The organism is Paenibacillus sp. FSL H8-0168 (assembly GCF_038592955.1).
Lineage (GTDB): Bacteria > Bacillota > Bacilli > Paenibacillales > Paenibacillaceae > Paenibacillus > Paenibacillus polymyxa_B.
In genome coordinates, this window is the sequence record NZ_CP151948.1 from 5,683,410 (window position 1) to 5,789,119 (window position 105,710).

The following is a 105,710-nucleotide window of genomic DNA, read 5'->3' on the forward strand; positions in this document are numbered from 1 at the left end:
AGCATGGAACACATTTTTCAAGCATTTTCGCTTGGGTTCTCTGATTATTCCATTCGCCTGACCATGGATCAGGACGATTTCGTAGCACGTTTTTTTGGTCCAGAGGGTAATACACGGAATCACTCTTTCCTTGCCATGGATGAGGATCAACCGATCGGCTTAATTCTCGGCGGTGTCCGGCAGTTCGACGGGTACAAGACCATGCGTTGCGGCACGCTATGCATCGCTCCAGCTTACCGCGGTCAAGGGATTAGCAACAAGTTGCTGGAATTACATAAACAAACAGCCATCTCCGCGGACTGCCAGCAGCTATGGCTCGAAGTCATCAAGGATAATCATCGGGCCGTTAAATTATATGAAAAGCAAGGCTAGCAGCCACGCTATACGCTGAAATACTACAACGGCACTCTGCCCTCCGCCCCACCCGCTGCCCTCTCATCTTCGTATATTCTTAAGGAAGTTACATTTGATGACATCGCAGCTTTTCGTAAGACCCTCACCGACTGCCACATCCATTGGCAAAGCGACACACCTTATTACGCCACCAGTACACAGGAAGCTTTTCTCGGCATCTACGAAGTGAATCAAACGTGCCTCGGCATGGTGAGCATGAGTGCTAAGGGTAAAATCAACTTTCTTTGGGTCGATCCTAAGCATCGCAACCAAGGATTAGGATGCGCCCTCCTTCATAGAGCAGCAGAGACCCAAAAGATTGAGAAGGTGTACATCTGTCTGTCTGACAATGACTCTCTTGAAGGCTTTATCCAAAAAATAGGTCTCTCGAAAGACCCCATTGAGCAATATGAAATGGGTATGCCGCTGAAGGTCGATCATGTTGTACAATGATCAACCTTCTTCCTATCCATGCTCCCCTGCTTGATTCACCTACATCTATCATTTCTGAGAACGATTGATATACTCTGATTTGACCAATGCGCACATGTAAAGATCATCATATTTCCCTAACGTAAATTCATATTGGGAGAGGAGCCCTTCTTGCCGAAAGCCTGCTTTTTCAAGCAACCGCAAGGATTGGGCATTCTCTGGCTCTACTAGCGCCTGAATGCGGTTCAATGAGAGGAAGGGATATTTATAATAATTTCTTTGTTTATAGAATGTTTTCCTAAACATGGATTATAAAATGACCGTTAATATAAGGAGTGTGTTTTTAATTATTAAGAAGAGGTGTATTTTTTGGACGAACAGCACATATCACACATTCCGCAGGAAACTTCAAGACAGACGTACATTCGGCATGGTCAAAATTATGGGGTAGATCCAAACAGGATGGCGGCGTTATCAAAAACATACGGGAATTCTACTCTGTTTAGACGGTGGGGAGCAACGGTTTTTGATTGCATATTCTTTGTAATCGGGTATATTTGTTTTTTTATTTCTGTCATTCAAATAACGGATAGATGGTTTTTGCCTTTAGCGATTGCATCCCGTTGTATTCTGCTTATTGCTTTCTTCAGCTATTATTTGCTTTTGGAAGGTTACACAGGCTATACGCTGGGTAAGTTCGTTTTTCGTATTCAGGTGGTTAACGGGGAAGGAAAGCCTCCCGGTTTTCTTAAATCACTCATTCGTACGCTGCTCAGGCTAATCGACACCAATCCATTGCTAATGGGTGGGATACCTGCTGGTATCAGTGTGTTAGTAACTGCATCAAGACAACGAATTGGAGATTTAGCTGCAGGTACATATGTTGTAAAGGTACGGGATTTAGAGCCGATTAGCAAAAAGACAATGAAACGTTCGCTCTTTATATTTTTTACCACAATGGTGATCTTGGGAGCCTCGTTTGTAAATGTTATTTTTATACTTGCAGACAGTTACGTACCTCCTGAAGTTCCGGTGAGCAAGAAAGAGCAAAGCTATGTAAGTAAAGATGGACGGTTTCAAATCACGGCCCCGCTGGACTGGTCAACAGACCCGGACCGTGAAGGAAAGGCAGAGATTGCAATATTCAATCCGTACATCCAAAAATCCGTTGTGGTACTATCCCACTCAAAAAAGCAATTGGGCAATATAACTCTTCAACAGTACAGTAAGAAAGCTGAAAATAATTTAACCAAAGAGTGGAACCTGTCCAGTGTAGGACCTGTCTCTAACACAACCATTTATGGATATCCTGCCCTTGAGTTCGTGATTAAAGGCAAGAAAGATGTGGACAAATATGTTACCCATGTAGCGATTATTGAGACCGAAAGTAATTACTACCAGGTGCTTGGATATGCACCAGCGTCTAAAGATGCCCGTTTAAAGAAAGAACTACACGACATTACCTATAGCTTCCGCGAGGTTCGTCATTAGACAGCGTGGCTGGCAATAAAAAGGATAGACACAAAAAGCAGGTGCTCCTTAGAGCCCTGTTTTTTGCGTACAACTATACTCTTCCTTAGATTACACTCAATACAAAAATATATAACATCGTCTAATGGATTATCATAATACGCTGCAATTTCACATCTATGATAAAATTGACTGACATGTTTGGTAATCCGCCTTATCATATTGTTCAGATGCACAATGAATTGAAAACCCTTTCATTAAGGTGGTACATTAAAATACGCTATATCACTATAGATAAAGGAGGAATCCTGATTTGTTTCAGCTCTCCGAAAAACAAGCCCAAGACATCGTAGACAAAATGATGAAGGATATTCCATACAATATCAATATTATGAATGAACGAGGCATCATCATAGGCAGCGGCGAGAGTGAACGAATCGGAACCATTCACCAAGGAGCTGTTCAGGCGCTCGAAACTGGGAAAATGATTGAAGTGTGGCAGGACGGCCACTATGAGAAAAAGGGAACCAATGAACCGATTGTCATTCATCATGAGTTAGTTGGTGTCATTGGTATTTCAGGCAATCCCGATGAAGTGCGTCCTTTCTGCAATATTGTTAAAACTACGGTGTCTCTCCTGATTGAACAGCGCATCTCGTTGGAGCATCTGGCCCACGAAGCCAACCGCAAAAAGTCTGTGCTGGAAATGTTGTTAAATCATCAGGGAGCTTACACGCAAAAAATAAAAAAAGAAGCAGCTCAATATCACATTGATTTGCTTCTAAAAACTTCGGCTGTATATGTAAAATATCTGCCTACTGATCCAGCTCATTTAGCCGATTTGTCCAATATATTCATGCAGCATCCATCCTTTCGCATGGAAGAAGACTGCTATCTCATTCTAATACAAAATCAGGAGCCGACAGACAAACTGCTAGAGCCACTTGTGCGCAGTCATCCCGATGTGCTGATTACGGTCAGCAGACAAGAGCACAACATTGCGGATGTTTATATGCAAGCCAAGTCAGCTATGAATGTTTTACTGGCTTTGCGCCCGCCTGTGCAAAAAATTTCTTTTGCGGAAGTCGAATTTCTGGTCAAATTGAGTCAAACGAACCTGACGAACACGATCTATCTGGTTAGCAAGCTGGAAGATACTGTGGATTTGCTGGATACGCTGCGAAGCTTTATTAACCATAACGGCAGTGTCTCCTTTACCGCAGATGAATTAAATATTCACCGAAATACGCTGCAATACCGCCTGAAGCGCATCCATACCTTAACCGGTAAAGATCCCCGTAATCTCCTTCAGCTTTTTGAGCTTACGCACGGCTTATTGGCACTGTATAAATGAACTGCTGTATCACGCCAGACCATGCGCCAGTAATATCATATTTACGCTCGCCGTCACTCCCAAATTTCTCAGTCAATCCGGCTTTGGCTAAGTTCGGGATTACAGGCGAGCGCTCGTATTATATCGTACTTGTATGATGCCGTTTTATGTTTATAATCACTTCTCCATCTGTTCATTTCTCGCTGAACTGAAGTACTCTTGCGATATTCTCGCACGTACGCTCTACGTTTTGCGGCCCTTCGGCCAGCAGCTTACCGAGCTCCGAGGCTCCCGGCACGATGCCAAACACCGCATCTATCCCTTCCTTGTACAACGTGTCGATCCCTTCCCCAATATAACCTGCGACGGCAATGACCTTTTTACCAGACTGTTTTGCCGCCTGAGCTACTCCATACGGGGTTTTACCGAATTTGGTCTGAAAGTCAATACCGCCTTCCCCCGTCAAAACGATATCGGCAGTGGCGAGCTTTTGTTTTAAACCGGTGTATTCAATCACAATTTCAATGCCTTTTTGCAGCGTCGCCTGAGTGAAAATTAATAGGCCCGCACCCAATCCACCTGCTGCGCCTGCGCCTGGAAGATCGCGCACATCCTTGCCCAGCTGCTGCTTCACCACATCGGCGTAATGGGCAAGATTGGCATCCAATTGCTGCACCATCTCCGGGGTTGCCCCTTTTTGTGGCCCGAATACTTGAGATGCCCCATGCTCTCCGCACAGCGGATTTGTCACATCACAGGCTACAATCAGTTGTACCTGCTGCAAGCGGTCATCCAGTGATGAAATATCAACACTGGCCAGCTCGCCCAGACTACCGCCGCCGCGCGGAAGAGTATTGCCTGTTGCATCCAGAAATCTGGCGCCCAGCGCTTCCGCCATTCCTGTACCGCCATCATTCGTCGCGCTTCCGCCAATGCCGATGATAATTTTTCGAATTCCCTGATTCAGACATTCACGGATTAACTCCCCTGTGCCGTAGGTTGTTGTCTTTAACGGGTTTTTGTTATCCTTGTTGACCAGATGGATTCCACTAGCAGATGCCATCTCGATTGCCGCCGTGGTGCCGTCTCCCAGCAAGCCGTATGCAGCAGTTACAGGTTCTCCAAGCGGTCCTGTCACCTCGATATAACGAATCTGCCCGCCTGTCGCATCCACCAGTGACTGCACCGTTCCTTCACCACCGTCCGCCATCGGTACGTGGACATAATTCGCCGCCGGATAGACCTTGCGCAGTCCTTTCTCCATCGCGATACACACTTCTTTAGCCGTCATGCTTTCTTTAAAAGAATCTGGTGCCAGCACAAATGTTTTCTCTCTCATCTTCTCACCCCATCGTGAATATTAAAGTAAAAATCCATACATGATTGTCGCTACAATTGCCATCGTTCCACCCACAATAGCTTCGTAAGGAATCAATCCCATCCGTTGTTTAATGCTCATTTTCATGCTGTCTGCCGTGACGTGAAAATAGTTGCCCTGCGGCAAGGAATCAATGACTGTAGCTCCTGTATGCACCATCACAGCTGCAGCGAGTGGGGCCGTTCCCATGTTCAGAATGGCTTCCCCAAACGAGCCTGTCGCCAAAATAACTCCAGTCGAGGTGGACGCCGTAGCAGCTGCCATCAGAATACCTGCAAGCGGTGCCAAAAATGTACCGGAAACTCCCGAAGCTTCAATCAGGCCAACCACCTGAGCAGACAAGTTGGAGGCAGAGATCAGACCCGCAATCCCTCCTGCACCGATCAAAATCAGCACGGTCGCCGTCATTTTATTCAAACCGGAGGCCGAATACTTCAGGATATTGCGCCCTTGTCCCATGGCCAGCATACCCACAATCCCAGCGATCGGCAAAATGTACATCGCATCCACCTTGAAATTCGAAAGTGCTTCAATACCAGAGATGGAACCAATCGGGTTAATCATCAGCAAAATAACAGCTACCAAAGGGGCTACAATCGCCCGTCCCAACGCCGGGTATTTCGATGTATCGACATCACTGTCCATGATATCCTGGTCGGACACCTTCACACCTTTGGTTTTCAGCATAGATGCCACCAAAACAGTCATGATTAAACCGCATATCGCAGGAACCACACCCGCCAACATCACGTGGCTTAAATCCAGATTAAATCCGCGCGCCGCCGCAATCGTATTAGGATTGGGAGAGATGATGTTCCCCGCTTTTCCGCCTCCAGATAAAGCCAACAAGAGCGCCAGCTTGGAAATCCCCATTTTGTTACCGACCGACAATGCAATAGGTGCCACAATCAACACGGCAACGGGAATAAATACACCTACCGCCGTAATAATCATCGTCGCCAAGGCTAGTGCGAGAATCGCTTTACTGCCGCCGAACTTCTTTACAATAGCCTGCGCAATCGTCTCCGCTGCCCCGGATTCCATCATTACACCTGCCAATACACCTGCGGCAAGCACACGAATGACCGTCCCCATCACACTTTGCGTACCGCTTATTAACACGCTGATCGTCTGTTCCAAATTGGCTCCGCCCAATAAAGCGCCTACAATAGCTCCCAAAAATAAAGCGTAAACCGGATTCAGCTTTCTTAATATCAGAATAATTGCAATAGCCAGCCCTGCCAGAGCTCCTATCCAACTGATCGTCAATCCTTCCATATGTCTAACCCCCCGGGCAATTTTTGATTACGCTTTCATTATATCGATTGCCGCACGTTAAAAATATTGAAGAACAGACGAAATTGATTGTGCATTTGAACAAAAAATCCGAACAGGATCTATGTCTTAATATGCAATTTTCATTTTATGTATAGTGGCGTTACAAAACAAATTTAATGTATACGCTTGCAAATTTAAAATTTCAGATTATAATACCTGTATACAAGTATACTTGATTAATTGAGAAGGTGAAATGATGGTTGAATCAGAATTCCTATATCCCTCCAAATGGCTTTTAAAAGCCTCTGCTGGTGATCGCGTAACATCCGAGCTTAGAATGCGCATTATTTCTGGCGGGATTGAAAGCGGTACCATATTATCTGAAAATAAACTAGCTGCTGATTTCACTGTAAGTCGCTCACCCATTCGTGAAGCGTTAAAAATACTGGCATCCGAAAATATCATTCGATTAGAAAGAATGGGAGCCGTTGTTATTGGCCTATCAGAAAAAGAAATAGAAGAAATTTATGATGTTCGTCTGCTCATAGAATCCTTCGTATTTGAACGTCTTGTAAAGATGGACACTAATGATTTGGCGAAGGAACTTAGTAAAATTCTCGAAATGATGAAAGTCGCCGTCAAATATAGTGATGCTGATGAGTTTTCGTATCAAGATGTCTTGTTCCATGAAACGATTATTCGTGCAGTCAATCATTCACATATTCTGATGATCTGGAATAATTTAAAGCCTGTTATGGAAAGTCTCATTCTTTTGTCGATGCGTATGCGTTTCACTGAAAAGTATGAAGATTTTACACGGATTATAAACAATCACGAACTTTATATTGAGGCAATCAAAGTAAAAGATAGAGGCCTCATGATCAAGTCTTTACATGAAAACTTTGATGATGTTCAAGGTAAAGTAGAAGACCTATGGATGTCACAACAAATGCTATCTAAAGGAGTCGTGCAACAAAATGACTAACTATATGTTAGGTATAGATATCGGAACCACAAGTACGAAAGCCGTTCTATTTAGCGAAAAAGGCGAAGTCATCCAACAAGAGAATATTGGATACCCACTTTATACACCGGATATAGCGACAGCTGAACAAAACCCAGAAGAGATTTTTCAGGCTGTCCTGCAAGCCACTTCGAATATAATGAAACATCACTCACAAAAAAAGCTATCGTTTATTTCATTTAGCAGTGCCATGCATAGTGTCATTGCGATGGATGAAAATGACCGCCCACTGACGTCTTGTATCACTTGGGCAGATAATCGAAGTGAAGCATGGGCACATAAAATAAAAGATGAGCTGAATGGCCATGAAGTCTATAAACGAACAGGAACACCTATTCACCCCATGTCACCCTTAACAAAAATAGCTTGGATTGTGAATGACCTTCCTGAAACCGCTGTCAAGGCTAAAAAGTATATCGGAATTAAAGAATATATTTTTAAAAAGTTCTTTGATCAATATGTAGTGGATTATTCCCTAGCTTCTGCCATGGGTATGATGAATCTAGAAAAATTAGATTGGGATGAAGAGGCATTAAAAATTGCTGGTATAACCCCTTCTCAATTATCTGAGCTTGTGCCAACAACCAGGATATTTACCAACTGTAATTCAGATTTAGCAAAAAAGATGGGGATCGATCCACAAACATCGTTTGTCATTGGAGCTAGCGATGGAGTCCTTTCTAATCTAGGTGTAAATGCGATACGAAAAGGCGAAGTTGCCGTCACAATCGGGACAAGCGGTGCCATTCGAACCATTATAGACAAGCCTCAAACAGACGAAAAGGGAAGAATATTTTGTTATGCCTTAACAGAAAAGCACTGGGTTATTGGGGGGCCGGTGAACAATGGCGGGATGGTCCTTCGCTGGATCCGTGACGAACTTGCCTCATCAGAAGTAGAAACAGCGAAAAGACTAGGAATTGATCCATATGATGTACTAACCAAGATTGCTGAACGTGTAAGACCAGGATCTGACGGATTGTTATTCCATCCATACCTGGCTGGTGAACGTGCGCCATTATGGAACCCAGACGTACGTGGCTCATTCTTCGGTTTAACGATGTCACATAAGAAAGAACATATGATTCGCGCAGCCCTAGAAGGAGTCATTTACAATTTGTACACCGTATTTTTAGCATTAACCGAATGTATGGACGGTCCTGTGACCCGAATTCAAGCTACTGGAGGCTTCGCAAGATCAGATGTTTGGCGGCAAATGATGTCTGACATATTCTCATCTGAAGTCGTCGTTCCAGAAAGCTACGAAAGTTCTTGTCTAGGAGCTTGTATTTTAGGCTTGTATGCCACCGGACAAATCCAGTCCTTTGAAGTCGTTTCTGAAATGATTGGCAGTACCAACAAACATACACCAAAAGAAGAAGCAACCAAGGAATATAGGAAATTGCTGCCGATTTTCATTAACCTATCCAGAGTATTAGAAGATGATTATACACGGATTTCCAATTATCAAAGAAGCTTAATTAAACACTAAAAAGATAAAAACAGGGGGTAATTACAATGCCATTAGTTATCGTAGCGATTGGAATTTTAGCATTATTAGTTTTAATAATGGGTTTTAAATTGAATACCTTTATTTCATTAATCATTGTATCGTTCGGCGTCGCTTTAGCACTTGGAATGCCATTAGAGGAAATTGTCAAAACCATCGAAGCCGGATTAGGCGGAACCCTTGGTCACTTAGCGTTAATCTTTGGACTTGGAGCGATGTTGGGTAAGTTGATCGCTGATTCTGGTGGTGCTCAACGAATTGCCATGACCCTCGTAGACAAATTTGGTGAAAAAAATATCCAATGGGCAGTCGTAGCTGCTTCATTCATTATCGGTGTGGCGTTATTTTTTGAAGTAGGATTAGTATTGTTAATTCCAATCATATTTGCCATTTCAAAAGAATTAAAAGTTTCTATTTTATATCTCGGGATTCCGATGGTTGCAGCTTTATCCGTAACACATGGTTTCTTACCTCCACACCCAGGACCGACAGTTATTGCTGGTGAATATGGTGCGAACCTTGGTGAGGTTTTACTGTACGGTTTCATTATTGCCATTCCAACCGTTATTTTAGCTGGACCTGTGTTTACTAAGCTTGCCAAAAAACTCGTACCTGCATCATTTACGAAAACGGGTAATATTGCCTCTTTAGGTGAACAAAAAGTATTTAAATCCGAGGAAACTCCGGGATTTGGTATCAGTGTATTTACTGCAATGCTTCCTGTTATTTTAATGTCTATTGCTACGGTTATTACTTTGCTTCAAAAAACAATGGGATTTGAAGATAGTAGTTTACTAGCAGCGATCCGTTTTATTGGTGATGCATCAACTTCCATGTTAATTTCCTTACTGGTAGCTGTCTATACCATGGGAATAGCAAGAAAAATTCCAATCAAAAATGTAATGGCATCTTGTACAACGGCTATTACTCATATTGGGATGATGCTCTTAATCATTGGGGGTGGCGGCGCCTTCAAACAAGTACTGATTAATGGCGGCGTAGGTGACTATGTAGCTGAATTATTCAATGGAACTACATTATCACCCATCTTGCTTGCCTGGATTATCGCTGCAATATTACGTATTTCCTTAGGTTCTGCAACTGTCGCAGCTTTAACAACCGCTGGTTTAGTTATCCCGATGTTAGGACAATCTGACGTTAATCTTGCCTTAGTTGTGCTTGCAACGGGAGCGGGTAGTTTAATAGCTTCACATGTTAACGATGCTGGTTTCTGGATGTTTAAAGAATATTTTGGTTTAAGTATGAAAGAAACATTTGCAACATGGACATTGCTTGAGACCATCATTTCTGTAGCCGGATTAGGATTTATTTTAGTACTAAGTTTATTCGTATAAACCATGATTTCCGGGCGGTGGATCCCTCACTTATTTTTTCTTAGAATCTTCTAAGTCTATAAGTGAGGATCTACGGCCTCTTCATTTCAAATAAAAGGAGCAGGTAGAAATGTTCAATACAATTGGTGTCATTGGTTTAGGGGTAATGGGCTGTAATATCGCTTTAAACATGGCTGGTAAGGGTGAGCAAGTCGCTGTCTATAATTATACGAGGGATTTAACGGATGATCTTGTTAAAAAAAGTGAAGGTCACTCCATCCATCCCTACTACGAAATTCAAAATTTTGTGTACTCCTTAAAAACTCCAAGGAAAATCTTTCTTATGGTAACAGCGGGCAAACCGGTCGATTCGGTAATAGGTACATTAGTACCCTTCCTTGAAGCAGGCGATGTGATCATGGACGGTGGTAACTCCCATTACAAAGATACGGAACGTAGATATGATGAATTGAAGTCAAAAGGAATCGGTTATTTAGGAATCGGTATCTCTGGCGGCGAAGTCGGGGCTTTAAATGGACCTTCGATCATGCCTGGTGGAGATAAAAACGTATATGAAAAAGCAGCTCCTATTCTAACAAAAATTGCAGCCCACGTGGACGGAGACCCTTGCTGTGTTTATATGGGTCCAAAAGGGTCCGGTCACTTTGTAAAAATGGTACATAACGGAATCGAGTATGCAGATATGCAGTTAATCGCAGAAACCTATACATTTTTAAGAAAAAGGTTACGTTTATCTGTGAATGAAATTGCTGATATCTTTGAAATATGGAATCAAGGGGAACTGAAAAGTTATTTAATCCAAATCACAGCAGAGATTTTACGGAAAAAGGATGATGTAACAGGCTTACCATTAATCGATGTGATTCTTGATAAAACAGGGCAAAAGGGCACAGGTAAATGGACAAGCATTCAAGCAATTGACAATGGGATCCCATCATCCATTATTACAGAGTCATTGTTTGCCCGTTACATCTCCTCTTTAAAAGAAGAACGAGTTTATGCAGAAAATATTCTAACAGGACCAGGGATTGATCAGCGAAGTTTAGATAAAGATGTGTGGATTGAGTACATTAGACAAGCGTTTTATATGGGTAAAATTTGTGCCTACGCGCAAGGATTTATACAATATAAAATGACTTCTGAACTTTACGGATGGAATTTACCTTTAAAGGATATTGCCCTTATTTTCCGTGGTGGTTGCATCATTCGTGCCGAATTCTTAAACGTAATAAGCGAAACATATCAAGAACAGCCGAATTTGGCTAATCTATTAATTGCCCCGTATTTTGCTGAAAAAGTTAAAGAGTATCAAAAAGGATTACGAAAAGTTGTCTGTGAGGGTATTAATTCTGGCACTTCGTTTCCATGTTTAAGTGCTTCACTTACTTATTATGATAGTTACCGGACAGGCATTTCGAATGCTAACCTTTTGCAAGCACAAAGGGATTATTTTGGTGCCCATACTTATGAACGAAGTGATGCAGCAGGGTCCTTTCACACAAACTGGCAGTGATCGATAGTGGTAGTAAATCTCCAGTGCCCTAATGAAGTGGTTTTTCCCTTCATTAGGGCACTCCTTTGGAATACATTTTCTCTACGATGTTCTTGTGTCTATACTATTTCATCTCATTTTTGAACGATTGAACTCGTTGCTTCTGTTGTTCCTTTTGCCTCACCATGTCCTGCACCAAATAGGTTCAGTACCACCACGCCAATAACAATTAAAGCAATACCTGCGATACTTCCTGTATTAATTTTTTCTTTCCAAATCAATACTGAAATAAGCGTTGTAGCAACGGCTCCTACACCTGACCAGATGGCATAAGTCATATTTAAGGGGAGCGTCTTAAGGGATAAGGAGATAAAGAAGAAAGAGATCACGAACGCCACAATTGTGAATAGAGTCGGATACAGTCTGGTGAAACCTTCTGAAGCTTTAAGCATTGAAGTTCCAACAAGTTCACCAACAATAGAGATTGCCAAGAAAAGATAAGCCATTATTCATTCTCCTTTATATATGTTTTCAATTCTTCCATCATTTTTTGCCTCATTTCTTCATTGGGAGGAGCAAGCCCAAACATTTCAGCAAACCACAAACCGTCTATAGCTAATCGGACTATCGTGGAACGAACGGGGTCCAATTCGTCGTTTTCAATTTTATTTTGGATATTCTCATACTCGTCCTGAAGTAATTTTAGCATGTGAGGGTTCGTAAACTGTGCTGCTGAAAGAGCGGTATACAGGTCACTTTCATTCCGATCGCCAGAAAATGATGTATTCATATACGCGTGAGTCCATCTTCCTTTGGAATGCATATCGTTTTCTGCTCTCTCATTAAATTCGGAGACAAAGCTGGTCGATAGTTGTTCAACCATTCCCAAAATCAATTCATCTTTATTCGGAAAATGGTAAAGCAATCCTCCTTTACTTATTCCCGCTTTCTTAGCCACCGCTTCTAACGTTAATTTCTCTACTCCTTCTTCGTGCACAATCATCGAGGCCGCTTTAAGAATTAATTCTCTTTTTAATGCTTTTTTAGTTGTATTCATATTGATCACCCCTCTTTACTATACCGTCCAGACGGTTTTATTTCAAGTGGGTTAAAGTGATGGATTGGGTATGTAAGCTTAATTGAGTTGGATTAGGTTTTGATACGTTAGGTTTAAGCTAAATAAAAAGAAGCCTTGGGCGTATAACATTTCAGCCAAGACTTCGTCAAATAAACATCTACCCAGCCCAGACATTTGGCAAAAGTTCGCATCTGTTGGGTTTTAAGTGCCACCTATAGTTTAACTCTGCACATATTGTCTCAGCCATTGGAGCGCGGGACGTTCCGTGCCGTTAGAATTCAGCAGATGTGTGTTCGGCTTCCAAGTTTGTCCCTGGATATACCCCCAGAGCGTAACTCCCTTCACCGCAGAATGCTTCCATAATACCGGAAATTTCTCCTTGTATCTGGCAAGCTGGGTGTTGTCGTCACCAGTTATATCCAGTTCCGACACATAGATTGGCAATCCTGTTGCCGCCAGCTTGTTCAGTACAGTGTTCATCGTGTTAACTGAAACAGTGTCCATGCTAAACTGGTGGCATTGAATACCAATTCCGTCAATCAGGCCTCTGCTCTTGAGCTGATTAATAATATTGACATATTGGTCGGTTAACGAGGGATCGTTGATAATTCCATATTCATTAATCATCAGCTTGGCATTGGGAAAAGCTTGTCTTGCCTGTTGGAACGACCATATGACCCAATCCCATCCGGTCGATCCGTCACCGCCTATGGCATTGCGGAAGGATGGCTTCTGATGCAGGGGCTCATTCACCACATCTATAAACTCCGCATTCGGATAGCGTTGACCTGCTGCTTTAATCCACTGGGTTACTTCCGCCTTCTGATCAGCAGCCGACAGTCCGCTAATCCAACCTGGCTCCTGAGCACCCCATACCAATGTATGGAACTTGAACGGGAAGCCATTGTTACGGGCATAATTGTAGGCGGTATCCGCCTGCGACCAGTTCATGTTGTTACGGCTGCCTTCAACTGACCCCCATTTGGTCGAATTCTCTGGCGTCACCTGGTTCCAGTATGTTCCGAAACTTGCAGGGACACTTCCAGCAATGATGTTCCCGAGGAATTTACCACCGTTCGCCATACTGGCACTAGCCGGGTTTATCAGAACTGATGATAACAACACACCCGCCAACGCCAAGCTGCTTACCAACTTGCCCACTTTAAATTTCGACATACAATCTCCTCCTCATACATATAGTTTTTAATATTCCTACCTCTAAATAAATCGCTTACATTTCCAATTATAAGAATGAAAGGTTATTGTCCGCTACATGTAAAAGTAAAGATTTTACCCGAAAAACTTTACATCATTGCGGGGCGACTGAACACCTCGTGCTCCTTTAACACATCGTTTCGATTAGAATCTAGTCTCGTATCAAACGACAAAAAGATTACTGCAAAAAGTGATATACTCCCCTTACAGTAGCAAGTTTTATTATTTAACCTGTCTACTTTTTTGGAAGCATATCACTTTGGAGACTGCCTATTGAATAGTTTAAGGATTAAGGGCTCTTGCAATTGCGTCTACATAACTTTGGCTAGCACGTTGGCTTACTTCTGCTTGCGGAACCATCCCCTCAAAGTTGTGGAATGTGCCGGGATACAGATGGAATTCGACGTCCACCCCCGCTTGGGCAAGGCGTGCTACATATTCGATCGTCTCATCTCGGAACAGATCGAGCTGGCCTATGCACGTATAGGTCGGCGGTAGCCCAGCCAAGCATTCCGCTCTCGACGGCACAGCGTATAGGGACACCTCGGTGTCTTCAGTACGATCCCCCAAGTACATGTTCCAGGCCGCCAAGTTGTTCTTCCGGTTCCATGGTGCGTTATCGGCCGTAATTTCATGACTTGACGCCGTAATACTGCGGTCATCGATCATCGGATACAGCGGCATTTGGAAAATGAGGGCTGGCCCGCCTTTGTCACGGGCCATTAAAGCAAGTGCTGCAGTCAGACCGCCGCCCCCACTTGCTCCGGCAATTGCGACCCGGTCTAAGTCGATGCCCAGTAGCTCAGCTTCGTCGGTCATCCACGTCAAAGCGGCATAACAGTCATCGATGGCAGCTGGGTAGGGATGCTCGGGAGCAAGTCGGTAATCGACCGATACGACGACGCATTTAGCAGCCTGCACGAAGCGTTCGCACAAAGCATCGTCCATATCAGGATGCCCCATCACATAGCCTCCCCCGTGAATCCACAGCATGGCCGGAAGCTTAACGTCAGTTCGCTGGGCAGGTTCGTAGATTTTGACTAATATCTCGCCTGCTACGCTCGGAATCATCCGGCTTGTTGTGCGTACGTGCTTCGACTGCTCAATGGGAGGACTCGACAAATAGCTTCTGCTCAGTGCTAAATTTTCTTCCAGTTGAAAACCGGGAAATTGTTCTAATATCGGCCTTAATTCTGGTAATAACCGACTTTCAAAATCCATTCAAATCACTCCTATAATTGAATTATGATCTTTTTTCCGTTTCAGCTTCCCACTTGGTTATTTCCTTCCGAACTCGGGGTGCTACCTCTGTTCCTAGCAGCTCAATGGCTCTCATCACCTCGGCATGCGGCATCGTGCTTAACGGAACATACAGCATAAAGCGTGTAACACCTACATGTTTGCGAAGGTGAATGATCTTCTGGGCAACAGTCTCAGGATCGCCAACATACAGCGCACCTTCAAAGCTGCGCGCGGCATCGTAGCTAGAACGATCATAATGCGCCCAGCCCCGCTCCCTGCCTAATCTATTCATACCTGCCATCGTAGAAGGGAAATATGTATCTGCAGCTCGTTCATTATTCTCTCCGACAAATCCTATCGAGTGCGATCCAACCTTAAGCTGCGATTCGTCATGACCAGCGTGCGCTGCTGCTTTCTTATAAAGCTGCACGAGCGGTGCAAAATTCACTGGATTTCCACCAATGATCGCCAGCATCAAGGGCAGTCCTAACAGACCTGCACGGATAGCAGAATCCTGCCTGCCCCCGCTGCCAACCCATATCGGTAAAGGATTCTGAACCGGCCGTGGATACACCCCCAAATTGCTAATCGCTGGCCGATGCCCACCCTTCCAAGTTACTTTTTCGGACTCCCGTATTTTAAGGAGCAATTCCAAATGTTGTTCAAACAACTCATCATAGTCGTCCAAGTCATAGCCAAACAGAGGGAAAGATTCAATAAAGGAACCTCGGCCCGCCATAATCTCCGCACGTCCATTCGAAATACCATCCAGCGTAGCAAAATCCTGAAAAACGCGAACGGGATCAGCTGAAGAAAGCACTGTCACTGCACTGGTCAGCCGAATCCGTTTCGTCTGCGCTGCAGCCGCTGACAGCACAACTGCTGGTGAAGATGCCGAATAATCCTGCCGATGATGCTCACCTACCCCAAACACATCAAGTCCCACTTGATCAGCAAGGATAATTTCCTCGACAACTTCGCGCAATCGCTGTGCGTGACTTATCACTTCACCTGTCTGAACGTCAGGCTTTGTTTCTACAAACGAAGTAATACCTATCTCCATGGTCCATCTCTCCTATTCTAATAGCTTTCTTTCTATGACAATCAAATACCGATAAAATATCATACTGATCGGTAAAATATTTTTCCCAGTAAATATAACTCATCAAAAAGAATACTGTCAATAAATATAGTAAAACCCACTTTGGTTTATCTTAATATTGATCTCCCCTTGTCGGGACAAACCAACCTTCATTTGACAATCTAAACGGCTAATTATAAGATAATAACATACTATTTGGTACGCAAATAAAGGCCGCTGACAATTATAATCAGAGTCATTGAATTAAGAATAAAATTATGAGTAATGAGAGGTATTGATTATGGGACGAATCCGCGAATTTGACGAAGATAAAGTATTAGATGCAGCCATGCAAATATTTTGGGAGAAGGGATATGAAGCTACCTCACTGAGTGATTTAACTTCCAGAATGGAAATTCAACGACCCAGTATATATTCCACTTTTGGAGGAAAAAAAGAATTGTTCGAAGCTGCGCTGCGCAAATACATGATGTCCCGTGCTTCTCTGATCCGAGCCAAGCTTCAAAGCAAACCATCTGTAAAAGAAGCATTTCGAACTTTTTTTGAAGGTGTGGTCGATGAGGAATATACAGAAGACCCTAGAAAAGGATGCTTTTGCATCAATACAATGGTTGAACTTGCGCCCCATGATGAGAAATTTGAAATTCTTACAAGGGAACATCAAATGTACCTATCAGTTATATTTCAGGAAACCATTGAACGAGGTATACAATCAGGTGAACTTGAAATCGGGCTCGATGCGAAGGCTGTATCTCAGGCGCTAGTCGTATCGTTAATTGGACTGACCGTAATGATAAAGTCTCGTCCAGAACGATCATTTATTGATAACACGATAGAGGTGACACTTACACTTCTTAAGTAATTCGGAGTAATTCATTTTTAACGAATGGGTGTATCTCGACGCACATGTCCCTCAGCGCAACAAAGGCTGCCGGATACATTTTCTCGGCAGCCCTTGTTGCGCTCATATTACATACTTCTTCGCATTTGCATGAGTTCAAACGATTCCTTCACTGATCTTAGTATTGCATATATATACTTAATGATGTATATTAATTCAAAACTAATGAAAAGGGAGTACATCTAATGTCATTTTTAATAAGAAACGCTAAGCCTGATGATTTAAGCAGTTTGACCGAGTTAATGTATGAATACATCGTTGGTTTTTATCAAAACCCTAGGCCACCTATCGAAAAAATTCATAATTTGATTCAAACCCTTTTTGAGCAGCAAAACGGTATACAATTTGTGGCGGAACAAAATGGAGAATTAATCGGCTTTGCTACATTATTCTTTACCTTTAGCACGATGAAAGCAGACAAAATCATAGTTATGAACGACCTATTTGTAATGGAACCCTTTAGAGATACAGAAGTAGAATCACAGCTTTTTTTAGAATGTCAAAAGTACTCACAAAATCATGGATATGCTCATATGACCTGGATAACTTCTACTGAGAATAAACGCGCTCAAATTTTCTTTAAAAAGATGGATGCTGTCCAAGGGAGAGACTGGGTTCACTTTTCATCGTAACAATACTTTTGATACGGTTCTCCGCGCTAACGACAGTTTAAAGGGCACCCAATCGGGTGCCCTTTGTGCGTAACACATGTTTTCACATATGCTGATATAAAACATGCGTAACAATTGTGGATAAGGATGGAGGTTTTATTAATGCCCGCGATGTTTTTCTTTCGCTTTTTTCTCCTTTAATTCCCTTATCCGTGCCTTCATGGATTCTCTTTGCTGTTTAGAGTAAGCATGTTTCTCCAGCTTGCGCTTCTCATACTCTAACTTTAGGGCCTCTTGTGCATAGGAGGAGACCCCCTTCTGTCTTAATTCATACGCTGCCTGCCTTGCTAGCCGCTTCGGATTGACCTTCTTCGTTTCAGACCACTTTATAGCCACCTCTTGTGAGAGCCGACCAACAAGTTCCCACATTTCCTCACGGATAAAATGGAGAATTTCCTCGTCCTTAGGCTCTGTACCAAAGATATGCCTAGCTGCCTTCAATTTCCCTTGGTCCTGCTCTTCCACGACTCCAACCCAATACTGTCCATCATGATAAACTGTAAGCTTCATTTTAATCCCCCTCATTTTAAATCGAAACGATGGACATCCCGAGGGGGGAAGGTTACTGACATGGTACTCTTGGAATCTGAGAGTCATTCATGCGTCTGGACTACCAACCAGACTGTGTTTTTTCGTCCCAGAAAAAGTATAGTTGCCTTACTGGAAAACAGCAAGACAAAAAGATTAATTCTGTATGAAATTGTAAACCGCTGATATGTATTAGAGTGAACCTGGATATAGAGTATACTATATGAGTATAAGTTCGATACACGATGACATTATATATGTAATGGTATTCAAATACAGCGCAGAAGAGGTTGAAAATGAGTCAGAAGCATTTTACAGATTACGCATTAAGTGAAGAAATTGTAAGAGCGCTGAATAGCTTGGGCTATGAGACGCCAACAGAGATTCAGACGGAAGTCATTCCAGTTGCGCTTGAGAAGAAGGATCTTGTCGCCAAATCACAAACAGGTAGCGGCAAAACAGCAGCATATGGTATTCCACTTTGTGAGCTAGTAGATTGGAATGAGAATAAGCCCCAAGCTTTAATCCTGACGCCAACCCGTGAACTCGCATTACAGGTCACCGAAGACATCACGAATATTGGACGCTTTAAGCGGATAAAAGCAACGCCCCTTTATGGAAAACATCCTTTTCATATCCAAAAGGCCGAGTTAAAACAAAGAACACATATGGCTGTAGGTACGCCAGGACGTGTACTGGACCATATTGAACGAGGCACGCTATCGTTAGATCGAATGGCCTACCTCGTGATTGATGAAGCTGACGAGATGCTGAATATGGGCTTTATCGAGCAAGTTCAGTCAATCATTCAGGCCCTGCCTAGTGACCGGGTTACCATGTTATTCTCCGCTACTTTTCCTGAGGATGTAGCCAGACTGTCACACAAGTATATGAAGGATCCTGTTGAAATTGAAATAAAAGCAACCGGTATAACGACCGCTACAATTGATCACTCTCTTATTCAGGTAAAGGAGTCAGACAAGCTGGCACTACTGCAAGATTTGCTCATTGTTGAGAATCCTGACAGCTGCATTATTTTCTGTCGTACGCAGGAGAATGTAGATACATTATTCAGAGCATTGGCTGATCTTGAATATCCATGTGATCGCATTCATGGTGGCATGGAGCAAGACGAGCGATTTGAGGTAATGAATGCATTTAGAAGGGGTCAATTCCGTTACTTGATCGCGACAGATGTTGCCGCCAGAGGGATTGATATCACGAATATCACCCATGTCATTAACTACGATATTCCCCTTGAGAAGGAAAGCTATGTTCACCGCACAGGACGTACGGGACGTGCTGGCAAAACGGGTAAAGCCATTTCCCTCATCACTCCTAAGGATGGCCGAAGATTAGCTGATATTGAAGCATATATTGGATTCGCGATTCCGCAGGTAAAAGCCCCCTCAGAAGAGGCTGTTGATCTGCGTAGAGAAGATTTTGAGCAGAAACTGCATGTAAAAACCGCACTCAAAAAAGATAAGCGCGAGCAACTAAACCAACAGATTATGAAGCTGAACTTTAACGGCGGTAAGAAGAAAAAACTTAGAGCTGTCGACTTCGTGGGGACCATCGCTAAGCTTGACGGGGTCACCGCAGATGATATCGGGATCATTACGATTCTGGATTATGCGACAGATGTTGAGATTCTGAATGGTAAAGGTCCCCTGGTGCTTGAGATTATGAAGAATACAACCGTAAAGGGTAAGCTGTTAAAGGTACGCAAAGGGAATAAGTAGAAGATACGCTGTACTAAAGAGGGTGAGGCAATCCCGCCCAGCATAGCCGATGGTTTTCGTTAGCTATACGGGCGGGATTGCCGAGTTTATCTCTTGATCGTTTAATTCATCTTTCCATTTTGAATTTGCAAGAAAGCCGTATGCTCTCTTGGATAAAACCATATCGTCATCTTCACCTTATCAATAACTTAATTTTATTTTATCTCTCATTCCTTCCACTTCACCTAATTCATAGGCTGTTTTAAAAAAGCACTTCTGAATCGTTTCAGAGATTACTTACTATTGCGACGTCTAAAGTTAATGTCTAAATAGAACAATTGAAATCTCGGGTAGCAATACAGCAAATATGTATAACAATATAATGAATGGTAATGACGAAATGAAAATTTCAGCGCCCTGGTCTGTTTTCACACGTTCAACTAGCAGCCACCACATAGGTACGGATATAATCCACAAAGACATTAGAGATGATTACATAAAAAGTATTTTTCCATAACAGGATATAAAAGTGCAACCACCATCTGGACTCCCCTATTATCATAAAACTTCATTTCCCATCCCCTTTTTTCTTTACAATCTATTTCTTAATTTTTTGATAGGTATATTTATTATTCTATTTATTTCCACAGTAAAAATCCAAGCTCTATGAAATCAACAACGTTGGTGATAATTGTTCTGCTTTATCGTATTCTCTTAGAGGGTTGATTTAATTTAAAAATTTTAGAAAAGATGTCCCTTTGGTTCATCTTCATTTGTTATACAGATATAGTTTTCTTTTTAATCAGAGGGGGTGCCTAAATCTTTGAATGAGGAAATCGAATATAGAATTAAACGGGTCCAAGCTGGCGAGATCCAGGATTACGCCTACATTGTAAAGGAGTATCAGCGTCAGATTTTTGTGTACTGCTGGCGGATATTAGGAAGTGAGCAGGAAGCGGAAGAGGCTGTACAGGATATTTTCGTTAGTGCTTTCGAGAAAATCAGTATGTACAAGCCCACAGTGGGCTTCTCCTCCTGGCTGTATAAAATGGCTTATCATCACTGCCTGAACCTGATTCGCAGGAAAAGTCTACAGCGCAAATTTAAAATTACCCTGTTCAACTCAACTAACATGACTTCAGACAGCGCTGCGCAGGTTATGGAACGTCAGCTTTTCAGTGAACCGCTAAGCCGGGCATTGGGCCAACTGAATGCAGAAGAACGAAACCTGCTGGTGCTACGCATTTTTGAAGAAAAATCGTTTGGAGAAATCGGAGAAATTATGAACAAAAGCGAGGAAGCTATCAAGAAAAAATACGGCAGAACAAAAACAAAGCTCAAAAAAATGATGGAGCCCATAAAGGAGGACCCAAAATGCGTGAATTACAAGACAGAACTCAGGAACAAGGTCTGAAATACACCGATCTGAAAGACAAAGGCTTTAAAAATATGGACATGTTGACGGAGCCAGAGAACGTCTTAAAAATCCAAGTCTTTGACGTCTCGGACAAAGTGATGGAACAGGTCTACCAAAAGTCGAAACCCAAAAAGGGGTTCATTGTAAAAATGCGTCTTCGGCCGCGCATCACCGCTCCTATCATGATCTTGCTTTTTGTATTGGGCGCCTCTGTGACTGGATACGCCGCTTCGCAATATCTGGAATTCCGTAACAGTAAAGGCGATGTCGTATTAAATACCGCCAAAACACCTGCCGAAACTGACGCTTCCCAAACATATACCTCCACCTATACACAGTGGAACGAGAAGGTGATAGACCGTTTACAGCCCGGAGAGTATGCCGCCTATTACGTCAAGGACGATTCTATGATTCAAAGAAACTCGTCTAATCCCGTCCTGTTTGCCTACAAACCGACTGAACTTTCTAGCTTCAGCAGTCTGCAGGATGAAATCAAGCGGACAGAAGCTCCGTTATTCCACAATCCCACTCATCTGCCGAACAACTACCGATTTGATTTCGGATACGTCTATCCAGTCGCTGCATATCCTGGGATGATGAACAAAGAGGAATATAGAGCTTTAACGGATAAACTGACGCAACAGGCCAAAGCTGCACCGGAAGGTGAAAATCTGTTTATTCAAAAGCTGAGCTGGGACAAGTCAGACTTCACCTTTGCCCGGTATGCGAGAGGAAATGACTATGTAAACATCACCGTCACCAAATACGCTCCTGAGGTCACAAAGACGACCGTGATGCAAAATGAACAGGATTCGGCTGAGGAACTGATGATCAAAGGAACCAAGGCCTATTACATCAGAGCAAGCGAAACAAGCACGCCCTTGGAGGTAGGAAAAAACCGACTGGGTTGGCTTGATGAAAAAAGGCGTTTACACTACAACATATCTGATAACCAGGACAGCCCGCTGAGCAAAGAAGACCTGGTAAAAATAGCCGAGGATTTGCTTAACGGTTCACCGCAATAGCTATAAAGGAAAAGCTTTGAAGAGAGACCATCCTTTTTTAAGGGTGGTCTCTTTTTGGAGAATAGTCCTTATACCTTTTCCTCACAAACTATTACGGCATGTTCCACAATCTTTTTACCTCAACTAATTCCTGATCATTGAATTCCATTCTGTATACGTCTGGTTTGGATGTGTGTAGTAAAAAATTCAAATCGTACTGCTTGTCATAATACCCCATCATTAAAGTCATCACAGCTCCATGAGTGCCTAATGCGACTTTCCGTCCTCGGTAGATTTTTAACAATTCCTTTAAGACCGTTATACTTCGGTTCTGACAAACGGCATTAGACTCTCCTCCCGTTAAAGCAAAGTTGGGATCAGAAAATGACTTATCTAACAAAGGGAATAATTCATCATCGGACATTCGGTTGTCTTCACTAGAAAAAATTCTTTCTTTAAGATCCTCGAATATTAAAACTTCTTGTCCTGAGCATTGAGCTAATTCTTGAATGGTCAGGATTGCCCGTTGATATGGACTTGAAACGAAAACCTCGATCCCCTCTCCTCTTAATAATTCAGTTATTTGAAAAGCATCTGACTTGCCTTTATCAGTCAAACCTCTTGTTCTTTCATTTCCTTCCGTCTTCGGTGATTCGCCATGTCTCACCATGTAAATGAAAGTTTTCATAGTATCCTCCATGAAGAGCTGATGAATTTTTATTACATGATATTCGTGACTAACTACCAAGTCACCTTTTGCTAGGATAGTTTTCTCTTGTTTCTTATTGCATAAATTTTTCTTGAAGGTGACGTTACGTCATTTGCTATACTGACTGAGAACGACATGCTAGAGCAATCAATTGGATGTGAGCAATGGATGGACAAAGAAAACTGTCTGACGACAGGACAGCTTGCCAAACGTACAGGGATAACGGTCAGGACATTGCGATATTACGATCAAATTGGACTTCTGAGTCCAGGAGGTCACCGCACTGGATCCATAAGACTGTACAACATGAAAGATATGGAAAGATTACAGCGAATTCAGATGTTGAAGTATCTAGGGTTATCGCTTCAAACAATAATGAACATTTTAGATGCAGAATCGCCATCCAACGGAGAGATCAGACATTCGTTGCAAGCACAACTCGATGTTTTACAAAAGAAAATTGCCCATACGGAGCACGTAGTGCATGCAATACGTGATGCTATGGAAATGTCGGCCTATGGCTCCGATTGGAACCATTTGGCGGATGTTATCCAAACCGTGCAGAGTGAGCAAAATTGGGGGGAGCAATATCGGACGGCGAACCGTCTGCAAACGCGGATACATCTTTACGACAAGTACAGTACGAATCCCCAAGGCTGGCATCGTTGGATCTTTGAACAACTGGAGGTGCAACCGGGAGCCCATATTCTCGAGTTGGGCTGCGGCGACGGCACCTTTTGGATAAGAAACGCCGAGCGAATTCCAAGCAGCTGGCGTATCACGCTTACCGATATGTCAAGCGGAATGGTGGAAGAAGCACGTTGCCGCTTGGGAAGCAACAATTCGCAGTTTAAGTTTTTATCTGTTGACGCGCAACAGATCCCCTTCCATGAAGAGCAATTCGATATGGTTATCGCTAACAACATGCTGTACCACGTACCCGACATCCCTAGAGCAATCCGCGAGATGCACCGTATCTTAAAGCAAGGAGGTATAGTATGCGCCTCTACAATGAGCACTCAACACCTACAAGAGGTCGAACACTTGGCGGTTTCGTTCGATCCTGAGCTTCATGTGTTGGATCATGCTATTAAACGGTTCCACCTGGATAACGGAGGGGACTTGCTGTCTTCTTGCTTTTCCGATCTTCGGTTGCTTCGATACGAGGACTGTCTGTTGGTCGACGAGGCGGAACCCCTGATCGAATATATAATTTCGACTCCGATGAACGCAAGAGAGCGACTTGTCGGAGCGGCTATTGACAAGTTTCGAGACCACGTCAATCGGCTTTTGCAGCAGAACGGAACTCTCGAAATGACTAAAGAGAACGGAATCTTTCTAGGGAGGAAATGAGATGAAGACACAACAATATCACCCAAGAGTACGGATTGTAAAAGAGGAGCTTCTATCGGATAACTGGTACATCTTAAATAAGATCACATTCGAGTTTGAAAAAAATAATGGACAATGGGAGACACAATCCCGTGAAGTGTACGATCGTGGCAACGGCGTGACGATCCTGCTCTATAATCAGCACAAACAAACCGTTGTACTGACCAGACAGTTCCGAATGCCTACTTATTGGAACGGTAATGAAACTGGAATGCTTATCGAAACCTGTGCAGGATTACTCGATAAAGAAACACCGGAAGAAGGTATTCTTCGGGAGACGGAGGAGGAGACGGGATACCGTATCGACCGTGTGCACAAAGTTGGCGAGGCCTATATGTCACCGGGCTCCGTTACCGAAATCCTGCACTTCTATGTAGCCGAGTATAGTGAAGATATGACAACGGGTGGCGGTGGTGGCCTTGAGGAGGAACAGGAAAACATTGAAGTGATAGAACTTCCGTTTGTTCGAGCGCTAGACATGGTCGAAAGCGGCGAGATTCGTGACGCCAAGACGATAATGCTGCTCCAATACGCTCAGATCCAGGGCCTCTTGAAAGTGAAATCGAAACCGCTTCATATCCTTATCGCAGGCCCTTATCGATCTGGAACGAATGATGATCATGTATTAATCGAGAAGAACGTCAACTACATGAATGAAATTGCTCTTCAAGTTTACGAGGCTGGTCACATGCCGGTGCTGGGAGAGTGGTATGCTTTGCCCCTTATCGCGACAGCCGGTTCCACTGCTCTGGGAGATGAGACCTTTAACAAAATCTTTCACCCGTCTTCCATTCGCCTGCTTGATTACTGTAACGCCGTGCTTCGGGTTGGAGGACCCTCTCAGGGTGCCGATGAAATGGTAAGGGTGGCGAAAGAGAAAGGATTGTTGATTTACGAGCGGCTCGACGAACTTCCGTTGGTGTGATATATCCTCTTTGACCAGACCAAAGACAACTTGCTCTGGGCCTCCTCCACAGATCACCCGAAGAATCTCTCAATCAACTGAGACACTAAGGGAATTGCGCAAATGTTTAACATCACTCATCGGTGGACGCCCAAACATGCGTCCATATTCCCGGCTGAACTGCGAAGGGCTCTCATAGCCAACGCGAAAGCCTGCATTGGCGGCTTCCAATCCCTCCGAGAGCAGCAAGCGGCGTGCAGTCTGCAGTCGAATGGCCTTCTGATACTGCAGAGGACTTATAGCCGTTACCTTTTTAAAATGCTTGTGTAAGGAAGAAGGGCTCATGTTTACTTCCTTCGCCAATTCCTCAATCACAAGAGGCTTAGAGTAATCGCGGGTTATCAGATGGATCGCTTGGGAGATGCTATGTGCATAGCTACCAACTACGGCAAATTGCCTGATTAAAGCCCCCTGCTCACCTTGTAATACACGATAAAGGATCTCGTGCGTGATAAGCGGCGCAAGAAATTGAATATCCGCAGGCGTATCCGAAAGTCTGACAAGCCGAAGCAGCGCATCAAGCAGCAGAGGGTCAAATTGGCTCACTAGTATGCCGCGTCCAGTCTTTACGGTACATCGAGGAGGACTCTTCTTGATAATGTCCACAATGACGTCTGGGCTAATGGATAATTGAAGACTTAGATAAGGAAGCTCCGACGAGGCCTGAGTTATTTTACCAATTACAGGAAGTTGAACTGATGTGACCATGTAGGTTGTTGGATCGTACACATAGTTTTCTCCAGCCAGCATTGCTGTCTTTGAGCCTTGTGCAACCACGTACAGGGAGGGCATATGGACCGTATGATTCAGCTCGGACACATGGCTTGCACGTCTGAAATAAAGTCCTGGCACAGACGAGACAAACGTCCCATCCGAAGACGCATGTTGATGAATTAGATGAATCAGTTCTTGTAGATTCGTAGAAATATCAGAGGGGGGAGGAGACGAAATCATTCATGCTTCACCTTCCTTTCCGTTGAACGCTAATATTGATGTGCTAATTATATGCGCGCCGAATAGGATTAGGCAAGAATTGGACTTGATCGGTCTACCTGTCTCAATCGAATTCTACTTAAAATTTACTTGCAAGGCCAACAGAGGGCCTAAGGCAAATAGATCAAAGGAAGAAGGATTAGGCTATGCATTTGGAAGGAAGAATAGAGAACAAAGTCGTCGTGATTACAGGTGCAAGCAGCGGAATTGGAGAAGCAACAGCACTGTTGCTTGCCGAGCGTGGAGCAAAAGTCGTGCTTGGAGCGCGCGGAGCGGAGCGCCTTGAAGCGCTGGCGACACGCATTTCCAATAGAGGTGGCGAAGCTGTTTATGCACGCACTGACGTGAGACGGCGCGAGGATCTGTGCAACCTCGTTAATTTGGCTTGCGAACGGTACGGGAAGCTGGATGTTCTCGTCAGCAACGCTGGCGTTATGCCCATTTCCCCTCTCGAAGATCTGTGTGTCGAGGACTGGGAGGACATGATTGATGTCAACATTAAAGGCGTTTTGTACGGTATAGCCGCAGCGTTGCCTATCTTTCGCAAGCAGGGTTCCGGACATTTCGTGAACATCGCTTCTGTAGCAGGACATAAGACTGTGCCGAACCAGTCGGTCTACTCTGGTACGAAGTTCGCCGTGCGCGCCATCTCAGAGGGATTGCGCCAGGAGGCTGGCGACAAGCTGCGCGTGACCATCATTTCGCCTGGTATTGTGCAGACGAATTTCACGGAGGGTATGACCAATCCAGCATTGAGAGATCAACTCGCTGCCATTCGGGATAAACTAGCCATGACACCTGACGCGGTAGCCCGTGCAATTGGATTCGCAATTGAACAACCGGCCGATATTGATGTGAACGAAATCGTAATCCGTCCAACCGCACAAATGTAATATAAATAGATAGGGGCACCTCCTCTTGTGAGTGCGCCCCTATCTATTTATGCACAAAGCTTTACCACGGAAGCTGATCATCCATGTAATAGAATCCGCCCGTTGGACCATCCTCCGGCGGGTCGCTAGTCGGACCGCCGTTTTCACTCCATCCTCCACTGACAGCTCTGCCTTTTCCCCGCCCATCTGCGTTTTGACCAAGCCGGGGTAGCAATCCGCTGCACCCGTTCATTGGACAACTGGAACTGAATAGAGTCTATAGGGCGCTACATAATTACTGTGATCACTGTGCAGACACAGAAAATGTTGAAGGATTGCAAAATTTTGTATTGTTGCTTATTCGACTTTAAAATATATCGTAAGATTACTGTACATATTATTAAAAAGTAGTGGGATGATCCAGTTACCAGCCATGCAAAAATTAACGATGAAGCGGTTCTTTTTCGCCCAGACCCAGCACCTCCGTTGTGGAATTGTAAATTTCTTGGTAAAGCTCTGGGTTTTCCGCTAGTGACACCCCATAAGAAGGAATCATCTCTTTGATTTTTGGTTCCCACTCTTCCATATGTTGTGGAAAGCATTTTTCCAATACTTCCAGCATAACGTGAACAGCAGTAGAAGCACCCGGAGAAGCGCCGAGCAGGGCAGCTACCGAACCATCAGCGGCACTAACCACTTCCGTACCAAATTGAAGTGTTCCTTTTCCACCCTCCGTATCTTTGATCACCTGCACACGTTGGCCTGCTACCACGATCCCCCAGTCCTCGATTTTGGCGTTCGGAATAAACTCGCGTAATTCTTCCAGACGCTTTTCATTCGATAACATCACTTGCTGGATCAGATATTTGGTCAATGCCATCTCTTTTGCGCCTGCGGCCAACATCGTGATGAGATTATTGGGTTTTACAGAACCGATCAAATCCAAATTTGAGCCCGTTTTCAAGAACTTCGGTGAGAAGCCGGCAAACGGTCCAAATAGCAGTGCTTTTTGGTTACCGATATATCTTGTATCCAGATGCGGAACAGACATGGGAGGAGCACCAACCTTAGCTTTACCATATACTTTTGCATGATGCTGGGCGACAACCTTAGGATTGTTACATACCATAAATAGTCCACTTACCGGGAATCCCCCGATATATTTGGACTCAGGAATACCGGTTCTTTGTAGCAAAGGTAGACTTCCACCCCCACCACCGATAAAGACAAATTTGGCATTATGGTATTCGATTTTACCGTTATCCAGATTATGGACTTTGACCTTCCACGAGCCGTCGCTCGCACGTTTAATATCCTTTACACTATGTTTGTAATTAATCTCGACGTTTTTACTTTTTAAATGCTCAAACAACATGCGTGTTAAAGCACCGAAGTTGACATCTGTTCCAGAGTCGATTTTGGTTGCCGCGATGGGTTCATTCAATGTACGGCCTTCCATAATCAGCGGAATCCATTCCTTCAGCTTTTCAGGGTCGTCGGAAAATTCCATGCCTTGAAACAGAGGAATAGTTGAAAGCGCTTTAAACCTTTTTTTCAAAAAAGATACATTTTTCTCTCCTGTTACCAAACTCATATGAGGTATTGGTTTGATAAAGTCCTGTGGATTACGAATCAAATTGCTGTTTACAAGAAAAGACCAAAACTGTCTTGAAAGCTGAAACTGCTCATTAATGTCTACAGCTTTACGAATATCTATAGATCCGTCAGCTTTCTCGGATGTATAGTTCAGTTCGCACAGTGCAGCATGGCCTGTACCTGCATTATTCCATTCGTTAGAGCTTTCTTCTCCCGCGTTTGCGAGTTTCTCAAACACTTGAATTTCCCACTCCGGTGCTAACTCTTTCAGCAATGATCCCAGAGTCGCGCTCATGACTCCGGCACCGATTAAGATAATGTCTGTTTTTTTCTGAATGCTATTCATAAAAACCTTCCTTATCTCTTATATTTGCAAAAAAGAGCAGGCCCTCCTGCTTAGGTGATACAAGAAGCAAGGCTCCACTCAGGAACATATCTTTTCTGTCTCTATTATAACTAAAATATAATCTTTTAAAAATTATATTGTCTATTATCTGATAATTATAAATCATTTCTGCTAAAAAGTGAGAATTTTCTTTGCAGAAATAATAAGAATGGATCTCAACACGCTGTATTATTTGGGCTTCACTTACTAGCAGTAATAACAGACACCAAAAACGCGTTTAGAAGCAAATGATGTAGAGTAACAAATTTCCAATGATTGAATCAACATTCCATGTATATGAATAACTCGGTAAAATATGTCTTTACGGGATAGGCCCTTATAAATACTTCATTATGATATTCGAAACGGTCTGTTGTTGATTCCCCCAATCATAATCGGAGTTATCCATAATAAACGATTGAAAAGGAAGTTGCTCAATAATTTGTAATTCTAGCTCTCGTCGATGTTCAAGGAACTGAATATATCCCTCATACCCGTAAAGCCCCTTGTTCTTTCCATAATCTTGCTCCGTATGGTACCAAATCGCGAAATCTAACCATTCTTGAGATCTCATTGTTTTAACTCGCTCAATCGTCTCATGCACATTCGGTTGCTTCAAATAGAACAAAATTGGATTTAACTCCTGAATTTGCTCCGCAATCTGTAATACATGCTGAATAAAACGATCTTCTCCAGCGTTATGTCGGGCGAGTAGTGAACACCCCGGGTTCTGTAAAAAACAGCATTCGAGTATTATCAACTTTTCTTTTTCTCGCTGATCTTTAACAAAAGACTTCCAACGTTGAATCATCAACTCGCAGTGCTTCTCTACGGGTACTCCATCGTAAATTTCATAACGCCGAATTTCCTCATACAAACTAGAAGGGATTCCATTTGGAGCTGATTGCTGCGCAAGTGCATATGCGATTAAAGAGTCATTGCCATTCACAGATACAAACGGATCAATGTAATGAAACACCTCAGAATAGATAGATCGGAGCCGATCAAGTTCTTCGTTCGGCATACATGCAACCGATTCATAATCAGCGGGATGTCGTAAGTTGCCTTCTAAAAATAGTTCCGATTCTATTTGATGTGTGTTTAACATGTCATGTATGTGTCTAGATAATGTGGATTTGCCAGAGCCAGGTATGCCTTCAACGATAACCAGTTTCGTTTTCGTAGCTGGTACATTCGCCATAGTATCACATCCTTATAAATTAAATGATTACCTTAAGGAGAAACCAATTATCCCGTTATAATGCCAGATAGCATAGGAAGCTTCCCATATCTATACATTCTTAGAAAACTAATAAAAAGCACTGGGTCCTGAGGACTGACCCAATGCTTTTAGTAGATGACTATCTTCTAGTTACTTAATAATTACGTATTCCAGGTTAACCAGTTTTGCATAAGTAACAATTTGGTCTGTGGTTAGATTCAAGGAAACCACGGTATGGTGACCGCCGCCGTTCTCAATCCATGCTTTAACCCCATCTTGGAAGTTTGGCTTCACATTCCACAGTACACGGGCCACTGGAAGATTTGGAGCAGGAACTGTCGGTTCAAATGCAGTAACCTCATTGATCAACAGTTTATAATGCGTGCCAAAGTCAGCCATGGAAACAACTACACCGTCTCCTGCCTTGCCGTCAAACACCAGACGAGCTGGATCTTCACGATCGCCGATACCTAACGGAGAAACGATGATTTTAGGCTTGTTGCTTGCCAACGTTGGGTCAACTTCAAGCATATGGGATTGAAGGATCGATTCCTGACCAGCCGCTAATTCATAGGTGTAGTCTTCCATAAAGCCAGTGGATTGGTTATGGCTCATGACTTTAAGCAGACGATCGAGCGCTGCAGTCTTCCAATCTCCTTCACCGGCGAAGCCGTATCCTTGTGCCATCAAACGTTGAACGGCAAGACCAGGAAGCTGTTTCATACCATAGAGGTCTTCGAAGTTCGTAGTGAAGGCAGTATAGCCGCCATGATCCAGGAATCGTTTAAGGGCAATTTCATAGCTCGCTTGCACTCTTACGCTGGCTTCCCAAGCTTCCTTGCTGTAAGTACCATAATCAAATTCATAGAGTTCGGAGTATTCCGCGAACAAAGCATCAATCTCTTCTTCTTTCACAGCATTGACGTACTGAACAAGGTCGCCAATTCCGAAGTAGTCAACGGTCCATCCAAATTGAATTTGAGCTTCCACCTTATCGCCTTCCGTGACGCCAACGTTACGCATGTTGTCGCCAAAGCGGGCAACTTTGATATTGAAGCTTTCGTTATAAGCAACCGCTACATCCATCCACTCTGCGATTTGCTTCTGCACTTCCGCACGTTCCCAGTACCCTACAACCACTTTATTCTGTTTCTTCAGACGGGCATTGATGAATCCATATTCACGGTCACCATGAGCTGCCTGATTGAGGTTCATGAAGTCCATGTCAATCGTAGCCCAAGGAATGCTTTCATTGAACTGTGTGGCCAAATGAAGCAACGGCTTCTGCAGCAATTTAGTACCACGAATCCACATTTTTGCAGGCGAGAAGGTATGCATCCAAGTGATGACACCAGCAACCTCGTCACGATAGTTGACTTCTTTCATGAGATTGGTGATTTTGTCTGCACTAACCGCCAGATCCTGCAATACAAGCGGATAAGGCAGAACGCCACTCTTATTTAAGGCATCGGTCATTTCTTGTGCGTGTGCTTTAACTTCTGCTAATGCTTCTTCCCCATACAGATGCTGTGAACCTACGACAAACCAGAACTGTTTTGTACCTACTGTTGACATCATTCATCCTCTTTTCTTCATTTTTTAGTTTATATTACTTTTGCCCGTAGTATGCGTCTTTCCCATGTTTGCGTAAATAGTGTTTATCTAGAATGCGCTGCGGCAATTCTTCAGCAAAATGATTCAATTCTCGTGCGAATAAATTCATTTTCGAAACTTCTTCCAACACGACGCTATTCATGACTGCCGATTTTGCATCTTTGCCCCAAGTGAAGGGAGCATGACCCTTAAGCAGAACACCCGGCACTGCTAAAATATCCAGCCTGCGCTGCTCAAAAGTTTCGATGATGACACGGCCGGTTTCCGCTTCGTAACCACGATCAATCTCCTCTTGCGTCAAGAAACGGGCACAAGGAACAGAACCATAGAAGGTGTCTGCATGAGTAGTCCCCATTACAGGTACATCCAAGCCTGCTTGAGCCCAAATGGTCGCCCAAGTCGAATGCGTGTGTACAATACCGCCGATCTCTGCATAATGCTTATAAAGTACGGCGTGAGTCGGTGTATCTGATGAAGGTCTCATCTCTCCTTCAACAACATTGCCATCAAAATCAACTACCACCATATCGCTAGGTTTCATCGTGTCATAGCTAACACCACTAGGTTTGATAACGAATAAGCGGCTTTCACGATCAACAGCGCTTACGTTACCCCAGGTGTATTTCACGAGTCCATGTTTAGGCAAATCCAGATTGGCTTGATATACTTCTTCTTTCAGTTGCTCTAACACGTCAATTCCTCCAGTTTTCCACTAGATTATCTACAGCAGCCTGTTCAATCGCCAGGCCTTGTGTGTAGCGTTCCATGAATGCTTCAAATCCCTTAACGTCGGAACTGTCGGGAGAAATTTCTTGCCCCTCAGCATCTCTAAATACTTTTTGGTCGAGGAAGTCTTCCAGACTTTCTTGTTGATCCTTGTTCATCATGTAAGAAGCCAGAATAGCAATACCCCACGCCCCGCCTTCTCCAGCTGTTGACATCACTGATACCGGGACATTCATGGCAGCCGCAACAATTTTTTGTCCGACGATAGGGGTTTTAAATAAACCACCGTGAGCCAGAATGCTGTCAATTGCGACATTTTCTTTCTTTGTCAAAATATCCATTCCGATCTTCAAAGCAGCAAACGCAGTAAACAGATGAGTCCGCATGAAATTGGCCAAATTGAAACGGCTTTCAGGAGAGCGGACAAACAATGGCCGGCCTTTCTCTATTCCGGTGATATTCTCCCCTGACAAATAGCCATAGCTGAGTAAACCGCCGCCATCTGGATCTGCTTCCAAAGCCTTGTTCAGCAGCACACTGAACAATTGATTCGGATCCGCCTTTTGCCCCATTGCCTCAGAGAATTCACGGAACAATCCCAGCCAAGCATTGATATCACTTGAACAGTTGTTGGCATGAACCATTCCGACCGGATTACCATTCGGTGTAGTCACCAGATCAATTTCCGGATATACCGCTGAAAGATCCTTCTCTAATACAAGCATGGCAAAAACCGAGGTTCCCACAGAGACGTTGCCAGTCCGTTTTCTCACACTATTCGTAGCGACCATCCCTGTTCCCGCATCACCTTCTGGAGGACAAAGCGGAATACCTGGTTGTAAATCTTCGGATTTATCTAAGATTTTAGCTCCCGCGGCGGTTAGTACACCTGCCTGCTCGCCTGAAATATAAACTTTAGGGAGAATTCCTTCTAGCTTCCAATCGTAACCTTTGGCTGCAATGAGTTCATCGAACTGCTTAACCATCGATTCGTTATAATCATGTGTAGTCTCATCAATTGGGAATATGCCCGAAGCATCCCCGACACCAATAGCCTTATTGCCAGTCAGCAGCCAGTGAATATATCCAGCTAACGTCGTCATAAAATCAACCTGAGGGACATGTTGCTCTTCGTTCAATATAGCTTGATACAGATGAGCAATACTCCATCGCTCAGGGATGTTGAATTGGAATTTATCAGTTAAAACTTTTGCTGCGGCACCAGTTGTCGCATTCCGCCAAGTACGGAACGGAACAAGCAACTCGCCCTTGCTGTCAAAAGCCATATATCCGTGCATCATTGCAGAAAATCCTATAGAACCAACGGTACGAAGGATGATCCCATATTTTTGTTCAACCTCTTGCTTCATTTCACTATAAGCCTCTTGCAGACCCGTAATAATACTCTCTAAGTTGTACGTCCAATAACCGTCTACCAAGAGATTTTCCCACTCATAGCTTCCAGATGCGATGGTTTCAAAATGATGATCAATCAGCACTGCCTTGATACGTGTGGATCCAAATTCGATACCAAGTGAGGTTTCTCCCTTAGTAATCGCTTGTTTAATGTCTTGATCCATGCTCACGTTACTCCTCTCTCTGAACAACTGTTATAATCGCAATAATTGAAAGAAGGCGCTTTCTTTTGTTTACAGCCTTAGTATATTTTTTGTTCGTACATTTGTCAACATGAATACATAGTTATACCTACAAATATTCTTATGAACCGAGTGTTTCTCTATTTTCCCTTTAGTATTAATGCATGTTGGGCAATGGATTATAATAAACTCATAATTATGCTAAAATATGTACATACAAATATTATGGATGCATCAATTAGTCTTAGAACAACTTGGAAAGAAGGAATAAAGTGAAACCAAAGTATCAGGTCATCCTTGAGGATATAAAGAGCAACATTCTATCAGGAGCATACAGCGTAGGAGAACAAATTCCAACGGAGTCGGCTTTGCAGGATATATATCAAGTTAGTCGCCAGACGGTTCGAAAGGCTATTTTAGAACTATCCAACGAAGGTTTTTTAAGAAGTGAAAAAGGATCTGGCACCTATGTCAGCAACCAATTCCGATCAAAAACCGGTGGGAATTCCAGTAATAAAACCATTGGAGTCATCACGACCTACATCTCTGATTACATCTTCCCTTCCATTATTCGCGGGATTGAAGCCAGATTAAATGAAGATAATTATTCATTACTATTAGCGAGCACCAATAATGATGTCGCACAGGAAAAGAAAGCTTTGGAGATGATGTTGTCCTTTGGTGTCGATGGTTTGATCATTGAGCCTACAAAGAGCAATCTATATAATCCCAATATTGCTTACTACCTGACGTTCAAGGAACAGGATGTTCCATTCATCATGATTAATGCTTATTATGAAGAGTTGGAGGTTCCCTTCTTTTGCCTCGATGACGTACAATCCAGCTATCTGGCAACCAAAGAATTGATCGCTAACGGACACACACAGATTGGCATCATTGCCAAAATGGACGATTTACAAGGAAAGTATCGAATGAAAGGCTATATCAAAGCACTTGGAGAAGCCAAATTACGGTTTCACCCCGAGCAAGTGCTCTCATTCTATACAGAGACAAAGCAGGACCTGTCCACCAACTTAAAAAAATTCCTAACCGAACAAAGAGACGGGTTAACCGCAATTGTCTGCTATAACGACGAGGTAGGATTAGAAGTTGTACATGTATGCAGACAACTTGGTATATCTGTTCCCGAAGACTTATCCATTATTGGTCAAGATAATTCCTATATTTCCAAGAATGCAAACATCAAACTCACGACATTAACACACCCACAGGAACAAATGGGACGTGATGCCGCCGATTGGGTTATTAAGAAACTGCAAGGAAAGAAGGATCTACGCAACCAAACCTATTATCAGCCCGTGTTGATTGAAGGGGAGACGGTAAAGAAGAAACTGAAGTGAAAGGGGTTCAATATTCTTTGTAAGAAGCCTAATTGTCATATGACACTTTGGAGTGACTTGGTTTGGTGGGTGATGAAATGTAACTTGTTGGTATGACAAGTCCTTTGCCATACTTGGTTTTGCCAGACGCTATAAGGCAAAAATACATTTCAAGGAGAAACCATTCATGGAAAAAATGATTTACACCATTCTCGCGGTTCTACTATTATCTACTACGATAACTACCGCATGTATGGCACCCAACGGCGCGTCAGTTGCCGCACCCGTAAACGTACCAGTTGCATCTGAAAAGGCTAGCTTGGAGGGACCGCGAGATCCCAAGGAACTAGAAGCTTTTGCAGATGGTGTTTTTGCGGACAAGATGAAGAAGTTTAATACAGTTGGTTCTAATTTTGTGGTCGTCGCAGGTGGGAAAGTGATGCTAAGCAAAGGTTACGGTTATGCCGACAAGGGCAAAAAAATTCCTGTTGATAAAAATACCGTTTTTCAAATCGGCTCTGTTACAAAGTCATTCACTGCATTGGCAGCTATGCAGTTGGTCGATAAGGGGAAAATGGACTTAAAACACGATATCCAAGAGTATTTAGGAGGAATAAAGGTTCCGAATAAAACAGGAAAAAAACTGACGATGTTTGATCTACTTACATATTCAAGTGGATTTGATGAACCAGATATTCTCATGGAAATGCATCCAGAATACGCGGACAAATATTTTCCAATGAAGAAGTACATTGCATCAAATATGCCAACTGTTGTCAGGCCTCCAGGAGAAGCGTACACTTATGACAATTTTGGTTTCATGCTAGCGGGATATGCAGTAGCAAACGTAACGGGCATGTCATATTCCAAATATATGGAAAAGAATATTTTCAAACCGTTAGGCATGAATTCGACGAGTGTGAGGTTTACCCCCCAATTGTTAAACAGAATGGCTGCTCACTATGGGCCAACAGGTGAACTGATACCCTTGGATGGGTTTAAACCAACGGAAAAACCTGAAGGCGGTATCGTTTCAACAGCAGATGACATGGCGAAGTACCTCATGATGCACCTGAACAAAGGCAAGTACAAAGGTAAAGAAATGGTGAGTCCAAAGAGCATAGAGCAAATGCACACATACCAATTATTCCCCGACAAGGAGTTCCCGGTTACAACAATTGGATTCGAGGGCTACTTCAAAGAGAAGATGAATAATCAGCATGTGATTCTAAAAGGAGGAAATGTTACAGGGCATTCTTCCTTGATTGTTATTCTGCCTGAGAAGAATACAGCGATGTACATGTCCTACAATAACGACTCCATGATGAGTCTTGACGTGTATGAAGAATTTATGAATCATTATTATCCGAGAAAAGCAGAAGTTCCAAAGTCAACCTACGCGACAATAAGTGAACAGCAGGCCCAAGACTACGTGGGATTATACCAAAACACGCGTATCGCTGCCTTAAGGATGAAGGTTTCGTATTCGGACGGGAAATTAATAATGGAGACAGGAACATCAGGCAATCATACACTAAAAATGATCCACCCTTTATTATTTGAAGATGAATCAGGTAATAAACTGACGTTTAATAAAAATCAAGCAGGCCATATTGCATATTTGTATTACATGCAGCTCCCAGACCTCGTTGCTTATGCGCAAAAAATAAACATTGATTCACCATTTTCTGATGTACCTGCGGAAAGTAAATATATTCCATATATAAACAATCTTAATGCTTTGAAAGTCATGAGCGGAAAGTCAGCCAACCTCTTCGATCCGAAAGGAACGATGACTCAGGGAGAATTCTCAGAAGTGCTGCTGCGCGCCCATGGGTGGTATAAGCAACCTTTCATGATTGAACCGAATAAGAAGCAGATGATGGCCGGACTACGTAATTATCAGCCTAATTCTCCTATCACTAGACAAATGGCGGCGGTAATGATCCAGAACCTGAAACAGGTGGAGCCTGGAACTAAGGTTAAATTGAGTGGCGAAACGGATGCTTGGGCAGTTAAAGCAGTCACAGCTCTTGTTTCCCAAGGTATCATGGACCCGGATACCAAGATCAACTCAGACGGCTCCATAAACTTCCGCTCCAAACAGCTTTTGAAGCGTCAAGAAGCCAGTGCCTTATTAGATCAAGCATTTAATTACTATACGTTGCCAATCAGTCACTAATTCAAAAGGCTAACCAGAAAAAGTAACATAATGATACTTTATATAAGGTTTCCTGAACCTCCGATCAAACTGGGGGTTTCTTGTACAATAAGAAACAAGCGGCTGCTGATGCTGCCGCTTGTTTTTAGTTTTTTCCATATCCAACGGAAATCCTCATCGAGCCGTAAGTTTATTCTAGAAGCCCTGCCTCCCGGGCTTTTTGCACCGCTTCCTCCCGGTTGCGAACCCCCAGCTTCAGATAGACCGATGACGCATAGTTTCTAACCGTACCATCAGATAAATACAATTTGGAGGCAATGGTTTTATATCGCAGTCCTTTCGACACGGACTGTAAAATTTCAAGCTCCCGTGGAGTTAAATCATAGGTCGCGGCCACTTGCGTTGTCGACGGATCTTCCCCGCTCTTGGCGGCTTCCAGCTGTGCAAACAATTTGTGCGACATCTCCTGATCGATCAGCGTGCCTCCGCGATAGACCGTGCGTATTGTTTCGGCGAGCTCTACCGGCTTCATCGACTTCAATAAGTATCCGTCCGCTCCGCTTCGCAGCGCTTCCAGAGCCTGTCCAGTATCTTCGAACGTGGTGAGAATCAAGATGCGGATGTGGGGCCACGTTTGTTTTATGGTACGGGATGCGGAGATTCCGTCCAGGTTCGGCATGTCCAAATCCATGAGCACCAGCTGAGGCTGAACCTGCCTGCACAGCTCGATGGCTTGCTCGCCATCTTCTGCCACCCCTACGACTTGCAAATCTTGCTGCTCCTCGAGAAGAGTCCGCAGACTTTCACGGATAAAAGGCTGGTCATCGACGACCAACAGACGGATGACATCATCCTTAAGCTCCGTTTGTCGTGGCAGGGTGCAGGTAACGAGGGTGCCTTCGCCCGGTTGGGTATAGACGCCAACATGACCTTGCAGATTCATCGCTCGCTCTTTCATGGCGTTCAAGCCGAAGCCATCCCGTCCATGTTCCATCCCGCGGCCGTTATCTTGAATTTCCAGCCTCGTCTGCTGAGGCTCGAATTGCACCAAAACCGTAACCTCCGTCGAGTGTCCATGACGCACGGCATTCGTCAATGATTCTTGCAAGCAGCGATACAGAGCTATCTTCGCTTGCTTCGTTACAGGGTATTCCTCTCCGAAGGCCTGGAAACGAACCGACACCTTAGCATGCTCCTGAAACTCCTCTACCAGCTTCCGCAAAGACTGAAGCAGTGGGAGTTCTTCATGCGGCGATTCGATTTGATGCACATAGCCTCTCACTTCATCCATATTCTTCCGGGCCAGGTTCAATAGGGAATCGAGCCGTTTCGTTCCTGTATCCGTCTCTAGCTCAGGGCGCAAGGTTTCCAATCCCATAATGAGGGAAGTGTAGGCATGACCGACAGTATCATGAAGCTCTTTGGAGAGCCGATTCCGTTCTTCGGCCAGCGTGATGCGCTCGATTTGGGACAAGTACTGCTCCAGCACCGCATTTTGCTCGCGTATAATTTCGCTTTGACGATGATTGACCATCAATAAATGGAAGGAAAATCCGAATGCATAAGCCGTCCCGAATTGAATGGTCATAACCCAAAAATCAGTCTGCTCTACAAGCAGCTTAATTATAGCGGGTAGGAGCAATACCGATAAAGGACCTGACCAAAGATATGTTCTTTGTTTGCTGTTAGCGGCAATTAAAAATGGATACAACAGGAATGTAAGGTAGGCTTCCGGGAAAAACGAAGCTAAATACAAGCACAGCCCGCCCGGGATCACAATCTCGGTAAGCAGGTAGTATCTATAATTGAGCTGCAAGCACAGCCAGGGAACGGAAAAAGCAATAAGCTGCCAAAACACAAGAACCCAAAGCGGCAGCGTGAAATGAGCTTGCCGCTCTATGATAGTGAGCAGGAGAGAAGTACTGCAAATCAGGCGGATCATAAGCATGAACCAGTCGTACCAGAACCACTGCTTTACCATATCGAACAAAACCATCAACCCCTAAGAACTATCAGTATGACATTACGTAACTATTATAGAGCAGACCATCATTCAACAATACTTTTAAATCCAGACCGGGACATTCCGGTTAACGGTTCACACTCTTGATCATAAGACGGGTGTAGCCTCCTAGCATGCGCGTCAAGCTGTTCGCAAGCCTGTAGCTCACCATAGTGAATATGACTCCTGAGGCCGAAACCAGTATGGATTTTATCGCAGTATCTACAAGAAAACCCATAAAATAATAATTAAAAAACGGAAAGAGGAGCGGGGTCGCAATCATTGCGAGTGGAGTTATATAAAGCAAGGCCGCACTAATGAGGCTTAAAATCCCCACCGGAAGCTTCAGCATCAGCCAGCCGATAGCAATCCAGTTGCGCCGATTTAGCAGCTCCTTCCTTGCTTGAAGCCAGATAGAGGCATCGGTGTTTATTGGTTTAACGTAAAGCTCTGTGGTAATATCCGCATAGATCTTGGTCTGTGTGCGTTCAAATTGCAGGAAGGCGTATGTAGTTCGCAAAATGCGAGTAATCAGAGGAACGCCCGCGACGGTAAACGAAAGACTCAAGCCTAATGTAAGAGCGACCAGATAAAAGCAAAAGTAAAACAATCCGGTAGCGAAAGTAAGCAGTAGGAAATAGCCATTTTGAATAAAGCTGACGACGGTTCTTGTCATCAAAGAGCCCACATCCTTTACAAGTAGTAGTCGTATCCTACGGCTCTTGATGTCAAATCTACCAGTGCCATAATGTCATATGACACAAAGCGAAAGCGGTCTGCAAACCTAATGAGGAAAAACAACTGGTTCTTCGCCATTTTTTAAATATCGCATAGTAATGGTAATCGTCTTTGCAGAGTCAAGCGGCTTTTGATCCAATCCCACTGCGATGCATGAGAAGACACAAAGCATGGTTTCCGGTAAGGAGAGCTGATTTCTGCCTAAAAGTTTTATTTTTGAGAATCAAGAATAAACATAGATGCATCTTGTGCCATGAATATTTTACTTCCATTATAAAAAGTTTTGGATTGAATATCTCTATACCCTATTTTAGTCATAACGTCAGTCAGCTCTTCTTGATTAAATCCGTTATGAACTATATCTGAAACTACTTTTTCATTTTTATTAAAATCTACGATTAGTAAATGTCCTCCTTCATTTAGAACATCAAATAGCCTTGATAAAACGAATTCAACATCATGAATGTGGAGTAGAACCTGAGCCATAAAAATATAGTCAGCATGTAAATCCGTTAGACCTTCCTTTTCAAAATCAAAACATAATGTATCTGCATTCTGAATATGAAGATCAGTAATTTTTTGCTTTATTTGATTAATCATGTTTTGTGAAGTATCCAGAAAAAGCATAGAATTAAAATCATTTAACAAGCTCATTCCGACAAGACCCGTTCCACACCCAAAATCAATAGCATTCTTACTATTAGCGTCAACCACATATTCACGAATGGCATCAGATGATACCTTTGCAATGTGAATTCTCTCAGAAGTGTCATATATATTAGCTATCTTTTCAAACTTATCCGTATTTCCCATGATTACCTCTCCAATCCGCCTTAATAAAATCCTGAATACAACAATATAGAATGATATTCTATCGAAGCATTAGCATTTAGTCCACATTCTTATTAGTAAGCTCTTAGTCTTGGTTCGTTTCTGTACAATTTTGCTTCAAAATTTTCGCCCTTATTTGTGATACGGTTCACCACTCTACCTGTAACAGCAAGTTTAAAGACCACCCCGCTAAAAGGATGGCCTTGAGGATCGCTAATCTATTCTAATTGCCTCGATATAAAGCTCGATTCTCACTTCATTTCCGACAACAACCCCACCTTTTTCCAGAGGCGAGTTGAATGTCAAGCCAAATTCATTGCGTTCGATACTGGCTGTTGAATGAAGTCCTACACGTTCCCGGCCGCGAGGGTCTTTGTTTAGTCCTTCAAAAACGGTATGAAAATTGATGGGTTTGGTTACTCCATGCAGAGTTAGATTGCCCGTAAGTTCATATTGCCTTTCGCCAGCAAGGACGCAGCTGGTGCTTTGAAACGTAATGGTTGGATACTTGGCTGCATGAAGGAAGTCGTCGCTCTTCAGGTGTTCATCTCGTTGCGATTGGCGAGTTGTGATACTATTTGCATCTATGGAGGCCTGAACACCCATGGTTGTTAAATCGTTGGGGTCAAAACTCAAGATCGCTTGGAAATGCTCGAATACTCCTTTAATTCTACTAATCATTAAATGCGTCACCGAAAACTCGACGGAACTGTGGTCCGGATCCACTTCCCAATTGATATTGCTCATAAATAAATTCCACCTCTATGATAAGATTTTGAGAAAGGTCGCCCCATCTCCAAACACTGCGCTATTCGCATACTCCTAATGTACAAAAAAGCTACTGACAACGGGATGTCAGTAGCTTTTTTTCATTTTTTTGGTTTCCTCGTAAATCCGATTTCGGAATGTTCAGGCTCCGCCACGTCAAAATTAAATCGATTCATGTACACCTTCATTACGATTCATCTTTGTCGAAATAATCATCTGGCAAATGCAGTTCTCGCAAACAACTGATAAATTTTTCTCTGAAATTCGGATTGCTTTTGTATTGCGGCCATACCTCCTTATAGTAAGGCAGCAACTTCTCATGTGGAATAATGCCCCAGTATAAAATCGAGTTACTCAGAACCTGCGGGCCGCTCCCTATCAACATCTGTTCAATGATCTCCCAGCTTCCCAGCTTGTTTTCGCAGCTGCGCGCGGCATAGATGGCAGTGGTTTGCATTTTCGGGTCGACGTGACACAAGAAAGGCGCAAAGTTCTGGAGAGTAATCGCACTGTAATCCTCCAAGATATACCCTGCATAACGCAACGTTTCCGGGTCGTGAATCCTGTCAAGCCTTTGCAAGATCACTGGAGTAAACTCCGTTAACTCCACAGTTTTACTGGAAGCGTGCAGAATCTGTAAAGCTTGCAGAAAATCCTCATGTTCATCCGATTGCAACAGCTCCAGAAGATATTTTCTACCCGCGTCAAAAGAAGTTTTGCAGATGAGCCAAATGGCTGTGGTCCGATTTTTTGGGCTTTGCTCCGCAATATTTTTCAAAAAACCAAGGGTTGGCTGAGAGACTTTCTTAAACTTGAACATTCCATCAAGCGCTTTGGCTTGGATTTCTTCGTTTTGAGCGCTCTGATAAGTCTGGATCAGCGCATTCTCATCACCCGGCATTCGACTGCCAAACCACCCGATATCATAATCCAGAATAATTTCATCCAGCCAGCGCTCGTACCAGTCCAGAAAGCTGTCTTCATAGACAAAGAAAAAAGGATGATCGGGATGAAAATCGGAGGTGTACACAATTCTCCCCCTGTATTTCCCTTCAAGTACGAGATACATGTCGTATTCGCAGCCTTGTGTGCCTATGCACAACATGCCGCCCAGCACCTTATTACAGGTGGCGTCGTATTCCTCATCGGGAATGTCCTCGTCCTTGGTCAGGGGCTCAATCAGATGGTTCCATTCCTCTTTGGTCATCCCGGGATGCAGAACGGATTTTGCAAGGAGTGCCTGGCGCTCGGTGTAGGAAGTTGCCTTTCCAATTGAATAGATTCCATAATAGGGTCCGGCGCCTCCGTTGCCGATTTTCGTTAAAAACAGCGCGTAAGGCTCAGGAAGTGTAACCTGATTGTGGACTTGCCAGTCCGCCAGCTCTTTTGCTGTAAGCTTCTCTTTAACCCTATATTGATGTGAGGATGCTCCAAACACTGAGAAATCCGCGTCTTTGTGCATAGCTTGACTCAGTTTGTTTTTTATTCGATCCAGTTGCGTTTCTTTCTTCCTAAACCACATATTTGAACCCTCCTGTTGACCATAGCCAGGTTTCCTTTGTTTGCTTATCCAGCAATTTTATTATTTTTTCTATGGGTCGTACCTCTTTAAAATGATATGTATCTTTAAGTAATCTTTCATTGTAGCTTCTCTTAAGGTCACCACTGAACCACCTTAGAGTACCACAGAAAAAAATCCATATGAATGGAATCCATATGGGGGCCAACACGAATTTGTTAGGAGACGGACACTTGGCAAATTTGATGACGAAGACCGTGATCATTTTTATTCTTGTTAGAAAGTGATGGTGTGAGCTAGCCCCCTTTGACCACTCAAAGGGGACTTAAAGTCCACAGGGATACGATTATTCGTTATCCGGCGTGGCTGGACTGGCCGGGGGCATCAAGCCTTTAACGGCGCCGAGAAACGGGCGAATGGACTTGATCATACCGTAGCCCATCTTCACGACCGGGACAAATTTCTGGATCATGCCGAACAGCCGCAAGCCGCCGCCGAGCATACCGCCAAGCCCTCCTGCGCCCGCAGTGGAGCCGCCAAGGCCGCCTAACAGCGAGCCCATCATCGGCAGGAATGCCGACACCTTGGCGTCCGGCTTGCGGGAGCGCGAACGGCCAGACGGCTTGCGTGCGCCGCTTTTCCGGTTGCCGAGACGGACGCCCGGGGCATGCGCACCAGCTCTGCGTTTGATAGATCGGGAGCCTTGCTTCCCGGAAGAAGCGCGTGGAGGAGCTCCGGTGCTGGCAAGTACCAACCCGCCGTAATTAACGTCGGTGATGTAGCCGACGTAAGTCTCTCCGCTGTGCAGGGTGACACAGACCGGACGGCCTTGAAACTTCTTAGCCCGTGCACGCATCTCTTTCGATTGTGCCATGGAAGTTCACCTCGCTCACTGATTATAATTCAGTTTACGCCAGGGGCGGGCTGTCTGCTTGTGCGAATGGGACATACGCACGCCAAAAATCGCTTGATGATCTCGCCGCCGTTCAAGTCCTCCCAAGAATAACACCGCTAACCACAGCCCCACACTAAATCAAGAGAATTGCCAAAAACCTGCTACTGGATGTTGTATCTCAGTCGTCTCCATTTTGGCGAATATATATAGTGACCCAAAACCAAAAGGATAATTGTAATCCTCTTGAAGCAACGTTTCAGGATAACCATCTTCATCTACCTGAAATAAAAAAGAGAATGACTCCTCCTTGAGCTTCGTAAAATAATAGTCTTCATTTTGAATAAGTCTCGGGTTTCCGCCCACTTTGATCAAAAAAGGCTGATCCATCGATTTTTCGTCATGGCTTAGTTTCCCGTCTGAAATTGCATGCTTTATAAGACCTGGGTTAGTAAACATATCTTTGACGCTTTCAGTTGAAATGGGATGCTCAATCACCTTGACCGAGCAATTAGGATAAATGTTGTTTTCCAAATACTCCTCATAGTCTTCAGGGATGAAAATCGAAATCATGCTCTCCGGTTTAAAGGGATGGACGAGGCTCAAGTAAAAAACATATTTTTGGTTACCTTCGTGGATGAGATCTGATTGATCATCAAAGAAGTCGGGTGCATTCCCGCCGATCCAGCCTGCACTATGTTCGTTCGATAGGGCCGATCCCGCATAATAAAGAATACAATCTGTTCTCTCAACTAAGATATTCGTTTGATTTTCATTAGGCATTTTACAACTCTCCCTCAAGAAACGCGAATGCCCTTACTCCGCTGCTTCCACCAGCCATGCTTGCATAGCCGGAGACTCCGCCCGATTCAAACGTAGGGCGATTTCGGTATTGATCTCATCCGGCGGCATGACCTCGACAAGGACGCATACAGCCTCTCGCGGTTGATTCAAGGCAAACACGCCTTCATCATCGAGCATTGCATCGCCAGCTCCATGGCCTTCAGCCTCGAATCAAATTCACGATTCCATTCGTCAGCTTCAAGCTCCGCAATAGAAGGACGCCTCATAAACAATTGTTTAACATCATCGAAGTCCTCATCCCTGAAACAACAATAGGGTGAATCGGCATAGGACCATTTGATGAGTTCCGCAATCGTTGACCCCGGCATGTCACTTTCTTCTCCTTGCCTGGCCGCTTCCCTCTCCAAGGCCTCCCATGACCAGGCGGAGATGCTTGGCGCATGTCCCTCTCCAGTAGTAAATAGCGTGCAGTAATAGTAACGTTCGCCATTTTCAAAAAGAGTGCGAAAGGACGTCCTAGCCACATCGGCAATCTCTGCCGCCAGCGCCTCTATTCCTTGCATGGGTTTCATGACATTCGCCCCTTAGCCCTATAAAATATATATCTTATTTCCATTATAAAAATTGTTTGTCCTAAATCTACCTTCTTTCTACCTGAATCCTGGAAATATGGGCGATTAAGGTTCTAATTCAAGGTGCATCTTGGCTTCCGCCTCATCCCATGGCACCGAGTAACCCGCCCCCTTGGCGCAAAAGATGGAGGAGGATGTATACAGTGGGTCTGCCCCTTTGCGGTAGCCCATCCGCTCTATGACTTCCTCCGTATTATGGCAGCGATCGTAGCCGCTGAACACGCAGCGGATACTGCCTCGTCCATGCGTAAAGGATGCAAATTCAGCACTGTAGTTCATGAAAGTCGACACGGGCACCCTGCCCGTGACCACCGCTTGCGTTCCGGTTGTCTGCGGCGGATTAAAAATACCTGAAGCACGCTGAATATCGGACAGTACCCTGCCCATTTCATCAATAGCGACCTTGATTTTGAAATCGTAATAGGGCTCCAGCAGCACGTTGTCCGCCTTCTCCAGTCCCTGCCGTAGTGCTCGAAAGGCAGCTTCACGAAAATCGCCGCCATGGGTATGTTCTTTATGCGCGCGGCCCCTCAGTAGCGTAATATTCACGTCGGTGACCGGCATGCCGGTCAGCAGTCCGTGATGCTCCCGTTCATAGAGATGATACCGAATCAGATTCTGATAACTGACATTCAGATCATCGGCATGACATCTGCTATCGAACATGATGCCGTTGCCTCTTGCTCCCGGTTCAATCAGCAAATGCACTTCCGCATAATGCCTGAGCGGTTCGAAGTGGCCGTACCCTTTCACAGCCGATTGAATCGTTTCCTTATACAAGATTTCCGGTTGTCCAAAAGAGATAGCAAAGCCAAACCGCTCTCTAACAAGCTGCTCCAGCACTTCCAGTTGAATCAATCCCATGACGCGGATAGAAATCTCCTGCAATTTCTCATCCCAAACGACGTTCAGTGACGGCTCCTCCGCCTCCAGCGTGCGAAAAGCACCGAGCACCTTCTGTACATGTATCGAATTGTCGAATAATACCTTCGATTGTAACGTCGGTTCCGACTCGTAAGCTAACTTGTCCGATATCGACCCCAGGCCTTGTCCAGACCCGGCGGCGGACAAGCCGGCAACCGCAAACAAATCGCCAGCCTCCACTTGTTCTACCGGCTGCGATTTAAGGCCGTTAAACAAGAAGAGCCGCGTAACTTTTTCGTCATATTGAACCCCGCCGCTCTCGTAACTAAGCTGTTCTCTCACCTTCAGCCGACCACCCAACGCCTTAATGAACGTGAGTCTCGCTCCGCCTGCATCATGCCGAATTTTATAAACCCGCCCCTGGAACGAAGCATTCCCGTCATAAGTGGTTGTCGTCAGCAGATGCAGCTGATCCAGAAATTCAATCACACCTGTATCCTGAAGCGCAGAGCCGTAAGCACAGGGGAAGAGAAGACCCGCCGCTATCATCCTCTGCAAAGCCTCCAGCCAGAAGCCGCAATCCTCTCTCCCCTCCAGGAATGCTTCCAGCAAGGCTTCGTCCCGCTCCGCCATGGCCTCCCGCAGCGGCTCGCCGACTATGCCGTCAGCGAAGCTCTGTGTAATGCAGCATACTTCCCCCGTCAACTGCTGACGGATATCCGCCTCGGTTCTGTCTGCGTCCGCGCCGATCCGATCCGTCTTGTTGATAAAGAAGAACGTCGGAATCCGATGCTTGCGCAGCAGCTGCCAGACCGTCTCAGTATGGCCCTGAACACCTTCAACTGCGCTTACAATCAGGATGGCATAATCAATGACCTGAATCGCCCGCTCCATCTCCGGGGAGAAATCGACGTGTCCGGGCGTGTCTATTAAGAAATAGCTGTCTCCTTTATATTCTATTACCGCCTGATCTGCGAACACCGTAATACCCCTTGCCCGCTCGATGTCGTGGCTGTCCAGAAACGCATCCTGATGATCCACCCGCCCCCGCGACCGGATACTGTGCGTATGGTACAGCAGCTGTTCCGCAAAAGTTGTCTTACCTGCATCCACATGGGCGAACAGGCCAATCGTTAGTCGCTTCATAGAATCCCACTTTCAACGCTTCTTGTTAATACTACTCATTTTATTAAAGCATAGAAATCGGGAGAGTGGGTAGGAGTTGGTTTTGAGAGAGGGTCTTTTGTCATAGATAGAAGATAAAGGCAACGAGTTACATTTATGTTGAGTGATTTCTCCAGATTAAAATATAATTAATATACTATTGCTTGAACGGAACCTTGAAACTGATTTACCGCTGAAGAAGACTTCCCTTCAAATCTACTTTCAATCTGCATTAGTAATGTAAAAGAAAGACGGCAGTCAACGAAAAAGTCGAAGACTGCCGCTTTTTATAGTCCTGATAAATTTCGCAATTTCAAGTTTCCCCCTACTTATGGTACGGTTCCCCCCGATTAATCTTCACCGCCCGATAAATCTGTTCCACCAGCACCAATCGCATCAGCTGATGCGGCAAAGTCATCCTTCCGAAGCTCAGCTTCTGCTGGGCGCGACGGAGGACTTCGTCAGAAAGACCGTGGCTACCGCCAATGACGAAGACAACATGGCTTGTGCCGTAGGTGCCGAGCTTGTCCAATTCCTCTGCGAGTTCTTCCGAGCTCCACAGTTTGCCGTCGATGGCGAGTACAATGACGTGTGCTTCGCTTTTCACATGAGCAAGGATGCGCTCGCCCTCTCGTTCCTTGACCTGTCGAACCTCCGCTTCGCTCAGTGTGTCAGGAGCCTTTTCATCGGCTACTTCGATCATTTGAAACTTGATGTATGGCCCAAGCCGTTTAGCGTATTCCTGAATGCCCATGACCAAATACTTCTCTTTTAACTTGCCAACACCTATAAGCTGAATAAACAAATTCCATACCCCTATCTATGTCGAATGATAATGTAAAATCGTATTTGCGATCCTTAACTTAAAAATATACCTTTAACATAGTTATTTTAGCACCTGAAACGTCTCTTACCTATCTATTTCCTCTCCACTACGAGCCTATTCCCTGTTCAGGTTATAGCGGATCATTCATTTATGCTCTTTACAATGGAATGCCTATCCGTTTCATATTCATCAAGACTCTTCATTAGCATCTGTCGATATTCGCTGATTTGTTCCGCTGTCGCTGACTCACGCAGTGATTCAAACAATGCTGTACATTTCTTAAATTGACCATCATTACCCGACTGATCGGCTAGTTGCATCGCCCGCACAGTAAGTCCCACTGCATCCTGTAATCTGCCACACTTCCGATAGTACAAAGCCAAGTGATAGCAGTAGCTATAATAGTAAGATATATTCTCTGCGTCTTCATAACTCTCAAATTCATCAATCTGCTCTGCAAACGTATGTAAAATATCTCCTACATCCAAATGATACATAAGCGCTGCCTGTAATATGGTATTCAGCCCCGGTAATATTTCCTCTAGATTATCCTGCAAAAAGGCTACGTACTCCTCGACAAGCTCTATATTTCCAGACAAAATATCTACTGCATATAAATTAGTTTTGGCTATAAACCTGAATTCCTCGACAACCTGAATGTCTTCTTCCTCTAAATCCTCCATCCACCCCAGCTCAGCATACTTATAGATGCACTCCCTTGCCTGCTCATATGCACCCTGGTTCTGGTGAGCCATTCCACACATCAGGTGACTGAGCCCAAAATAATATACCAACGGACGTTCTAAATTGACATGCCGAATGGGTAATTTCATTGCTTTATGATACTGCCGTTCTTCGTAAATGCGTTGCACACGGCTGTATAAAATGCCAGATGTAGTCTCGACCTGAGCCCAGTTTCCGAAGGAATAAGCCATTTTTAACAATTGTACGATCACATCTGGTTTGAGTGATTTTAGAATGTCCTCCTGCAAAAATATTACCTCCTCTAGTATCCTCATTATCGATTTAGAGTTGCTAACCACTCGTGAGGAGTGACTAAACAGATTAATTATACTACTTAAAATGCGTAATATAAACCATTTTTACTATATATTTTGACCTGACTTTTACACTTCATCTTCCATAAGCTTGTTATGAGGTGGTTATATGACAGAATTACGCAAGCAAATGGGTACAAGAATCCGGGCTATTCGAAATGCAAAGGGACTTACACAGCAAAAACTGGCTGACATCGCAAGCTTGGACTATAGATATATTGGTGCATTAGAAAGAGGCGAAAGAAACTTTTCGATTGATACCTTGGAGAAAGTGTTAACTGCCTTAAACGTGTCTATCAGTGAGTTAATGTTTTCCAAAGAACATATGACTAAAGACGAAACGATTCGGCAAGAGGCGTTAGATGAATTTGTTGCGTTGACCAGCAGATTGAATGAAGAACAAATCGGCATTCTCAGACGAGTTAGTAAAGAAGTTTCACGCGCGTTCGAGTAAGCCATTCCACCCTAAAAAAGCCTTGAATAAAACCAAAAAAGAGCACCGCACAGGTGCCCTCCGTAAATCTTCACAAACATACTCAAGCGTACAACATAAAAAAGCTCACTTCATGTCCCAGTTGCTTCAGATAATTATAAATCTGCGAACGATGATGGAACACATGGGTCACAGTCTCAATCTGCCATTGAACCTGCAAATGTCCATGCTCCATATAGAAAGCTTTCGTCGAACGATTCAGATAATCTTCCTCGCTAAGCGAAAGAATGTAAGCCTTATAGGCTTCAAAATTCTGCCTGAAAGTCGCTGCCAAGCGCTCGGGATCTTCCACCCCGGATAGGCTGGTTTCAATGCTTCCCACTTCACCCTCAGACTTCTCCTGCATAATCGCAAGATCCGAAGCAGGAATAAGCACAAAGTGATGTACTAACTCCAGTAGTGAGCGGAATTTGTCCTGTGGGCGAAAGTTCCAATCCTCTGGACGTATTTTACGGATCAAGGCTTCCCCCGTCCGTACTCCCGTCTCCAGCTCATTCAGCAAATGATCTCGAACTTGCAGCGTTCCACCCATATTCACATCTCTCCTTTGCCATTCTTCTTTATATTTTGAGTATAGTCGATGCCTCTAGGCGTGTATTGTAAAAATCGGACAACTTCCGTAAATCCTTAGCGGCAGTAAGCGGAGAATCTCCATAAAACCTGCGAAAATCACGGATTAAATGCGCTTGGTCGAAAAAGCTGTGCTTCAATGCCAGCTCCGTCCAATCCAGACCCCCGCCGCTTTGGATACTATGCAGAACACTCTGGAAGCGGACGACTTCACTGAACTTTTTGGGGCTGATTCCGATCCATTGTCCGAACTTGCGGTTAAGCTGTCTTTCACTGATCGCCTCGCACTCCGCAAGCTCCTTAACCCCCACACTCCCAGCGCTCACAAAGATGCGATGCAGCAAGTTTTTCATCAGGTCACAACCGTTCGTGCGTTGGCGCAGCAGAAGCTGGTTAAGATACTCATCCATTATGCGCACCCGTTCATTAAAGTCTCGTGCCTCAAAAACACGTTCACTCATGATCCCAATGCTCTCAGGCCATATATCTTCCAAGCGATAATTACCGCCTGTAAACAAATGAGTCGGCATGCCGTGAAAATAATGTGCCCCACCGGGAAAAAATCGCACCGCAAAAATGCGTGTCTCGGACCCTGCTTGTCTGGCAGACACAAACGGTTGCGTAAATGTCCCACAGTACGAGAGTTCCTGACGCTTACTCACCGGATCGTATTCTAATAGAATATCCGTACAGCCGTCAGGTAATACCCGCTCCATGGTTTCTTCCTGCGGCAGGCTTAACGAAGCGGTGTCTTCGCACGAAGCTGCTAGATTCCCCTCTACCACCCTATTAGCCGGACCGGACTCCCAATAACAGGCCACGTAAGCTTTCAGCACAGCAGACGGCTTTTGTTCGATATAATACGTGGAAAGATCACTTCCATTGACTTGAAGCGGACGAAATAGTGAATGCAGCAAAGGGTCCATCCATCGTTCACTCCTGTCTCAGTACGTGGTGGGAATAAATATAGCTCTATGTATGGGGTATTTTGCAATAAATCCTGGTATACAAAAAGGACGTTTCTGCCCGAAACGCCCGTGCTTGTTTTTTAGACGACCAAAAACTCTGCTTTGTTCTCACATTCCTTGCACTTCACTGGAGGGTCCCAATCCGAAAATTTCGTTTCCTTAAGATCGACGACATCCGGTGCATCCTCGTATTCATCGACGAACATATCAATTGCCAGTTCCACATGCTCTTTACATACCACGTACATTCCAGTTGCATCCCTTTCCGTTTGAAGCTCTTCCTGTTGTAGGTGTGTCAAAACTGCCTACTTTTGTTCTACCACACTTGACGCGGAAAGGAAAGGGCTTGCTTTTTACCCCAAACGTCTGGTTGTAAAAATAAGAAAATTAGTGACATTCAGGTCCTCGTGAAAATGGGGATATTTTTCCAACATTTCGGCAGAAGGCTTGGGTTCGATCATCCCTTCCAACAGCAAACCCGCCTCAATAATGGTCTGTACATAGCTGCTCAGCGTACGGTGAAAGTACAAAAACTTTTCTTCCTGATCATAAGGGATCGCTTGCTCCAATGGGCCTTCGTTGAAATATTGATCCACTTTCCAATACAGCTTTTTTCCAGTCTCATCCTTCACCCAACCACTCTGCGGCGTCTGAAAGCACGGATGCAGAATAGAAAAAATAAAGCGGCCCCCTGGAACTAATAATCGCTGCATTTCGGCAATCGCCTGCTCATAATGGGCCAAGTCCTGTATGACCATATTGGACACGATCAGATCAAAGCTCTGGTCCCCGAACATCTGCAGCTTTTCCAGATTACCATGGTGATATGTAATTCCCAACGCTGACGGCGTCCGCTCTTTGGCTAGCCTCAGCATCTCTGTCGAGTAATCGACAGCCTCTACCAACGCACCCGCCCTGGCCATTTTACGGCTTAGATAGCCTTCGCCACAGCCGGCATCCAGCACTTTTTTGCCCCCGAGAGGTCCCATACAGGCTTGTAATGCCGGGTTTAGCAGTACTTCGCGAGATCGATCTCCTTCCTCCGTGTACTTGGCAGTAAAGTTTCCTGCATGCATATCCCAGCGTCGAATGGCCTCTTCCGTGTCCCACTTATTCATATTCATCTCCTTCTTTCTTTTGTATTTACAAATCCGATGCTATACTACAATCCACGTAGGGCCATAGATTCTACACTCATTTCTGTATTTTTTCAATAATAACGCTTACAAAATTAAAATATCTAATTAACACATGATTTTTACATGAATTATACAGGTATTCCATATTCAAATAGTATGGTAGTGTTTTATTGGAAAGCGCTTTCAAAAATAACTTTGTAAAGGGGCCTGTTATGTTAAAACGAAGACCCGTTTCATTGCTGTCGTTGACGCTTGCCATCACCTTATTGTTATCTACGTTCGCATCCGTTGCCGCTGCTGCCGAATCTGACGGACAAGCACCACAAGCTGCGGCTGCGAGCAGCATGCAATCGTATGTGGAAGCCATGCAGCCTGGATGGAATTTAGGAAATTCTCTGGATGCTGTCGGGGCGGATGAAACAGCCTGGGGCAATCCGCGCATTACCCAGGCGTTGATCCAGCAAATTGCTGCCCAAGGGTACAAAAGCATCCGCATCCCGGTCACCTGGGATAAGCACATTGGAGCAGCACCAAACTATACCGTTGAGTCTGCCTACATGAACCGTGTGGAAGAGGTTGTTCGCTGGGCACTGGATGCTAATCTGTACGTCATGATCAATGTCCATCATGATTCATGGACGTGGGTAAGCAGTATGGAGCCCAAACATGATGAGGTGCTGGCTCGCTATAACGCATTATGGACACAAATTGCCCCACGCTTTAAAGACCAGCCTAACAAGCTGATGTTCGAAAGTATTAACGAACCCCGTTTCTCCGAAGGAGGGACTACGGATGAAGTGAAAATGAATCAGATGCTCCAAGAACTGAATGTATCCTTCCACAAAATTGTCCGCGCCTCTGGCGGTAAGAATGCCACTCGTCCCCTTGTTCTGCCTGGCTTGGACACCTCACCTGCTCAGGCCAAAATCAACGAGCTGTACAACACGATAACCAAGCTGAATGATCCCAATCTGATTGCCACCGTCCACTATTATGGTTATTGGCCTTTCAGTGTAAATATTGCGGGCCATACTACTTTTGATAAAGATACTAAAAACGATATCATCCAAACTTTTGATAACGTCTATAACACCTTTGTAGCCAAAGGTATTCCGGTTATTGTAGGTGAATTCGGTCTACTCGGCTTCGATAAAAATACAGGCGTTATTGAACAGGGCGAAAAGCTGAAATTCTTCGAGTATTTAACCTATTACATGAAAGAGAAGAAAATAACAGGCATACTCTGGGATAACGGCCAGCATTTTAACCGCACAACGTACAAATGGTCTGATCCTGAGCTCTTTAATGTTATTAAAGCCAGTCTAAAAGGGCGTTCCTCCAATGCGGCCAGTGACCTCATTCACTTGAAGAAGGGCACTCCTGCTCAGGATGCCAAGGTCACCTTAAACCTGAATGGCAATCAGCTGAAAACACTCAGTGTCAACAACAGGCAACTGACACAGGGCACCGACTATACGCTGAGCGGAGATACATTAACCTTAAAAGCCAGCTTGCTCACCAGCCTGACCACTTCCGGTAAATATGGGGAGAATGCCGTCATTACCGCTAAATTTAACAAGGGGGCAGACTGGAACTTCAAAGTAGTCGTGTATGATACCCCAAAATTAAGCGCTGTCGAAGGGACTACACAAGCCTTTACCATTCCAACAGACTTCCACGGTAGCCAGCTCGCCACGATGGAAGCCGTTTATACCAATGGTGGCAATGCCGGTCCACAGGATTGGACGCCTTATAAAGAGTTTGGCAATACCTTTGCCCCTGCCTATGATGCCAATGGCATCAAGCTACTACCTGAATTTTTTAATAGTGTAAAAGATGGTGAAGTCACGCTGAAGTTCCATTTTTGGAGCGGCGATGTGGTGACATACAAGATCACCAAGAGCGGAACCCGTGTAACGGGAACGACATCCTAATCAAAGGCTCAGCAGAAGATCGAAAAAGGCGTTCCCGGAAATGAGCCGATGAACGCCTTTTTTTATAGTTAAGCCTATAAGTTACCTTAGCCTTCCGGCTTATCTGTTAATTTTAACATCACCGTTTCTTCCTTGCCTGCCCGGTAAAAAGTAACTTTCAGCTCATCGCCAATCTTCTTGTTATCGTACAAGTAGCGACGTAAATCAAGGGTAGAGTTAATCGGTTCGCTATCAAACGCTGTAATGACATCGTTCAGCTTCAAGCCACCCTCCTTGGCAGGACCATGGGCCTCCAGAACGACTGCCCCATTTTTCACGCTGTCCGGCAACTTGAGCTCCTTGCGCTGAGTTTCATCCAGCGGTGCATATTCATTATTGAGGTCCACCGTGTATACCCCCAGATAAGGGCGGGTGATCTTGCCGTCCTCAACCAGTTCATTCACCGTCTTCATTACCTCATTGGCAGGAATGGCGAAGCCAAGTCCCTCAACACCAGTATCAGCGATTTTCATCGTATTGATGCCAATCACACGTCCGTCCAGATCGACCAGCGCGCCGCCACTGTTTCCCTCATTAATCGCCGCATCGGTCTGGATGACATGTTGCTCCCAGTCATATACGCCATCCTGATTAATGGAAATCGGAATGATGCGATTCGTATAGCTCACAATACCGGAGGTAAGCGTGTCTCCCAGGCCAAGCGGATTGCCAATAGCAATGACCGTCTCACCCAGACGAAGTTTACTGGAGTCGCCGATATCCGCTACCGTGCTAATGCCTTTATCGTCCACTGCGAGTACAGCGATATCACTAATGCGATCCTTTCCGATCAGCTTTGCCTCTTTTCTGACGCCGTCTACCGTTACAATATCCAGATCATCTGATCCTTCGACCACATGGTTATTCGTCATAATGAAGGCTTTGCCCGAACTCACTCGGAAAATGACACCCGATCCAAGCGCGGATTGTTCCGTGCTTTTACCATCTTCCTCTTTCAGATTCACGATGCTGACGACGGCTGGGCGGACCTTGGCTGCCGCCTGCACAATCCGATCATACGGATCACCCGCTGCTTGCCGCAAGGGATAGTGACTGGCTCCGGTTACCGCTGTAGTGGAGGGCAGACCTGTAATAAAGCTGAACAACAGCACAGCAACCACTGCACTGACTGCACCGCTAATGACAGCAGCTTGCACCGGACTTACTCCACGCTTCCTGTGTGGCCAACGTCCCCGTCCTCCACGGCGCGCCTTAAATGCCATTTTTTTAGCCGCACGTGTGGATATCTTTGTTGAATAAAAATCGTCCTCAAACAAGCCCATGCTAATCCTCTCCCCTTCGTTGTCATGCACCGACACTCACTAAAAAATTAGGGCTATTCGGGCTTGCGCCAACCTATGCTACAGAGAACCTGCTCCGTTGAACATCTCAAATGGATTGAATATCCCTTATCATCGGAATCCAGCAACCAATCGTTCCGGCCTACTTATTAATCACCACAAATGGTGCCTTCCTAAGCAACCGAATCTCATAAATTAGCATACACGCCGAATCTGACCCCGAATAGAGGAAAAAAGAGGAATGATTTCCAAACCAATGGACTACAATAGTAACAAGTCTTCTATTCTATTACAAAATGATCGTCTCATAGAGACGTTCTGGCCTGTTCCCGTCCGCTTAAAGCCGCCTATACTTTCGATGAGAGCCTTCCTTCAGAAAGCTTTCCGTTGTTAGCTTTATTGTATCACAGCACCCAACAAAACCACAGGCAGAACCAAGCTCATTGCACGCCATTTCTAAAATATTTTTACAGGAGGAATATATGATGAATTCACATCGTTCGGCTATGGATGAAGTTCGCATGGCTGCCAAGCTTGCGGATTTGAAAGACGAGCATTACCGCAATACACTGGCGCTAAGTACATTGATTGAACTACTGGTGGACAAAGGCGTAGTGACCCGTGAAGAGGTAGAACGCAAAGCCGCCGAGCTGGACAGCTTTATGGCTCACTTACCTTATCCCAAGGTGTAGGACGATCATAGTACGTATCGCACAATCGAAATTCACTGTCCTTGTAAAAACAGCCGCGGTCTTCCATCGCCCCACGTACAGTCAGCTTCGCAAGTTCCATCATATTGTGGTCGCGGCTCAAATGTGCCAAATACGTTCGCTTCGTACGTCCTGTCAATAGCTCGCTAAGAATCGCGCCCGCCATCTCATTGGATAAATGACCGATATCACTGAGAATACGGCGCTTGATGTTCCACGGATAACGACCCATACGCAGCATTTCCACATCATGATTAGACTCCAGCACCAATACATCCGCGTCTGATATGGCCTGTTTCACTTTGTCGCTGACATAGCCGAGATCGGTCGCTACACTGAGTTTCTCTGCCCCATCATAAAAGCTATACCCTACAGGCTCAGCCGCATCATGGGATATGCCAAAAGACTCCACGCGTAATGACTCAAATTCCCGCGTTGCGCCTGTCTCCAATATTCTGCGGTTATCGTCTGCGATTTGCCCAACAGCATTGCTGATGGCAAACCATGTCTTCTCGTTAGCATATATAGGTAAATTATATTTACGCGCCATGGCGCCTAGTCCTTTAACATGATCAGAATGCTCATGCGTGACCAAAATACCATCCAACTCTTCTCCGCTCAGATCGCGTTCTTTCAGCAATTCGTCAATACGCTTCGCGCTGAGACCTGCGTCGATGAGCAATGTCGTGTCTTCGTTCCGCACAACGGTAGCGTTGCCGGTCGAACCGCTCGACAGCACGGTAAATGAAATCCCCATATCTGTTCAAGACCCTTCTGTATGTTCTGTCTTTGGACTAATGACATCTCCGTTCATCTGCACATAATACACACCTTTCCCGTTGTCCATCATAAACCGCCACACGGGGGCAGCCACCTGGCTATCGGAGTTAAAGGTCTGTCCGTAATAACCGAGCCGGATATCCTTCACAATCGTATCACGCGGCAAATAACCGTCAATCAGCCTTGCCAGTGCTTTGGACGCGGGCAGCATTTTCTTTGCCTCATCCGAAGGCTGGAGATCGACCTTAATTTTGCGATACCCTGTAATCTTTTGATTGCTGTAAAACAGAGCCAACTTCACATTAAATAGCGGCCATTTGCCCTGAACCAGCGGATGAAGTACAAAAGCATCTGCTTGTCCGGATGCCAATTCCTCCTGAACATCCAGCGGATCGTACTGAAAGTTATCGATATCCTTGATTTGTGGCTCCAATGCCTCAACTAGCGCGTCATGGGTGAATACCAGTTTGCTGTCCACCGGCTTCACCAGCTGCACACGATCATCCTTTTCTCCACTATGAACATATGTGTAAGAAAGTTTAGGCAGTTGCGGGGTATCCCCGGGAATCGGAGCCAACACCTGAATGCTTTTCTCTTCCATTAAACGCTGCGTATTTTCATCCAATGAAGTAAAATCCAGATTCGGCCCTGCCGTTTCCTGCGCATCATGCCACAATTGGTAACCCAATACCACATTGAGCAGCAAAAATGTACAGATCAATACGTTCTTGGCGCGGCTCCAATCCATTCCCGTTCCCCCTTCCTGTCACCTCTTTGTCTCCCGGTCTGGCTTCGTTTGTGTTGTGTTGGATGCTGTTGTTACAGGAACAGCATGAATTTCTGCAACAGAACCGTCACTGAGCGTAACGCGCCATTCAGGAGCAAGCTTCAGTCCATCATTGGTCAGCTCCGGTTGATATACGGGAGTCAGATCTCGAATCGTTTTCCCTTTGCTTACAGTCTCCAGTTGCTTCTTCAAGGGCTCGCCACCCGGCAGCATAACCTTCTTCGAGGATTGCTCTCCTCCCTTGAGATACAGTAGCGAACGTTCATAGACAGAAGCCGTTTCTTGCTGGATTTGCAGCGAAATTGTACCAAAGCGGAACGATGGTGTGTCCAGCACCGGATAAGCACCATAATACTGCTGAAACAACACAGTCGTTCGATTTTCATCGCTGCTTCTTAATTTCATTTGGTACGAAGCATCCCAACCGCCATGCTGATTCACAAAATCAACTGCGGCCAGCACATCCCTAATTGGACTGCTTCCACTTGCCCCTGGCGCACTGGGATCGGTATAGCTCATCCATCGTTGCTCCTGCTTGATTTGCAGACTACGCTTGCTGTCCGTGTAAATTTGTGAGCCGTCCTTCTCCTGAATATTGCGCGTAATCCCCGGATCGAAGAACAAGTTCCGCTGCATTTGCTCCGTCGTAAACAACCCGGCATACACCACAGGCTGCACAGTTTCCAAGTCATTCACGGGAATGTAGTACTGATTATCCACCAGCTCGTACAACGGGGCATTTTCACCGAAATTCACATGCTGCCGAATGTCCTCTACCGTCATGTCGAACTGGTTCGCCTCATACACCACATCGCCTCTAGCACTGAAAAAGAGCGCGTGTGGCTTGGCATTTTTTTCGTCTATATAGATCCAAATGCGGTTAATCGTCTCTCCCTGAAACACCGAGTCCGGCGTCAGACGTATGACCCGCTCCAGTAATGAAACCGGGACCCCGCCTGAAAAAGATAATTCGATGCCTTCATTTTCGCTGCGAATCCGCCCCCAGTCTGCCGATTGGATACTTCGACGTTGGAAGTTGTTAAAGCTCCGGCTTTCCAGCCGTGTATAAATTAAATCGTAAAAAGTAACACCCGGATAAAAAACGGTATGCTTCTTCTCACCTTGGTGAATGAGCATTTTATCAGGAAACACAAGGTTCTCAATCTTTTTCTCCTGCCCCATGCTTTCGGTTTTGACATAGTTCGTTTCTGAAGTGAGTACAGAATCACTGCCTGGAAGGCGGTAAATCAAAAAATAAGTCTGTACCAGGCTGGAAGCAACCAGCAAAATAAGCGTCCAGGACTTCAAACGTTCCTTCACTGTGCTTCCCTCCCTTCACTCGACATGGGTAGCGTAAAGGTCGTACAGGTCCCCTGACCGTATTCCGATTCCAGAAAAATCTGGCCCCCATGCGCCTTTACAATTTCCCGGGCAATCGACAGTCCCAGTCCCGTGCCACCCATATTGCGCGATCTCGCCTTATCTACACGATAAAACCGTTCAAAAATCCGGTCCAGATCTTTTTTGGGAATACCAATTCCGGTGTCTTGTACCGAAATGGACAGCATTCCCTCACTGTTGCGGCGAGCTTCAATCCGAATACTCCCGCCATCTGGCGTATATTTCAACGCATTGGACATCAGGTTGTCCAGCACCTGCTCAATTTGGTCCCGGTCGATCACGACTTTACCGATTCCCTGCTCTACGAACATCCCTGAGCGAATGTGCTTTTGCTTCATTTGAAAAGAAAACCGATCTGCGACTTCGTCCAGCATCTCCATCACATCCGCAGGCTGCATCCGCAAAGGCGCCTCATTGGAATCAAGCCGTGACAGATGCAGCAAATCCGTAACCAACCGGATCATACGCTCTGTCTCGTTGCGGATCACGCCTACAAAGCGCTCCGCGAGCTGCGGTTCAGCCATCGCGCCGTCATCCAGCGCCTCAGCATAGCTGCGGATGGTCGTCAACGGAGTGCGCAGCTCATGTGATACATTCGCTACGAATTCCCGGCGTGTCGTCTCCATCTCCTCCTGCTCCGTCACGTCCTGGAGCACGGCAATCGTTCCCGTAATGCCAAATTCCCGCCGATGAATCGGCGTGAATGTCACACGGATGACGATGGGTTCATCCTGACCGGCTGGCTCCAGCTGCAAGAGCGTGGAGGCCGAAGATCCGCTATACAGGGCCTCGGTTTCCTCCGGGTCGATCCCCAGTAGTACCGCGATATGCCTGCCGGTCATTTCGTTCTCGTTTACGCCCAGCATGGCGCTGGCCCGACGGTTGACCAGAATGACCCGGCCGTTGTCATCAGTAGCGACCACACCGTCGCTCATATTGGTCAAGATGGAGGAGAGCTTCTCCTTCTCCTCTTCATTTTGAGACAGTGCCTCACGCAGACGGCCTGTCATATAGTTAAAGGCCACGCTGAGCCTGCCGATCTCATCATCCCCAAATACAGGCATCTGCTGATCGAATTTGCCTTCGGCAACCTCTGTTGCATGACGTGTCATCACCTTAATCGGATGCGTAATCGTGTGGGCCAATACCACGCCCAGCACAGCCGTTAGCGCCAGCGCAATGAGCATACCTGAGAGAAACACATTGTTAATGCGTTTCATCGTATCGTAGAGCTCGGTCATCGAAGCGGCGATGTACACCGCGCCGACAATCTTGCCTTGGCTGATAACAGGCTTGGCGACGACCTTCTTGCGGACATTATCCTCGTCCACCATGTATTCCTCGTTATCACGGATACCTTGGAGTGCGCGGCTGACCACTGTCTGCGTATTTTTGCGTCCGACATAATCGGCGTGTGAGCCTTGGGAAGTAATCAACACTTTGCCGCTGGCATCCAGCACCTGAATTTCCGCACCGCTGAAATCGAACAAATTATTCACGCGTGCACGCAGGCTTTCCACGCTGTCTTCTTCCATTTTGCCGTCACTGCCACTCAGATCCTGCTCCGCCAGCACGGACAGCATCTCCGCCCGTGCTTGCAAATCCTGCGTAAAATTACTCGTGAGAGAGTTCTTCATCGAGCTGACAAAATAGACCCCAATCAGCTGCATAGCCACCAAGATAAGCAGCACATAGATAATAATCAGCTTTGCATGAATGGTACGAAAGAAAGACAGCCATCTCATGCCCGCAGGCCACCTTTGCCCCCGCTCACGATATATCCAAGACCACGGCGCGTCAGAATGGTCTCCGGCTTGCTCGGGTTCTCCTCAATCTTCTCACGCAACCTCCGAATGGTCACATCCACTGTCCGTACATCTCCGTAGTATTCGAAGCCCCATACCGCCTGAAGCAAATGCTCCCGCGTCATGACTTTTCCGGCATTCTTCGCCATATAGTGCAATAGCTCATATTCGCGGTGCGTCAGATCAAGCGGTGTTCCGTTTTTGTAAGCTGTATACATATCTGTATCAAAAAAGAGGTCGCCCACGCGCAGCCCCTGCTTATCCTCCTGCGGTCGGCTTTCCGACGTGCCTGTCCCGCCACGTTGCTGTCTGCGCATCTGTGCCTTCACTCGTGCCAGCAACTCCCGTGTGCTGAACGGCTTCGTTACATAATCGTCCGCGCCCAGTTCCAGCCCCAGCACTTTGTCGATTTCGCCGTCCTTGGCGGTCAACATAATAATCGGCGTCTGGAGCTGATGCCCACGCACCTCGCGGCATACGTCCATGCCATCCATGCCCGGCAGCATCAGGTCCAGCAGGATCAGGTCAGGTTGCTGCTTGACCGCGATATCCACTGCGCTGATTCCATCGAAGGCGCAAATCACCTGGTAGCCCTCTTTTTCCAAATTAAATTTCAAAATATCAGCGATTGGCTGTTCATCATCCACTACCAGAATCGTTCCCTGCATATAGCGTTCACCTCTCTTCATGGATCATAATCTATAATTAACTTTCGTTTGTCAGTACCTATAAGATGTTTATTCTATTCTATCATACCCGTGCACCATTCCATTACTTCTCCAGACCCTTTTATTTACGCAGAAAAAAACCATGCCTGCACCTACTGTTAAGCATGCAGAAAAACATGGCCTTTCCCCTTGATCCTCATAAATCATGTAACTCTCGATATAAACATCCAACCTATCTTAAATACGTCATTGGATTGCGTGGCGTATTATCTTTACGAATTTCAAAATGCAGATGCGTTCCAGTCGAGCGTCCCGTGTTCCCCATGACCCCGATCGATTCGCCCTGCTGAACCACCTGTCCTACATGAACGCCAATGCTGCTCAAATGCCCGTACACGGTTTGGTAGCCGTTGCCATGATCGATCATAATGACATTACCGTATCCATTCTGCTGACCTGCAAATGTTACCACGCCTTCATCCGATGCGCGAATGTCAGCACTACCGACCAAATCGACACCCTCATGCATACGTCCCCAGCGTGCGCCAAAGCTACTTGACATCGATGCGCCGGACACCGGCCAAGCGAACTGTCCTGAGCCTTCTCCCACGACCTTCGTTCCTCTAAGAACCACCTCAGTAACAGACGGCTGCAGCACCTTTTGACCGAGCCATTCCTCTTGCACGACCTCACCGTTCTCCTTGGTCAAACGATAGTCCATCTCTTTAAGACCTGCTTGTCCCGGTCTGACCACTTTGGTAACTCCTGCCTTCAGTTCATCGCTCTGGCGAATCTCAACCTCAGGCTCGATGGCAATCTGTTCGACGACCTTCTCTACTGTTCGCACCGTAACCGGAGCCTTCGGAGCAGTAAGCTTCAATTCGTCTCCAATTTGCAAATACAGCTCACGCGAGCCGGGATTGTTCTGCTTAATCTCCCAAGCGGTCATATTAAATTTAGTTGCAATCGACGACAAAGAATCGCCTTCTTGCACTGTATACGTGATAGGAGCCTCACGCCCCTCAGTCAACACTTTGACTGCTTCAGCCTCGGTCAGCACCTTGTTCGGGTCTGCTTTCACAGGCTCATACGCGATTTTCTCACGGATACTGGCAGACTCCAGCCATGCCTTAGGGGTTTTAGTACTAGCACTCGCATGACTACTGCCCACAGATGTTTTGCGAACCAGCCCCTTGATGCCTGTAGATGTACCCTCACCCACAGGTGTGTACTTCTTCTGTACTTGCTTTAAAGCCGCCTGTGCAGTCGCTTTGTCCTTTACAATGCCAACCGTCTGACCGTTGACCTTCACTTCTACCCCTTTGGCATACGCTGTCAACATACCATCCAGCTTCTTCAGCGTAGCTGCGCTGTCGATATCCGCTTTATATGCCTTCTCAATGTCTGTCGTTACCGCGCTCGTATTGAGCACCATATCGACGCCGGGATACTTATCCTTATACTGTTTGCTCTTCGTTGCGTATAGCTGTTTAAGTTGTTGCTCATTCAAGATATTTCCGACCTCGACGCCTTTTACATACACTTTATAATAAGGAACTGTGTTAGCCCCGACATACTGATTACTCGCAAAAATAAGACTGCCTGCAATCACCACACCGCCTGCCGTCCAGCTCAACCATTTTCTCCGACCGCTCCACCACTTTGCTATTTTCCCCGCTTCCACAGCAGGCTTGTCTGCAACGTTTGAATCTGCATTCCTGCTGTCTGGTGAATCCTGCTCCTTCAAAACCTTCATGACTCTCTCCTTTTCAGCATATCTTATCTCTATATAAATGCGTTCATTATTGGTCTTTCACACTATGAATCTAGCCTGTATTCACAAGTATCTATGATATTAGTCGCTATCTACCATTGCATAGTTGCGTAAAAGGTTTCAAAAATTTAACCTTTTCACAACACTGTTTACTTTAACATAGCCTTTACAAAGAATTCAACTACACCCCAATTACTTCCTGACACGCAAAAAAATCCGCGCATGGCGCGGATTCTACAGTCCTATTTGGAGCATAAGCATTGCCCCTGAATTCATCGTTATTTATTCAGGATTTTGCAAAATACTCATTTAAGCAAATCCATCAGCTTGTTATATTCCTCTTTGGTCAAATACTTCGCAAGCACCTGCTGAATATCCTGAAGCTCCTGCTCGGTGAGACCGCCTTCCATCGCAGCTGATATCTTCTGCATCTCCTCCGGCGGCAGCTTATTCATCAGAATCGCAAAAATCTCCTGCTTCTGTGCCGCTGGTAAATTGTTCTTCTTCTCCGTCAAATGGTCGGGCGTAATAACCAAATCATGGCCTTCAATACTTGTTTCAGGTGTAGCTGTTGTACCTTCTGCCTGCTTCCGAGACTCATTGCCTGATGTTCCCGCCGACGTGGCACCCTCCTGAGATGCCTTGCCATTGGCTGCGCCATCAGCCTCACTTCCGCTTTCTTCTAAGCCCTGTCCCATGACAGGCAACGCATCATCAGGCGGTGTTACACTTCCCGAGCCACTTCCTGTCGTCTTGTTCTTCCCCGTGTCTGTGCTTTGGTCAGTACCCGCGCTGCCTTTTAGCCAACCCAATCCCCATATGGGCTGATGATCAAGCTGAATGTTAAACTGCCGCAGCAGCGATTGAACATAAGCATTAACGACTACACCTGTCACTGCCAGCGTTAGTGCGCTAACCAACACGACCGTCATTCCTTTTTTGAGCAGCCATCCAAACCACCTCATATCCCGTTACCTCCTTATACGCATCCTGCCATGTGTGTATCATCATGAAGTGCATATAGATCAGTATTGACGAGATATGACGATTTTTAACCCATGGAATATGTAAAACTAGCACAATTCAATAGGAGATGCCTCATTCTGATTGAATCAGCGCGTACGACGCACCCAGAAACGGAAAATGTCACTGCGGACATAATCCAGAGAATACAGCACCTGCCTGTTCATTTCATCATAGTGAAGCTGCTTCAATAGTAATACCGTAGCCTGCGGATGCTTCAGCAGACGTGTCATATGTGCGTCGTCATAGTTGGGAACGGTAAGCTCGGAATACGCTCCGACGATTCGCACCCCCGCCTTGAACTCAAGACTCTGAAAAAGCGAGCCTGAAAAAGAGTCACCTTCCAGAATGGGACCGGCTAATTTCTCTGGCATCCAGTTGATAGAGTGGGCTACAGCCTCTCCGTTGGCAGTGCGTGTACGCTCTAGAGCAATCATGGGCTCATTCTCGGAAAATCTCATCTGTTCGGCAATATCAGGAGGACAAACCGAAATCCTCTGAATGGATTCCAGCTGCTCGTCTTCCCGTAGCCCTGCCGAACGAATCATGTCCCCGATGCTGTACAGGCGGTCCAGCGAGCTTGGAATACTCGGCAGCGGGCAAGTCGCAAACGTGCCACTCCCGTGTTTTACTAGTAGCTTACCTTCCGATTCCAGTTGGCGAATAGCTCCCCGTAGCGTCGTACGCGAGACACGAAACGATTGGGAAAGTGCAGTTTCCGACGGAAGACGATCCCCCGGACCCATTTGATTAACCTTCATATATTCTTCTATACGCTGCTTTATGTTCTCTTGTTTTGTTGACACCGTCCGAAGCCCAGCCTTTCTATTGTGTTAATCCATATAAATCGGATTCGTAAAAGCAATCATCATCACGCAGTCTTCCATGCAGCCATAAAGCTCGGCTCGTATCCAGCCCTTTCCTAGCGGATCTTGCAATGACAGCGTATATTCTCCAGTTTGAGCAGGGATCTGAATCTCGGAGCATATTCCAAGACTACTTGTCAGCAGAAGACGAAGATTCTGAGGCTTGAGGTTGTAATGGGCTGCTCTTGCTTCCACATCCAATTGGACCGTCACCGATAGTGAATCCTCTACAGTCAGCTCTATACATTCGCCGATGTGATAACGATGTTCTCTGCCCTTAATCTGTGCCCACATCGTCAGTAACGGTCCCATCGTAACTGACACTGAACCTTGGCGAATCGCCTCAACTGACCGGCCTGCTAAACCTTCTCGCTCTTCTGCTTCATCATGAACCCCCAGATACGTAACAGCCGGAAGCGCATCATCCGGTTTAGATACATGCCAGTCCCGACCGCTTACCGCAGTGATGCGATACCCCTGGTTCAACAAATCGGTCCACATGGCAAACGCCCGCTGGCTATCCCGCTTAATAGATGGCATAAGCGTTGACCAGACTTCTATATAATCCACCTCATGCCAATCCTGAATCGTGTATTCCCAAAAGCACCCCGTACAGATCGGACTTCCGATCCTGAACGGATGGGCAATCCCTGCAATGCCTCCCTGCTCATGCACCTGCCGAATCCCCTCATGGATGTCATCTGGTCCCAGCACACGCCAATCGATAAAGCGGTCAACCCCAAGCGTCAGCATATGCCCGTAAAAGGTCGTCCACTCCATCCCTGAAATGATCGGGAGACCAAACTGCCGCTGAACCCGTTCCTGATCCGCAAGTGCCGATTGCGTGTTGTGATCCGTCATAGCGATGCACTCAAGTCCCAGATCCACTGCGCTTTGAACAAGCTCCTCCAGCGTTTGCTTTCCGTCGCTGTGAAGCGTATGGGTGTGAAGCTCAGCCGGAATCCATTTAAGCATATGCTGCTTCCTCCCCCAATACATGAATTTGGTAGGCAATCGTCTCGGTCACAACGGCATGCAGACTGACCGTAATCCGCCACATGCCCGCCGGATTATCTCCTGCGAGGAATCCCGGCGAAGCCGCAGACGAACCGAGCCAATGCTCCTGCTGCATCTCGGGACGATGCGCATTTCCACGGTGACGGAGAGGATCATCGACAGACAGCGTTAATAAATTTTGCAGCGGTATATACTTCTTCCATAGGTTGGATGAATGCCCCGGCTCGTCGTATCCGTATTTGCTCATGCTTTCCTCAATGATTCCTCGTGCTTGCTCTTGATCCTCCAATAACTTGGGCGTGTAAGAGAAGTGAATACGAATCGTTTCAGTCATCTGTGGAATATGGAAGGAGTACGTAATATGGCTCTGGGTGCTGGTTCTGTCGACCGTTCCTTCCACATACAGTAGTCTGCTCATGACTCCCCATCCTGGCTAGACAGTTCATCCACAACATGCTTTACCATATCATTCACAGGATGTTCTTCATCACCTGACATGTCTTTGTCTGCCGCCCATAAAACACCCACGGGTTGAAGCCGCATCAGCTTAATCACCCGGTCTGTACGAATACCCGGAAACTGCGGGAGATTATCCTCGTTTAACGTAAAGGCACACAGTCCAGCCACTTCCATGCTGTCCGCACCGCCTTCCAGCAATACGGCTCTGATTTCAGCTATATCCTCAAGCACAGCCTCTCCAGATAGCTTGACCGTGGTAGAAAAATGTGACTCTGCCCCCTCATAAGCGGCTCTAAAATCTCCGAGTCTCAGATCATGATGGCACGATGAATACCACTGCTCCGAGCCGTGAAGGCGAAGCTGAACATCGACACAGGCATCTTCCTCGCGCCGATTGAAGCCAGGTCTGGACGCTGGAGCCGATTCTCTGCCTGAATCCCGCAAGGGACGTTTGGAAGTCTGGATAAACACATAGCTACGCTGGTGTGCAAGTGTAATGGAAGACGCTTGTGATGGCATTTCCAGCTCCTGCTGACGTTCCATCTCCCACCCAGTGACCTGATAGGCAAAAGGAAAACGGCTCATGACAGCCTCACGCGGCTCTTCCTCTGGTTTCCAATGGAAAGCAGGCGGCAGCATAAAACGATAGTCCGATGAAATGTCATCCTTAAAGTTTCCGTTGGTTGTTGCGGATTGGAGAACAGGATGCCCGCCCAGATCATAATTCCCATTAAACGCAGTCGTAATATGATGTGCCCCCTGGAAAACAGCTTCCAGAACATTGTCCTCTGCATCTAGCTCTACGCGGTACATCCATTCGATATCGGTGGTTCTTCCCCATTTGCTCATAAGCAGCGGCGCGGGCGTTCCCTCATCTTCATGGCTGAACATCATCTGGTATTCGATGACCGTCTTCCCCTCGTTCACTTCTATGGAATAGAACAAAACAAGCGGTGTATCCGTAAAGCGATTCTCATAGGGATGTGACAGATTGCGGCCATATAAAAGCGGGGTATGGCGGTAAATCAGCGATCTTGGAGAGGAATCAGCCACGCAGCGCAGTTCAACCCCGTCAATCCATGCTCGAGATACAAGCGGAGCCGATTCCAGTTCGCGAAATTCAGCATAGACCTCGTAATCGCCTTCTTTTAGATATCCCAACAAACGGGTATATACTCCCTGATTGCTGCCATAGTACAAAATGACATCTTGATTATAGGCTTCATTCAGGTAGAGGCGTACGAAGGCAGATTCTCGATCTGTCGCAGCCCAGTCACTGTCTGATCTGGCGAACAGATCAAGCTCCGCGTATCCGTCTTCTGGCATGGAGAACCTAAACCGGAACCCGTTTCCCGGACTGAGCTCAACCTCCGCCTTGTGTAAGGCAATCCGATAACCGCAATCCAGCAGATCCTTTTCCCACACTCGCCCACTAAACCCGGTAATTTGCACCTCTGCTTGGCTGTTCATCCCTGTAACCTCCTTAGTTATAACGGCGGTCTAGCTGGCATCCGCATCCTTCACCATTGTCCGAATATAAAAGTAGCCCATAAAAGAACACAGTAAAAACATAAACACCGCCATTGCGCTGGCTGTATGCGTCTCCTGATAGCTGGAAAACACCTGCTGCATCGCAACACCCAGCACTTGTGGTGAGTTGGCACCGATCAGGAAGGGAGCCGTAAAGCTTCCCATGATTCCCATGAAAATGAAGGTCACCGCAACCCACATCGTTTTGTAGGAAAGGGGTAAAATAAAGCGACCAAACAGCTGCATCGTGCTGGCTCCGGCATCTCTGGCACTTTCGACGACAGCGTTTGGAATACTGGCAAGTGCCGAGCTCAGCAGCATGGTTGCGAACGGAATGTTGAACCACAAATTAGCCAGCACCAGCCCTTTGTAGTCATAAATAATCCTCGGAATCGTCTCAATGCCGAGCGGCAGCAAAAGACGTGCGGCCCAACCGTGATTGCCATACATTGTAATGATCGCATACGTTGCAATTACACCGGGAACAAACATCGGAATAAAATACAAGCGGCCTATCCACTTCACGACAACTCCTTTGCCGAATCTCAGATAAATCGCCAAAGCATAGCTGATGACCAGAGTAAGGGCCGTCGAGACTAACGTGACATTAATGGTATACATGATATTTCTACGCATGGCAGGTTCCGTGAACAGCCGAATATAATTGGCCAGACCGTAGCCCGTTCCATATTGATCAATCAAGCTTTCCTTCACGGCATAGAGAATCGGAATAATAACGACGACCAGCAAAATGAGAAAAGACGGGATGACCAGGGCAAGCCCCAGCATCCCCCTTTTAGACAATGAACTCATGATCAACCGCCCGCTACTTCACTTTGCCAGCGTTTGTAGATTTCCTGCTGAAGCTCTCCGCTGTTAAAGCTGCGGTATCCAGAAGATACACTGTTGAATTTCTCTTGCAGCTCCGTTGGCATCAGATTCCACTTAATCCCTGGATAGCCATACATTTTATTAATAACCACCGTTTGCGCTTCGGGCGTCAGTATATAATTCAAGAATTCCTGGGTTGCTTCTTTTTTGGAGGAAAGTGAAGGAACCATCAGATAAGAAGGTCCACCTGTAAAGGCAGGGTCAATTTGTGTCAGCTTCACCGTGTCTGGAAGCAGCCCTTTAGCCAGTTGTTCGAGCGCCATATCAGACCAGGCTGGGACCATGTCTACCTCTCCACTTGCCAAAATATCAAGCGTGCCTTGGTTCTTCTTAGGATAGACTCCTTTTTGGTACATTGAAGGGCCCAGTTCCTTGAGCAGTGAAAAACCTTGATCCCATTTTTTCATATTTGCCGGATCATCACTGTTCATCGCCTCTGGCGGAAGGAAATTATAGATAACCGTGTTCACAAATGAGCTGCCTGATCCACCTGTGGACGGGTCATTATAGGCGAACTTGCCCGGATGCTGGCGAATCCACGTGTACAGCTCGTCGGCTGTTTTCGGAGGTGTCGCTACTTTTGCACTGTTATAGGCAAGGACAACCGAAGAAGCACGGTATGGAATGGCCTGATTGTTGACTTGCTTGAGATACGTTTCATCCACATTCTTCAAATTTGGAACTTTGGCAGCGTCCACCGTTTCCCACAGTTTTTCGCCTACCCCTTTAGTGATGTCATCCAGACTGCCTTCGTACAGGTCGATATCTGTATCGGTTTGTCCGCTTTTCTTGGCTGCGATCAGACGGTCCAGTGTAGATGCACTTCCGGTTCCTGCTGGCAAATACACCAGTTTGACCTTAACGTGATCATTTTTAGCTTCAAAGTCCTTGATTAACGTTTCCCACAGCTCTTTGACGTTCAGAGACCCTCCAGTGTACAGGGAGATTTCCGTCGTTCCCGTAGCGGCTCCCGCTTTGGTAGACTTGGCTTCCCCTGTAGCCGTAGCGGCATTACCGCCGTTTCCACAGCCAGCCAACAACGATAAACTAAGTACCCCTGCCAAAACCAGACCCATATTCTTTTTCCCAAACACGTTGTTGCCTCCTTTAGATAGTTGCACAAGTTCGCAGCATCACCAGATGATGCGTTCGTGATGGACATTGATGCGATATAGAGGTTGATCGTGAATCTTCACTGTGCTGCTGGAAAAGTAACAATTTTACTGAAGCTGAATCTGATGTGCTCTCCACTGCGCAGCTCGGTCGCTCGTTCACGCGGCACAAACATTTTCAGATGATGGGTACCGCTATCCAGCGAAACTTCCGCATAATGCCCGAGAATCATCACTTGTCTGATCGTTCCGGCTAGAGAACCTTTTTCTTCCGTCGTCAGAACAATATCCTCTGGCCTTACACCAACCATGGATTCACCCGTGTATTCATACTCTTGTGCAAACGGTATTCCGCTCACAGAGACACTGCGACCTGTACTCACCCCCTTTAATAAATTGATCCGGCCAATAAAACCTGCTACAAAAAGTGACTGTGGCTTGTCATAGATCTCCTGCGGTGAAGAAAGCTGCTCAATCCGGCCCGCATTCATAACGACGATGCGGTCGGAAATGGACAGCGCCTCCTCCTGATCATGGGTGACGAACACCATCGTCATCCCCGTCTGGGTCTGGATATCGCGCAGCTCCTCTCTCATCTCCATACGCAATTTGGCATCAAGCGCGGAAAAGGGCTCGTCCAGCAGCAATACATCAGGCTTTAGCAGCAAAGCCCGAGCGAGTGCTACCCGCTGCTGCTGACCTCCCGAGAGCTGTCCCGGCGTTTTACGCTCTGCGCTCTCTAGCCGAACCAGCGCTAGCGCTTCCTTCACCTGACGGTCAATCTCTGTCTTCTTCACCTTTCGAATCTTCAACCCGAAAGCCAGGTTGTCATACACGGTCATATGCGGCCACAAATTATAGCTTTGGAACACCATAGCCGTCGGACGCTTTTCGGGCGGCAGCTTGAGTACGCTTTTACCCTGAATCTGAATGTCGCCACTGTCCGGGTCCAAAAAGCCGCCAATGGAGCGAAGCACGGTTGTTTTACCACAGCCGGAAGGTCCCAGCAGTGTCACCAGCTCTCCCTTCATCACGTCAAGTGAAATGCCTTTGACTCCGTCTCCTGTCTTGAAGCGCTTGGTTAACTCTTGAATGGATAATTGAATGGGCATTAGCTTAGGCTCCTTTTTCAGGATTTTACAAACTCCTCTTTTGACCAATTACGTTATTTCACCTGAAATCCGCCTGCCAGTACATCGGCACTTACAAAACGCTTGGCTGCCAATAGCAGAATGATCGTTGGTAGGGTAAGAATGACTGAGAAAACAGCGCCTGTTGTGCTCGGATAATCAGCAATGATGGAATACATGATGACCGGCATTGTTTTATAGTCCGGCGTTCCGACAAGGAGTGTCCCCTGTGCTTCATCCAGTGAAGCAAGAAAGGTAAAAATGGAGGCGACCACAATGCCGGGCAGCGCCATAGGAAAGGTGATTTTCCAAAACACCCGAAATGGTCCGGCTCCGGCATCCCGCGCTGACTCCTCCTGTGCACGATGTACGCTGCGGAAGGCAGAGGAAGGAATCCAGGTCATATACATGAGCGTGTTTACCATATGGATAAGCACAATGCCTGCAAAGGTGTTCATCAACCCGAATTGGTAGAATAGTACGGCAATAGACACATACAAACCCATTTTCGGAAAAGCATGCGTAAGTAGGAATGAGAAAAGGAACCACTTACTGAACGGGAAAGAAATTCGTGCAAAGGCATAAGCAGCAGGAATACATACGATAATGGAGCAGACCGTAACGGTAATCGCAATCAGGAAGGATAGAGAAATCGAGCTGAGTACATCATCCTGGGTAAGTACAAACTTCCACCATTCCAGTGACAAGCTCTGCGGGAGCGGTGCAGGATACTGCCATTTTCCCGAAACCGCCAAAAGGAGAAGATTGGTCAGAGGCCCCAGAAAAAAAATGACGAAAATGACAAGCACGATGAACTCCACAATTTTGCGTGTGCCGAGTGAGCGAAGATACCAGTTCATAATTCATCCCTCTCAAGACGTCTAGACGTCCGAATCTCTTTTCTATTTGGATTATAGAGAGGGTTTGTTATCACAAATCGACAAGGAAGATAAGATTATGTAAAGGGGGAGTAACCATTTAACACTTCACAGAATAAAAAAAGAGAGAGGCTGCTAACAGCCTCTCTCTTTGAACGTGTATCAATAGCTATATCATTCTTGTCCTACAAATAAATCGGAAGCACCTGATTCGTTTGATCGCGATTACGCCCAACCGAGAAAATAGCGATTGGGATACCCGTCAGATCAGACACGCGTTGTACGTAATTGCGTGTAGTCTCAGGCAGTTCCTCCAGCGTTTTCACGCCAGTGATGTCTTCGCTCCAACCTGGCATTTCTTCATATACCGCTTCGCATTCCGCCAGCATTTTCAGGCTAGCCGGATAATGCGTAATCACCTCGCCGCGGTACTTGTAACCTGTGCAAATTTTCACCGTTTTCAGGCCAGTCAATACGTCCAGCGAGTTCAGGGAAAGACCCGTTAACCCACTGACACGACGGGCATGACGCACAACGACGCTGTCAAACCAGCCAACACGACGAGCACGACCTGTAACCGTACCGTACTCATGACCTGTTTCACGAATGTAATCGCCGACTTCATCGTTCAGCTCAGTTGGGAAGGGTCCATCACCTACACGAGTTGTGTACGATTTAGCTACACCAATGACTTGTTGAATCTTGGATGGTCCCACACCGGAACCAATACATACGCCGCCAGCCGACGGGTTAGAGGACGTAACGTATGGATACGTACCTTGGTCGATATCGAGCATAACGCCTTGCGCACCTTCAAACAGTACCTTTTGATTTGCGTCAATCGCATCATTCAACACGACAGACGTATCGCCTACATAAGGACGGATAAATTCAGCATATTCCAGATACTGTTTCAGTATTGCTTCTACATCCAATGGCTCGCCGCCATATACTTGTTCAATCACTTGATTTTTTTCTTTCGTTTGATGGCGCAGCTTCTTTTCGAATTCCTCTGCATCCAGCAAGTCAGCAATACGAATACCGTTACGTGCAGCTTTATCCATATAAGCAGGGCCAATCCCTTTACGGGTAGTACCAATTTTGTTAGGACCTTTGCGGTCTTCTTCCAGCACATCCAGCGTCATATGGTACGGCATAATCACATGTGCACGGTCACTAATGACCAGATTTTTCGTGGAAAAGCCATTATCATGAATGTAAGTAATTTCTTCAATAAGAGCGGCTGGATTTACTACCATGCCGTTGCCAATAACACACTTTTTATCTTCATAAAAAACGCCGGATGGAATCAGGCTCAGCTTGTACTTTTTACCGTCAATGAGAATCGTATGACCAGCATTGTTTCCGCCTTGGTAACGGGCCACCACTTCAGCGCTTTCCGCCAGATAGTCCGTGATTTTACCTTTGCCTTCGTCTCCCCATTGTGTTCCCACAACGACTACAGTTGACATGTTTCATTCCTCCGTGGAGTGCCCACAGACACTCTGATTTTGAGCTGACACACTACGCATATCCGACTTCAACCGCCTGAGCGAGCAGATATGGAGCGTTCTCGGACAGCAGGAAAAAACGTCCGTCGCAGACATTCCGTAGGTTCGGAAAGCCCCGGGCGTAATGATCTCCCCACTGCGTTGAAGCAGCACTATAAGTGTAACAGCACCATTTTTTAAAGTCAAATAAAAAGCGAACATTATATTACATGAAAATAGTATTGTTCGTAATTGAGAGTTTCATTCCTTATATGAAAATACGTGAATTCTATAAAAAAGACCCTTTCGAGATCGCGAAATCCGCGTCGAAAGAGCCTTTTCTAATGATACTAATATGTTATCCGGCGAACGCATCCGAATGGGCACGCTCGTAATTAGCGAATTTATTATAATTTTTGAGAAAGACCAACTCTACCGTACCGACCGGGCCGTTACGCTGCTTGGCAATGATAATCTCAATAATATTCTTCTTTTCTGTTTCCTGATTATAGTAATCATCCCGGTACAGAAACGCCACGATATCAGCATCCTGCTCGATAGAACCCGATTCCCGCAAGTCACTCATCATCGGCCGCTTGTCTTGACGCTGCTCCACACCCCGACTCAGCTGGGAGAGGGCAATTACAGGCACTTCAAGCTCACGAGCGATTTGTTTCAATGTCCGTGAAATTTCCGATACCTCCTGCTGCCGGTTCTCGCCTGCTTTGCCTCGTCCGTGAATAAGCTGCAAGTAGTCGATTACGATCATACCCAGTCCCTTTTCCGCCTTGAGACGACGGCATTTGGCACGGATATCAGCCACAGTGATGCCGGGTGTATCATCGATATAGATTTCCGCCTCTGACAAGGCTGCAATGCCCATCGTCAGCTTCGCCCAATCGTCGTCGCCTTTAAATTCACCTGTCCGCATGACGTTCGCGTCCAGATTGGCCTCGGCGCAAATCATCCGCTGCACGAGCTGAGCGGCCGACATCTCCAGACTGAAGATGGCTACTGTCTCTTTTGCCCGAACTGCAACGTTTTGCGCAATATTCAGAGCGAACGCTGTTTTACCTACGGATGGGCGGGCGGCCACAATGATCAAGTCATTGCGCTGGAAACCCGCCGTCATCTTGTCCAAATCAACAAATCCAGATGGAATTCCGGTCGTATTGCCCTTGTTCTGATGCAGCAATTCAACGCGGTCAAACACTTCCATCACGACATCGCGGATGGCAATAAAGCCACTACCTGAGCGCCCGTTGGATATCTCCATAATCTTGCGCTCAGCATCGCTCAGCATACCAGCGACATCCTCGCCACTGCTATAGCCTTCGCTCACAATCTGCGTAGCTGCACGAATCAAGCGACGAAGCATCGCTTTTTCTTCAATGATCTGGGCATAGTAATCCACGTTAGCCGCTGTTGGCACCCCGTGAGCCAGCTTCGCCAGATAACTGACACCGCCGATATCCTCTAGCTGTCCCTTGTCCTGAATTTTCGAGGTCAGCGTAACCAAGTCAATCGGCTGTCCGGATTCACCCAGCTCAATCATTGCTTCGTAAATCATCTGATGAGCCTTATCATAAAAGTCCTCGGTCTGCACCCGCTCCATTGCGGTAATCAGTGCTTCAGACTGGAGCAAAATAGACCCGATAACCGCCTGTTCAGCCTCCAGATTTTGCGGAGGAATCCGATCAAAAAATTCGCCGCCCATAATTATTCTTCAGTCACCTGTACTTTCAGCGTAGCTTTGACCTCAGGATGAAGCTTAACGGTCATTTGAGTCACGCCCAACGTACGAATCGGTTCTTCCAGCTCAATTTTGCGTTTGTCCAGCTTGATGCCAGTTTTAGCTACTGCCTCCGCGATTTGCTTGCTTGTAATCGCGCCGAACAGCCGTCCACCTTCACCAGCTTTTGCCTTGAGCTGAACCGTTGTCTCTTCCAGCTTTTTGCCGAGCGCCTGCGCCTCTTCCTTTTCCTCTTGCTTGCGTTTTTCCTCAGCAGCATTCTGATTTTCCAGCGTCTTCATATTTCCTTCTGTCGCTGGACGGGCAACACCACGCGGCAACAGGAAATTCGCTGCATAACCGTCCGACACTTCCTTAATTTGCCCCTTCTTGCCTTGGCCCTTCATATCTTTAATGAATATCACTTTCATTCAAATAACCCCTCTTCCCCATCAATTTCGGCCAGCACGTCGACCACTCTGCGCTTAGCTTCCTCCAGCGGGCAATCCAGCTGAACCGCCGCATTCGTCAGATGTCCTCCGCCGCCTAGCCGTTCCATGACGACCTGTACGTTCATGCGTCCGAGTGAACGGGCGCTGATCCCCACCAGGCCGTCAGGACGTTCACTGACCACAAAGGAGGCCAGTACATCCGTCATATTGAGTAATGAATCCGCCACCTGAGCAATCAGGAGCTGCGGTATTTTCTGTCCGGGCTCAGTTACCGCAATTGCGATATGCCCATATATCATTTTAGCATGCTTAATAATTTCCGCCTTAGCAATATATTCATCCAGGTCCTCTTTTAACATGCGCTGGATCATAACTGTATCTGCCCCGCTACGCCGTAAAAAGCCTGCTGCCTCAAATGTACGCGAGCCTGTATGCAGGGAAAAATGCTTAGTATCCACCGTAATCCCTGCCAACAGTGATGTTGCCTCCAGCGGTGTCAGTTGGACTTTCTCATGGATATATTGCAGCAGCTCGGTCACCAGCTCACAGGCCGATGACGCATAGGGCTCCAAGTAGATCAGAACCGAATCGTTAATAAATTCCTCGCCCCGACGATGATGGTCGACAACCACCACCCGACTGGCCGTCTGCACTAGACGCGGCTCAATCGTCATGGAGGCCTTGTGCGTGTCCACCACGACCAGCAGACTGTGCTCAGTCATTAGCTGGAGCGACTGCTCTGGCGTCAGGAGCGCTTGCGATAACTTCTCATCCTTGTTTACCTGCTCCATCATTCGGTCGATAGACGGATTAGATTTATCCAGTACGATATGTGCCTCTACATTGTAAAGCGCCGCAGCCTTCCACACACCGATGGCCGCTCCCACTGCATCCATGTCCGGTATTTTGTGTCCCATGATCAGCACGCGGTCGCTCTCCTGCATCAGATCACGCAACGCATGTGCAATGACTCGGGCACGCACTCTGGTACGCTTCTCGACAGCATTGGACTTGCCTCCGTAAAAGGACAGGCGTTGTCCCGCCTTCACTGCTGCCTGATCGCCTCCACGCCCAAGCGCCATATCTAGACTGGATTGGGCCAGCTCCCCTAGCTCCTTGATGCTCTCTGCACCAAAGGATAAGCCAATACTCAGTGTCATCGGTACTTTCAAATCCGCTGTCATTTCCCTTACGGTATCCAGAATGACGAATCGACTTTGCTCCAGCTCCTGAAGCGCTTTATGATTTAGCATAATGAGATAACGCTCGGAAGATAATCGACGCAAATAAATATTGTACTGATTAGCCCAGGATGTAATCTCGCTTGACACCTTCGCAATAAGCGCGGTGCGCTGCTGATCGTCCATCCCCTGAGCAGCCTCGTCCATATTATCGAGCATGACGATACCGAGCGCCAACCGCTCGTTTTCATACTGCTTGCGTAGCACCGCCAACTCCGTGACTTCATACAAATATATCAGACGCTCATCGGGCACGATCAGAAACTGATAATGACGCTCATCATGCTGTAGCTCCACCTTCAGCTCACGAGCAGGCTCCTTTGTTTCCTTCTTGGTGCTTAGAGCACCTGCGAGTTGAGGAAACAAATCTTGAAGAGACTCACCAATCAGTGATTGCTCCTCGAACATCTCCCCGGCAAACCGATTGTGCCATTCTACCGTTCGATTTTCACTGTACAAAATGATGCCGAACGGCAATGCACTAATCGCTTCCCCTTCCACCCGCTTGATCCGGAAGGAAAGACCGCTGATATATTGATTCAGTTCCCGACGAAAATCCAATTCCGTCTTCAGCATCAGCCCGCCGAGCAAGAATGACAGCAGCAGTCCTATCACACCCAGTTCCCAGTTGTACATGGAAATACATATGACAAGCACCAGCAGCAGTAAAAACGCCCAGACCGTCTGATAGCCGTGCCAGCGTTTTTGTAGAAATTTAGGCATGACTGTTCACCCTATTTCTTTGATCTTGTAATAGCTTCACGCAGCGGAAAGGCCAAATCAATAATACCTATAATGCGGAGCGGCTGGAACACCAGAACGACGAGCGACAGCAGCAACGCAATCACCGGGCTCATTTTACGGCTATGCGTCCAGAAGTATACAAAACCAATCGTCTGGATAATAAAACATGCATGAATCAGCGGTAGCATACTAATGGAAACCATTTGAATCCAGCTGCTATCGGAAGACCCTGCTATCCATTCAATAACAATTGCCAGCAGATAATACCAGATCAGTGCGCGTGGTAGCCTCCACTCGCGGGCAGGCTTCATTTTGCGTACCGGTACATCGAGACTGCTCAATGCCGGACGTGCCAAAGCATGCGTAATCACCGCCAATATGAACGAGGTCACGATCAGCACATACGGAATTTTTCCAATCAACATTGTGCCGAGTTTCTGCGTATCCTCTGCCGTCCAATTCATGTTTGAAAACATCGGATTAGCACTCAAAACCTGCTGTACAATACTTGCCGATATCGCAGCCTGATCACGAAGGTACTGCGAAAGATCAAATCCAAAGGAATACGTAGCGATAAACAGAACAACCAACAACTCGGCTAAAATAACGCCCATCCCGGTCATCAACGCTTGAAAAGCAGGTCCTCCCTTTTTATAAATCCGTCCCATCATTATTGAAGGAATCAGAAAATAAATGGCAGGGAGCAGCGAATACACATCGAGTAGCGCTATAATTAACAGCACCGGTATGACGTGGACCAGAAATCCTTTGAAAGGCAGCGATGAAAACAATACAGCGCCAGGCACAATCAGCAAAAATACGGTAATGATTCTTAATGGTGTCAATAGAGTCAGCAGCAGAAGCAAATAAATGACGCTCCATGCTACAGTTGCCAAGCGGAATTTCAACGTTTTCACCTCTTACGCATATGTTCTTCCAGTGCGGAAATGTCCTGATACCAATCCTCCAGCTGGTGTCCTTCTTTTCTGTGCTTTCTTAGCTTGTCGATGAGTAGATCATCCAATTCACGGTAAGACACTCCAAGGCGCCTCCCCAAAATATAACTGCTCATCACCAAACTCGCCAAACAATCACCGATGCGGGCTGTACTGCCTTCCCACATCGCCTTAAACAGACGGGAGACTTGGTCAAGCACCTCTGTTTTAAGCCATTCAATAACCTTGGCCCGTTTAACTACATCCATTTCTTTAGGCATATGATGAAGAGTCACACCCCTCTGAAAAAGCTTTATTCTCCATTATAGCATATCCTATTCTGAAAATAAGTGTTACCCCATAGGGTAAATCGTTATTTTCGGACCAGCTTTGCTGCTTATTTTAGCTTGAAGTATTAAGCGATTCCCTGGACACAAATTTTTCACAATACTCAATAATCTGGCTGCGACGTACAATGCCAATAAACCGTTCCATATCATCTACAACGGGCACAAAGTTCTGCACCTTCGCCAAATTAATTAAATCCTCCATGTTCGCGTCAATGGATACGGGCTTCATCGTAACCCGCAACGGAACGTCCTTAAGCATGAACTTAGAAGCGTTTTCAAAGGTGATTTTCCCCTCGGACTCTTTCATATGCCACAACAGATCACCTTCTGTAACCGTACCTGTATATCTACCTTCTTTATCCAAAATAGGAACCGCTGTAAAACGGTGATATTCCATCCGTTCCAACGTTTGCCGTAAAGTAGCATCTGCCGTTACACAAGCAACTTCCTGTTTGGGAAGCAAGAAAAAAGCGATATTCATGAGAAACGAATCCCCCTCAAAATCAAATATAAATCCATTGATTACTCACTGAATGTCCTGCTTGTCGGGAAGCCTCAGCGTCTGCGGGGTTGTATCAGAATCAAGCCAGTTCGCAATGATGAGTCTGGCATATTCAAGTTCCTGTTCATTAGCCCGGTCATAATACAGGCCCTTCTTCTTGAACCCTTCCCCCGTAATCGTAAAACTTGAAATTTGTGGATTCCCCTGCGAAATAGCTTGCTTGCCAAGTCCAGTAATAAAAGTAGGTTCCATATCGGTTTTAAAATTGGCTCCCATAATATCGAGCAGCTCCGGGATCTTGGTAATTCCGTTGATATTCAGCAGCTTATCCGCCATAGCGTTTAAAAATATTTGCTGCCGTTTTGTGCGGTTGAAGTCGCTATCTTCCCGATATCTAACATAATACGTCGCTTCCTCACCATTATAAAGCGGCTTGCCCGCCTCAATACGGAACTTGATATGCAGCGGGTTCTTATTCTCAATGGGCTTGTCGATGGGAAGCACAACTCCACCCACTGCATTCACCGCCTCCTGAATACCCTGGAAATTAATCGTAGCATAATAATCGGCCTTATGCTCCATCAACTTCTCTACTGTAGCCATGGACATATCTGCGCCTCCGAACGCATAAGCATGCCCCAACTTATCAAAATCATCCTCGCCATCGCGATTCGGATCATGTCCGACAATCTGTACGTACGTATCCCTTGGAATGGAAATCAAAAGCAGACGCGATTCTGCGGGCCGTACTACTGCATACATAACCGTATCCGAACGACCACGCGCCTTTTCATTTGGCCTTTCATCTGTACCCAGTAACAGCACCGAAAAGGGCTCCTTACGGTAAGCTACTGTCTCTTGCTGCTGCTGTTCACCGGATTGTCGCGGCTGATAGGATTTCTCCAGCTTGCTCTCCAACGTCGGTGATACAAACCAATCAAAAGCCACCAGTGTCAGCTGTTTGCGGAATAGGTAGCCTCCCACTGCAATCAAAAATAAAACAATACATGAAATATATAGAGCGGTAAACCTCTTTTTCTTTTTGGGCTTTCCACTGGTCCTTCTCTTATGTCTTCTCTCCATAACAGGTACCTTCCTTCTTTCCGTCACAAATCCCATCTCTTCATTAAACCGAATTGGTCCCACATGAAGCGAAAACTTCCCCTCAAAGCATAAAAGGTCTGCTACCCTGTTGTCAAAAGTATCATGGCGTGGTCAGCTTCTCAAATTCATGCCAAAAAAGGCTTCGACCTCACGGTCAAAGCCCCAATTCATGTTTATATCCGTATCCTATGTAGCTTTCAAAGTCATTTTTCGCCTTAATGTGGAGCCAGTTTCACCAAATTTTGCAGTCTCACCGGGAAAGAAGTCGACAGGGAAAAACCATAATCGAACAACTTCCGTGTCTGCTCAAAACGCTCTTCCTTGCTCGGTGCACCCAGCACCACAGCAACTAGCCGTCTTCCATGCTGCTCAGCTGTGCCCGTGAAGCAGTATCCAGCATCGCTTGTGTACCCTGCTTTCAGTCCGTCCGTTCCCGCGTAAGAGTACGGTCCAGCCAAGGAAGGCAGCATCCAGTTCGTATTACTAATGTAGATGCCTTTATCCTTCAACTCCATTTGCGTACGACTGGACGTTCTCAAAATCTCCGGGTGTGACGTAATCAAATAGGAGGCCAACTTTGCCGTGTCGCTTGCTGTCATTTTCGTTTCTCCCTGAATATCCTCAGGGTGATTCGGCCCCAGTTCACTCTGACCTGCCCCAGACGCATTGCTAAAGCGACTATCGGATGACAACCCAATTTGGGCAGCTTTTCCATTCATACGCTTCACAAAAGCTGATTCATTCCCTGCTGAACGCTCCGCTAACGCGACAGCGGCATCATTCGCTGAATACACAACCATACTCTGGAACAATTCGGATACGGTCATCCTTTCACCATACCGGAGGGAGAGATTTACACCGCCCACCGTACTCGCGTAACGGCTAATTCGCACTTCATCATTCCAGCCTAACCGTCCGGCCCGAATATCCTCCAGCACCAATAGCTCGGTCATGAGCTTGGACATATTTGCGGAAGGCATAGGCGTATCGCCGTTCACATCCATCAGTAATTCCCCAGTATGCATGTCCATCAGCACCGCAGCCTCTGCATCCACATTCGGCTTTCCGATCAACAGGCGGGGCCCAAGCGTAATAAAAATCAATATAATAAGTACCGGGACGACAATAGCCCAACGTAACCAATGTTTTTTCATCATCGTAATAACCTCCATACTTTATTAGACGATGAAAAATCCATTTTGTCTGCAATTTTTCGAAAAAAAGATACAATTTTTTTACCTTTTTTATTCCACGCCAAAATATCCGTCAATTCTGCTTTCAGAATGACGGATATTTTGCTTCCTAATTATTATATTTTAGGCAAAGTGACAGGCTACAAAATGCTGATCGCCCGCATCGCGGTATACCGGAGTCTCTGTTTTACAACGTGCTTCTGCCATAGGACAACGTGTATGAAACTTGCATCCTGAAGGCGGATTGGCCGGAGATGGGATGTCTCCTTTCAACACAATCCGTTGTCTCTTGATCGTGGGATCGGGAATCGGTACTGCCGATAGCAGCGCCTTCGTGTACGGATGAAGCGGATTACTGAACAGTTCCTCCTTAGAGGAAAGCTCTACCATTGAACCCAGATACATCACGCCAATCCGGCTACACAGATGCTCGACTACACTTAGATCATGCGAGATGAACAGATAGGTCAATTGGCGTTCCTGCTGCAAATCACTTAACAAGTTAATGATCTGGGCCTGAATAGACACATCCAGAGCAGATACCGGCTCGTCAGCCACAATAAAATCAGGATTCAAAATCAAAGCCCGTGCAATCCCGATCCGCTGGCGCTGACCGCCAGAGAACTCATGCGGATACCGATCATAATGATACGAGGACAGCCCGCAAATGTTCAGCGTTTCATTGACCTTCTTCCGCAGCTCACTACGATCAATCAACCCGTGATCCAGCAATGCCTCTCCAATGGCTTCACCGACCTTAATTCTCGGATTCAGTGAGCTAAAAGGGTCCTGAAAGACGATTTGCAACTTCGGACGAAGCGCACGGATCTGCTCTTTGTTTAACGCGTGCAAATCCTCGCCTTTATATCGTACCGATCCCTCTGTCTTATCCATCAATCTGAGAATCGTACGTCCAATCGTACTTTTGCCGCAACCCGATTCTCCTACCAGACCGAAGGATTCACCCTTATGAATGTTAAAGGATACGTCATCGACTGCTTTCACATGTCCGACAGTACGCTGAAAAATTCCGCCTGTGATCGGGAAATACTTTTTCAGCCCTTCCACTTGAATCAAAGGCTCGCTCATATCCGTTGCCCTCCTTCTTTCTCATATAGCCAGCAGGCAACCTTATGACCATTCTCCTTTTCATTCAAGGGAGGAGCCTGATCCTTGCAAATTTGCATACAATGGGCGCACCGATCATGAAAATTACAATTTTCTCCTAGCTCAATCGGGTTTGGAACCTGTCCTGGGATGGAATAGAGTCGATCCATTTTCTGATTAATGACGGGCTTCGCCTTTAATAAGCCTTGAGTATATGGATGTTGCGGATTTTTAAACAGCTCAATGACAGGCGCCTCTTCAATGACGTTTCCAGCATACATAACAACTACATAATCAGCCATTTCTGCCACGACGCCCAAGTCGTGCGTGATGAGCATAATGGACGTTTTAAGCTTATCCTTCAAATCCCGCATTAAATCCAGAATCTGTGCCTGAATCGTAACATCCAGTGCCGTTGTTGGTTCATCCGCAATCAATAGCTTCGGATTACAGCTTAATGCGATGGCAATCATGATCCGCTGGCGCATACCGCCACTCAATTCATGAGGATAGGAATGAAATATTTCCTCTGAACGTGAAATCCCCACCAAATTAATCAGCTCAATTGCCCGAGCATGTGCTTCTTTTTTACTCATTAATGTGTGCATCAGCAATGGCTCCGTGATCTGTTCCCCAATCGTAAGCACGGGATTCAGAGAAGACATGGGCTCCTGAAAAATAATCGAGATGTCATTGCCGCGAATCTGCTGCATTTGACCTTTATTGAGTTTTAGAAGGTCCTTGCCCTCAAACCAGATTTGTCCGTCTGAGGTGTGGGGAGAATCAATCAACCGCATCATCGTCATCGCTGTTACACTCTTACCGCAGCCTGATTCTCCTACCACACAGAGCGTTTCACCCTCACGAATTTTAAAACTGACGTCATTGACCGCTTTGACAGTTCCGTTAGAGGTATGAAAGTGGGTTTTCAGGTTACGAAATTCAATCAAAGCATTTTCCATAAACGTTCGTCTCCTACTTCTTCATTTTAGGGTCCAGTGCGTCACGCAAACCGTCACCAATCAGGTTAATCGCTACAACTGTAATGAGAATACACATTCCCGGTGGAACCCATATCCAAGGCCGTTTGCGGAAGTCAATTAGGTTATTCGCAGCCGATATCATGTTTCCCCACGAAGGTGTGGGCGGCACAACGCCAATCCCCAAGTAACTGAGCGCAGATTCTGTAATAATTGCACCCGCTACTCCAAGCGTAGCCGTAACAATAATGGTAGGAATCGTGTTCGGCAGCAAATGTCGGAATATTTTGCGACGGTCTCTCAAGCCTAGCGCTTCCGTCGCCTGCATAAACTCCTGTTCACGCAGCGTAAGAATCTGCCCTCTGACCAGACGGGACAAGCTCGTCCAGCTCAGAATCCCGATAATGAGCATCAGAAAATAAATGCGATTCGACGGATCGACCTTCAAATCCGACAGAACAGCACCTAAAATAATAAGCAGCGGTAATGTAGGGAGTGCCATGAAAATATCGGCAATCCGCATAATAACCGTATCCACGCCTTTACGATAAAATCCTGCCAACGCACCCAGCGTCGCCCCGATCATGACCGAAATAAACGTGGCAACTAGCCCCACCGTCAAGGAAATACGGCCGGCCAGCATCGTACGCAGCAAAATATCTCTACCAAACTTATCCGTCCCAAGCCAGTACTTAGCATTAGGCGATAAATTTTTGTCAGCTAGCTTGTAATCGTCTAAATGATAAGGTGAAATCATCGGTCCAAATATACAAATGGTAACCATCAGAATTAATATAACGAGACCAGCCAAAGCCAGACGGTTTTGGTTAAAACGGCGAACGGCGATTCTCCATGGAGACGCTTCAGGACGGATCGCCGCCTTTTGATTCTTTTCAATCGTGACTGTTTCTGCGGACAATAGTATCCCTCCTACTTCAAGCGAATTCTTGGATCTGCCATGCCATACAATACATCAGAGAGCAAATTACCGATAAGCGTAAGTACCGCTAGGAAAATCGTGAAGCCCAACATAAACGGATAATCCCGCATACTGATCGACTCCAGATAGACCTGACCCACACCCGGCCACACAAATACCTTCTCCAGAATCATCGCCCCACCAAATAAGGCCGGAAGCTCGAAGCCGAGTAGTGTGATGGCTGGAATCAGTGCATTGCGCAGTGCGTGCTTGAAAATAACCGTACGTTCCTTCAGACCTTTGGCGCGTGCGGTACGAATATAATCCTGACGAATGACCTCCAACATGCCTGTACGGAAATACCGGGTCAGACTTCCTGTGCTCAGCATCGTAAGTACGAGTGTCGGCAGAAACATATGCTTGAGAACATCTACAATATAAGCCCATGAGCCTGGCTCCATCCCTGCTGTGGTCATGCCCCCAACCGGGAGAACCCCCCACTCCAGGGCAAATATTTTGATGACCAATAGACCAATAAAAAATGAAGGCAGCGACATACATAAGAAAATGAATAATGTGACAAACTTATCGAATAACGAATATTGGAACTTGGCTGAAAATACCCCTGCAATAACCGCAATCAACCAGCTAAAAATAAGACTAAAAAAAGCGATAATAAATGAGTTCCATACATAATTGCCAATGACCTTCGTTACCGGCTGCTTATGCTGTAATGAATCCCCCATATTCCCCTTTAACATATTACCGGCCCATATAAAATAGCGTTGGTATTCCGGTTTATCCAGCCCGTAGATATGTCGTAGCTGCTGCGCCTTTTCGGCCGTCATATTCGGGTTCTGCTTGGCTGTAATATAATCACCCGGCACCATGGCTGAAATCGCAAATACGATAATGGATATGCCAATAAGTGTGGGGATGAGTTGCAGCAGTCTTCGAATAATGTACTGCTTCATATTCATTCCTCCAGACGAATAAAGTGATATGCCCAGCTCGTGAGAGCTGAGCATACGATTGGCAACCCTTATTGAGCGATCTGAGCGTTATGCAGAGTGAACTCAAAATCTTTGTATGGTGTAATTTCCAAGCCGGTTACACGTCCATTAACTGGCCACATATCTCTGCGTTGGTACATAAAGATAGTTGGCAGATCTTTGTTTAGCTCTTGATAGAGCTGTTTGTAAATCTGTTTGCGTTTCTCTTGATCCAGCTCATGCTTACCAGCAAGCGTTAGTTCATCGACCTTCTTATTGGAATAGCCGATATCATTTTGTGCACCATTCGTAATAAAAGTCGTTGTATCCGGGTCTGGAGTTAAGCCCCAAGCCGCGAAGAACATATCAAACTTGCCTGTGTCCTTTTTATCCATAATGGCGTTAAAATCTAAAGTTTCGGAAGTCAGCTTGATGCCTAGCTCCTTATAGTTATTGGACATGATCGGTAGCAAGGCCTCTACTACTGGATTATCAGCAGTCGCAGAGAAGTTAATGGTCAGCTTTTCTCCGCCCTTTTCGCGGATTCCGTCAGCACCAACCTTCCAGCCTGCCTCATCCAGCAAAGCCTTCGCCTTAGCTGTATCAAATTCGTATTTGTTGATGCCTTCATCCGTATAAGACCAAGATTCTGTAGATTGTGGAATGTTAATAACATTCGCATATGGACCATACACGCCCTGCACAATCTCCTTGCGGTTTAACCCAATAGTTAAAGCCTGACGTACTTTAGGGTCCTGAAATTTCTTTTCCTTGTGATTAAACGCAATGTATCCATAGCCGTTCGTTGGCATAATATTCACGTCTAAGAAGCCCAATGCCTTTAATTCCTCTACATTGTCTTCCGTAACTGTGATGTTGTCCATGTCCGTTTCGCCCGTTTGCAGCATAGACAGGTTCGTTTCTTCTGTTGTTGTTTTAAAAATAACTGATTTCACCTTTGGTGCGCCTTTAAAGTAGTTTGGATTCGCATCCAATACGACTTGTTGACCTGGGGAGAAGCTCTTCAGTACGTACTGACCAGAGCCGATCGGCTTATTATTAAGCGCCTTGATGCTGTCCAGGTTACCTTTTTTAAATCCTTTTCCGTAATAAGCTTCTGGCATAAAGTATTGCTCACCCAGAAAATCCTTCGTATACGCTGTTGCTTCTGTAACGGTGACCTCTACTGTATTATCATCAATGACCTTGATCCCCGAGATATCATTTGCTTTGCCATCGTGATATTCTTTACCGCCTTTAATTTTAAAAGACAATACATCGGTTTCTCCATCATAATTCGGATCATGCAGCACTTTGAGTACAAAAGCATAATCCTTCACGGTTACTGGAGTGCCGTCACTATACTTCACACCTGGTTTCAGATGGAATGTGTATTTTAGACCATCCGGCGATACATCAACCTTTTCAGCCAAACTATTTTCATATGTACCATCCGCCTTAACCTGTAAGAAGGAATCAAATACTGTTCTGACTACATATAAATCGTAAGTCGTTTGCCAGAATAGCGGGTTGAATACCCCTTTTGGTGATGTCATACCTACTACAATATTATCTTTCCGATTAGTCGCTCCCGGAGGGTTTTGCGACAGATCAGTTGCTTTAATAACGCCCTCCGTAACAGGTGCACTTGCTTCATTTCCCTCTGTTTTATTGCCCGCATTGCCTTGCTGTGGCTGTGCCTCATTGGCACCTCCGCTACATCCTGCAAACAGAACACCAACGATCGTAAGCATCATAAGCAAAGAAACCCATTTCTTCGTCTGCATCATCCTGTTAATCCCCCTTAGTCGGTTCTTTATTTAACAGCCTGTCTCATTCCTGCGGTGATTCGTTAAAGCTTGAGGTTTGAAAATGAAGTTTGCACATCCTCCTTACTATCTTTAATAGCGTAAACACGTGTTTTAGACCTCTGGTCAATTTTGTGCGTTAACAACCATTACATTTTTATTAAGGTTTATCTTAAGTGTAAAATAATATCACGTCAATATCTTTTTTTATGTAATATAAAAATGCAAAATATCCATTTATGTAAACTTTATGAATTTTACTTGTGGAAAATGACAAAAAACAAGATTACATGTAATATAAAATAACATTCCGGGAGGCTAAATTGTTTACTCTGGCGAGTTGAGGAGCTTGTAATTTCACAAGCCATTAAAAGGTATACTATGGTTTATGGGTAAACATGGATTGTATTATTAGTAAGTTACAATAGATGGCACTTGTTGTCAATATAAAAGATCACAAAAAAAGACATTCCCGGGATCGGGAACGTCTCTTTTTTCCACCCACTACTATTCAGTAGTGTAAGGAAGCAATGCGATTTGACGGGAACGTTTAACAGCGATTGTCAACATACGTTGATATTTCGCGCTTGTTCCAGTCACACGACGAGGAAGAATTTTTCCACGTTCGCTGATGAATTTTTTAAGCAGGTCTGTATCTTTATAGTCAATGTGAGTAATTTTGTTCACAGTGAAGAAACATACTTTACGACGTTTGTTGCGACCACCACGACGAGCTGGTCTTTTGTTATCGTCTCCGCCTTCTCTTTGTCTGAAGCCCATTCTTTGTCAGTCCTTTCCCAATTAAAATGGTAAATCATCATCCGAAATATCGATCGGTTTTCCGTCATCGGAAAAAGGATCCTGATTGTTTCGCGAGTTATTATTCCCGCGTCCACTATTGCTGTTACCGCCTCCGAAAGGAGACTCCTCACGCGCAGCTCCACCGCTATTGCCGCCACCGTTACCGCCATCGCGGTTAGATTCCAAGAAACGCACATTATCAGCTACAATTTCAGTCACGTATACACGTTTTCCTTCATTGTTCTCATAATTACGCACCTGAACACGGCCTTCAACAGCCGTTAAACGACCTTTGCGAAGATAGTTAGCGCATGTTTCAGCAAGCTGACGCCAGGTTACGATCGGCAAGAAATCCGCTTCCCGTTCGCCGCCTTGACTCGTAAACGGACGGTCTACAGCCAGGGTGAACTGGGTTACTGCTACACCAGACGGTGTATAGCGCAGCTCTGGATCTTTGGTCAAACGACCGATCAAAATGACACGGTTCAACAATCCAATCCCCTCCTTTGAGCGTTGTTCATTACATAATCACGTACAATAATTAAGCTACGTCGTTCGTAATGAGATAACGAATTACTTCGTCAGAAATTTTCATGATACGCTCAAGCTCAGTAACAACAGCAGGTTCTGCTGTGAAGTTTACCAGAACGAAAGAACCATCACGGAATTTCTTGATCTCATACGCAAGACGGCGTTTAGTTACATCGTGACTCGTAATTTCGCCACCGCCGTTAGAGATGATACCTTGGAATTTATCGACTGTCGCTTGAACAGCTTCTTGTTCAATGTCAGGACGAATAATATACATCGCTTCATATTTGCGCATTCTTTACACCTCCTTATGGACATAAGGCCCTCAATCTCAGTTGAGAGCAAGGAACGAGCCTAAGCTCGCACTAAAACAGTTTACCAAATCGAGCAACTGAATGCAACCTACAAATTCAATACACAAGCCTAATACGGCTAAATACACTGCATATCATTAGCTTTATACAATTTTATATAACATCAAAAATTTCGCATATATAAAGGAAATCATTTGATTCACTCAGTATCTGTATACCCGGTTTCGCATGTTTCTGTTCAAGACAGCGCACAATAACCGTTGCAGTTCAAATTCATTTATCTAAGGAGGTAACACCGTATGGGTGAAAAGACTGAGTTCGAACCAGGGGATAAGGTCCCAAACGACGGCGTATACATGGAGGTCGGAGAAAAGAGCTTCCATACTGAAATCCAAAATCCGCAGCAGGTAACGCTGGAAAGAGGCGATTCTTTTCCGGAGACCGCCAACCATAATCGCAAATGGAAGAAAAAAACGAAAGCTCGTGTCCACTAATGTATATTTTCTCGGAATCCTGGCCATATTATGATTAGGCGATACAACAGAGAGGTGTGGTTCCGTTGGACGACGTAGCCGGACAAACTGTTAGGAGATCCATTCCGGGCATTAGAAGCGTTAGGTTTGTGTAAAAGGACACTGTCTTTTCAACACGGTATTGCTGGTCAGTACACCGAGTTTCATGATGTGATTGGACAGATCGTATCCTGTTAAAAATGTATCGCCTACGATGGAGGACCTTTGTGGTCCTCCTTTGTTGCATTATCGGACTTTTTGCATATCCTGGTAAAATGCAGATTAATTCAGCTCCTTCTGCTAGAATATATCCAAGTACAAAGACCTACTATCTACGGAGGTTTAAAGATGAGCTATTCTCGAATATTAAAGTGGATATCAGGTATATTCGAATTGGTGCTTGCCGTACCGATTGTGGGGGGAGCTATTGTCATGGGGACCGGCTACTCGGCTCTGGGATTTATGCTTGTCCTGCATGCAGTAACACTTATCCTGTCGTTACGCAATCAGGAGGCGATCTACGGCTCCGTATGGGGAGTACTCACTTCTTTGCTGGCCTGGATACCCTTTGTAGGCTGGGCTCTCCATTTGATTGCAGCGATCCTTCTGATGATCTCTGGCTCAAAAAAAACAAAACGCTATCATTACCCGCCTAACCAGCTATAACAAAAGAGTGCTCCTAACGGCAATAATTTCCCCGCTGTCAGGAGCATTTTTTTGCTATAACGCCTTATTCATCCCAATAGATTTGTAATTGTTTCTTCCTTTACTCTCATGGTTTATCTTAGTGCTTTTCACTTTATCACAGTCTGTTGACCTTTTATTCCACAAACAAAAAATCCCCTACGTCACAGACGTAAGAGATTGGTTTATTTAATGAAGTTAGTGGCGGAAAGAGTGGGAGTCGAACCCACGCACGCCTTGCGACGCCTAACTGATTTCGAGTCAGCCCCCTTAGACCTCTTGGGTACCTTTCCGCAGCAAGGATAATTATATCATCATTGCAACTGTGACGCAAGCTGATTCTGGTTCATCACCATTCATCTTTCTTGGCTCAATTTGCTTCTGTGTTTTGCTCGTCGGCATTAGCCTTTGATCGCAGCACTTTCTTCATATTCTTTTCGAACTTGGCACGCGGAATCAGCACACTATGCTGGCAACCCACACATTTGATTCGAATATCCATCCCCATGCGGATAATTTCCATTTCATTCGTTCCACACGGATGAGGCTTCTTCATCTGTACAATGTCCCCTAGTTCAAATGACTTACGCTCCACCCTTCTCTCCCCCTTTTCTTCCTTGTTCATCTTCTTTTTCTAGGGTTATCGCTGTCTCCAAGGCTGCCTGACGATGTTCCTCATCCTCTAGGGCCTTCTTGATGTTATTCTGAATATCACGCTCTACCACGGCCCCTGTATTCGGCATACATTCTGCCACAACACGCACAATATACTCTGAGGTAGTCATGGACTGAACCCCTAACACATCCGGTATATTAAGTATCTGTACATTGGACTCTTCAATACCTTGGATTGCCTGTTTTACCAAACCAACTGCTTCCTCCAGGCTACGCTCGGCCTTCATTGGCACATCCACTACCGCTAACGCGTTGGACATAGAGAAGTTCGTTACCGTTGTAATTGAGCCGTTTGGTAAAATGTACACCTCACCTTTCCAGCTCACCAGTCTGGTTGTGCGCAGCCCGATCATTTCCACCGTACCCTTGAAAGTACCTGTCTGAATGACATCTCCTACGGCAAATTGATCTTCAAAAATAATAAAGAATCCGGTAATTACATCCTTAACCAAACTCTGTGCCCCAAAACCAACAGCCAATCCAAGCACTCCAGCTCCAGCAATCAGAGGGCCGAGATTAATGCCCATTTGCGATAGCACCAGCATAATCAAAATGAAATTAAATACAATATTGGTTACATTTTTCAGTAGTTCCCCAACAGTCGTTAACCGCCTTGTATTCAATCGAAACCTGCCGTTATCTCCCTTTTGTTGCATCGACTTATCTATAATTTTATTAATAACTCGAATAAAGATACGTGTGATGATAAAAATAATCGCGATTTTCAAAATTACAAACAAAAAGGTCGACCACATCGCACTATCAGTAAGCCATTTCCATACAGCATCCTTCCAGTGAATCGCATCTTTCACTACGTCATCCGTACCTACATTACCGGCTAACCAATGTATAAAGGTCATGCTGTACTCCTCCTTAAACAAGGGAACTACTCTTCCTGCTTCCCGAATTCTATTTCCTACTATATAAGCTTATCTACTGACTTCAAACATATGGCTATGAATAATCTACTTCCTTCGAGTATAAAAGCACAAGTTTATCCATATACTAGCTACTATCTTGAGCATAAATGTTACCCGCAGGCTAATTGTTATTCTCCAAGGTACAGCGAGCATAACCCGCACACTCCATTACAGAACGAAAGGAAGATTCCATGACTCATCCATCTGACTTCATTCCGGGGCAAGAACCCCTAAGCCTAAAAATATCACACACAGACCCCGGGATCCAATCAGCCATCATCCATCGTCTGCTGTTCCATCTGCACCAGGCGCCGAGTCTGCAAAATATCGTCATTATTTGCATCGGCACCGACCGTTCTACTGGAGATTGTCTGGGCCCGCTCGTAGGTACGCATTTATCACGTTACAAAAGCCCTCTGTTTAACCTATACGGTACATTAGAGGAGCCTGTACATGCCATGAACCTGCAAACGACGCTGAACGGCATACAAGACCGATATGAACAGCCTTATATCATTGGCATAGATGCATGTCTTGGACAAACCTCCAGTGTTGGATGCATTCAGGTTTCAGAAGGCCCTCTCAAGCCGGGAGCAGGTGTAAATAAAGAATTACCGCCGGTCGGCGATATCCATTTGACTGGTATCGTTAACGTCGGCGGCTTCATGGAATACTTCGTGCTGCAAAACACGAGACTAAATTTGGTAATGAAATTATCAGATATTATTGCTGGCAGCCTATACTCCGCGATTAAGGAGTGGCATTACCGTTCTGTCCTGCTTGCTGCGCAAGAGTAACGGCTTCTTTTTCTTCAGGTGATAAGGAATAGGTGGATTGTCCCGCCTCCAGAGGCTTGGCATACACATATGAACCATCTCGGTTATAAATGCCGGTTAATACCATACCATCCTGATTGTCGTCTACAATAGCCAGAGAAAAGCTTAAATCGCTTCCTCTCTCACCAAAGGCATTATAGCGTTTAATGCCTATATGTCCCTTCAAGCCAGTCAGTTTGCTGCGTAGTGATTTCATACTTGCACGATGGGTTTCCTGCTCATCCTCAATCGTATCCATCTGTACCTTCAAATCAATCAGCAGCGTTTCCAAATTCTCGACACCGCTGCCTGCCATCATGGTTTCATACTTTCGCCGCATCTTCTTCAGCTTTGCACCCTGCACGATAATAACAATCAACAGGATGAGCAAAATAAGCACGATCCCTGCAACGATTCCGGCAAGCTGTTCCATGATTAGTCCATTCAATTCAGCCATATGCTTGCTTCTACTCCTCTACCTCAAAAATCATGTACCTGCATACTTATATTTTATATGTTTGAGAACAGCGAAACAAATAACACAAGGCTATTAGTTTATCCATCAAAACCATTCTAAATTCCTGCAATTCCAGACAAAGCAAAGACATATCTCACTTTCCATTTTGCTCAAGGAGACATGTCCATATTTCAACAAACTACTGTAATAGCTCCAGTAATCTTTCCAAATCCTGCTGGCTGTAATAATTCAATTCAATTTTGCCTTTATCCTTATTGTGCTTGATCTTTACAGTTGTTTTAAAGCGTTCACGCAGGGACTCTTCCATATGGTCAATATAGGGGTCCTTTTTTCGTACCTTTATTTTGGCTTTCGCCTCACCAGGCTTATGATCCAACTGCTGTACAGCTTCCTCCAGTTCGCGAACACTCCACTGCTGTTCAATACATTGCTGTGCTAACTGTTTCACCATGTCTGGATCTTTGAGCCCAACAATAGCTCTAGCGTGTCCCATAGACAATGTTCCACGTGAAACATGATCTTTAACTTCTTCAGGCAATGCCAGCAAACGAAGGAAATTGGCAATATGAGAACGTGATTTTCCCACTTTCATGGACAACTCTTCCTGAGTTAAAGAAAATTGATCCATCAATCCCTGATAAGCTACTGCCACTTCCATTGCATTCAAATTCTCACGCTGCAAATTCTCAATCAGGGCAATCTCCATCACCTGCTGATCCGTAAAATTGCGAACAACCACAGGTATAGTCGGATTCCCACAAAATTGAGACGCCCGAAACCGCCTTTCCCCGGCTATGATTTCATATCCTCGCAATACACTACGTGCAATAATAGGTTGGATAACACCGTGCTGACGAATGGACTCGGCTAATTCCTTAATGGACTCTTCATCAAACGTTTTTCGAGGCTGGTACGGGTTCGCACGCAACTGGCTGAGCGGAATGTCAACAACCTTATCCTCTTCATTGACCATAAGGGAGGGAATGAGTGCATCAAGTCCTTTTCCCAACCGTTTACTCATAAGATACCACTTCCTTTGCCAACTCAATATATACCTCTGCCCCACGGGAACGGGGATCATACGTAATAATGGACTGGCCATGTGATGGTGCTTCGCTGAGTCTCACATTGCGTGGAATAATCGTCTGATAAACCTTGCTTTGAAAATACTTTTTCACTTCTTCAATCACCTGAATACCCAAGTTCGTGCGGGCATCAAACATGGTTAACAACACACCTTCAATTTGCAGTGAGGTGTTCAGATGTTTTTGCACTAATCGCACGGTATTCAACAATTGACTTAATCCTTCTAATGCGTAATATTCACACTGGATTGGAATAATGACTGAATCGGAAGCCGTCAATGAATTAAGCGTCAAAATACCCAGCGATGGCGGGCAATCAATTAATATATAATCATAATTATGCTTAACGAGTTGAAGCGATCTTTTTAATCTCAATTCGCGAGAAATGGTCGGCACCAGTTCAATTTCCGCGCCTGCTAACTGAATGGTTGCCGGAATAATATCTAATCCCTCAACCTGTGTACTCATAATAGCTTCGCTAGGATCAACCTCGTTAATGAGTACATCATAAATGCAATTTGCCACGTCCGCCTTATTGATACCCACACCGCTGGTTGTATTACCTTGCGGGTCGATATCCACGAGCAATACCCTTTTGCCGAGGGAAGCAAGTCCGGCGCCCAAATTAACGGAAGTAGTTGTTTTGCCTACTCCGCCCTTTTGATTGGCTACGGCTATTATTTTTGACACTTCATTCACCTCATAATTTAATCGGAATCCTGCTACACTCCATAACTACAAAACGCTCTATGGAGACGTTACTTAGTCCTTAACTTACGGATAACGGCAATTTCAGAATAGAATTGAGTATGCTGCGGTTTTATTCGGCGTTAGACAGAAAAAGCGGCAATTGCTGCCGCCTGTACGCTTCATCCCTTACTTACGTTTGGGAATTTGAATGACAATCTCATAGTGATCCTCATGATCAGATTCCTTGGTTTTGATATCCAAGCCTGAGCCAGACACCATATCAATGGATTGACGAATCGTATTCAGCGCAAGCCGGACATCCTTGGTAAAGGAAATCCGCTTCGATTTCTTATTGGTGGATACTTGTTTATAAAAGGCAACTCTTGCCTCTGTCTGCTTCACATTGAGTTCCTTGGCAATCACTTCATCTAAAACCTTGTACTGTAGTTCTTCGGTCTCTAATGACAATAATGCACGAGCATGACGCTCGGACACCTTCCGTTCCATTAGAGCCTCTTTCACTCTCTCCGGCAGATGAAGCAGCCGTATCTTGTTAGCAATAGTGGATTGGCTTTTGCCAAGTCGTTGAGCGAGGCTTTCCTGGGTGAGCTGGTGTAGATCAATCAGCTTTTGGTAAGCTACAGCCTCTTCAATCGCAGTTAACCCTTCCCGTTGAAGATTCTCAATCAACGCGATGGATGCAGCTTGTGAATCATTAAACTCACGAACAATGGCTGGAATAGTTTCCATACCCAGCTTGGTGACAGCTCTCCAACGACGTTCCCCTGCTATAATCTCATATTGTCCATTACGGAAACGAACGACAATCGGTTGAATTACACCATGCGTCTTAATGGTCTGGCATAGCTCATCAATCTTCTCGTCGTCAAATATGGTACGGGGCTGATAAGGACTGCTGACAATATCCCGAACTGGAATTTGTTTTATTTCGTCCCCAGTAGATCGCTCCGTCAAACCAAATAGCTTGGAAAATTGTTCTTTCATTCCGTATAATACCACCTAATTTCATAATAGCACCATACTAACAGCGCTTCGTGAAAAACAGTTCCTTACGCGGATCGTAGACCCTTTTATATGAAACAGCGCCGTAAGCGGGTACACTCCACGTACACCCCTGACATTTGTTGTCCCACTGCCCTATATGTATATCTGAATTCATGGGTACGGGAGCAGTCAACTTACATTAAAACGATTATCTCTATTCTATCACTTTTCCAGCCATAATCCTATCGTCTCTATCAGCTTTTCGGAAGGATCAGATAATAAATTATGCATCCTCTTTGACAACTATCTATCCATATTCTTCCCTCATGAAAACAAGAACGCATGTTAGCAAAGTGTCTTTTATGTAAAGAGTCTGTCAGCCATAAAAAAAGTGAATGTTTCACGTGAAACATTCACTTTCTTTCAAACAATTACACTAACGGCGTCTTCAAAGGAGTACCCGGCTTACGTGGATATTTCCGTGGTGTCGCCGCTATTTTTTCAATAATAATCATATGTCTGGCTGCATCTTCAACAGGTAGCTGGAAAGCCTGAACATGTTTGATTTTTCCTTTTAGCTCCTTCAAGCTGTAGGAAGCTTCCTTGATTTCCTCCGTAGGATCACTACCCTTCATCGCGGCAAAGTGTCCCCCTTCACGGACAAACGGCAAACAAAATTCATTCAATACGGCGAGACGAGCAACCGCTCTGGCTGTCACTAGATCATAGCTATCGCGGTATCCTGGTTTACGCCCCAATTCCTCTGCCCTGCTGTGAACCAGTTCAACATTTTCCAAACCCAACTGCTCTACTACATGGGCCAAGAATTGTATACGTTTGTTCAATGAATCTACAATAGTCAACTGAATCTGCGGAAAGCATATTTTCAAAGGAATGCCTGGAAAACCTGCACCTGATCCAATATCAGCCAAGCTTCCCACATCATTTAATGGAACATAAAAGGCCAGGGAAAGAGAATCATAAAAATGCTTGGTGTACACTGCATCGCGCTCAGTAATACCCGTCAGGTTCATTTTTTCATTCCACTCAACCAGCACACGGTAATATGTTTCAAACTGATCTAACTGACTGTCATTAATCACAATACTATGCTCTGCCAGCCGCTGCTTAAATTGCTGTTGTATCGCGTCCATTATGATCCCCTTGCTGCCGTTACGCGGTTATAATGCTCCAGATAAACCAGCAAAATGGAAATATCCGCAGGAGTTACACCCGAAATACGGGATGCTTGACCAATCGACATCGGACGGATCTTTTCAAGCTTCTGCTTGGCTTCAATGGCCAGTCCTTGAACTTCATTGTATACAATATCCTCTGGGAGCTTCTTCTTCTCCATCTTTTGCAGACGCTCCACATGCATCAATTGCTTTTCAATGTAGCCCGCATACTTAATCTGGATTTCCACCTGCTCCTGTTCTTCCTCAGTAAGAGCTATAGGTGAAGGTGAGATTTGTGCTACTTGCGCATAACTGATCTCTGGTCGACGTAGCACCGTTAACAAATTACTGCCATCCTGTATTGGTGCAGATCCGCCTTGCTCCAGCATCTCATTTATATCAACCGGACGAACCTTCGCCAAGCGCAAACGCTCAATCTCTTGCTCTACCTTTTGCTTTTTATCCAAAAAGCGCTCGTATCGTTCATCCGTAATTAGGCCAATATCATGCCCGATCGGAGTCAATCGCAGGTCCGCGTTATCATGACGCAATAACAGACGGTATTCTGCACGCGACGTCAGCAGACGATAAGGCTCATTCGTCCCCTTCGTCACCAAATCATCGATCAGAACCCCAATGTAGCCTTGCGAACGGTCCAATACGACGGGCTCTTTGCCCTGCACCTTACGAGCTGCGTTAATCCCTGCCATAATTCCTTGGCCCGCAGCTTCTTCATAACCAGAGGTACCGTTAATCTGACCTGCTGTGAACAAGCCAGGAACTTTCTTCGTTTCCAAAGTAGGCCATAACTGCGTAGGTACCATTGCATCATATTCAATAGCATAGCCATTGCGCATCATCTCTACCTTTTCCATCCCCGGAATTGAACGCAGCACAGCTAATTGCACATCCTCTGGTAAGCTGGTCGACAAGCCCTGAACATAGTATTCAGATGTGTTTTTACCTTCAGGCTCCAAAAAGATTTGGTGCTTAGGCTTATCACTGAAACGTACCACTTTATCTTCAATAGATGGGCAATAACGCGGTCCCGTTCCTTCAATCAGACCAGAGAACATGGGCGCACGGTGCAAATTATCATTAATAATCTGATGTGTTTCTACTGAAGTATATGTCAGCCAGCAAGGAAGCTGTTCATTATCCGAAGACTTCGTTTCATAGGAAAAGAACTTCGGTTGATCATCACCCGGTTGTATTTCCGTTTTGCTAAAATCAATCGTGTCCTTGTGCACACGTGGTGGCGTTCCTGTCTTAAATCGAACCAGATCAAAACCCAGTTCTCTCAAATGCTCAGACAATCTCAACGAAGGCTGTTGATTGTTCGGACCACTCTCATACATCAGCTCGCCCATAATGATTTTTCCGCGCAGATAAGTGCCTGTGGTCAGGACAACTGCTTTACTTCGATACTCTGTGCCCGTCTTCGTAATTACACCTACGCAATGACCGTCTTCCATAATCAGCTCTTCCACCATACCTTGGCGTAAGGTTAGATTCGGTTCCTTTTCCATCGTTTCCTTCATCGCATGCTGATAAGAAAACTTGTCTGCTTGTGCACGCAATGCATGAACCGCCGGACCCTTACCAGTATTTAACATTCTCATTTGGATAAATGTCTTATCAATATTCCGACCCATTTCGCCGCCCAGTGCATCAATTTCTCGCACTACATGCCCTTTTGCAGGACCGCCAATAGACGGGTTGCAGGGCATGAACGCGACCATATCCAGGTTAATTGTAATCATCAACGTGCGGCAGCCCATCCGTGCTGCTGCCAAGGCTGATTCTACGCCCGCATGGCCCGCGCCTACGACAATTACGTCATAGTCGCCTCCTTGGTAACCCATACCTTTCTTACCTCCTTATACATTCCGGTCTTCACACCGAATATGCTCTTGTATATCTATAACGATAGCAGGCTTATACCAGCCATACTTGAATGTTCTATTTGCCCAGACAAAATTGTGAAAATATTTGATCTATTAGCGCATCATGCGCAGTATCGCCTACAATCTCGCCCAAATGCTCCCATGCCAGCCTTACATCAATCTGGATCATGTCGATCGGAACAAATTGATCAGCGGCTTCATAGGCATCTACCAGCGATTGGTGCGCCTTCTTCAACAAAGCAATATGCCGTACGTTGCTGACATATGTCATATCCGCTGATTCCAGCTTGCCACTAAAGAATAACTTGGATATCGCCTGCTCCAGTCGGTCCGCTCCCTCATTTTCCTTCACAGACATCGGTACGATAAGCTCTTCGGGAACATAACGCAGCAACAAATCCCGGTCTACTTGGGCCGGTAAGTCCATTTTATTCATAATCACAATCGCTTGTCTACCGCGGATTTGTTCCATTAATGCCATTTCATCCTCATGCAGTGGTTCGTTGGCGTTAATGACGATGAGCAGCAGATCTGCTTCACTAACCGCCGTTCTCGAACGTTCTACTCCGATCCGTTCCACTACATCCATCGTTTCACGAATCCCTGCTGTATCCAGCAACTTGAGCGGAATACTATTAATCGTCACATATTCCTCAATAACGTCACGAGTTGTGCCCGGAATATCGGTCACAATGGCCCGCTCGCCCTGAGCCAATGTGTTCAGCAGTGACGATTTGCCCACATTTGGCCTTCCAACAATCGCTGTAGTCAGCCCTTCGCGCAAAATCTTTCCCTGCTCCGCCGTATGCAGCAGCCGATCAATTTCCGTCATAACCTGACTGCTTTTATCCTTGATTAAGTCAGATGTAAAAGATTCGACATCATGCTCAGGATAATCAATGTTCACTTCAATATGAGCAAGTGTCTCCACCAAGACATGACGCAGACGACGAATATTCTGGGACAGTTGTCCATCTACCTGCTTCAAAGCCACCGAAAAAGCTTTATCTGATTTGGAGCGGATTAAGTCAATGACACCCTCTGCCTGACTCAGATCAATACGACCATTCAGAAAAGCACGTTTCGTAAATTCACCTGGCTCAGCCAGACGTATATTTTGCAGTAATAGTAAATCCATCACCCGTTTGACGGCTACGACCCCGCCATGAGTGCTGATTTCTACGACATCTTCTGTCGTAAAAGAGCGTGGCGCCCGCATCACTGTAACTAAAACTTCCTCCACCTTTTCCTGGCTTTGAGGATCTATAATATGTCCATAATGTACTGTGTGAGTTGGAGCCTTGCTTAGAGGTGTTTTACTACGGAACAAAGCCTCCACTTCTGTGACCGCTTCTGGACCGCTGACTCGTACAACCGCAATGCCGCCCTCGCCGACAGCCGTTGCAATGGCAGCTATAGTATCACTCAGCATAAAGTTTCTACCTCCTATCAAGTAGAAACGACATTGCCGTCCTTCATCAAGGACGGCAGCCGTTTCAGCGAGAAATATAAGAAAAAAAGCAATGGCTTCTGCATCTTGCAGAGAGCCATTGCGTCGGATTATTTTTTAGCAATGATGACGCGCCGATTGGGCTCGTCCCCCTTGCTGTATGTTCTAACCAGCGCATGCTGTTGGAGCTTGGCATGAATCAGCTTCCGCTCCTGTGACGGCATTGGCTCCAGTACCACTTCCTTGCCATAACGAATAGCCTGGTTCGCCAACCGATCTGCCAAATCCTCCAGCGTTTTTTGCCGACGTGCACGAAATTGCTCGGCATCCAGCACAATTCGGATGAACTTGTCAGAATGACGGTTGGCAACGATATTCGTTAGGTACTGCAATGCATCCAACGTCTGTCCTCTGCGGCCGATCAACATACCGAGCGACGGTCCGGAGATATCCAGTGTACTTTCATCCTTGCGGTGGCGGACATCGACTTTAACGTCCAGTCCCATTCCTGCTGCTGTTTCACGGATGAAACGCACCGCCTCTTCATAAGCATCTATATGTCCCGAGGGTGCTTCCATGTTCATCTGTGCTTCCTGTGCAACAGGCCCAGTTTCTTTTGATAAAGCCTGTCCCACGCTAGAAGGTGCTTGAGCCGATACATGAAGTTCAGCCGCGTGTGTGGTTTCAGGAGACGGCTCAGAGAGCAGCGTAAGCTCCACCTTCGCCTTCTTGACCCCGAGCCACCCCAGGAATCCTTTTGACGGCTGTTCCAACACGCTTACGGTTACCCGTTCACGGCTTACTCCCAGCTGGGAGAGTCCTTGTCTTACAGCATCTTCAACGGTTTTTCCTGATGTCACGACTTTGGTCATCTCGACTTTTTAGCCCCCTTCGTGTTTTTACCACCTTTTTTCTTACTATTGGAGGAACCTGTTTTCGCGAGACTGGCTGTTTTCACATTCGCCAGTGCTGCTTCTTTATCCTTATTCCGATAAAGGAAATAGTTTTGAATGATCGTGTAAATATTACTGTAGAACCAGTACAACGGCAAAGCGGATGGGAAGTTGTACGACATGAACAGAATCAGCACCGGGTAGACATACAGCAAAAATTGCATCGGTCCCTGCTGCGGCGTCGGATTCATTTTCATCATCATCCAAGTTTGGACAAATGTCGTAATCGCTGCCAAAATCGGCAGGATAAACAAGTGATCCGGTTTACCTAACTGGAGCCACAAGAAGTCATGATCCCGCAATGCCGAGTTATAATAAATGGCATTATAAAGCGCGATGAAAATGGGCATCTGTACTACCAAAGGAAGACAGCCAGCCATCGGGTTGACTTTATTTTCCTGGAACAACTTCATCGTCTCTTGCTGGACTTTTTCAGGCGTATCCTTGTACTTCGCTTGGATTTCTTTTAATTGCGGCTGAATGGCCTGCATAGCTTTGGAACTACGTACTTGCTTGAGTGTAAGCGGCAAAATAATGGTTCGCACGATAATCACCAAAATCAGTACGGCCAGGCCATACTCTCCAGAGAACCATTGGGCAAATGTATCTAGCGCATACGAAAACCAGTAAACGACATATCTTTGCCAAAACGATCCATTGGCCAAGTCTGCCGTCGTGTAAGAATTGTGGGCCGTCTGGGCACATCCGGACAGCACAGCAACAAGTGCCAATAAGGCAATCAGGAGGAACCATTTTCCCCGTTGAGTCTTCAAACGCGACACTTCATAACCCCTTTCTTAACCAATCCATTCCAACGTAAATCATACCATATCCTGTAGGACAAAGATACTGACTATCGGCGTGAAGACTTGAGCAGCGAGGCTTTGCGTAGAACGTGCAGCACGCTTTTCTCCAGCTCTTGATACGACATTGTAACCGCACCTTTACGAACGATAAAAATCAGGTCAATCTGCTCCACCAATTCATGCTCATGATGGCGCACAATTTCCTTAACGATTCTACGCATCCGGTTGCGAACTACTGCATTGCCGATCTTCTTGCTGGCCGAAATTCCGACGCGGAACTGCTCTACCTCTCTGCGGCGGAACCAGTACACCACAAACTGATGGTTGGCAAAAGATTTGCCATGGCGGTATACGCGCCCAAAGTCCGCCCGGTTTCGTAGACGCAATTTTTTTTGCACGGCGCTTCTCCTTGCTCATCTCTTTTACACATGTCGGTAAGCTTACCTTTACCTTTTATATAGTAAGAAGTATGGACAACATTCCAACATGGTAATCTCGCTTATTTTATATCCGTTTTCAAAAGCTTCATCTAATATAGGACAGGATGCTGGACTTCTCCCTCTACTTTCGCTACATTTTTACAACAATAGAAGAAGGGGGCCGATCCCTGAATACCTCAATTATGAAAAAAAAGACCACCGTAGTGGTCTTTATGCACGCATTACGCACTCAATACTTTTCTACCTTTTTGGCGACGAGCTGCCAAAACTTTACGGCCATTCTTCGTGCTCATTCTTTTACGGAAGCCGTGAACTTTTTTACGTTTGCTGACATTCGGTCTGAAAGTCGGTCTCATTGTGCTGCACCTCCTTACAAGGAATACGTTTTATATGGAATATACCTAACGTAGCAATCTCCACAAAAAACACCTTTGTACATTTAACCACAAATAGCGGCCAAAGTCAATGTACTTGTGAATCCTCTCCCTCTTTTTCGAATCAGGAAGCCTCCTCCCCTTCCCCCGCTCACTCACTTCACTCTTTTATTGCCTTATTTCATAAAATTTCTTTCGCCTCTCCTCCATCATCAGCATTCTATTGGTAGTTTTCACTCCTCCAAAAACTGCTCTTTTTACATTCCTTCATTCTGTGACTTGAATCCATCCTATTTTCAAATCGACGTTATCCGGTTCGTTCAAAAATAATGTCGGAAACGTTACCGGAAATTTTCAACAGAAAAATAAGCCTCTGTAACCAAAAGGCAACGGCTGTTATACACAGATCCACAAAAAGAACTGAATTGTGATTTAAATGGTCATAACCTGTGCATAACATTTTAGAGTAAAAAAGAGTTATTGTCGAAAACTGAACAAATTATAAACAATATCTTGTGTTGTGAATAAAAATTGTACACAACAGATTGAATTTGTGGATAAATAACCACCAGTCATTGAAATACAAGGCTTCTTTTGCTATGATGATATTACTTTTGAATGTGAATATGTTGTTTTACCCTCCATATTATCAACACCCTGTGGATAAAGTTGTGAACAAGTTCAATTTATCCATCTTTTTATTTTTGTGCGGATTTGGGATTCTGGGGATATATTCTACATTTTTCATTTGATTTCGACATATTGCAGTCCCGTTTTGGCCTGCGGGATCAAGAGAACGGATCGTGCCGCACATTCCCTCCTGAGAAATATCGCCTCTCTTCTGCTGATCAGCAGCGGAATTTCCATTAGCTATTTTTCAGGGTCATTTTGTGCTGCGTTCTCTCACCACACTGCCGCATGATTTAGGCGGCGGTATGTCTTTTTATGGCCTTCAACAACATTTTTGGGATTTTAGGCGTTTTGCCGAAGCGCCGAGAGCAGCTCTCTGCAGCTTAATTCGGTAAAATGTCAGGATTTAAAAGGAGTGACGTCT

102 protein-coding genes and 1 tRNA gene (1 of these 103 only partly in view) are annotated in these 105,710 nt (G+C 45.5%); 24 read left to right on the forward strand and 79 right to left on the reverse strand.

Annotated elements, in window-relative coordinates; translation table 11 throughout:
* From MHI21_RS25205 to MHI21_RS25220, 4 genes are all read left to right on the forward strand, one after another.
* Positions 1–372, forward strand: the 3' portion of a protein-coding gene (locus MHI21_RS25205) for a GNAT family N-acetyltransferase (RefSeq protein ID WP_342419128.1). Its footprint begins 18 nt before the window's first position; only the last 372 of its 390 coding nucleotides appear in the window; its start codon lies off the left edge, out of view; the stop codon is at positions 370–372.
* Positions 373–474: 102 nt separating this feature from the next.
* On the forward strand, positions 475–846 hold the full coding sequence (locus tag MHI21_RS25210) for a GNAT family N-acetyltransferase (protein ID WP_342420248.1): 372 nt from the start codon (positions 475–477) through the stop codon (positions 844–846).
* Between the two features lie 339 nt (positions 847–1,185).
* The gene (locus MHI21_RS25215; RefSeq protein WP_342419129.1) at positions 1,186–2,316 is read left to right on the forward strand and encodes an RDD family protein; all 1,131 of its coding nucleotides are present in this window, start codon (positions 1,186–1,188) and stop codon (positions 2,314–2,316) included.
* A 292-nt stretch (positions 2,317–2,608) separates the two neighbouring features.
* Positions 2,609–3,649: a sugar diacid recognition domain-containing protein gene (locus tag MHI21_RS25220; RefSeq protein WP_342419130.1), complete on the forward strand. Its 1,041-nt coding sequence runs from the start codon at positions 2,609–2,611 to the stop codon at positions 3,647–3,649.
* A gap of 172 nt (positions 3,650–3,821) precedes the next feature.
* Here the strand turns inward: MHI21_RS25220 and MHI21_RS25225 are convergent, their stop codons facing one another.
* Complete coding sequence (locus MHI21_RS25225; RefSeq protein WP_272639521.1) at positions 3,822–4,967, reverse strand: glycerate kinase; 1,146 nt, start codon at positions 4,965–4,967, stop codon at positions 3,822–3,824.
* Between the two features lie 21 nt (positions 4,968–4,988).
* Positions 4,989–6,284 carry an SLC13 family permease gene (locus MHI21_RS25230; RefSeq protein WP_028540931.1) on the reverse strand — a complete coding sequence of 432 codons (1,296 nt, stop codon included), beginning with the start codon at positions 6,282–6,284 and terminating at the stop codon, positions 4,989–4,991.
* Between the two features lie 253 nt (positions 6,285–6,537).
* Between MHI21_RS25230 and MHI21_RS25235 the strand changes: the two genes are divergently transcribed.
* The 4 genes from MHI21_RS25235 (at position 6,538) to gnd (ending at position 11,686) form a co-directional block, all read left to right on the forward strand.
* Positions 6,538–7,269, forward strand: coding sequence for a GntR family transcriptional regulator (locus MHI21_RS25235; protein ID WP_342419131.1), 732 nt, complete (start codon positions 6,538–6,540; stop codon positions 7,267–7,269).
* Positions 7,262–8,800, forward strand: coding sequence for a gluconokinase (gene gntK / locus MHI21_RS25240; RefSeq protein WP_342419132.1), 1,539 nt, complete (start codon positions 7,262–7,264; stop codon positions 8,798–8,800). The genes MHI21_RS25235 and gntK overlap by 8 nt, the downstream gene beginning before the upstream one ends.
* A gap of 26 nt (positions 8,801–8,826) precedes the next feature.
* Entirely contained in the window at positions 8,827–10,173 is a 1,347-nt protein-coding gene (locus tag MHI21_RS25245; protein ID WP_023991059.1) for a GntP family permease, read from the forward strand.
* Positions 10,174–10,282: 109 nt separating this feature from the next.
* Positions 10,283–11,686: a decarboxylating NADP(+)-dependent phosphogluconate dehydrogenase gene (gene gnd / locus MHI21_RS25250; RefSeq protein WP_342419133.1), complete on the forward strand. Its 1,404-nt coding sequence runs from the start codon at positions 10,283–10,285 to the stop codon at positions 11,684–11,686.
* A gap of 113 nt (positions 11,687–11,799) precedes the next feature.
* On the opposite strand, the gene MHI21_RS25255 is transcribed toward gnd, so the two are convergent.
* The 5 genes from MHI21_RS25255 to MHI21_RS25275 all read right to left on the reverse strand — a co-directional run bounded on the left by MHI21_RS25255 (position 11,800) and on the right by MHI21_RS25275 (position 16,263).
* Positions 11,800–12,171 carry a multidrug efflux SMR transporter gene (locus MHI21_RS25255; RefSeq protein ID WP_069290722.1) on the reverse strand — a complete coding sequence of 124 codons (372 nt, stop codon included), beginning with the start codon at positions 12,169–12,171 and terminating at the stop codon, positions 11,800–11,802.
* Complete coding sequence (locus MHI21_RS25260; RefSeq protein ID WP_342419134.1) at positions 12,171–12,722, reverse strand: TetR/AcrR family transcriptional regulator; 552 nt, start codon at positions 12,720–12,722, stop codon at positions 12,171–12,173. Before MHI21_RS25260 ends, MHI21_RS25255 begins: the two co-directional genes overlap by 1 nt.
* A 240-nt stretch (positions 12,723–12,962) precedes the next feature.
* Positions 12,963–13,919, reverse strand: a complete 957-nt coding sequence (locus MHI21_RS25265; RefSeq protein ID WP_160788349.1) for an endo-1,4-beta-xylanase — start codon at positions 13,917–13,919, stop codon at positions 12,963–12,965.
* Positions 13,920–14,240: 321 nt separating this feature from the next.
* Positions 14,241–15,179: an alpha/beta hydrolase gene (locus tag MHI21_RS25270; protein WP_342419135.1), complete on the reverse strand. Its 939-nt coding sequence runs from the start codon at positions 15,177–15,179 to the stop codon at positions 14,241–14,243.
* Positions 15,180–15,201: 22 nt separating this feature from the next.
* Complete coding sequence (locus tag MHI21_RS25275) at positions 15,202–16,263, reverse strand: LLM class flavin-dependent oxidoreductase (protein ID WP_342419136.1); 1,062 nt, start codon at positions 16,261–16,263, stop codon at positions 15,202–15,204.
* Between the two features lie 319 nt (positions 16,264–16,582).
* Here MHI21_RS25275 and MHI21_RS25280 point away from each other — a divergent pair, with 319 nt between their 5' ends.
* On the forward strand, positions 16,583–17,164 hold the full coding sequence (locus MHI21_RS25280) for a TetR/AcrR family transcriptional regulator (RefSeq protein ID WP_254326332.1): 582 nt from the start codon (positions 16,583–16,585) through the stop codon (positions 17,162–17,164).
* Positions 17,165–17,388: 224 nt separating this feature from the next.
* Positions 17,389–17,835: a GNAT family N-acetyltransferase gene (locus MHI21_RS25285; RefSeq protein ID WP_069012318.1), complete on the forward strand. Its 447-nt coding sequence runs from the start codon at positions 17,389–17,391 to the stop codon at positions 17,833–17,835.
* A gap of 138 nt (positions 17,836–17,973) precedes the next feature.
* On the opposite strand, the gene MHI21_RS25290 is transcribed toward MHI21_RS25285, so the two are convergent.
* On the reverse strand, positions 17,974–18,384 hold the full coding sequence (locus MHI21_RS25290) for a YjdF family protein (protein WP_069012319.1): 411 nt from the start codon (positions 18,382–18,384) through the stop codon (positions 17,974–17,976).
* 314 nt (positions 18,385–18,698) lie between these two features.
* Between MHI21_RS25290 and MHI21_RS25295 the strand changes: the two genes are divergently transcribed.
* The 3 genes from MHI21_RS25295 (at position 18,699) to MHI21_RS25305 (ending at position 22,565) form a co-directional block, all read left to right on the forward strand.
* Entirely contained in the window at positions 18,699–20,144 is a 1,446-nt protein-coding gene (locus MHI21_RS25295) for a DEAD/DEAH box helicase (protein ID WP_342419137.1), read from the forward strand.
* Between the two features lie 802 nt (positions 20,145–20,946).
* On the forward strand, positions 20,947–21,537 hold the full coding sequence (locus MHI21_RS25300; protein ID WP_250267031.1) for a sigma-70 family RNA polymerase sigma factor: 591 nt from the start codon (positions 20,947–20,949) through the stop codon (positions 21,535–21,537).
* Positions 21,498–22,565 carry a DUF4367 domain-containing protein gene (locus tag MHI21_RS25305; RefSeq protein WP_342419138.1) on the forward strand — a complete coding sequence of 356 codons (1,068 nt, stop codon included), beginning with the start codon at positions 21,498–21,500 and terminating at the stop codon, positions 22,563–22,565. The genes MHI21_RS25300 and MHI21_RS25305 overlap by 40 nt, the downstream gene beginning before the upstream one ends.
* Positions 22,566–22,656: 91 nt before the next feature.
* On the opposite strand, the gene MHI21_RS25310 is transcribed toward MHI21_RS25305, so the two are convergent.
* Positions 22,657–23,232 carry a histidine phosphatase family protein gene (locus MHI21_RS25310; RefSeq protein ID WP_342419139.1) on the reverse strand — a complete coding sequence of 192 codons (576 nt, stop codon included), beginning with the start codon at positions 23,230–23,232 and terminating at the stop codon, positions 22,657–22,659.
* A 189-nt stretch (positions 23,233–23,421) separates the two neighbouring features.
* Between MHI21_RS25310 and MHI21_RS25315 the strand changes: the two genes are divergently transcribed.
* Positions 23,422–24,606 (forward strand): methyltransferase domain-containing protein, encoded by a 1,185-nt coding sequence (locus MHI21_RS25315; RefSeq protein WP_342419140.1) that lies wholly within the window; start codon positions 23,422–23,424, stop codon positions 24,604–24,606.
* 1 nt (position 24,607) lies between these two features.
* Positions 24,608–25,570: a GDP-mannose pyrophosphatase NudK gene (gene nudK, locus MHI21_RS25320; RefSeq protein ID WP_342419141.1), complete on the forward strand. Its 963-nt coding sequence runs from the start codon at positions 24,608–24,610 to the stop codon at positions 25,568–25,570.
* A gap of 69 nt (positions 25,571–25,639) precedes the next feature.
* Here the strand turns inward: nudK and MHI21_RS25325 are convergent, their stop codons facing one another.
* Positions 25,640–26,563 carry an AraC family transcriptional regulator gene (locus tag MHI21_RS25325; protein WP_342419142.1) on the reverse strand — a complete coding sequence of 308 codons (924 nt, stop codon included), beginning with the start codon at positions 26,561–26,563 and terminating at the stop codon, positions 25,640–25,642.
* A gap of 185 nt (positions 26,564–26,748) precedes the next feature.
* Between MHI21_RS25325 and MHI21_RS25330 the strand changes: the two genes are divergently transcribed.
* On the forward strand, positions 26,749–27,495 hold the full coding sequence (locus MHI21_RS25330) for an SDR family oxidoreductase (RefSeq protein WP_235306783.1): 747 nt from the start codon (positions 26,749–26,751) through the stop codon (positions 27,493–27,495).
* 61 nt (positions 27,496–27,556) lie between these two features.
* On the opposite strand, the gene MHI21_RS25335 is transcribed toward MHI21_RS25330, so the two are convergent.
* The 6 genes from MHI21_RS25335 to MHI21_RS25360 all read right to left on the reverse strand — a co-directional run bounded on the left by MHI21_RS25335 (position 27,557) and on the right by MHI21_RS25360 (position 34,597).
* A complete protein-coding gene (locus MHI21_RS25335; RefSeq protein WP_342419143.1) occupies positions 27,557–27,709 on the reverse strand; it encodes a hypothetical protein in 153 nt (50 codons plus the stop codon).
* 207 nt (positions 27,710–27,916) lie between these two features.
* Positions 27,917–29,416 carry a malate:quinone oxidoreductase gene (locus tag MHI21_RS25340; RefSeq protein ID WP_342419144.1) on the reverse strand — a complete coding sequence of 500 codons (1,500 nt, stop codon included), beginning with the start codon at positions 29,414–29,416 and terminating at the stop codon, positions 27,917–27,919.
* A 376-nt stretch (positions 29,417–29,792) separates the two neighbouring features.
* Positions 29,793–30,656: a hypothetical protein gene (locus MHI21_RS25345; protein WP_341162674.1), complete on the reverse strand. Its 864-nt coding sequence runs from the start codon at positions 30,654–30,656 to the stop codon at positions 29,793–29,795.
* Between the two features lie 171 nt (positions 30,657–30,827).
* Positions 30,828–32,252: an L-arabinose isomerase gene (gene araA, locus MHI21_RS25350; RefSeq protein ID WP_103047096.1), complete on the reverse strand. Its 1,425-nt coding sequence runs from the start codon at positions 32,250–32,252 to the stop codon at positions 30,828–30,830.
* A gap of 34 nt (positions 32,253–32,286) precedes the next feature.
* Positions 32,287–32,982: an L-ribulose-5-phosphate 4-epimerase gene (locus MHI21_RS25355; RefSeq protein WP_342419145.1), complete on the reverse strand. Its 696-nt coding sequence runs from the start codon at positions 32,980–32,982 to the stop codon at positions 32,287–32,289.
* Position 32,983: 1 nt separating this feature from the next.
* Entirely contained in the window at positions 32,984–34,597 is a 1,614-nt protein-coding gene (locus tag MHI21_RS25360; RefSeq protein ID WP_342419146.1) for an FGGY-family carbohydrate kinase, read from the reverse strand.
* Positions 34,598–34,887: 290 nt separating this feature from the next.
* Here MHI21_RS25360 and MHI21_RS25365 point away from each other — a divergent pair, with 290 nt between their 5' ends.
* Positions 34,888–35,976 (forward strand): GntR family transcriptional regulator, encoded by a 1,089-nt coding sequence (locus tag MHI21_RS25365; RefSeq protein ID WP_342419147.1) that lies wholly within the window; start codon positions 34,888–34,890, stop codon positions 35,974–35,976.
* A gap of 166 nt (positions 35,977–36,142) precedes the next feature.
* Positions 36,143–38,137 carry a serine hydrolase gene (locus tag MHI21_RS25370; protein ID WP_342419148.1) on the forward strand — a complete coding sequence of 665 codons (1,995 nt, stop codon included), beginning with the start codon at positions 36,143–36,145 and terminating at the stop codon, positions 38,135–38,137.
* Positions 38,138–38,306: 169 nt separating this feature from the next.
* Here MHI21_RS25370 and MHI21_RS25375 read toward each other — a convergent pair whose 3' ends face one another.
* The 12 genes from MHI21_RS25375 to MHI21_RS25430 form a co-directional block, all read right to left on the reverse strand.
* Complete coding sequence (locus MHI21_RS25375; protein WP_342419149.1) at positions 38,307–40,106, reverse strand: hybrid sensor histidine kinase/response regulator transcription factor; 1,800 nt, start codon at positions 40,104–40,106, stop codon at positions 38,307–38,309.
* A 100-nt stretch (positions 40,107–40,206) separates the two neighbouring features.
* Positions 40,207–40,794, reverse strand: coding sequence for a sensor domain-containing protein (locus MHI21_RS25380; protein WP_342420249.1), 588 nt, complete (start codon positions 40,792–40,794; stop codon positions 40,207–40,209).
* 272 nt (positions 40,795–41,066) lie between these two features.
* Positions 41,067–41,669, reverse strand: coding sequence for a class I SAM-dependent methyltransferase (locus tag MHI21_RS25385; protein WP_342419150.1), 603 nt, complete (start codon positions 41,667–41,669; stop codon positions 41,067–41,069).
* A 231-nt stretch (positions 41,670–41,900) separates the two neighbouring features.
* Positions 41,901–42,434, reverse strand: a complete 534-nt coding sequence (locus MHI21_RS25390; RefSeq protein WP_342419151.1) for a YceI family protein — start codon at positions 42,432–42,434, stop codon at positions 41,901–41,903.
* Positions 42,435–42,642: 208 nt separating this feature from the next.
* Complete coding sequence (locus MHI21_RS25395; RefSeq protein ID WP_342419152.1) at positions 42,643–43,977, reverse strand: SMI1/KNR4 family protein; 1,335 nt, start codon at positions 43,975–43,977, stop codon at positions 42,643–42,645.
* A 343-nt stretch (positions 43,978–44,320) separates the two neighbouring features.
* Positions 44,321–44,848 (reverse strand): hypothetical protein, encoded by a 528-nt coding sequence (locus tag MHI21_RS25400; protein WP_342419153.1) that lies wholly within the window; start codon positions 44,846–44,848, stop codon positions 44,321–44,323.
* A 159-nt stretch (positions 44,849–45,007) separates the two neighbouring features.
* Complete coding sequence (locus MHI21_RS25405; protein ID WP_342419154.1) at positions 45,008–45,649, reverse strand: hypothetical protein; 642 nt, start codon at positions 45,647–45,649, stop codon at positions 45,008–45,010.
* 33 nt (positions 45,650–45,682) lie between these two features.
* The gene (locus MHI21_RS25410; RefSeq protein ID WP_342419155.1) at positions 45,683–45,847 is read right to left on the reverse strand and encodes a DUF4303 domain-containing protein; all 165 of its coding nucleotides are present in this window, start codon (positions 45,845–45,847) and stop codon (positions 45,683–45,685) included.
* Positions 45,817–46,242: a DUF4303 domain-containing protein gene (locus tag MHI21_RS25415; protein WP_342419156.1), complete on the reverse strand. Its 426-nt coding sequence runs from the start codon at positions 46,240–46,242 to the stop codon at positions 45,817–45,819. The genes MHI21_RS25410 and MHI21_RS25415 overlap by 31 nt, the downstream gene beginning before the upstream one ends.
* Positions 46,243–46,347: 105 nt before the next feature.
* Complete coding sequence (locus tag MHI21_RS25420; protein WP_342419157.1) at positions 46,348–48,312, reverse strand: translation factor GTPase family protein; 1,965 nt, start codon at positions 48,310–48,312, stop codon at positions 46,348–46,350.
* Positions 48,313–48,655: 343 nt separating this feature from the next.
* Complete coding sequence (gene rlmH / locus MHI21_RS25425) at positions 48,656–49,135, reverse strand: 23S rRNA (pseudouridine(1915)-N(3))-methyltransferase RlmH (RefSeq protein WP_013312768.1); 480 nt, start codon at positions 49,133–49,135, stop codon at positions 48,656–48,658.
* Between the two features lie 161 nt (positions 49,136–49,296).
* Positions 49,297–50,148, reverse strand: coding sequence for a DNA-binding protein (locus MHI21_RS25430; RefSeq protein ID WP_342419158.1), 852 nt, complete (start codon positions 50,146–50,148; stop codon positions 49,297–49,299).
* A 175-nt stretch (positions 50,149–50,323) separates the two neighbouring features.
* Between MHI21_RS25430 and MHI21_RS25435 the strand changes: the two genes are divergently transcribed.
* Positions 50,324–50,668 carry a helix-turn-helix transcriptional regulator gene (locus MHI21_RS25435; protein ID WP_342419159.1) on the forward strand — a complete coding sequence of 115 codons (345 nt, stop codon included), beginning with the start codon at positions 50,324–50,326 and terminating at the stop codon, positions 50,666–50,668.
* An 82-nt stretch (positions 50,669–50,750) separates the two neighbouring features.
* Here MHI21_RS25435 and MHI21_RS25440 read toward each other — a convergent pair whose 3' ends face one another.
* The 4 genes from MHI21_RS25440 to MHI21_RS25455 all read right to left on the reverse strand — a co-directional run bounded on the left by MHI21_RS25440 (position 50,751) and on the right by MHI21_RS25455 (position 53,363).
* A complete protein-coding gene (locus tag MHI21_RS25440) occupies positions 50,751–51,239 on the reverse strand; it encodes a DinB family protein (protein ID WP_342419160.1) in 489 nt (162 codons plus the stop codon).
* A 28-nt stretch (positions 51,240–51,267) separates the two neighbouring features.
* Entirely contained in the window at positions 51,268–52,203 is a 936-nt protein-coding gene (locus MHI21_RS25445; protein ID WP_342419161.1) for a helix-turn-helix domain-containing protein, read from the reverse strand.
* 122 nt (positions 52,204–52,325) lie between these two features.
* Entirely contained in the window at positions 52,326–52,493 is a 168-nt protein-coding gene (locus MHI21_RS25450) for a CxxH/CxxC protein (protein ID WP_007433184.1), read from the reverse strand.
* Positions 52,494–52,598: 105 nt separating this feature from the next.
* On the reverse strand, positions 52,599–53,363 hold the full coding sequence (locus MHI21_RS25455; protein ID WP_342419162.1) for a class I SAM-dependent methyltransferase: 765 nt from the start codon (positions 53,361–53,363) through the stop codon (positions 52,599–52,601).
* Between the two features lie 233 nt (positions 53,364–53,596).
* Here MHI21_RS25455 and MHI21_RS25460 point away from each other — a divergent pair, with 233 nt between their 5' ends.
* Positions 53,597–55,318 (forward strand): cellulase family glycosylhydrolase, encoded by a 1,722-nt coding sequence (locus tag MHI21_RS25460; protein ID WP_342419163.1) that lies wholly within the window; start codon positions 53,597–53,599, stop codon positions 55,316–55,318.
* Positions 55,319–55,404: 86 nt separating this feature from the next.
* Here the strand turns inward: MHI21_RS25460 and MHI21_RS25465 are convergent, their stop codons facing one another.
* On the reverse strand, positions 55,405–56,640 hold the full coding sequence (locus MHI21_RS25465; protein WP_342419164.1) for a trypsin-like peptidase domain-containing protein: 1,236 nt from the start codon (positions 56,638–56,640) through the stop codon (positions 55,405–55,407).
* Between the two features lie 503 nt (positions 56,641–57,143).
* Between MHI21_RS25465 and MHI21_RS25470 the strand changes: the two genes are divergently transcribed.
* Positions 57,144–57,350, forward strand: coding sequence for a hypothetical protein (locus MHI21_RS25470; RefSeq protein WP_025723164.1), 207 nt, complete (start codon positions 57,144–57,146; stop codon positions 57,348–57,350).
* Here the strand turns inward: MHI21_RS25470 and MHI21_RS25475 are convergent.
* The 32 genes from MHI21_RS25475 to rpsF all read right to left on the reverse strand — a co-directional run bounded on the left by MHI21_RS25475 (position 57,319) and on the right by rpsF (position 90,665).
* Positions 57,319–58,125, reverse strand: a complete 807-nt coding sequence (locus tag MHI21_RS25475) for an MBL fold metallo-hydrolase (protein ID WP_023991120.1) — start codon at positions 58,123–58,125, stop codon at positions 57,319–57,321. The genes MHI21_RS25470 and MHI21_RS25475 overlap by 32 nt on opposite strands.
* Positions 58,126–58,131: 6 nt before the next feature.
* Positions 58,132–58,896, reverse strand: a complete 765-nt coding sequence (yycI, locus tag MHI21_RS25480) for a two-component system regulatory protein YycI (protein WP_342419165.1) — start codon at positions 58,894–58,896, stop codon at positions 58,132–58,134.
* A gap of 18 nt (positions 58,897–58,914) precedes the next feature.
* A complete protein-coding gene (gene yycH / locus MHI21_RS25485) occupies positions 58,915–60,255 on the reverse strand; it encodes a two-component system activity regulator YycH (RefSeq protein WP_342419166.1) in 1,341 nt (446 codons plus the stop codon).
* Complete coding sequence (gene walK, locus MHI21_RS25490) at positions 60,252–62,081, reverse strand: cell wall metabolism sensor histidine kinase WalK (protein ID WP_160788382.1); 1,830 nt, start codon at positions 62,079–62,081, stop codon at positions 60,252–60,254. Before walK ends, yycH begins: the two co-directional genes overlap by 4 nt.
* Positions 62,078–62,809 (reverse strand): response regulator YycF, encoded by a 732-nt coding sequence (yycF, locus tag MHI21_RS25495; protein WP_307350595.1) that lies wholly within the window; start codon positions 62,807–62,809, stop codon positions 62,078–62,080. Before yycF ends, walK begins: the two co-directional genes overlap by 4 nt.
* Positions 62,810–63,041: 232 nt before the next feature.
* Positions 63,042–64,565 (reverse strand): M23 family metallopeptidase, encoded by a 1,524-nt coding sequence (locus MHI21_RS25500; RefSeq protein WP_342419167.1) that lies wholly within the window; start codon positions 64,563–64,565, stop codon positions 63,042–63,044.
* Between the two features lie 323 nt (positions 64,566–64,888).
* On the reverse strand, positions 64,889–65,548 hold the full coding sequence (locus MHI21_RS25505; protein ID WP_342419168.1) for a hypothetical protein: 660 nt from the start codon (positions 65,546–65,548) through the stop codon (positions 64,889–64,891).
* Between the two features lie 147 nt (positions 65,549–65,695).
* Complete coding sequence (locus MHI21_RS25510) at positions 65,696–66,412, reverse strand: GntR family transcriptional regulator (protein WP_165178314.1); 717 nt, start codon at positions 66,410–66,412, stop codon at positions 65,696–65,698.
* 27 nt (positions 66,413–66,439) lie between these two features.
* Positions 66,440–67,447 carry a CehA/McbA family metallohydrolase gene (locus MHI21_RS25515; RefSeq protein ID WP_342419169.1) on the reverse strand — a complete coding sequence of 336 codons (1,008 nt, stop codon included), beginning with the start codon at positions 67,445–67,447 and terminating at the stop codon, positions 66,440–66,442.
* Positions 67,440–67,907: a hypothetical protein gene (locus MHI21_RS25520; protein ID WP_342419170.1), complete on the reverse strand. Its 468-nt coding sequence runs from the start codon at positions 67,905–67,907 to the stop codon at positions 67,440–67,442. Before MHI21_RS25520 ends, MHI21_RS25515 begins: the two co-directional genes overlap by 8 nt.
* Positions 67,904–69,418, reverse strand: coding sequence for a hypothetical protein (locus tag MHI21_RS25525; protein ID WP_342419171.1), 1,515 nt, complete (start codon positions 69,416–69,418; stop codon positions 67,904–67,906). The genes MHI21_RS25520 and MHI21_RS25525 overlap by 4 nt, the downstream gene beginning before the upstream one ends.
* Positions 69,419–69,448: 30 nt before the next feature.
* Positions 69,449–70,291, reverse strand: coding sequence for an ABC transporter permease subunit (locus MHI21_RS25530; RefSeq protein ID WP_165178318.1), 843 nt, complete (start codon positions 70,289–70,291; stop codon positions 69,449–69,451).
* Between the two features lie 2 nt (positions 70,292–70,293).
* Positions 70,294–71,463, reverse strand: coding sequence for an extracellular solute-binding protein (locus MHI21_RS25535; protein WP_342419172.1), 1,170 nt, complete (start codon positions 71,461–71,463; stop codon positions 70,294–70,296).
* 98 nt (positions 71,464–71,561) lie between these two features.
* Positions 71,562–72,593 (reverse strand): ABC transporter ATP-binding protein, encoded by a 1,032-nt coding sequence (locus MHI21_RS25540; RefSeq protein ID WP_341162646.1) that lies wholly within the window; start codon positions 72,591–72,593, stop codon positions 71,562–71,564.
* Positions 72,594–72,646: 53 nt separating this feature from the next.
* Entirely contained in the window at positions 72,647–73,471 is an 825-nt protein-coding gene (locus tag MHI21_RS25545; RefSeq protein WP_025723149.1) for an ABC transporter permease subunit, read from the reverse strand.
* Positions 73,472–73,674: 203 nt separating this feature from the next.
* Positions 73,675–74,961, reverse strand: coding sequence for an adenylosuccinate synthase (locus MHI21_RS25550; RefSeq protein ID WP_029518946.1), 1,287 nt, complete (start codon positions 74,959–74,961; stop codon positions 73,675–73,677).
* Between the two features lie 376 nt (positions 74,962–75,337).
* Positions 75,338–76,696: a replicative DNA helicase gene (dnaB, locus tag MHI21_RS25555; RefSeq protein WP_013373892.1), complete on the reverse strand. Its 1,359-nt coding sequence runs from the start codon at positions 76,694–76,696 to the stop codon at positions 75,338–75,340.
* A gap of 2 nt (positions 76,697–76,698) precedes the next feature.
* On the reverse strand, positions 76,699–77,142 hold the full coding sequence (gene rplI, locus MHI21_RS25560) for a 50S ribosomal protein L9 (protein WP_013312788.1): 444 nt from the start codon (positions 77,140–77,142) through the stop codon (positions 76,699–76,701).
* Positions 77,139–79,127, reverse strand: a complete 1,989-nt coding sequence (locus MHI21_RS25565) for a DHH family phosphoesterase (RefSeq protein WP_039272108.1) — start codon at positions 79,125–79,127, stop codon at positions 77,139–77,141. The genes rplI and MHI21_RS25565 overlap by 4 nt, the downstream gene beginning before the upstream one ends.
* Before the next feature lie 11 nt (positions 79,128–79,138).
* Complete coding sequence (locus MHI21_RS25570; protein ID WP_165178320.1) at positions 79,139–80,056, reverse strand: DUF2232 domain-containing protein; 918 nt, start codon at positions 80,054–80,056, stop codon at positions 79,139–79,141.
* A gap of 5 nt (positions 80,057–80,061) precedes the next feature.
* Positions 80,062–80,364 (reverse strand): MazG-like family protein, encoded by a 303-nt coding sequence (locus tag MHI21_RS25575; RefSeq protein ID WP_013312791.1) that lies wholly within the window; start codon positions 80,362–80,364, stop codon positions 80,062–80,064.
* Positions 80,365–80,485: 121 nt separating this feature from the next.
* On the reverse strand, positions 80,486–80,914 hold the full coding sequence (locus MHI21_RS25580) for a CBS domain-containing protein (protein WP_013312792.1): 429 nt from the start codon (positions 80,912–80,914) through the stop codon (positions 80,486–80,488).
* A gap of 45 nt (positions 80,915–80,959) precedes the next feature.
* Positions 80,960–82,018 (reverse strand): LCP family protein, encoded by a 1,059-nt coding sequence (locus tag MHI21_RS25585; protein ID WP_342419173.1) that lies wholly within the window; start codon positions 82,016–82,018, stop codon positions 80,960–80,962.
* Positions 82,019–82,254: 236 nt separating this feature from the next.
* Positions 82,255–83,196 carry a D-alanyl-D-alanine carboxypeptidase family protein gene (locus tag MHI21_RS25590; RefSeq protein ID WP_061830438.1) on the reverse strand — a complete coding sequence of 314 codons (942 nt, stop codon included), beginning with the start codon at positions 83,194–83,196 and terminating at the stop codon, positions 82,255–82,257.
* Between the two features lie 159 nt (positions 83,197–83,355).
* On the reverse strand, positions 83,356–84,321 hold the full coding sequence (locus MHI21_RS25595) for a dipeptide ABC transporter ATP-binding protein (protein ID WP_039272116.1): 966 nt from the start codon (positions 84,319–84,321) through the stop codon (positions 83,356–83,358).
* Positions 84,318–85,301 carry an ABC transporter ATP-binding protein gene (locus MHI21_RS25600; protein ID WP_341162643.1) on the reverse strand — a complete coding sequence of 328 codons (984 nt, stop codon included), beginning with the start codon at positions 85,299–85,301 and terminating at the stop codon, positions 84,318–84,320. The genes MHI21_RS25595 and MHI21_RS25600 overlap by 4 nt, the downstream gene beginning before the upstream one ends.
* A 13-nt stretch (positions 85,302–85,314) precedes the next feature.
* Entirely contained in the window at positions 85,315–86,238 is a 924-nt protein-coding gene (gene opp4C / locus MHI21_RS25605) for an oligopeptide ABC transporter permease (RefSeq protein WP_341162642.1), read from the reverse strand.
* 11 nt (positions 86,239–86,249) lie between these two features.
* Complete coding sequence (locus tag MHI21_RS25610) at positions 86,250–87,212, reverse strand: ABC transporter permease (protein ID WP_341162641.1); 963 nt, start codon at positions 87,210–87,212, stop codon at positions 86,250–86,252.
* Between the two features lie 68 nt (positions 87,213–87,280).
* The gene (locus tag MHI21_RS25615) at positions 87,281–89,020 is read right to left on the reverse strand and encodes an ABC transporter substrate-binding protein (RefSeq protein ID WP_341162640.1); all 1,740 of its coding nucleotides are present in this window, start codon (positions 89,018–89,020) and stop codon (positions 87,281–87,283) included.
* A 525-nt stretch (positions 89,021–89,545) separates the two neighbouring features.
* Positions 89,546–89,818 carry a 30S ribosomal protein S18 gene (gene rpsR, locus MHI21_RS25620; RefSeq protein WP_013312800.1) on the reverse strand — a complete coding sequence of 91 codons (273 nt, stop codon included), beginning with the start codon at positions 89,816–89,818 and terminating at the stop codon, positions 89,546–89,548.
* A gap of 21 nt (positions 89,819–89,839) precedes the next feature.
* On the reverse strand, positions 89,840–90,331 hold the full coding sequence (gene ssb, locus MHI21_RS25625) for a single-stranded DNA-binding protein (protein ID WP_013312801.1): 492 nt from the start codon (positions 90,329–90,331) through the stop codon (positions 89,840–89,842).
* A gap of 49 nt (positions 90,332–90,380) precedes the next feature.
* Positions 90,381–90,665, reverse strand: coding sequence for a 30S ribosomal protein S6 (gene rpsF, locus MHI21_RS25630; protein ID WP_013312802.1), 285 nt, complete (start codon positions 90,663–90,665; stop codon positions 90,381–90,383).
* A gap of 318 nt (positions 90,666–90,983) precedes the next feature.
* Between rpsF and MHI21_RS25635 the strand changes: the two genes are divergently transcribed.
* Complete coding sequence (locus MHI21_RS25635; RefSeq protein ID WP_013312803.1) at positions 90,984–91,178, forward strand: YjzC family protein; 195 nt, start codon at positions 90,984–90,986, stop codon at positions 91,176–91,178.
* Positions 91,179–91,544: 366 nt separating this feature from the next.
* Positions 91,545–91,862: a hypothetical protein gene (locus MHI21_RS25640; RefSeq protein WP_013312804.1), complete on the forward strand. Its 318-nt coding sequence runs from the start codon at positions 91,545–91,547 to the stop codon at positions 91,860–91,862.
* Between the two features lie 220 nt (positions 91,863–92,082).
* Here the strand turns inward: MHI21_RS25640 and MHI21_RS25645 are convergent.
* From MHI21_RS25645 to MHI21_RS25655, 3 genes are all read right to left on the reverse strand, one after another.
* Positions 92,083–92,173, reverse strand: a tRNA-Ser gene (locus tag MHI21_RS25645).
* A gap of 77 nt (positions 92,174–92,250) precedes the next feature.
* Positions 92,251–92,475: a DUF951 domain-containing protein gene (locus MHI21_RS25650; protein WP_025723137.1), complete on the reverse strand. Its 225-nt coding sequence runs from the start codon at positions 92,473–92,475 to the stop codon at positions 92,251–92,253.
* Positions 92,465–93,415, reverse strand: coding sequence for a mechanosensitive ion channel family protein (locus MHI21_RS25655; protein ID WP_341162639.1), 951 nt, complete (start codon positions 93,413–93,415; stop codon positions 92,465–92,467). Before MHI21_RS25655 ends, MHI21_RS25650 begins: the two co-directional genes overlap by 11 nt.
* 251 nt (positions 93,416–93,666) lie before the next feature.
* On the opposite strand from MHI21_RS25655, the gene yyaC reads away from it, so the two are divergent.
* The gene (yyaC, locus tag MHI21_RS25660; RefSeq protein WP_103049709.1) at positions 93,667–94,272 is read left to right on the forward strand and encodes a spore protease YyaC; all 606 of its coding nucleotides are present in this window, start codon (positions 93,667–93,669) and stop codon (positions 94,270–94,272) included.
* On the opposite strand, the gene MHI21_RS25665 is transcribed toward yyaC, so the two are convergent.
* The 11 genes from MHI21_RS25665 to rpmH form a co-directional block, all read right to left on the reverse strand.
* Positions 94,226–94,747: a DUF4446 family protein gene (locus MHI21_RS25665; protein ID WP_013312808.1), complete on the reverse strand. Its 522-nt coding sequence runs from the start codon at positions 94,745–94,747 to the stop codon at positions 94,226–94,228. The genes yyaC and MHI21_RS25665 overlap by 47 nt on opposite strands.
* 199 nt (positions 94,748–94,946) lie before the next feature.
* Positions 94,947–95,789 (reverse strand): ParB/RepB/Spo0J family partition protein, encoded by an 843-nt coding sequence (locus MHI21_RS25670; protein ID WP_341162638.1) that lies wholly within the window; start codon positions 95,787–95,789, stop codon positions 94,947–94,949.
* Positions 95,782–96,543 (reverse strand): AAA family ATPase, encoded by a 762-nt coding sequence (locus MHI21_RS25675; RefSeq protein WP_013312810.1) that lies wholly within the window; start codon positions 96,541–96,543, stop codon positions 95,782–95,784. Before MHI21_RS25675 ends, MHI21_RS25670 begins: the two co-directional genes overlap by 8 nt.
* A 186-nt stretch (positions 96,544–96,729) precedes the next feature.
* Positions 96,730–97,548: a nucleoid occlusion protein gene (gene noc, locus MHI21_RS25680; RefSeq protein WP_013312811.1), complete on the reverse strand. Its 819-nt coding sequence runs from the start codon at positions 97,546–97,548 to the stop codon at positions 96,730–96,732.
* Positions 97,549–97,979: 431 nt separating this feature from the next.
* The gene (gene rsmG / locus MHI21_RS25685; RefSeq protein ID WP_341162637.1) at positions 97,980–98,702 is read right to left on the reverse strand and encodes a 16S rRNA (guanine(527)-N(7))-methyltransferase RsmG; all 723 of its coding nucleotides are present in this window, start codon (positions 98,700–98,702) and stop codon (positions 97,980–97,982) included.
* Positions 98,702–100,591 carry a tRNA uridine-5-carboxymethylaminomethyl(34) synthesis enzyme MnmG gene (gene mnmG, locus MHI21_RS25690; RefSeq protein ID WP_103049706.1) on the reverse strand — a complete coding sequence of 630 codons (1,890 nt, stop codon included), beginning with the start codon at positions 100,589–100,591 and terminating at the stop codon, positions 98,702–98,704. Before mnmG ends, rsmG begins: the two co-directional genes overlap by 1 nt.
* A gap of 97 nt (positions 100,592–100,688) precedes the next feature.
* Entirely contained in the window at positions 100,689–102,065 is a 1,377-nt protein-coding gene (mnmE, locus tag MHI21_RS25695; RefSeq protein WP_341162636.1) for a tRNA uridine-5-carboxymethylaminomethyl(34) synthesis GTPase MnmE, read from the reverse strand.
* Between the two features lie 128 nt (positions 102,066–102,193).
* Positions 102,194–102,955, reverse strand: a complete 762-nt coding sequence (gene jag / locus MHI21_RS25700) for an RNA-binding cell elongation regulator Jag/EloR (RefSeq protein WP_235306829.1) — start codon at positions 102,953–102,955, stop codon at positions 102,194–102,196.
* Positions 102,952–103,818 (reverse strand): YidC/Oxa1 family membrane protein insertase, encoded by an 867-nt coding sequence (locus MHI21_RS25705; protein ID WP_013312816.1) that lies wholly within the window; start codon positions 103,816–103,818, stop codon positions 102,952–102,954. Before MHI21_RS25705 ends, jag begins: the two co-directional genes overlap by 4 nt.
* Before the next feature lie 71 nt (positions 103,819–103,889).
* Positions 103,890–104,240 (reverse strand): ribonuclease P protein component, encoded by a 351-nt coding sequence (gene rnpA, locus MHI21_RS25710; protein ID WP_013312817.1) that lies wholly within the window; start codon positions 104,238–104,240, stop codon positions 103,890–103,892.
* Positions 104,241–104,503: 263 nt separating this feature from the next.
* On the reverse strand, positions 104,504–104,638 hold the full coding sequence (gene rpmH, locus MHI21_RS25715; protein ID WP_007433250.1) for a 50S ribosomal protein L34: 135 nt from the start codon (positions 104,636–104,638) through the stop codon (positions 104,504–104,506).
* Positions 104,639–105,710: the final 1,072 nt, after the last annotated feature.

Bases quoted from the DNA above. Each gene is read 5' to 3' on its own strand.
- MHI21_RS25225 (WP_272639521.1), bottom strand. From the start codon at position 4,967: ATGAGAGAGAAAACATTTGTGCTGGCACCAGATTCTTTTAAAGAAAGC.
- MHI21_RS25230 (WP_028540931.1), bottom strand. From the start codon at position 6,284: ATGGAAGGATTGACGATCAGTTGGATAGGAGCTCTGGCAGGGCTGGCT.
- MHI21_RS25235 (WP_342419131.1), top strand. From the start codon at position 6,538: ATGATGGTTGAATCAGAATTCCTATATCCCTCCAAATGGCTTTTAAAA.
- gntK (WP_342419132.1), top strand. From the start codon at position 7,262: ATGACTAACTATATGTTAGGTATAGATATCGGAACCACAAGTACGAAA.
- MHI21_RS25245 (WP_023991059.1), top strand. From the start codon at position 8,827: ATGCCATTAGTTATCGTAGCGATTGGAATTTTAGCATTATTAGTTTTA.
- gnd (WP_342419133.1), top strand. From the start codon at position 10,283: ATGTTCAATACAATTGGTGTCATTGGTTTAGGGGTAATGGGCTGTAAT.
- MHI21_RS25255 (WP_069290722.1), bottom strand. From the start codon at position 12,171: ATGGCTTATCTTTTCTTGGCAATCTCTATTGTTGGTGAACTTGTTGGA.
- MHI21_RS25260 (WP_342419134.1), bottom strand. From the start codon at position 12,722: ATGAATACAACTAAAAAAGCATTAAAAAGAGAATTAATTCTTAAAGCG.
- MHI21_RS25265 (WP_160788349.1), bottom strand. From the start codon at position 13,919: ATGTCGAAATTTAAAGTGGGCAAGTTGGTAAGCAGCTTGGCGTTGGCG.
- MHI21_RS25270 (WP_342419135.1), bottom strand. From the start codon at position 15,179: ATGGATTTTGAAAGTCGGTTATTACCAGAATTAAGGCCGATATTAGAA.
- MHI21_RS25275 (WP_342419136.1), bottom strand. From the start codon at position 16,263: ATGGAGATAGGTATTACTTCGTTTGTAGAAACAAAGCCTGACGTTCAG.
- MHI21_RS25280 (WP_254326332.1), top strand. From the start codon at position 16,583: ATGGGACGAATCCGCGAATTTGACGAAGATAAAGTATTAGATGCAGCC.
- MHI21_RS25285 (WP_069012318.1), top strand. From the start codon at position 17,389: ATGTCATTTTTAATAAGAAACGCTAAGCCTGATGATTTAAGCAGTTTG.
- MHI21_RS25290 (WP_069012319.1), bottom strand. From the start codon at position 18,384: ATGAAGCTTACAGTTTATCATGATGGACAGTATTGGGTTGGAGTCGTG.
- MHI21_RS25295 (WP_342419137.1), top strand. From the start codon at position 18,699: ATGAGTCAGAAGCATTTTACAGATTACGCATTAAGTGAAGAAATTGTA.
- MHI21_RS25305 (WP_342419138.1), top strand. From the start codon at position 21,498: ATGCGTGAATTACAAGACAGAACTCAGGAACAAGGTCTGAAATACACC.
- MHI21_RS25310 (WP_342419139.1), bottom strand. From the start codon at position 23,232: ATGAAAACTTTCATTTACATGGTGAGACATGGCGAATCACCGAAGACG.
- MHI21_RS25315 (WP_342419140.1), top strand. From the start codon at position 23,422: ATGGACAAAGAAAACTGTCTGACGACAGGACAGCTTGCCAAACGTACA.
- nudK (WP_342419141.1), top strand. From the start codon at position 24,608: ATGAAGACACAACAATATCACCCAAGAGTACGGATTGTAAAAGAGGAG.
- MHI21_RS25325 (WP_342419142.1), bottom strand. From the start codon at position 26,563: ATGATTTCGTCTCCTCCCCCCTCTGATATTTCTACGAATCTACAAGAA.
- MHI21_RS25330 (WP_235306783.1), top strand. From the start codon at position 26,749: ATGCATTTGGAAGGAAGAATAGAGAACAAAGTCGTCGTGATTACAGGT.
- MHI21_RS25340 (WP_342419144.1), bottom strand. From the start codon at position 29,416: ATGAATAGCATTCAGAAAAAAACAGACATTATCTTAATCGGTGCCGGA.
- MHI21_RS25345 (WP_341162674.1), bottom strand. From the start codon at position 30,656: ATGGCGAATGTACCAGCTACGAAAACGAAACTGGTTATCGTTGAAGGC.
- araA (WP_103047096.1), bottom strand. From the start codon at position 32,252: ATGTCAACAGTAGGTACAAAACAGTTCTGGTTTGTCGTAGGTTCACAG.
- MHI21_RS25360 (WP_342419146.1), bottom strand. From the start codon at position 34,597: ATGGATCAAGACATTAAACAAGCGATTACTAAGGGAGAAACCTCACTT.
- MHI21_RS25370 (WP_342419148.1), top strand. From the start codon at position 36,143: ATGGAAAAAATGATTTACACCATTCTCGCGGTTCTACTATTATCTACT.
- MHI21_RS25380 (WP_342420249.1), bottom strand. From the start codon at position 40,794: ATGACAAGAACCGTCGTCAGCTTTATTCAAAATGGCTATTTCCTACTG.
- MHI21_RS25385 (WP_342419150.1), bottom strand. From the start codon at position 41,669: ATGGGAAATACGGATAAGTTTGAAAAGATAGCTAATATATATGACACT.
- MHI21_RS25390 (WP_342419151.1), bottom strand. From the start codon at position 42,434: ATGAGCAATATCAATTGGGAAGTGGATCCGGACCACAGTTCCGTCGAG.
- MHI21_RS25395 (WP_342419152.1), bottom strand. From the start codon at position 43,977: ATGTGGTTTAGGAAGAAAGAAACGCAACTGGATCGAATAAAAAACAAA.
- MHI21_RS25400 (WP_342419153.1), bottom strand. From the start codon at position 44,848: ATGGCACAATCGAAAGAGATGCGTGCACGGGCTAAGAAGTTTCAAGGC.
- MHI21_RS25405 (WP_342419154.1), bottom strand. From the start codon at position 45,649: ATGCCTAATGAAAATCAAACGAATATCTTAGTTGAGAGAACAGATTGT.
- MHI21_RS25410 (WP_342419155.1), bottom strand. From the start codon at position 45,847: ATGCTCGATGATGAAGGCGTGTTTGCCTTGAATCAACCGCGAGAGGCT.
- MHI21_RS25415 (WP_342419156.1), bottom strand. From the start codon at position 46,242: ATGAAACCCATGCAAGGAATAGAGGCGCTGGCGGCAGAGATTGCCGAT.
- MHI21_RS25420 (WP_342419157.1), bottom strand. From the start codon at position 48,312: ATGAAGCGACTAACGATTGGCCTGTTCGCCCATGTGGATGCAGGTAAG.
- MHI21_RS25435 (WP_342419159.1), top strand. From the start codon at position 50,324: ATGACAGAATTACGCAAGCAAATGGGTACAAGAATCCGGGCTATTCGA.
- MHI21_RS25440 (WP_342419160.1), bottom strand. From the start codon at position 51,239: ATGGGTGGAACGCTGCAAGTTCGAGATCATTTGCTGAATGAGCTGGAG.
- MHI21_RS25445 (WP_342419161.1), bottom strand. From the start codon at position 52,203: ATGGACCCTTTGCTGCATTCACTATTTCGTCCGCTTCAAGTCAATGGA.
- MHI21_RS25450 (WP_007433184.1), bottom strand. From the start codon at position 52,493: ATGTACGTGGTATGTAAAGAGCATGTGGAACTGGCAATTGATATGTTC.
- MHI21_RS25455 (WP_342419162.1), bottom strand. From the start codon at position 53,363: ATGAATAAGTGGGACACGGAAGAGGCCATTCGACGCTGGGATATGCAT.
- MHI21_RS25460 (WP_342419163.1), top strand. From the start codon at position 53,597: ATGTTAAAACGAAGACCCGTTTCATTGCTGTCGTTGACGCTTGCCATC.
- MHI21_RS25465 (WP_342419164.1), bottom strand. From the start codon at position 56,640: ATGGGCTTGTTTGAGGACGATTTTTATTCAACAAAGATATCCACACGT.
- MHI21_RS25470 (WP_025723164.1), top strand. From the start codon at position 57,144: ATGAATTCACATCGTTCGGCTATGGATGAAGTTCGCATGGCTGCCAAG.
- MHI21_RS25475 (WP_023991120.1), bottom strand. From the start codon at position 58,125: ATGGGGATTTCATTTACCGTGCTGTCGAGCGGTTCGACCGGCAACGCT.
- yycI (WP_342419165.1), bottom strand. From the start codon at position 58,896: ATGGATTGGAGCCGCGCCAAGAACGTATTGATCTGTACATTTTTGCTG.
- walK (WP_160788382.1), bottom strand. From the start codon at position 62,081: ATGAGATGGCTGTCTTTCTTTCGTACCATTCATGCAAAGCTGATTATT.
- yycF (WP_307350595.1), bottom strand. From the start codon at position 62,809: ATGCAGGGAACGATTCTGGTAGTGGATGATGAACAGCCAATCGCTGAT.
- MHI21_RS25500 (WP_342419167.1), bottom strand. From the start codon at position 64,565: ATGAAGGTTTTGAAGGAGCAGGATTCACCAGACAGCAGGAATGCAGAT.
- MHI21_RS25505 (WP_342419168.1), bottom strand. From the start codon at position 65,548: ATGAGGTGGTTTGGATGGCTGCTCAAAAAAGGAATGACGGTCGTGTTG.
- MHI21_RS25515 (WP_342419169.1), bottom strand. From the start codon at position 67,447: ATGCTTAAATGGATTCCGGCTGAGCTTCACACCCATACGCTTCACAGC.
- MHI21_RS25520 (WP_342419170.1), bottom strand. From the start codon at position 67,907: ATGAGCAGACTACTGTATGTGGAAGGAACGGTCGACAGAACCAGCACC.
- MHI21_RS25525 (WP_342419171.1), bottom strand. From the start codon at position 69,418: ATGAACAGCCAAGCAGAGGTGCAAATTACCGGGTTTAGTGGGCGAGTG.
- MHI21_RS25530 (WP_165178318.1), bottom strand. From the start codon at position 70,291: ATGAGTTCATTGTCTAAAAGGGGGATGCTGGGGCTTGCCCTGGTCATC.
- MHI21_RS25540 (WP_341162646.1), bottom strand. From the start codon at position 72,593: ATGCCCATTCAATTATCCATTCAAGAGTTAACCAAGCGCTTCAAGACA.
- MHI21_RS25545 (WP_025723149.1), bottom strand. From the start codon at position 73,471: ATGAACTGGTATCTTCGCTCACTCGGCACACGCAAAATTGTGGAGTTC.
- MHI21_RS25550 (WP_029518946.1), bottom strand. From the start codon at position 74,961: ATGTCAACTGTAGTCGTTGTGGGAACACAATGGGGAGACGAAGGCAAA.
- dnaB (WP_013373892.1), bottom strand. From the start codon at position 76,696: ATGGGCGGCGAATTTTTTGATCGGATTCCTCCGCAAAATCTGGAGGCT.
- rplI (WP_013312788.1), bottom strand. From the start codon at position 77,142: ATGAAAGTGATATTCATTAAAGATATGAAGGGCCAAGGCAAGAAGGGG.
- MHI21_RS25565 (WP_039272108.1), bottom strand. From the start codon at position 79,127: ATGCCTAAATTTCTACAAAAACGCTGGCACGGCTATCAGACGGTCTGG.
- MHI21_RS25575 (WP_013312791.1), bottom strand. From the start codon at position 80,364: ATGCCTAAAGAAATGGATGTAGTTAAACGGGCCAAGGTTATTGAATGG.
- MHI21_RS25580 (WP_013312792.1), bottom strand. From the start codon at position 80,914: ATGAATATCGCTTTTTTCTTGCTTCCCAAACAGGAAGTTGCTTGTGTA.
- MHI21_RS25585 (WP_342419173.1), bottom strand. From the start codon at position 82,018: ATGGAGAGAAGACATAAGAGAAGGACCAGTGGAAAGCCCAAAAAGAAA.
- MHI21_RS25590 (WP_061830438.1), bottom strand. From the start codon at position 83,196: ATGATGAAAAAACATTGGTTACGTTGGGCTATTGTCGTCCCGGTACTT.
- MHI21_RS25595 (WP_039272116.1), bottom strand. From the start codon at position 84,321: ATGAGCGAGCCTTTGATTCAAGTGGAAGGGCTGAAAAAGTATTTCCCG.
- MHI21_RS25600 (WP_341162643.1), bottom strand. From the start codon at position 85,301: ATGGAAAATGCTTTGATTGAATTTCGTAACCTGAAAACCCACTTTCAT.
- MHI21_RS25610 (WP_341162641.1), bottom strand. From the start codon at position 87,212: ATGAAGCAGTACATTATTCGAAGACTGCTGCAACTCATCCCCACACTT.
- MHI21_RS25615 (WP_341162640.1), bottom strand. From the start codon at position 89,020: ATGATGCAGACGAAGAAATGGGTTTCTTTGCTTATGATGCTTACGATC.
- rpsR (WP_013312800.1), bottom strand. From the start codon at position 89,818: ATGGGCTTCAGACAAAGAGAAGGCGGAGACGATAACAAAAGACCAGCT.
- rpsF (WP_013312802.1), bottom strand. From the start codon at position 90,665: ATGCGCAAATATGAAGCGATGTATATTATTCGTCCTGACATTGAACAA.
- MHI21_RS25635 (WP_013312803.1), top strand. From the start codon at position 90,984: ATGGGTGAAAAGACTGAGTTCGAACCAGGGGATAAGGTCCCAAACGAC.
- MHI21_RS25640 (WP_013312804.1), top strand. From the start codon at position 91,545: ATGAGCTATTCTCGAATATTAAAGTGGATATCAGGTATATTCGAATTG.
- MHI21_RS25655 (WP_341162639.1), bottom strand. From the start codon at position 93,415: ATGACCTTTATACATTGGTTAGCCGGTAATGTAGGTACGGATGACGTA.
- yyaC (WP_103049709.1), top strand. From the start codon at position 93,667: ATGACTCATCCATCTGACTTCATTCCGGGGCAAGAACCCCTAAGCCTA.
- MHI21_RS25665 (WP_013312808.1), bottom strand. From the start codon at position 94,747: ATGGCTGAATTGAATGGACTAATCATGGAACAGCTTGCCGGAATCGTT.
- MHI21_RS25670 (WP_341162638.1), bottom strand. From the start codon at position 95,789: ATGAGTAAACGGTTGGGAAAAGGACTTGATGCACTCATTCCCTCCCTT.
- noc (WP_013312811.1), bottom strand. From the start codon at position 97,548: ATGAAAGAACAATTTTCCAAGCTATTTGGTTTGACGGAGCGATCTACT.
- rsmG (WP_341162637.1), bottom strand. From the start codon at position 98,702: ATGGACGCGATACAACAGCAATTTAAGCAGCGGCTGGCAGAGCATAGT.
- mnmG (WP_103049706.1), bottom strand. From the start codon at position 100,591: ATGGGTTACCAAGGAGGCGACTATGACGTAATTGTCGTAGGCGCGGGC.
- mnmE (WP_341162636.1), bottom strand. From the start codon at position 102,065: ATGCTGAGTGATACTATAGCTGCCATTGCAACGGCTGTCGGCGAGGGC.
- jag (WP_235306829.1), bottom strand. From the start codon at position 102,955: ATGACCAAAGTCGTGACATCAGGAAAAACCGTTGAAGATGCTGTAAGA.
- rpmH (WP_007433250.1), bottom strand. From the start codon at position 104,638: ATGAGACCGACTTTCAGACCGAATGTCAGCAAACGTAAAAAAGTTCAC.